89 protein-coding genes, 1 tRNA gene and 2 pseudogenes are annotated in these 103,997 nt (G+C 68.0%); 58 read left to right on the top strand and 34 right to left on the bottom strand.

The annotated features are described in order from the left end of the window. Positions 1 to 165: pseudogene (locus B1818_RS24375) on the bottom strand (HNH endonuclease); the annotation flags it as partial. A gap of 666 nt (positions 166 to 831) precedes the next feature. Between B1818_RS24375 and B1818_RS06385 the strand changes: the two are divergent. The 10 genes from B1818_RS06385 (at position 832) to B1818_RS06335 (ending at position 10,888) form a co-directional block, all read left to right on the top strand. Then, positions 832 to 1,464 (top strand): hypothetical protein, encoded by a 633-nt coding sequence (locus B1818_RS06385; protein WP_078112197.1) that lies wholly within the window; start codon positions 832 to 834, stop codon positions 1,462 to 1,464. A 137-nt stretch (positions 1,465 to 1,601) separates the two neighbouring features. Next, positions 1,602 to 2,468, top strand: coding sequence for an ABC transporter permease (locus tag B1818_RS06380; RefSeq protein ID WP_078112196.1), 867 nt, complete (start codon positions 1,602 to 1,604; stop codon positions 2,466 to 2,468). A 5-nt stretch (positions 2,469 to 2,473) separates the two neighbouring features. Beyond that, positions 2,474 to 3,547 carry an ABC transporter substrate-binding protein gene (locus tag B1818_RS06375; RefSeq protein WP_078112224.1) on the top strand — a complete coding sequence of 358 codons (1,074 nt, stop codon included), beginning with the start codon at positions 2,474 to 2,476 and terminating at the stop codon, positions 3,545 to 3,547. Then, a complete protein-coding gene (locus B1818_RS06370; RefSeq protein ID WP_078112195.1) occupies positions 3,528 to 4,370 on the top strand; it encodes an ABC transporter ATP-binding protein in 843 nt (280 codons plus the stop codon). The genes B1818_RS06375 and B1818_RS06370 overlap by 20 nt, the downstream gene beginning before the upstream one ends. A 335-nt stretch (positions 4,371 to 4,705) precedes the next feature. Next, complete coding sequence (locus B1818_RS06360) at positions 4,706 to 5,611, top strand: TauD/TfdA family dioxygenase (protein WP_058251518.1); 906 nt, start codon at positions 4,706 to 4,708, stop codon at positions 5,609 to 5,611. Positions 5,612 to 5,788: 177 nt separating this feature from the next. Further along, complete coding sequence (locus B1818_RS06355; RefSeq protein WP_078112193.1) at positions 5,789 to 6,184, top strand: helix-turn-helix transcriptional regulator; 396 nt, start codon at positions 5,789 to 5,791, stop codon at positions 6,182 to 6,184. Continuing rightward, complete coding sequence (locus B1818_RS06350; RefSeq protein WP_058251516.1) at positions 6,181 to 6,675, top strand: SRPBCC domain-containing protein; 495 nt, start codon at positions 6,181 to 6,183, stop codon at positions 6,673 to 6,675. Before B1818_RS06355 ends, B1818_RS06350 begins: the two co-directional genes overlap by 4 nt. 11 nt (positions 6,676 to 6,686) lie before the next feature. Continuing rightward, positions 6,687 to 7,295: a maleylpyruvate isomerase N-terminal domain-containing protein gene (locus B1818_RS06345; protein ID WP_078112192.1), complete on the top strand. Its 609-nt coding sequence runs from the start codon at positions 6,687 to 6,689 to the stop codon at positions 7,293 to 7,295. Then, positions 7,264 to 8,742 (top strand): sigma 54-interacting transcriptional regulator, encoded by a 1,479-nt coding sequence (locus B1818_RS06340; protein WP_078112191.1) that lies wholly within the window; start codon positions 7,264 to 7,266, stop codon positions 8,740 to 8,742. The genes B1818_RS06345 and B1818_RS06340 overlap by 32 nt, the downstream gene beginning before the upstream one ends. Before the next feature lie 142 nt (positions 8,743 to 8,884). Continuing rightward, positions 8,885 to 10,888, top strand: a complete 2,004-nt coding sequence (locus tag B1818_RS06335) for a VWA domain-containing protein (protein WP_058251514.1) — start codon at positions 8,885 to 8,887, stop codon at positions 10,886 to 10,888. Between the two features lie 60 nt (positions 10,889 to 10,948). On the opposite strand, the gene B1818_RS06330 is transcribed toward B1818_RS06335, so the two are convergent. After that, positions 10,949 to 11,647 carry a hypothetical protein gene (locus B1818_RS06330; RefSeq protein ID WP_058251513.1) on the bottom strand — a complete coding sequence of 233 codons (699 nt, stop codon included), beginning with the start codon at positions 11,645 to 11,647 and terminating at the stop codon, positions 10,949 to 10,951. 193 nt (positions 11,648 to 11,840) lie between these two features. Here B1818_RS06330 and B1818_RS06325 point away from each other — a divergent pair, with 193 nt between their 5' ends. Further along, positions 11,841 to 12,479, top strand: coding sequence for a DUF1707 domain-containing protein (locus B1818_RS06325; protein WP_175404315.1), 639 nt, complete (start codon positions 11,841 to 11,843; stop codon positions 12,477 to 12,479). Positions 12,480 to 12,485: 6 nt separating this feature from the next. Here the strand turns inward: B1818_RS06325 and B1818_RS06320 are convergent, their stop codons facing one another. Beyond that, entirely contained in the window at positions 12,486 to 13,421 is a 936-nt protein-coding gene (locus B1818_RS06320; RefSeq protein WP_058251512.1) for an AEC family transporter, read from the bottom strand. A 61-nt stretch (positions 13,422 to 13,482) separates the two neighbouring features. Here B1818_RS06320 and B1818_RS06315 point away from each other — a divergent pair, with 61 nt between their 5' ends. From B1818_RS06315 to B1818_RS06300, 4 genes are all read left to right on the top strand, one after another. Then, on the top strand, positions 13,483 to 14,217 hold the full coding sequence (locus B1818_RS06315) for a DUF4190 domain-containing protein (RefSeq protein ID WP_058251511.1): 735 nt from the start codon (positions 13,483 to 13,485) through the stop codon (positions 14,215 to 14,217). A 151-nt stretch (positions 14,218 to 14,368) separates the two neighbouring features. Further along, positions 14,369 to 15,319: a DUF4190 domain-containing protein gene (locus B1818_RS24160; RefSeq protein ID WP_058251510.1), complete on the top strand. Its 951-nt coding sequence runs from the start codon at positions 14,369 to 14,371 to the stop codon at positions 15,317 to 15,319. A gap of 180 nt (positions 15,320 to 15,499) precedes the next feature. Next, on the top strand, positions 15,500 to 15,673 hold the full coding sequence (gene rpmF, locus B1818_RS06305) for a 50S ribosomal protein L32 (RefSeq protein ID WP_004020060.1): 174 nt from the start codon (positions 15,500 to 15,502) through the stop codon (positions 15,671 to 15,673). A 118-nt stretch (positions 15,674 to 15,791) separates the two neighbouring features. After that, a complete protein-coding gene (locus B1818_RS06300) occupies positions 15,792 to 16,400 on the top strand; it encodes a trimeric intracellular cation channel family protein (RefSeq protein WP_078112190.1) in 609 nt (202 codons plus the stop codon). Positions 16,401 to 16,482: 82 nt separating this feature from the next. Here the strand turns inward: B1818_RS06300 and B1818_RS06295 are convergent, their stop codons facing one another. Together B1818_RS06295 and B1818_RS06290 are read right to left on the bottom strand one after the other, a co-directional pair. Continuing rightward, positions 16,483 to 17,406, bottom strand: a complete 924-nt coding sequence (locus tag B1818_RS06295; protein WP_058251509.1) for a hypothetical protein — start codon at positions 17,404 to 17,406, stop codon at positions 16,483 to 16,485. Positions 17,407 to 17,531: 125 nt separating this feature from the next. After that, positions 17,532 to 18,302 (bottom strand): SDR family oxidoreductase, encoded by a 771-nt coding sequence (locus B1818_RS06290; protein ID WP_058251508.1) that lies wholly within the window; start codon positions 18,300 to 18,302, stop codon positions 17,532 to 17,534. A 193-nt stretch (positions 18,303 to 18,495) separates the two neighbouring features. Between B1818_RS06290 and B1818_RS06285 the strand changes: the two genes are divergently transcribed. The 6 genes from B1818_RS06285 (at position 18,496) to B1818_RS06260 (ending at position 24,803) form a co-directional block, all read left to right on the top strand. Then, entirely contained in the window at positions 18,496 to 19,419 is a 924-nt protein-coding gene (locus B1818_RS06285) for a diiron oxygenase (RefSeq protein WP_004020056.1), read from the top strand. Continuing rightward, positions 19,419 to 21,038, top strand: a complete 1,620-nt coding sequence (locus tag B1818_RS06280) for an FAD-dependent oxidoreductase (RefSeq protein WP_058251507.1) — start codon at positions 19,419 to 19,421, stop codon at positions 21,036 to 21,038. Before B1818_RS06285 ends, B1818_RS06280 begins: the two co-directional genes overlap by 1 nt. A 79-nt stretch (positions 21,039 to 21,117) precedes the next feature. After that, positions 21,118 to 21,468: a DUF2834 domain-containing protein gene (locus tag B1818_RS06275; RefSeq protein WP_058251506.1), complete on the top strand. Its 351-nt coding sequence runs from the start codon at positions 21,118 to 21,120 to the stop codon at positions 21,466 to 21,468. 115 nt (positions 21,469 to 21,583) lie between these two features. Further along, the gene (locus B1818_RS06270) at positions 21,584 to 21,931 is read left to right on the top strand and encodes a hypothetical protein (RefSeq protein WP_058251669.1); all 348 of its coding nucleotides are present in this window, start codon (positions 21,584 to 21,586) and stop codon (positions 21,929 to 21,931) included. After that, entirely contained in the window at positions 21,931 to 24,438 is a 2,508-nt protein-coding gene (nirB, locus tag B1818_RS06265; protein ID WP_058251505.1) for a nitrite reductase large subunit NirB, read from the top strand. The genes B1818_RS06270 and nirB overlap by 1 nt, the downstream gene beginning before the upstream one ends. Next, the gene (locus B1818_RS06260; RefSeq protein ID WP_078112189.1) at positions 24,435 to 24,803 is read left to right on the top strand and encodes a Rieske (2Fe-2S) protein; all 369 of its coding nucleotides are present in this window, start codon (positions 24,435 to 24,437) and stop codon (positions 24,801 to 24,803) included. Before nirB ends, B1818_RS06260 begins: the two co-directional genes overlap by 4 nt. Positions 24,804 to 25,043: 240 nt before the next feature. Here the strand turns inward: B1818_RS06260 and B1818_RS06255 are convergent, their stop codons facing one another. Together B1818_RS06255 and B1818_RS06250 are read right to left on the bottom strand one after the other, a co-directional pair. Next, a complete protein-coding gene (locus tag B1818_RS06255; protein ID WP_058251503.1) occupies positions 25,044 to 25,328 on the bottom strand; it encodes a GIY-YIG nuclease family protein in 285 nt (94 codons plus the stop codon). A 255-nt stretch (positions 25,329 to 25,583) separates the two neighbouring features. After that, positions 25,584 to 29,699: a bifunctional nitrate reductase/sulfite reductase flavoprotein subunit alpha gene (locus B1818_RS06250; RefSeq protein ID WP_078112188.1), complete on the bottom strand. Its 4,116-nt coding sequence runs from the start codon at positions 29,697 to 29,699 to the stop codon at positions 25,584 to 25,586. A gap of 240 nt (positions 29,700 to 29,939) precedes the next feature. Here B1818_RS06250 and B1818_RS06245 point away from each other — a divergent pair, with 240 nt between their 5' ends. The 7 genes from B1818_RS06245 to B1818_RS06215 all read left to right on the top strand — a co-directional run bounded on the left by B1818_RS06245 (position 29,940) and on the right by B1818_RS06215 (position 38,826). Further along, positions 29,940 to 30,626 carry a response regulator transcription factor gene (locus B1818_RS06245; RefSeq protein ID WP_058251501.1) on the top strand — a complete coding sequence of 229 codons (687 nt, stop codon included), beginning with the start codon at positions 29,940 to 29,942 and terminating at the stop codon, positions 30,624 to 30,626. Beyond that, positions 30,626 to 32,164 carry a HAMP domain-containing sensor histidine kinase gene (locus tag B1818_RS06240; RefSeq protein WP_078112187.1) on the top strand — a complete coding sequence of 513 codons (1,539 nt, stop codon included), beginning with the start codon at positions 30,626 to 30,628 and terminating at the stop codon, positions 32,162 to 32,164. The genes B1818_RS06245 and B1818_RS06240 overlap by 1 nt, the downstream gene beginning before the upstream one ends. A 206-nt stretch (positions 32,165 to 32,370) precedes the next feature. Further along, positions 32,371 to 33,855 (top strand): S1C family serine protease, encoded by a 1,485-nt coding sequence (locus B1818_RS06235; protein WP_058251499.1) that lies wholly within the window; start codon positions 32,371 to 32,373, stop codon positions 33,853 to 33,855. Positions 33,856 to 33,967: 112 nt separating this feature from the next. After that, positions 33,968 to 34,636 (top strand): molybdenum cofactor biosynthesis protein B, encoded by a 669-nt coding sequence (locus B1818_RS06230; RefSeq protein ID WP_058251498.1) that lies wholly within the window; start codon positions 33,968 to 33,970, stop codon positions 34,634 to 34,636. Positions 34,637 to 35,339: 703 nt separating this feature from the next. Then, entirely contained in the window at positions 35,340 to 35,981 is a 642-nt protein-coding gene (locus B1818_RS06225) for an MspA family porin (protein WP_078112186.1), read from the top strand. 71 nt (positions 35,982 to 36,052) lie between these two features. Beyond that, positions 36,053 to 36,754, top strand: coding sequence for an MspA family porin (locus B1818_RS06220; protein WP_078112185.1), 702 nt, complete (start codon positions 36,053 to 36,055; stop codon positions 36,752 to 36,754). A gap of 185 nt (positions 36,755 to 36,939) precedes the next feature. Next, positions 36,940 to 38,826, top strand: a complete 1,887-nt coding sequence (locus tag B1818_RS06215) for an ABC transporter ATP-binding protein (protein WP_078112221.1) — start codon at positions 36,940 to 36,942, stop codon at positions 38,824 to 38,826. Here the strand turns inward: B1818_RS06215 and B1818_RS06210 are convergent. From B1818_RS06210 to B1818_RS24280, 3 genes are all read right to left on the bottom strand, one after another. Continuing rightward, positions 38,761 to 39,741 carry an alpha/beta hydrolase family protein gene (locus B1818_RS06210; protein WP_078112184.1) on the bottom strand — a complete coding sequence of 327 codons (981 nt, stop codon included), beginning with the start codon at positions 39,739 to 39,741 and terminating at the stop codon, positions 38,761 to 38,763. The two genes, B1818_RS06215 and B1818_RS06210, sit on opposite strands and share 66 nt — an antisense overlap. A 62-nt stretch (positions 39,742 to 39,803) precedes the next feature. Further along, positions 39,804 to 41,705, bottom strand: coding sequence for an ABC transporter ATP-binding protein (locus tag B1818_RS06205; protein WP_078112183.1), 1,902 nt, complete (start codon positions 41,703 to 41,705; stop codon positions 39,804 to 39,806). Beyond that, entirely contained in the window at positions 41,698 to 43,461 is a 1,764-nt protein-coding gene (locus B1818_RS24280) for an ABC transporter ATP-binding protein (protein ID WP_217700281.1), read from the bottom strand. Before B1818_RS24280 ends, B1818_RS06205 begins: the two co-directional genes overlap by 8 nt. A gap of 1,247 nt (positions 43,462 to 44,708) precedes the next feature. Here B1818_RS24280 and B1818_RS06190 point away from each other — a divergent pair. Then, on the top strand, positions 44,709 to 45,350 hold the full coding sequence (locus tag B1818_RS06190) for a hypothetical protein (RefSeq protein WP_078112181.1): 642 nt from the start codon (positions 44,709 to 44,711) through the stop codon (positions 45,348 to 45,350). A gap of 488 nt (positions 45,351 to 45,838) precedes the next feature. Here the strand turns inward: B1818_RS06190 and mscL are convergent, their stop codons facing one another. Both mscL and B1818_RS06180 read right to left on the bottom strand, forming a co-directional pair. Then, on the bottom strand, positions 45,839 to 46,672 hold the full coding sequence (gene mscL / locus B1818_RS06185) for a large conductance mechanosensitive channel protein MscL (RefSeq protein WP_078112220.1): 834 nt from the start codon (positions 46,670 to 46,672) through the stop codon (positions 45,839 to 45,841). 176 nt (positions 46,673 to 46,848) lie between these two features. Beyond that, a complete protein-coding gene (locus tag B1818_RS06180; protein WP_065630203.1) occupies positions 46,849 to 47,520 on the bottom strand; it encodes an SAF domain-containing protein in 672 nt (223 codons plus the stop codon). Positions 47,521 to 47,749: 229 nt separating this feature from the next. On the opposite strand from B1818_RS06180, the gene nhaA reads away from it, so the two are divergent. Next, positions 47,750 to 49,009: a Na+/H+ antiporter NhaA gene (gene nhaA, locus B1818_RS06175; protein ID WP_078112180.1), complete on the top strand. Its 1,260-nt coding sequence runs from the start codon at positions 47,750 to 47,752 to the stop codon at positions 49,007 to 49,009. Between the two features lie 46 nt (positions 49,010 to 49,055). Here nhaA and B1818_RS06170 read toward each other — a convergent pair whose 3' ends face one another. Further along, a complete protein-coding gene (locus B1818_RS06170; protein ID WP_078112179.1) occupies positions 49,056 to 50,603 on the bottom strand; it encodes a sodium:alanine symporter family protein in 1,548 nt (515 codons plus the stop codon). 235 nt (positions 50,604 to 50,838) lie between these two features. Between B1818_RS06170 and B1818_RS06165 the strand changes: the two genes are divergently transcribed. Then, on the top strand, positions 50,839 to 51,168 hold the full coding sequence (locus B1818_RS06165) for an FmdB family zinc ribbon protein (RefSeq protein WP_078112178.1): 330 nt from the start codon (positions 50,839 to 50,841) through the stop codon (positions 51,166 to 51,168). An 82-nt stretch (positions 51,169 to 51,250) separates the two neighbouring features. On the opposite strand, the gene B1818_RS06160 is transcribed toward B1818_RS06165, so the two are convergent. Further along, a complete protein-coding gene (locus B1818_RS06160) occupies positions 51,251 to 51,829 on the bottom strand; it encodes a 5-formyltetrahydrofolate cyclo-ligase (protein WP_078112177.1) in 579 nt (192 codons plus the stop codon). Positions 51,830 to 51,992: 163 nt separating this feature from the next. Here B1818_RS06160 and B1818_RS06155 point away from each other — a divergent pair, with 163 nt between their 5' ends. The 4 genes from B1818_RS06155 to B1818_RS06140 all read left to right on the top strand — a co-directional run bounded on the left by B1818_RS06155 (position 51,993) and on the right by B1818_RS06140 (position 55,751). After that, positions 51,993 to 52,937 carry a UTP--glucose-1-phosphate uridylyltransferase gene (locus B1818_RS06155; protein ID WP_058251485.1) on the top strand — a complete coding sequence of 315 codons (945 nt, stop codon included), beginning with the start codon at positions 51,993 to 51,995 and terminating at the stop codon, positions 52,935 to 52,937. 160 nt (positions 52,938 to 53,097) lie between these two features. Continuing rightward, positions 53,098 to 54,402 (top strand): gephyrin-like molybdotransferase Glp, encoded by a 1,305-nt coding sequence (gene glp / locus B1818_RS06150; RefSeq protein WP_058251484.1) that lies wholly within the window; start codon positions 53,098 to 53,100, stop codon positions 54,400 to 54,402. 166 nt (positions 54,403 to 54,568) lie between these two features. Further along, positions 54,569 to 55,225 (top strand): GNAT family N-acetyltransferase, encoded by a 657-nt coding sequence (locus B1818_RS06145; protein ID WP_058251483.1) that lies wholly within the window; start codon positions 54,569 to 54,571, stop codon positions 55,223 to 55,225. A gap of 22 nt (positions 55,226 to 55,247) precedes the next feature. Then, positions 55,248 to 55,751, top strand: a complete 504-nt coding sequence (locus B1818_RS06140; RefSeq protein ID WP_078112176.1) for a hypothetical protein — start codon at positions 55,248 to 55,250, stop codon at positions 55,749 to 55,751. A 41-nt stretch (positions 55,752 to 55,792) separates the two neighbouring features. Here the strand turns inward: B1818_RS06140 and B1818_RS06135 are convergent, their stop codons facing one another. Continuing rightward, entirely contained in the window at positions 55,793 to 56,563 is a 771-nt protein-coding gene (locus B1818_RS06135; RefSeq protein WP_139362991.1) for an ankyrin repeat domain-containing protein, read from the bottom strand. Positions 56,564 to 56,640: 77 nt separating this feature from the next. Here B1818_RS06135 and B1818_RS06130 point away from each other — a divergent pair, with 77 nt between their 5' ends. After that, positions 56,641 to 57,309 carry an SIMPL domain-containing protein gene (locus tag B1818_RS06130; RefSeq protein WP_058251480.1) on the top strand — a complete coding sequence of 223 codons (669 nt, stop codon included), beginning with the start codon at positions 56,641 to 56,643 and terminating at the stop codon, positions 57,307 to 57,309. A 148-nt stretch (positions 57,310 to 57,457) separates the two neighbouring features. After that, positions 57,458 to 58,705 carry a gephyrin-like molybdotransferase receptor GlpR gene (gene glpR / locus B1818_RS06125; RefSeq protein WP_078112174.1) on the top strand — a complete coding sequence of 416 codons (1,248 nt, stop codon included), beginning with the start codon at positions 57,458 to 57,460 and terminating at the stop codon, positions 58,703 to 58,705. A 62-nt stretch (positions 58,706 to 58,767) separates the two neighbouring features. On the opposite strand, the gene B1818_RS06120 is transcribed toward glpR, so the two are convergent. Then, a complete protein-coding gene (locus B1818_RS06120; protein WP_078112173.1) occupies positions 58,768 to 59,511 on the bottom strand; it encodes a hypothetical protein in 744 nt (247 codons plus the stop codon). Positions 59,512 to 59,597: 86 nt separating this feature from the next. On the opposite strand from B1818_RS06120, the gene B1818_RS06115 reads away from it, so the two are divergent. Then, positions 59,598 to 59,670: transfer RNA gene (locus B1818_RS06115), tRNA-Ala, on the top strand. 818 nt (positions 59,671 to 60,488) lie between these two features. Here the strand turns inward: B1818_RS06115 and B1818_RS06110 are convergent. After that, positions 60,489 to 60,923, bottom strand: a pseudogene (locus B1818_RS06110) (cytochrome P450); the annotation flags it as partial. 167 nt (positions 60,924 to 61,090) lie between these two features. Continuing rightward, positions 61,091 to 61,873, bottom strand: coding sequence for an AzlC family ABC transporter permease (locus tag B1818_RS06105; protein WP_078112171.1), 783 nt, complete (start codon positions 61,871 to 61,873; stop codon positions 61,091 to 61,093). Between the two features lie 57 nt (positions 61,874 to 61,930). Between B1818_RS06105 and B1818_RS06100 the strand changes: the two genes are divergently transcribed. Together B1818_RS06100 and B1818_RS06095 are read left to right on the top strand one after the other, a co-directional pair. Next, the gene (locus tag B1818_RS06100; protein WP_058251475.1) at positions 61,931 to 62,494 is read left to right on the top strand and encodes a helix-turn-helix domain-containing protein; all 564 of its coding nucleotides are present in this window, start codon (positions 61,931 to 61,933) and stop codon (positions 62,492 to 62,494) included. 412 nt (positions 62,495 to 62,906) lie between these two features. Beyond that, on the top strand, positions 62,907 to 64,550 hold the full coding sequence (locus tag B1818_RS06095; RefSeq protein ID WP_078112219.1) for a DEAD/DEAH box helicase: 1,644 nt from the start codon (positions 62,907 to 62,909) through the stop codon (positions 64,548 to 64,550). 170 nt (positions 64,551 to 64,720) lie between these two features. Here the strand turns inward: B1818_RS06095 and B1818_RS06090 are convergent, their stop codons facing one another. From B1818_RS06090 to B1818_RS06070, 5 genes are all read right to left on the bottom strand, one after another. Then, positions 64,721 to 65,548 (bottom strand): maleylpyruvate isomerase N-terminal domain-containing protein, encoded by an 828-nt coding sequence (locus tag B1818_RS06090; protein ID WP_078112170.1) that lies wholly within the window; start codon positions 65,546 to 65,548, stop codon positions 64,721 to 64,723. A 117-nt stretch (positions 65,549 to 65,665) separates the two neighbouring features. Then, positions 65,666 to 66,628 carry a DMT family transporter gene (locus B1818_RS06085; protein WP_139362990.1) on the bottom strand — a complete coding sequence of 321 codons (963 nt, stop codon included), beginning with the start codon at positions 66,626 to 66,628 and terminating at the stop codon, positions 65,666 to 65,668. Then, positions 66,625 to 67,110 (bottom strand): hypothetical protein, encoded by a 486-nt coding sequence (locus B1818_RS06080; protein ID WP_078112168.1) that lies wholly within the window; start codon positions 67,108 to 67,110, stop codon positions 66,625 to 66,627. The genes B1818_RS06085 and B1818_RS06080 overlap by 4 nt, the downstream gene beginning before the upstream one ends. Before the next feature lie 25 nt (positions 67,111 to 67,135). Beyond that, positions 67,136 to 68,716: a 4Fe-4S binding protein gene (locus B1818_RS06075; RefSeq protein WP_078112167.1), complete on the bottom strand. Its 1,581-nt coding sequence runs from the start codon at positions 68,714 to 68,716 to the stop codon at positions 67,136 to 67,138. A 34-nt stretch (positions 68,717 to 68,750) separates the two neighbouring features. Next, positions 68,751 to 69,785, bottom strand: a complete 1,035-nt coding sequence (locus B1818_RS06070; RefSeq protein ID WP_078112166.1) for a diiron oxygenase — start codon at positions 69,783 to 69,785, stop codon at positions 68,751 to 68,753. Positions 69,786 to 70,456: 671 nt separating this feature from the next. Between B1818_RS06070 and B1818_RS06065 the strand changes: the two genes are divergently transcribed. Genes B1818_RS06065 through B1818_RS06045 form a run of 5 tightly spaced genes read left to right on the top strand, consistent with a single transcriptional unit; the run spans position 70,457 to position 76,868 of the window. Beyond that, the gene (locus B1818_RS06065; RefSeq protein ID WP_231742359.1) at positions 70,457 to 71,950 is read left to right on the top strand and encodes a hypothetical protein; all 1,494 of its coding nucleotides are present in this window, start codon (positions 70,457 to 70,459) and stop codon (positions 71,948 to 71,950) included. A 1-nt stretch (position 71,951) separates the two neighbouring features. Continuing rightward, complete coding sequence (locus B1818_RS06060; protein ID WP_058251470.1) at positions 71,952 to 72,401, top strand: hypothetical protein; 450 nt, start codon at positions 71,952 to 71,954, stop codon at positions 72,399 to 72,401. Beyond that, complete coding sequence (locus B1818_RS06055; RefSeq protein WP_078112164.1) at positions 72,398 to 73,912, top strand: FHA domain-containing protein; 1,515 nt, start codon at positions 72,398 to 72,400, stop codon at positions 73,910 to 73,912. The genes B1818_RS06060 and B1818_RS06055 overlap by 4 nt, the downstream gene beginning before the upstream one ends. 18 nt (positions 73,913 to 73,930) lie before the next feature. Then, on the top strand, positions 73,931 to 76,054 hold the full coding sequence (locus tag B1818_RS06050; protein ID WP_078112163.1) for a cation:proton antiporter: 2,124 nt from the start codon (positions 73,931 to 73,933) through the stop codon (positions 76,052 to 76,054). A 1-nt stretch (position 76,055) separates the two neighbouring features. After that, positions 76,056 to 76,868, top strand: a complete 813-nt coding sequence (locus tag B1818_RS06045) for a protein kinase (protein ID WP_078112162.1) — start codon at positions 76,056 to 76,058, stop codon at positions 76,866 to 76,868. Between the two features lie 77 nt (positions 76,869 to 76,945). On the opposite strand, the gene B1818_RS06040 is transcribed toward B1818_RS06045, so the two are convergent. Together B1818_RS06040 and B1818_RS06035 are read right to left on the bottom strand one after the other, a co-directional pair. Continuing rightward, entirely contained in the window at positions 76,946 to 78,520 is a 1,575-nt protein-coding gene (locus tag B1818_RS06040) for a serine/threonine protein kinase (RefSeq protein ID WP_078112161.1), read from the bottom strand. Positions 78,521 to 78,610: 90 nt separating this feature from the next. Beyond that, positions 78,611 to 78,916, bottom strand: coding sequence for a hypothetical protein (locus tag B1818_RS06035; RefSeq protein WP_058251465.1), 306 nt, complete (start codon positions 78,914 to 78,916; stop codon positions 78,611 to 78,613). Positions 78,917 to 79,119: 203 nt separating this feature from the next. Here B1818_RS06035 and B1818_RS06030 point away from each other — a divergent pair, with 203 nt between their 5' ends. The 7 genes from B1818_RS06030 to B1818_RS06000 all read left to right on the top strand — a co-directional run bounded on the left by B1818_RS06030 (position 79,120) and on the right by B1818_RS06000 (position 86,300). After that, the gene (locus B1818_RS06030; RefSeq protein WP_058251664.1) at positions 79,120 to 79,983 is read left to right on the top strand and encodes a universal stress protein; all 864 of its coding nucleotides are present in this window, start codon (positions 79,120 to 79,122) and stop codon (positions 79,981 to 79,983) included. 76 nt (positions 79,984 to 80,059) lie between these two features. After that, positions 80,060 to 80,509, top strand: a complete 450-nt coding sequence (soxR, locus tag B1818_RS06025) for a redox-sensitive transcriptional activator SoxR (RefSeq protein ID WP_065630178.1) — start codon at positions 80,060 to 80,062, stop codon at positions 80,507 to 80,509. Between the two features lie 56 nt (positions 80,510 to 80,565). After that, positions 80,566 to 81,594, top strand: coding sequence for a patatin-like phospholipase family protein (locus tag B1818_RS06020; RefSeq protein ID WP_078112160.1), 1,029 nt, complete (start codon positions 80,566 to 80,568; stop codon positions 81,592 to 81,594). Continuing rightward, a complete protein-coding gene (locus tag B1818_RS06015; RefSeq protein ID WP_058251462.1) occupies positions 81,591 to 82,820 on the top strand; it encodes an MFS transporter in 1,230 nt (409 codons plus the stop codon). Before B1818_RS06020 ends, B1818_RS06015 begins: the two co-directional genes overlap by 4 nt. Before the next feature lie 34 nt (positions 82,821 to 82,854). Beyond that, complete coding sequence (locus tag B1818_RS06010) at positions 82,855 to 84,087, top strand: arginine deiminase (protein ID WP_058251461.1); 1,233 nt, start codon at positions 82,855 to 82,857, stop codon at positions 84,085 to 84,087. A gap of 13 nt (positions 84,088 to 84,100) precedes the next feature. Further along, positions 84,101 to 84,487, top strand: coding sequence for a GntR family transcriptional regulator (locus tag B1818_RS06005; protein ID WP_231742358.1), 387 nt, complete (start codon positions 84,101 to 84,103; stop codon positions 84,485 to 84,487). Positions 84,488 to 84,518: 31 nt separating this feature from the next. Then, positions 84,519 to 86,300: a BCCT family transporter gene (locus B1818_RS06000; RefSeq protein WP_176455887.1), complete on the top strand. Its 1,782-nt coding sequence runs from the start codon at positions 84,519 to 84,521 to the stop codon at positions 86,298 to 86,300. Between the two features lie 62 nt (positions 86,301 to 86,362). Here the strand turns inward: B1818_RS06000 and B1818_RS05995 are convergent, their stop codons facing one another. After that, positions 86,363 to 87,676: an aminotransferase class I/II-fold pyridoxal phosphate-dependent enzyme gene (locus B1818_RS05995; RefSeq protein ID WP_078112218.1), complete on the bottom strand. Its 1,314-nt coding sequence runs from the start codon at positions 87,674 to 87,676 to the stop codon at positions 86,363 to 86,365. A 91-nt stretch (positions 87,677 to 87,767) separates the two neighbouring features. Between B1818_RS05995 and B1818_RS05990 the strand changes: the two genes are divergently transcribed. Continuing rightward, positions 87,768 to 88,184 carry a DUF5313 domain-containing protein gene (locus tag B1818_RS05990; RefSeq protein ID WP_068972385.1) on the top strand — a complete coding sequence of 139 codons (417 nt, stop codon included), beginning with the start codon at positions 87,768 to 87,770 and terminating at the stop codon, positions 88,182 to 88,184. 24 nt (positions 88,185 to 88,208) lie between these two features. On the opposite strand, the gene B1818_RS05985 is transcribed toward B1818_RS05990, so the two are convergent. Beyond that, positions 88,209 to 89,729, bottom strand: coding sequence for a dolichyl-phosphate-mannose--protein mannosyltransferase (locus B1818_RS05985; protein ID WP_254859583.1), 1,521 nt, complete (start codon positions 89,727 to 89,729; stop codon positions 88,209 to 88,211). Between the two features lie 38 nt (positions 89,730 to 89,767). On the opposite strand from B1818_RS05985, the gene rsmI reads away from it, so the two are divergent. Beyond that, the gene (rsmI, locus tag B1818_RS05980) at positions 89,768 to 90,712 is read left to right on the top strand and encodes a 16S rRNA (cytidine(1402)-2'-O)-methyltransferase (protein ID WP_058251457.1); all 945 of its coding nucleotides are present in this window, start codon (positions 89,768 to 89,770) and stop codon (positions 90,710 to 90,712) included. On the opposite strand, the gene B1818_RS05975 is transcribed toward rsmI, so the two are convergent. The 7 genes from B1818_RS05975 to B1818_RS05945 form a co-directional block, all read right to left on the bottom strand. Next, positions 90,636 to 91,883: a helix-turn-helix domain-containing protein gene (locus B1818_RS05975; protein WP_058251456.1), complete on the bottom strand. Its 1,248-nt coding sequence runs from the start codon at positions 91,881 to 91,883 to the stop codon at positions 90,636 to 90,638. The genes rsmI and B1818_RS05975 overlap by 77 nt on opposite strands. Before the next feature lie 29 nt (positions 91,884 to 91,912). Then, a complete protein-coding gene (locus tag B1818_RS05970) occupies positions 91,913 to 93,136 on the bottom strand; it encodes an aminodeoxychorismate synthase component I (protein WP_068972388.1) in 1,224 nt (407 codons plus the stop codon). 15 nt (positions 93,137 to 93,151) lie between these two features. Beyond that, the gene (gene metG / locus B1818_RS05965; protein ID WP_068972389.1) at positions 93,152 to 94,726 is read right to left on the bottom strand and encodes a methionine--tRNA ligase; all 1,575 of its coding nucleotides are present in this window, start codon (positions 94,724 to 94,726) and stop codon (positions 93,152 to 93,154) included. A gap of 156 nt (positions 94,727 to 94,882) precedes the next feature. Further along, positions 94,883 to 95,872: a HEAT repeat domain-containing protein gene (locus B1818_RS05960; RefSeq protein WP_078112157.1), complete on the bottom strand. Its 990-nt coding sequence runs from the start codon at positions 95,870 to 95,872 to the stop codon at positions 94,883 to 94,885. 2 nt (positions 95,873 to 95,874) lie between these two features. Then, positions 95,875 to 96,570, bottom strand: coding sequence for a HEAT repeat domain-containing protein (locus B1818_RS05955; RefSeq protein ID WP_078112156.1), 696 nt, complete (start codon positions 96,568 to 96,570; stop codon positions 95,875 to 95,877). Positions 96,571 to 96,635: 65 nt separating this feature from the next. Continuing rightward, positions 96,636 to 98,993 carry a glycoside hydrolase family 65 protein gene (locus B1818_RS05950; RefSeq protein ID WP_058251451.1) on the bottom strand — a complete coding sequence of 786 codons (2,358 nt, stop codon included), beginning with the start codon at positions 98,991 to 98,993 and terminating at the stop codon, positions 96,636 to 96,638. Then, positions 98,990 to 99,712, bottom strand: coding sequence for an HAD family phosphatase (locus tag B1818_RS05945; RefSeq protein ID WP_078112155.1), 723 nt, complete (start codon positions 99,710 to 99,712; stop codon positions 98,990 to 98,992). The genes B1818_RS05950 and B1818_RS05945 overlap by 4 nt, the downstream gene beginning before the upstream one ends. A gap of 181 nt (positions 99,713 to 99,893) precedes the next feature. On the opposite strand from B1818_RS05945, the gene B1818_RS05940 reads away from it, so the two are divergent. From B1818_RS05940 to rsmA, 4 genes are all read left to right on the top strand, one after another. Further along, the gene (locus B1818_RS05940; RefSeq protein ID WP_078112154.1) at positions 99,894 to 100,727 is read left to right on the top strand and encodes a PhzF family phenazine biosynthesis protein; all 834 of its coding nucleotides are present in this window, start codon (positions 99,894 to 99,896) and stop codon (positions 100,725 to 100,727) included. Positions 100,728 to 100,780: 53 nt separating this feature from the next. Further along, positions 100,781 to 101,698, top strand: coding sequence for a TatD family hydrolase (locus B1818_RS05935; RefSeq protein ID WP_078112217.1), 918 nt, complete (start codon positions 100,781 to 100,783; stop codon positions 101,696 to 101,698). Between the two features lie 136 nt (positions 101,699 to 101,834). Beyond that, the gene (locus B1818_RS05930) at positions 101,835 to 102,986 is read left to right on the top strand and encodes a resuscitation-promoting factor (RefSeq protein ID WP_205333112.1); all 1,152 of its coding nucleotides are present in this window, start codon (positions 101,835 to 101,837) and stop codon (positions 102,984 to 102,986) included. After that, entirely contained in the window at positions 102,950 to 103,876 is a 927-nt protein-coding gene (gene rsmA, locus B1818_RS05925; protein WP_078112153.1) for a 16S rRNA (adenine(1518)-N(6)/adenine(1519)-N(6))-dimethyltransferase RsmA, read from the top strand. The genes B1818_RS05930 and rsmA overlap by 37 nt, the downstream gene beginning before the upstream one ends. Positions 103,877 to 103,997 lie beyond the last annotated feature (121 nt).

The following is a 103,997-nucleotide window of genomic DNA, read 5'->3' as shown; positions in this document are numbered from 1 at the left end:
TGTGTGGGTGACGATCTGGTGGTCGACGGTGTTGCGGATCAAGCGCAGCGTCTCGAGGGCGTCGAATGTTGCTCTGCTGGTTGGGTCGTCGGCGGGTGGGGTGGTTTCGATGAGCTGATCGAGGAGGGTGGCGAGCTCGGGCATGACTCCAAGGTACCGGAACATTCGTTCGATTTCGAGGGAATTCCACAGGCCGAGAACCACGAATTCATCGACTGTGCAGCATATTTCGTCGTCTGTGCGTCGATTCGCGTTGGGTGGGCGTGGATTGTTGACAAGGTGTACTCCAGTCACACTCGTCCCGCATTTCGGTTCACGTTCGATCGGCCTGATTGCGAGCGGTTTTGAGTTCGGCCTGGGGTGTAGACCCCTTCGAGGCTCGTCGCTTGCGCTCGTCGCGCCTCGGGGGACGGAGGGGGTCGGTGCTTGCGCTTCTCCCGTCTCGGGGAGCGGGGGAGGGTTCGTTTCTTGCACCTCAGTAAGTACGGCCTGGCGGCCGTTGTGGACTACGAAAAACACTCGTGAGCGTCCAGACTTCTGCTTGCTGAGGTGCGAGCGAAGCGAGCCACGAAGGGCTCGCAAGGTGCCTCATCAGGGCCCTTCGTGGCTCGTCGACCTCGACGCGCTCCTTCGTCGCTTGCTCGGCCCGGCGGCTTGCGCTCCTCGCACCTCAGGGACCAGGGGTTTGCGGTTCTTTCGGATCAGGAAGCATGCGTACGCTTCCCGCACCTCGGACGCGCAGGCGTCTTGTCGTGCACCTCGGTCGCAAGGGTTTGTCGCTTAGGGCGGCTGGATGTGTGTGAGATGCTCACCGATCGGGGGTGTGAAGAGATGACGAACAGCAACACAGCGCGGTCGGGTGGCGATGACGCCGGTGACGAGACACCGTTGAGACTCTTCGGTTTCGAGTACGACGGGGCCGGCTACCGCGCGGAGGTCCTCGACTACTCCGGATGTGATGTGACGACGGTGATCTCGGACGCCGATTACTTCTTCACCGATCAGGGCAAGTTGTGGTCGCTCGCTGTCGTCGTCGACGATCGAGCCGACCATGAGCGATTGGTGTGGCTGTCGGGGTACGACTATCGGGAGCCCGCTCGAACACGGGTCGAGCGGGCAGGGCGAGCCGAGATGCAGCTGCGATATCTCGCCTCCCGCTCCGCACAATCCCGACCTGTGGTGCTTCCCGACGGCCTGCGGCTCATCCGCATGTTCCCCGAGTGGAGCGCCGGACCACTCTGGGAGAGCTTCACCGAGAACTACCCCGCCGACCCATTGCGCCTGGGCCTCGACCCCGAGCTGGCAGCGGAGCTCACCGAGTGGAACGACGTGTGGAACGCGCGTCCACACGACGCCGACCTCGACGACGAACCCGGATGGACAGCCGCCGGAGTCGCGCTACACGCTCGCGTCCAGTCCGCGCTGGCCGGTGTCGCCGAGGTGGCCGCGCAGTTCGTGTTCTAGGCAACTTCCCACGGACGCGACCAGCGAAACCCCACGCCACAAGCACATCGCGCCGGATCCGTATGCATCCGGCGTAAGTTTTCCTCTCGGAGAGGAAAACTCTGGTCGCCGGGGTTCGCGATGTCTAGACATGCACGGTGACCTTGTTTGTGGACATCACCCCGGACGAAGCGGGTGGTGGGGCGGAGCGCACGTCGCCCGGCGGTTCGTCTCGCGCGCGATCGCTGTTGACCCGGGTGGGACTCCCGTTGCTCTCGGTGGTGCTGTTCGCCGCCGTGTGGCAGGTCGTCGCCGTCAGCGGGATCTGGAGTGAGACCTTCGTGCCGCGCCTGGGCACCGTGTGGCAGGCCTTTGTCGACATGTCCACGACGCACGACGGAGTCCGCGGCTATGCCGACTATTACTGGTGGGAACACCTGTACATGACGCTGCGCCGGGTCTTCGCAGGTGTGGCGATCGGCGTGATCCTCGGCGTGCTGCTTGGTCTGGCGATGGGAACGGTGGGGTGGTTCCGACGCCTGCTGGAACCGTGGCTCACGTTCCTGCGCGCTCTACCGCCGCTGGCCTACTTCTTCCTGTTGGTCATCTGGCTCGGCATCGACGAGGCGCCGAAGATCACGCTGCTGGCATTGGCCGCGCTACCGCCCGCGGCGGTGGCGACCACCGCCGCCGTCAGTGCCGCGCCGGTGAGTCTCATCGAGGCGGCGCGCGCGCTCGGGGCCTCGCGGTCCGAGGTGATCCGCGACGTCGTCGTACCGTCGGCGCTGCCCGAGACCTTCACCGGCGTAAGGCTTTCGGTCGGCATCGCGTATTCCTCCGTGGTCGCGGCCGAGCTGTTCAACGGCATCCCCGGAATCGGTGGCGTGGTCAAGGACGCCAGCAACTACAACAACACCCCCGTCGTCCTGGTCGGCATCATCGCCATCGGTCTGTCCGGACTGATCATCGACGGGCTCCTACGAACAATCGAGCACCGAGTGGTGCCGTGGCGCGGAAAGGCCTGAAAGACATGACAATCACACGCAAGAGGGCCGGTTCGTACCGGCTGCGCCGGTCGCGCTTCGGTGCGGTGCTCGGGATGATCGCCGCAGTGGCGCTGGTGCTCGCCGGTTGCTCGGTCGACAACTCCGGGGACGACAGCAAGCCGACGATCCGGCTCGCCTACCAGTCGTTCCCGAGCGGCGACCTGATCGTCAAGAACAACGGGTGGCTCGAAGAAGCGCTGCCGGACTACAACATCAAGTGGACCAAGTTCGACTCCGGTGCCGACATCAACACCGCGTTCGTCGCCAAAGAGGTCGACTTCGCCGCCATCGGCTCCAGCCCCGTGGCCCGTGGACTGTCCGCGCCGCTGAACATCCCGTACCAGGTGGCTTTCGTGCTCGACGTCGCCGGCGACAACGAGGCCCTTGTCGCGCGCAACGGAACCGGCATCGAGACCGTCGCCGATCTCAAGGGCAAGCGGGTGGCGACAGCGTTCGCCTCGACCGCCCACTACAGCCTGCTGGCCGCGCTGAACCAGGCCGGCGTGAACCCGAAGGACGTGAACCTGATCGATCTGCAGCCGCAGGCCTCGCTGGCGGCCTGGCAGCGCGGCGACGTCGACGCGGTCTACACCTGGCTGCCCACGCTCGACGAATTGCGCCAGGACGGAACGACTCTCATCGCCAGCCGGCAATTGGCCACCGCTGGCAAGCCCACGCTCGACCTCGGTGTGGTCTCCAGTGAATTCGCGACGGCGAACCCTGAGGTCGTGAACACCTGGCGGCAGGTCCAGGCCCGCGCGCTCACCCTCATCAAGGACGACCCGCAGGCCGCTGCCGACGCCGTCGCCGCACAGCTGGGCACGACCCCGGAGGATGCGGCCAACCAGTTGAAGCAGGGCACCTTCCTCACCGTCGCGGAGCTGACCAGTCCGACGTGGCTCGGTACCCAGGGCAACCCGGGCAATCTCTCCGAGAACCTACACAGCGCGGCGGTGTTCCTCGCCGAGCAGCAGCAGATCCCGGCCGCACCGCCGATCGAGACCTTCCGCGAGGCCATCTACACAGAGGGATTGCCGGGTGTCCTCGAACAGCAGTAGTCCGCCGGACCGACCCGAGGGGCGACGCGTCTCGATCCGTCTGCACAACGTGTCCCAGAGGTACGGGACAGGTGCGGACGCCGTGACCGCGGTCGGCCCGGTCGACCTGGACGTCCCGCCGGGCGAGTTCCTGGTGCTGGTGGGTGCGTCCGGATGCGGCAAGTCCACCCTCCTGCGACTCATCGCCGGGTTCGAACCCGCGACGGTGGGGAGGGTGGAGGTGTCGGGAGGCGCCCCGGTACCCGGGGTGACCTCCGGAGTCGTCTTCCAGCAACCGCGCCTGTTCCCGTGGAAGACGGTGGGCGGCAACGTCGATCTCGCGCTCAAGTACGCGAAGGTCCCCAAATCCGAACGGGTGGCACGCCGCGCCGAACTCCTCGAACGCGTCGGTCTGGACGACACCGCCGGCCGGCGCATCTGGGAGATCTCCGGCGGGCAACAGCAGCGGGTGGCCATCGCCCGTGCGCTGGCGGCCGATACGCCGTTGCTGCTGCTCGACGAGCCGTTCGCGGCGCTGGACGCCCTCACGCGGGAACGGTTGCAGGAGGATGTGCGGGCGGTGAGCGCGGACAGCGGACGCACCAACGTCTTCGTCACCCACAGCGCCGACGAGGCAGCGTTCCTGGGAAGTCGGATCATCGTGCTCACCAAACGACCGGGACAGGTCGCACTGGACCTCACCTCGACGTTGCCGCGCACCGGCGTCGAACCCGACGAACTACGCGGTTCACCCGAATACGCCGCCCTGCGCGCCGAGATCGGTGCCGCGGTGAAGGAGGCCGCCGTGAAAGATGCTGAGGTGAAGGATGCCGCGGTCGCATGAGCGGCCGGGCCTTTTCCTCAGCGTGGGCTCAACCCTGTGCGGTGGCGCGGCGTCCGGTTAGGAAGTGGGGGTGTCCTCCGTTCCAGCGTCGTCCGCCACCGCAGTGGCTTCGACTCGGCTCGTCGACCTCGACGCGCTCCTTCGTCGCTTGCTCGGCCCGGCGGCTCCGCTCCTCGCCGGCTCAACCAGCGGAAATACGCGAGGCGCGTTCGGCTCGATCAGCGCACACCAGGGCACCCTCCACTCGATGAACTGGGCGGACGGATCGCACCACGGTTCGCCGCCGGCGCACCCCGCTCCGACCCCCGCCTTCATCGACCTGGAGAACAATCCTCATGACCACCACCTCTCACCCCGTCGCCACCACGCACCGTCCTGACGCCGGAACCATCTCCGGCGGAGTCGAATTCGACATCGACGAGTTCGGCCCGAGTTTCGGTGCCGAGATCCGCGGCGTCGATGTCGCATCCGCCACCGACGCACAGGTGTCCGCGTTGCGCCGGGCGCTGATCGACTACAAGGTCATCGTCCTGCGCGATCAGCACCTCGACGACGAGGCGCACATCCGGTTCGGAAATCGGCTGGGAGACCTGACCTTCGGGCATCCGGTGTGGAACAGCGGCGACGTCCCCGGCGAGGTCTACTCGCTCGACAGCGCCGACAACGGCTTCGCCGACGTGTGGCACACCGATGTCACCTTCATGCCGCGTCCGCCGATGGGCTCGATCCTGCGTCCGGTTGTGTTGCCGCGCAACGGCGGTGACACCAACTGGGCGGACGCCGAGCTCGCGTACCAGTCGCTGTCGGAACCGGTTCGGCGGATGATCGACGGACTCAGCGCGGTACACGACGGCAACCGCGAATTCGGTTACTACCTCAAGCAACGACGCAACGGCCGCGGCAACACCTGGGACGGTGAGGAGGTCACCGAGCTGGTGCCGGTCACCCATCCGGTGGTGCGCATCCATCCCGAGACGGGCCGGAAGTCGTTGTTCGTCAATCCCGGTTTCACGTCGCACATCGACGGCGTCTCCGAGGCGGAGAGCCGCGGCATCCTGGACCTGCTCTACGCACACCTCACCAAGCCCGAACACATCGTCCGGCACCGTTGGCGTCTCGGCGATCTCGTCCTCTGGGACAACCGGAACACGCTGCACTACGCGAACCGCGACTACGGCGACGCCCGCCGGGTGATGCACCGGATCACCCTGCGCGGCGAGGCGCCCATCGGACCTGCCTGACCGCGACGTCCCGACGATCCCGAACTCCCACCATCGGCCACCCGGCCGGCGGTGGGAGTTCTCGTATGCCACTCAGTGCGTCGTACACGAGCCGGGACCAGCTTATTCAACCGAGGGGTTGACAAGGTCGACGATCCGGCGCACCATCGTATTCAACCAAACGGTTGAGGAGGTCGGATGGCAGACGAGTTGTCCAAGGTGTTCGCCGCACTCGCGGACCCGACGCGGCGCGACATGGTTGCGCGGCTGGCGGTCTCGGATGCGACGGTCAGCCAACTCGCCGAACCGTACGACGTCAGCATCCAGGCCATCTCGAAGCACCTGAAGGTGCTGCAGGACGCCGGCCTGGTGACCCGAACCCGGGAGGCCCAAACCCGTCCGGTCCATCTGGAAGCAGAGGTGTTCGACCTCATGACCAAATGGATCGAGCGGTACCGGAAGCGGGCGGAGGAGCGCTACCAGCGCCTCGACGCGTTGCTCGCCGAGATGAACGACGGCCCCGAGGCCCAGCATCCGACGGTGTCGGACCCCGAGGTCGAACAACCACTCCACAAGGAAGGAAAGGTGTCATGACCGCAACCCAGACCCGCTATCCCGAGGCCGCCATCGAAGCCGATCAGGAGGTGCCGCTGATCCGGATCACCCGCGACTTCCGCGGGACGCCCGCGCAGCTGATGAAGGCCCACACCGACCCCGAACTCTTCGTCCGGTGGGTCGGGCCGGACGCGATCAGCAGCCGGGTCATCGAGTGGGACGTCCGCGACGGCGGCAGCTGGAGCTATGTCTCCACCCACGAGGGGCAGGAGTTCGGATTCCGCGGGTGCTTCCACACCGTGGGCGAAGACAAGATCGTGCAGACGTTCACCTTCCTCGGCATGCCCGATGCGGTGTCGCTGGAGACCCTGTGGTTCGAGGATCTGGGCGACGGCACGACGCGGCTCCACGCCCAATCGCTGTGCGACAGCTTCGAAGCGCGCGACGGTTGGCTCGCCTCGGGCATGGAGGTCGGCGTGAACGAGGGATACGCCGCACTCGACCGCATGCTCACCGAGGGCGAGATCTGATCGTGTCTGGCGTGACCCTGCCGGAACTGGGTGCATCGTCGCGTCACCGAGAGGTGGCCTCCGACTTCGCGGAGGCCATCGCCGACGTCCGCGACTGGGAGGTGCCGACGCCGGTCGACGGGTGGGTGGTACGCGACGTCGTGGCCCACCTCGTCGACTGGTTCACCGGCTTCCTCGCCGCCGGTGGGGTGGCCCTGCCCGCGGGACCCGCTGTCGCCGACGATCCGGCCGGGGCGTGGTCACAGCACGCCGCCTCGGTGCAGGCACTCCTCGACGGACCGACCGCCGAGGACACGTTCACCCACCCGATGGCGGGCGAGCATCGACTTTTCGAGGCAATCGACCGGTTCTACACCGCCGACGTGTACATGCACACGTGGGATCTCGCCCGATCCCAGGGCGTCACCCCCGACCTCGACCCCGGATTCGCCGGACAACTGCTCGAGGGCATGGCGTCCATCGACGACATCCTCCGCAGTTCGGGTCAGTACGGTCCGAAGGTCGAGGTGGACGCCGATGCCGACCCGGTGAGTCGCCTCATGGGATTCATCGGCCGGGACCCGCGGTGGACGCCGGCGACGAGGAGTGATGACGAGCACGCGCTCGACAACGCGGAGTAGCCTCGATGAGGTGCCAGACGACAACTTCACCACGCATGGCTCCCAGTTGACCGAAACCCGGCATCCGTCACCCCGAACCCTGGGTGAACTGCGTGCCAGTGGTCACGTGCAGCGCAGTGTGCGCGACGAGATCCGCAACAACCTCCTGTCCGCACTCCGCGAGGGGCGCGACCCCTGGCCGGGCATCGTGGGCTTCGAGGCGACGGTCATCCCGCAGTTGGAACGGGCCCTGATCGCCGGCCACGACGTCGTCATGCTCGGCGAGCGCGGCCAGGGCAAGACCCGCATCCTGCGCACCCTCGTCGGGCTCCTCGACGAGTGGACGCCGGTCATCGCGGGTTCCGAGCTGGCCGAGCATCCCTACGAACCCATCACCCCCGGGTCGATTCGGAAGGCCGCCAACCTGCTCGATGATCTGCCGATCGAGTGGCGTCACCGTTCGCAGCGCTACAGCGAGAAGCTGGCCACGCCGGACACCTCCGTGGCCGACCTCGTCGGTGACATCGACCCGATGAAGGTCGCCGAGGGTCGCAGCCTCGGCGACCCGGAGACGATCCACTTCGGGCTCATCCCGCGCTCGCACCGCGGCATCGTGGCCATCAACGAGCTGCCCGACCTCGCCGAGCGCATCCAGGTGTCGATGCTGAACGTGATGGAGGAGCGCGACATCCAGGTCCGCGGGTACACCCTGCGACTGCCGCTCGACGTCCTGGTGATGGCCAGTGCCAACCCCGAGGACTACACCAACCGCGGCCGGATCATCACCCCGCTCAAGGATCGCTTCGGCGCCGAGATCCGGACGCACTACCCGCTCGAGCTCGACGACGAGGTGTCGGTGATCGAGCAGGAGGCGGATCTGACCGCCAGCGTCCCGACCTTCATCACCGAGATCCTGGCGCGGTTCACCCGCTACGCCCGTGACCACCCGTCGATCGACCAGCGATCGGGAGTTTCCGCCCGCTTCTCGATCGCCGGTGCCGAAACCGTTGCGGCCGCGGCGCTTCACCGGGCGACGGTGACGGGCGAGGACCAGGCGGTGGCACGCGTGGTCGATCTCGAGTCGGTGATCGAGGTGCTGCGCGGCAAGATCGAGTTCGAGTCCGGCGAAGAGGGCCGGGAACTCGAGATCCTCGAGCACCTGATGCGCAAGTCCATCGCCGACGCGGTGCGTGCCCACCTCGGCGGCGTCGACATGGCGCCGCTCGTCGCCGCCCTCGAGAACGGCGAGCCGGTGGTCACCGGTGACCGGGTGCGTGCCGACGACCTGCTGGGTTCCATCCCGTCGCCGGACACCACCTCCGGCGTTCTGGACCAGATCGCCGAGCGCCTCGAAGCGGACTCGGACGGGGAGCGTGCCAGTGCGGTCGAGCTCGCGCTCGAGGGACTCTTCCTCGCCCGTCGGATCGGCAAGGAGGCCGACGAGACCGGGCAGACCATCTACGGGTGACCCTTCGTGGCTCGCTTCGCTCGCACCTCAGGGGGCAGGGGCTCGCTGCGAGAGCGAGAGTGCAGGAACCGCCTTTGCTCCCTGAGGTGCGAGGAGCGTTAGCGACGAGCCACGAAGGGTTCGCGACAAACGAGGAGAACACATGGCGCGCAAGAGCTTCCACCGTTCGCGCTACCAGCGGTACAGCGGCGGACCCGATCCGCTCGCGCCGCCGGTCGATCTGCGCGAGGCGTTGGAGACGATCGGCGACGATGTCATGGCCGGCGCGTCGCCGCAGCGGGCGCTCCGAGAGATGCTGCGTCGCGGGACACCGAACATGCGCGGACTCGACAAGTTGCGCGAGCAGATCAACCGTCGCCGGCAGGAACTGCTGAAGAAGCGCAACCTCGACGGCACCTTCGCCGAGATCCGTGAACTCCTCGACCGTGCGGTACTCGAGGAGCGCAAGCAACTCGCCCGCGATCTCGACGACGACGCCCGCTTCGCCGAGATGCAGATCGGAAGTCTGCCGCCGTCGACCGCCCAGGCCGTCGAAGAGCTGTCGGAGTACAACTGGCGCAGTCCGCAGGCGCGTGAGGACTACGACAAGATCAAGGACCTGCTCGGCCGGGAGTTGCTCGACCAGCGCTTCGCCGGCATGAAGGAAGCGCTCGAGGGGGCGAACGAGCAGGATCGGCAACGGATCTCGGAGATGCTCGGCGACCTCAACGAGCTCCTCGCCGCGCACAACCGGGGCGAGGACACCACCGAGGCATTCGACGAGTTCATGGCCAAGCACGGTGAGTTCTTCCCGGAGAACCCGCGCAACACCGAGGAACTCATCGATTCCCTCGCCCAGCGCGCGGCCGCGGCCCAACAGTTCTACAACTCGCTGACCCCTGAGCAGCGCGCCGAGCTCGACCAGCTGGCGCAGCAGGCGTTCGGGTCGCCGGACCTCATGAACCAACTGGCGCAGATGGATTCGCAGCTCCGGGCGGCTCGACCGGGTCTGGACTGGGACGACGCGCAGTCGTTCTCCGGCGACCAGCCGATGGGACTGGGCGAGGGGGCCGCGGCACTACGCGACATCTCCGAACTCGAGGCGCTCTCCGAGCAGCTGTCACAGCAGTATGCCGGCGCGCAGATGGACGACATCGATCTCGACGCGCTCGCCCGGCAGCTCGGCGACGACGCGGCGGTCGACGCGAGAATGCTGGCCGAGCTCGAGAAGGCGCTGTCCGAGCAAGGCTTCTTCGACCGCACCGCAGACGGTCAGCTCCGGCTGAGTCCGAAAGCGATGCGCCAGCTCGGTCAGTCGATCTTCCGCGACATCGCCGAGCAGCTGTCGGGCCGCCGGGGCGATCGCCAGACCCGCCAGACCGGACTGCTCGGCGAGCCTACCGGCGCTTCCCGGGAGTGGGAATTCGGCGACACCGACCCCTGGGACGTCACCCGGACCGTGTCGAATGCGGTGCTGCGCACCGTGTCCGAGACACACGAACCGTCGCTCGCGACGTCGGAGATGGCGCGATCGGGAGTGCGTATCGACGTCCGCGACGTCGAGGTCTCGGAGACCGAGAGCCGTACGCAGGCAGCGGTGGTCCTGCTCGTGGACACGTCCTTCTCGATGGAGATGGAGGGCCGGTGGACGCCGATGAAGCGCACCGCGATCGCCCTGAATCATCTGATCTCCACGCGCTTCCGCAGCGACGAACTCCACCTCATCGCGTTCGGAAGATACGCGCGGTCGATCGACATCGCCGAGCTCACCGGTCTGCAACCGCGGATGGAGCAGGGGACCAACCTGCATCACGCACTGTTGCTCGCCCAGCGGCACCTCCGGCGGTTCCCGAATGCGCAGCCGGTGGTCCTGGTGGTCACCGACGGAGAGCCGACCGCGCATCTCGATCCGAGTGGGGAACCGTTCTTCTTCTATCCGCCGCACCCGCAGACCATCGCGCTGACGGTTCGGGAACTCGACCATGTCGCGCGAATCGGCGCCCAGGTCACGTTCTTCCGTCTCGGCGAGGATCCCGGGCTGGCCCACTTCATGGATCAGATCGCCCGCCGGATCGGCGGACGCGTGGTGGCGCCGGACGTCGACGGTCTCGGTGCCGCCGTGGTCGGCGACTATCTGCGGGCCCGGAAGGGGCGTCGGCGCGGCTGATCGACGCCCCGTCGATGAGCGCCGCGGCGACGTCGGCGCGAATGTGTCGGCGCGAGAATGTCAGACGGTCTTCGGCTTTCGGCCGGCGATGATCCAGAGCACGATGCCCACCAGTGCGAGCAGGCCGCCGAAACCGCCGCCGACAACGGCCAGCAGCACGCCGCCGACGCCGCGGAGGATGCCGGACGCGTCGATGGATGCGACGACGGCCGGCGAATCGCACTGGAACGAGTAGGTGCCGGATTCCACGACCTCGAACGAATCGAACGATTCGACCCCGGAACCGTCGAAGGTGAACTCGGTCGTCGAGTTCGTACCCGACGCCAGCGCAGCGGGACCGGTGATCTCGCAGGCGGGTACGCCGTTCGTGCTGCTGCTGCTGAACAACTGGAACTCGTCACCGGCGTCGTAGTACTGCTCGGCGGTGGGGTTGACCTCGAACGCCTTGTCGGCCACGTTCCCGATACCGGCGATCGCCATGACCACCCCGACGGTGACCGACAGGACCAGGATCAGCACACCGAGCAGGGTCAGGATCTTGCCCCACCGTCGCATCCCGGCGCGGTCCTTGCGCGGGGGAGGGGGCGGTGGATACCCGCCGTACGCGGCGGGTTGTCCGAAGCCGCCCGACGGCGCGTACCCGCTGTCCGGGTAGGGCGGCTGCTGGGGATGCGATTGGCCGTACGGCGACTGGTAACCCGAGGGCGTCGGTCCCGGTCGGCCGTCGCCGGGCTGCCCGGGATCGTAGGGCTGGCTCATCTTCGCCTCCGATGTACGCCGGTCGGCCGTCCCGCCCGGACTCGTTGAATTATGCCGCTCGGCCGGGTCTTTCGTCGGGCAGTTGGCCAGAGGGGTCGTCGATGCGAGGTACCGGCCCGACGACTCCTCGGGGTCGTCTCCGGGGAAAGATCAGGGTGGTCGTGCCGGACTCGGGCAACTAGGGTTTCCAGACGTGACCCAACCCGGCGATTCACCGATGCCCGACGACCGGCGTGCCCGACTCCGCGCCGCGGATGCGGACCGCGAACTGGTCCACGAGATCCTCTCCGCCGCCATGGCGCACGGCAGCCTGTCCCCGGTCGAGTACGAGGAGCGGGCCGGAAAAGCGGTCCTCGCGAAGACCTTTGGTGACCTCGACGCCCTGACCGACGACCTCCCGGTGGCACAACTCGGCGTCGCGATGCCTGCGGCCAGCCTGTCTCCGGGCCCGCGGGTGACGGGCGGCAGCGCGGACACGGCCGTCCGCCACCGGTTGGCCATCATGTCCGGGAGCGAGCTGTCCGGGACGGCGGTGGTCGCCGATCAACTCACCGCCACCGCCATCATGGGCGGGGTCGAACTGGACCTTCGCGAGGTGGAGTTCACCGCGCCGGTGCTGACGGTCCAGTGCGTGGCGATCATGGGCGGGGTCGAGATCAAGATGCCCGACGGAGTGACCGTCGAGATCGGGGGACTGGGCATCATGGGCGGATTCAGCGGCCGGTCGCGAAAGGCGTCCCGGCCCGGCGCGCCAGTGGTACGGGTGACCGGACTGGCGCTGATGGGCGGCGTCGACGTCAAGTACGTGCCCCGGGAGGAGCCCGACGACTGAGGAAGTTCAGGCGAGCAGCAGGGCGATGATCATGATGGTGGGTATCGACGTGAGCGTCGTGATCAGTGCCGTGTCCCGGGCGAGGATCTGGCCGCGCCGGTAACGGGTCGCGTACACCAGGACATTCTGCGCGGTCGGCAACGCCGCGATGATCACCTGCGCGAACAACGCCTCACCGGTCTGCCCGAATCCCCAACGGGCGATGGCGTAGACGGCCAGCGGCATGACGATCATCTTCAGCACGCTTGCCAGTGCGATGTCGCGGCGGGGGCTCGCACCCTTCTTGAACACCGCGACGCCGGTGAGCGACAGGCCGAATGCCAGCAGCGCCGCCGGCACGGAGGCGTCACCGAGCATCTTCACCGGGGACATCACGGCCGCGGGCGGGCTCCAGCCGATCAGCGAGACCGACAGACCGGCGAGTCCGCCGACGACGATCGGATTGGTGATCGGCGCGACGAGCGAGTCCCGCAGCAGCGATCTTCCCGAATCCCGGTCCAGCGCGGTGAGATCCAGCGCGAGCAACGCGATCGGTGAGTAGATCAGGATCTGGAACAGCAGCAGCGGCGCGATGAACGACGCGTCGTCGAGAACGAAGATCGCGATCGGAAGACCCAGATTGACGCTGTTGACATACGACGACGACAGGCCGCCGATCACGAGTTCGGGAACCGCGCGTCGAAACCACAGTTTGGCGACGACGACGTACAGCGCACCGATCAGAAACGCGCTGCCGCCCGCGATCACCAGCGTCGACGAGAAGACAACCGACAGATCGGAGGTGACCATGGAGTGGAACAGCAGCGCCGGTGTGAAGACGAAGAACACCAGGCGGGAAAGGACTTCGTGGGCGTGGTCGCCGATGACACGCGTGCGCCCGAGGAGATATCCCACCCCGACTACAATGAAGATCACCGTGAAGCCGGAGATGACGCCAGACACCGGTTGAGTCTAATCGTTAGGCTGGTGAACACATCGTGTCGGATCTACATGGGGGTTGTGCGTGAGTTATCCACCGGGACAGGGCTCGGGCCAGGGCCAGGACGACTGGGGTACGGTGCCGAGCTCGGGGTCCTCGGGCAACTCGGGTCCCAACCTCTCCAAGGGTGACCAGGGCCAGGGTGCCGCACCCGAGTACGCGCCGACCGAGTACGGCCAGACCTACCAGCCGGGTCCGTCGTCGGACCCCTACGGCCAGAACGTCTACGGGCAGAACCCGTATGGTCAGGAGCAGTACGGCCAGAGTCCGTACGGATCGCCGGCCGGCAACCAGGGCTACGGGACGCCGAGCCAGGATCCCTACGCACAGCCGCCGGGTGGGTCCTACGGTCAGGTCAACGATCCCTACCAGGCGCCGGCGTACGGCGGCGCGTACGGGTCGCAGAACCCCTACGGCGCGGCACCCTACGGCGGCGGTTACGGATACGCGCCGCCGCAGAAGACCAACGGCAAGGCGATCGCGGCCTTGATCTGTGGCATCGTCGGCGTCGTCTCGCTGATCGCCTGCTTGTTCTTCTCGTTCTTCCTGTCGATACCGGTCGGCATCGCGGCCGTCGTGCTGGGGTTCATGGCGCGACGTGACATCGAACAGTCCGGTGGCACGCAGAGTGGTTCGGGGATGGGCCTGGCGGGGATCATCACCGGCGCGCTCGCCATCGTCGGTGGCGTGGTGTGGACCGTTCTGTTCATCGTCCTGATCGTCGCCGGCGACACGAGCTCCTCCACCTACTACTACTGAACGAATTTCGGGCCGATCCGGGGTCGTGTTCATCGACTCCGGCCCAGTTCGGAGCCCTTTCTCACTAAGCTGTGCGTGATGCACGGCCGGTTGGTCGTGCACGCATCTCCCCGCGTTGTCCCGCTGCGGCACAGCTTGTGAAAGGCATCCGATGACCACTCCGACCGGGGGTAGCGATCCGACGGATCCGGCCCAGGCACCGCAATCCCCACCGTCCGGCCCACCTTCGGACACCTCGGCAACCGACCCGTCGCCGTGGGAACCGACCCAGAAGGCGGCGGTCCCCGACGAGGTGCCGGACTCGGTGCCGGTGACCTCGACACCCGGGACCGGACCGGATGACACGGAGATTCCCGAGTCGCACAGTCCGGCCGACGGTGTCACCCGGGTCATCCGCACCGGTGGACCGTCGAATCCGTCCGCTGCACAGCCGGTTCCGCCGCCACCCGCGCCCAGTGGCCCCGGGGACCCGGGTCCGGGTGGCCCGGCCCCGTCCGGTTACGACGCCACGCGCGTGATCTCGACGCGGTCCCCGGCGGGACCGCCACCGGGACAAGCCCCACCACCTCCCCGGCCGGGCTTCGGTCAGCAGCAGGGATACGGACAGCAGGGATACGGACAGCAGGGATACGGACAGCCGCAGGGTTACGGACCGCCGGGTCAGGGGCAACCCGGACCCGGCCGGCCGGGATATGGACCCCCGCCGGGGTACGGTCAGCCTCCGCAGGGTCCGCCCCCGGGTCGGTCCGGGCAACCGTTCGCCACGCTCGGTGATGCCCGATCCGCGGAATCGGCCTCCGCCGACTCCCGCCCCGCAGGCGGCCGGCCCGTCGACGCCGATGGCCCGTCGACCAACAAACTGGCCGTGGCCGCCCTGGCGGCCTCACTGCTGGGTCTCCTGTGCGTCGGGGTCGGCGGCATCGTCGGGCTGGTGCTCGGCATCGTCGCGCGGAGACAGATCGCGGCGTCGGGTGGCAGGCAGACCGGTGATGGGGTGGCGCTCACCGCGGTCATCATCGGGGCGTTCATCATCGTCGTGTGGGTTGCATACTGGGTGGCCATCGCGTTGACCGACCTCCGATCGCCGTGGGGCTACCTCTGAAGTAGGCGACCCCGGGCGCGTGCGGATCGGCCATTTTGGAATCGGGCGTCCTCGCCAGGTAGTCTGGTCGGGTTGTGTGCCGCGGCCGCGCCGGGTCGAGGGGTGCACTGATGGGGCCGATCCAGTGATGCCAGGCGTCACCACCGGCCACGCAGACCACAGTAGGAGAAGGGCTCAACCATGGCTGTACCGAAGCGCCGGATGTCGCGGGCGAACACCCGTAGCCGTCGTTCGCAGTGGAAGGCGGAAAACCCCGCACTGCAAGAAGAGAAGGTGAACGGCGTCCCCGTGCGGATTCCGCGTCGCCTGGTCAAGGCGGCTCGCGCCGGTCTCATCGACCTGGATCGTCGCTAGCCTCGTTCGGTCGCCGTACCGGCGCCGCACTGTCATACCGATGACCGCCCCTGGCTCGCCCGGGGCGGTCATTCGCGTGCTGACCGACTGGCCTGTCCCTGGATATTGAGGTGATCTCGTGGTGTTCGACGTGCTCAACTTCGCGGGTATCGCGGTGTTCGCGGCGTCGGGGGCGATGCTCGGGGTCCGCAAGGACTTCGACATGTGGGGGATCATCACCGTCGGCGTGCTCACCGGGGTCGGCGGCGGCGTATTGCGCGACGTCCTGCTGGGGATCACCCCGCCCGCGTCGATCAGCGGGTGGGGTCCCATCGTCACCGCAACTGTCGCCGGCCTCGTCGTCTTCTTCTTCCATCCCGCCTTCACGGCACTGCACCGGTCGATACTCGTGCTCGACGCATTCGGGATGGGGCTCTTCGCGGCCACGGGTGCGAGCATCGCCCTCGACGTCGGGGCGAGCCCGTTCGCCGCGACGACCGTCGGGCTCCTCACCGCGGTGGGTGGCGGCGTGCTCCGCGACATGATCTCGAACGAGATCCCGCTCCTCCTCACACCCGCCGACCTCTACGCCGTACCCGCGGTACTCGGTGCCGCCATCGTCGCGGTCGGCGCGACGTACACCTCGGCGGCACACTGGATCTGGCTCGTCGTCGGATCTGTCTTCGCGACCGCGCTGCGCCTGGTGAGCCTTCGGTTCGCGCTGCGGCTCCCGACCGCACGACGCTGACCTTGCCGCAAACCCACCCTTTCTCCGTGAACCCACCCGGTCCGAGCGCGGTGGATCTACGGAAAAGGGGTGGGTTTACGGATCACTCGACGCCGCCGAGTCGAAGTGCTTTCTTGATCTGCGCGTAGAAGCGCGCCTTGTCGGCGAGGTCCGGCCATGTCCACCGCACGACGGTGTACCCCTGCGCGCGCAGCCGGTCCTCACGCGCCTTCTCTTCGACCACCGTCTGCCACGCGGGCTCGTCGCCGAGGCCGCCGCTGTACTTGATCATGCCGTCGAATTCGCCTATCACCCTGTTCGCCAGCAGGAAGTCGACGCGAGCGATGAACACGCCGTGGTCGTCGAAGATCTTGACCTGCTGTCGTGGTATCGGCAGGTCGGGGAACTCGAGCATGACTGCGCGACTGAGGGATTCGCCGATGCTCTCCGACGATGCGTTCGCGTGTGCCAGCGCGCGGCGGAGCATCTCGACCCCCTTGAATCCTCGGCACGAGTCGAGGATCTGTCTCATTCGGTCCGGATCGGCGTCACGTCGAAGCGCGGCGTCGAGCACCGCGAGGGCCTGCCGGTTGGTTCCCAGTCGGGCGACATCACATGCCGTGCGCTCGATGGATGTCACCGTGACCCCGTCGATGACGTCGATGTCCTGCGGCTTGACGGTGGCCTGATGTCTGACGATGTGCTTGGCCCGTTTTCCGACTTTCGGCGACGTCACATGGACCTGCGACAGGTCGGGCCACAGCATCGGCAGCCTGTGCATGGCAGCTGACGAAGTGTGACTGAAGATCCGACCGGGTCGTCCAGCCCTTGCCGCAGCAATGACGGTCAAGCGGTGCTTCTCGACTGCCTGGAGTTCGCTGACCGCGGTGAAGTCGGCCAACGCGCCCGGCCAGAGCCGCACGAGGGTCTTGTTGCCGACCATGTGCTGCAACTGTTCATCACTGATGTGGGTGCCGGCGGTTTCTTTGCGGAGAATCAGGCCATGCGGGTCGGTGGGTAGGTCCATACGAATCAGACGCACGAATGCGCCGTCCGGACCCACCTTCCGACAAACCCACCCCTTCTCCGTAGACCCACCTGGTTCGAGAGTGGTGGGTTCACGCAAAAGGGGTGGGTTTGCGGGTGGTGGGGTTACTGCGCGATGTACTTGTTGACTGCCCGGTTCAGGAAGTTCGGGATGAACTTGGCGGCGTTCTGCAGGAACAGGGTCTGCGCGCCGACGGAGTAGCTGGTGCGGTGCAGCAGTTTGTCCTGACGGGTCGGGTGCACCGACTCCCAGATCTTCTCGGCGACCTGTTCGGGAGTGATCCGGATGCCCAGGGTCTTCGTCGACTTGGCGCCGCCGGTGGCGAGGGCGGTCTTCGCCCACGGGGGCCAGATGCTGACGACGCGGATGTCGTCGTGCTCCCATTCCAGTTCGAGCGCCTCGGTCAGGCCCGCGACGAAGAACTTGGTCGCCGAGTAGACCGCGATGCCGGGCTGGCCGTAGATCGCCGACGCCGATCCGATGTTCACCAGGTGCGCGCCCGGCGTCTTCTTCAGGTACGGGTATGCGGCCTGGGCGCCGAGCGCGACGCCGAGGGCGTCGATGTCGATCTGCCGCTTGATCTGGTCTGGCGTGATGTGGTCGATCTGGCCCTCGTGGAGGATGCCGGCATTGTTGTCGAGGACGTCGAGTGTGCCGCCGGTGTACGAGGTGAACTCGGCGAGAGCTTCGGCCCACTGCTCCGGCTCGCGGACGTCGAGGGTGCCGGTGATGAAGTCGGGATGGTCGGCCTTCACCTTCGCCAGCGCGTCGGCATCGACGTCGTAGACGCCGACTGTCCACCCGTCGCGGCCGAAACGCTCCGCGGTGGCGAGACCGATTCCGGCAGCGCCGCCGGTGATGAAGATGGAGGGCATGGAGGACTCCTTGCAACTGAACGGACGGCTTCGACGCCGCTGACCTGCGAGGACGATCCTCGGCGCTGAACTTACCGGTGAGTATATTCGTCGATTCGTTTACTCGGTCACACGGCGGTGCTATCTTGACAACACGCATTGTCATTACATCGATCATTGTCACGATCGACGACGACCGGGAAGTGAGTTCTCCATGACCGCCGCGATGGAACGATCCGAGAATGTCATCAGTCTCCGGGACCAGGGCACCGAGGAGGTCTCGGCACGGCTGTTGGCGTCGGCCGCCCGGCTGTCGCGCAACGCGATGACCGAGATCGACTGGTCGAAGCCGATGGACCCCACCAAGTACGGGTGCAGTCCGGAATGGTCGTCGCTGTACGGGACCGCGTACTGGGACGAGCTCACCGAGGAACAGCGGATCTCGGTGACGCGCCACGAGTTCGCCTCGATCATGAACATCGGGATCTGGTTCGAGATGATCCTGCAGGAGATGGTCATCCGCGACCAGTACCTCGGCGACTACCACGGTTCGGAATTCCAGTTCGCGCTCACCGAGGTCGCCGACGAGTGCCGACACTCGTTGATGTTCGCCAAGGCGTCGGAAAAGATGGTCGGCGCCTCCTACCATCCGTCGAAGAAGGTCTCGCGCCTCGGCAAGATCTTCATGCAGACCGCGAAGAACGAGGTCGCCTACGCCGGCATCCTGGTCGCCGAGGAGGTCCTGGACGTCTTCCAGCGCGGCTGCATGCGCGACGACCGCGTGCTCGACTTCATCCGCACGGTCAACGAGATCCATGTGCTGGAGGAATCGCGCCACATGAAGTTCGCGCGCGAAGAGGTGCGTGACTCGCTGGAGGGCGTCAGCTGGGCGCGCCGCCAGTTCAGTGCGTTCGCGGTCGCCGTCGGCGCCTACTTCATCGTGACGAGTCTGGTGCAGCCCAAGGCCTTTGCCGACGCCGGGCTCGACGTCGACCGCGCGGTCCGGGAGATGCGCAGCAACTCGCACTTCCACTCGATGATCCGCAGCAGCTGCGCGCACCTCATGGAATTCCTCGACGAGGTCGGACTCCTGACCAAGCCCGCCATGCGGTACTACCGGAAAGCGCACATGCTCTGATGTTCGTCATCACCCAATCGTGTTGCAGTGACGCAGCATGCGTGGCCGTGTGCCCGGTCAACTGCATCCATCCGACACCGGAGGAGCGCGGCTTCGGCAGCTCCGACATCCTGCACATCGACCCCGAGGCGTGCATCGACTGCGGCGCATGCGCCGATGCCTGCCCCGTCGACGCCATCTACCCGGCGGACAAACTCGGCACCCGGGACAAGGTCTTCATCGACATCAACGCGGACTACTACAAGAACAACCCGGAGGTTCGCTCGGGCTGGGCGCCCATCGGTGACGACTCCGCGTCGTCGATCACCTATCCCGAGGTGCCGAAACTGCCTGCGGGACTTCGGGTCGCGCTGGTCGGAACGGGTCCCTCCGGCGGTTACGCCCTGCGCACGCTGCTCGACCGCACCGAGGCGCAGGTCACCGTCATCGACAAACTCCCCACTCCCGGTGGGCTCGTGCGCGCCGGCGTCGCCCCGGACCACCCGGGCACCAAGGGCGTGCTCCGCGGGTTCGACCTGCTTTACCGCGACCCGCGCGTCACGATGCTGACCAACGTGACCATCGGGGACGGCGCCGACCAGATCACCCCGGCCGAACTCGCGGAGCATTTCGACGCGGTGTTCTACGCGGTCGGTGCCAGTGAGTCACGGCGCCTGGGTATCCCGGGCGAGGACCTTCCGGGTTCGACGTCGGCCACCGATCTCGTCGCCTGGTACAACGGCGTGCCCGGTGTCGATGCCGGGCCACCGCTGCGCCGCGGAACCGCCGACGACCCGGCGACGGGTCGTGCGGTTGTGGTCGGTACGGGCAACGTGGCCCTCGATGTTGCGCGAATCCTCGTGTCCCCGCCGGACTTGTTGGCCACCACCGACATCGCCGACCGGGCGCTCGAGCTGCTCGCCGAGCAGAACGTACACGAAGTGGTGCTGCTGGGCCGTCGTGACCAGGCGTCCGCAGCCTACACCGCGGCCGAATACCGTGCGCTGTCGGAGATCCCGGGCGTCGAGGTCGAGGTGATCGAGGACGCCGAAGGTGCCGATCTCGCCCGGTTCCGTCAACCCGCCGACCCGAAGCGCCGTCGGATCGTGTTCCTGTTCCACAGCAGTCCCGAAGAGATCACCGGTGATTCGCAGGTCGAGTCGATCACGGTGCGCACGGGGGAGGGGCGCCACCACGTCGCCACCGATCTCGTGGTGCGCTCGATCGGCTATCGCTCCACCCCGATCCCCGGCCTCACCTTCGACGACGCGCGCGGCGTCTTCAGCAACGTCGACGGTCGCCTCGTCGACGAGACAGGTGCGATCGTGCCGGGCGGATATGTGCTCGGCTGGGCCAAGCGCGGACCCAGCGGCGGCATCGGCGCCAACAAGATGTGTGCGACGCGGACTGTCGAGGACTTCATCGCCGACGCCGCGGCAGGCCGGCTGCCCCGGACCGAACGCGAGCCCGGAGCCTTCGGTGCGTTGGTGCGCGCACGCGTCCGGACGGTGATCGGCTACCGCGGGATGCGGGCCATCGACCGTCGCGAACGGCGTCGCGGCCTCGAACAGGGCCGGCCCCGTGTGAAGTTCACCCAGGTCGCCGAGATGGTGGGCGCCGCGGGATGGCGTCGGACCTGACGGCCACCGCTCCGGTTTCGGGCCGGGGTGCCGCTCTGCCGTGCCACCATCGAGGTTCCGACACGTCGAGGAGGGCCTGATGACCACCGATTCCTACCAGAAGTGGCGAGAGCGATCGTTGTTCGTCGTCTTCCTGTCCGCGCTGGTCACGCAGAACGCCATCGCGATCCCCTACGTACGACAGAACGGGCCGGGGTCGGTCAAGGACTTCTTCGTGGGGGACATCCTGAAGACGACGCCCGGACGGTTCGCGATGGTCGACCTGACGTTCGTCGTCATCGGCTTCCATGTGTGGGCTCTCGCGGAGGCCCGCCGCCTGCGCATCCTGCCGTGGTGGCTGGCGTCGGTCGTGCTGACCTTCGGCGTCGGCATCGCCACCGCGATCCCGTTCTTCTTCCTCGCCCGGGAGCGTGCGCTGGGTTCGCGGTAGCGGAACCGCGCGCTCGGTGGCGCTCTCGCGGGCGGGCCGGGCCGGTGAGAACCAGACAACGTCGCCGTAACACCGAGGCAAGTCGCATTTCATGCGCCTCGCGGATAGTGGCGGAATGTCGAGCACTCCACAATTCCTGCAGGGTGTCTACGCGTTTTCCGGTTCGGGCCTGTCGAAGCCGGGGCCGATCGATGCGTCGCTGACCTTCGTCGTCCCGCCCGGGATGACTGCTCAGCCGTTGTACTTTCGCGGCGGCAACAGCTCCGACGAACTCATCTGCGTGACCCTGGTTCGCGACGGCACGCCGATGCGGATGTTCCCGATGGGCGCGAGGTCGTCGGTCAACGTGCCGTTGCGGGTCGTCGAAGACGTGGAACCCGACACCACCCTGGAGCTCCTCCTCGCCGCGCCGAAGGGCACGAGCGGTGAGGTCGTCGTCGACTTCGGGATGGTCATCTTCTGATGGGCGACGAGCACCTGACGCCACCGGTTCCCACGCGTCGGCTGGTCGTGGTCGGCAACGGCATGGCCGGCGCGCGCACCGTGGAGGAGATCATCTCCCGCGGCGGCCGGGAACAGTTCGCCATCACCATGATCGGCGACGAGCCGTACGGAAACTACAACCGGATCATGCTCAGCCATGTGCTGGCCGGGGAGACCGCGGTCGACGACGACGACCTGATGCTCAACCCGATGGCGTGGTACCGCGAGAACGACGTCACGCTTTACTCCGGTGATCGCGCCGAGTCGATCGACCGGTTCGCCAAGACGGTGAGCTGCGCGAGCGGGCGGATCATCGAATTCGACGTGCTGATCATCGCGACCGGGTCCCACACGTTCTTCCCCAACATGGACGGACTTCGCGAGTCCGACGGCAGGCTCGCACGCGGCGTGTTCGGCTTCCGCACCATCGAGGACACGAACGGCATGCTGCAGATGGCCGCGTCGCGCGACAACGTGCGCGCGGTGGTGATCGGCGGCGGGTTGCTCGGACTCGAAGCCGCGTACGGACTGCAAACCCAGGGTGTGGCCGTCGACGTCGTGCATTCGCCCGGGCACCTGATGAACCAGCAACTCGACGAGCGCGGTGGCAAGGTGCTGCGCAACCAGATCGAGGCGCTGGGGGTCGGTGTCCACACCGGCAAGCGGACGACGGCGGTGTTGCGCAACGACGACGGGACCGTCGCGGGAGTCGGTTTCACCGACGGGGATTCGCTGCCCGCCGACATGATCGTGGTGACGGCCGGCATCCGTCCCAACGTCGAGATCGCCCGCGGCGCAGGTCTGGTCGTCGAGCGCGGCATCGTCGTCGACGACCAGATGCGTTGCGAGGACGAGGCCTTCATCTACGCGGTCGGGGAGTGCGCGCAGCACCGCAGCGAGGTGTACGGTCTCGTCGCACCGCTGTGGGAGCAGGCGGTCGTGCTCGCCGACGTCCTCACCGGCGCGAATCCGGCTGCCGAATACCACGGTTCGCGACTGACCACCAAGCTGAAGGTCGCCGGTGTCGACGTCGCGGCCATGGGGGTCAAGGGACCGGAACGCGAGGACGACGAATTCGTCCAGTTCTACGAACCACGCAACGGCGTCTACAAGAGCGTCGTGGTCCGTGACAACAAGCTCATCGGAGCGATGCTGCTGGGCGACATCTCGAAGGTCAACTTCCTCACGCAGGCCTTCGACGACAAGGTACCGCTTCCCGACGAACGCATCTCGATGCTGTTCGACCTGGGCACCCCCAGCGCCGAGACCGGGGCGGCCGAGCTCGCCGACGACGTGCAGGTGTGCAACTGCAACGGGGTCACCAAGGGCGACATCGTGGCCTGCGTGGCGTCGGGGTGCACGAGCGTCGGCGAGGTGTGCGCGAAGACCCGCGCCGGCAAGGGATGTGGTTCCTGCAAGGGGCTCGTCGCCGACATCGTCGAACTCGCAGCGGGGGACGAGCTCACCGCCGACGCGTCCGCCGATTGGTACGTCCCGGCCATCCCGCTGACGAAACCCGAACTGATAGACGCCATCCGACGGCAGGACCTGCGGTCGGTCAGCGAGGTGTTCGACAAACTCGCACCCGACGGCGAGGACGCGACGGCGAAGATGCCGCTCGCCTCACTGTTACGGATCATCTGGGGTTCGGCGTGGAAGCGCGAACCCGGTGCACTGTTCGTCAATGACCGAGTGCACGCGAACATCCAGCGTGACGGTACCTTCTCGGTGGTGCCGCAGATGAAGGGCGGGGTGACCTCACCCGAGCAGTTGCGCAAGATCGCCGACGTCGCGGAGAAGTACTCGATCCCGATGATCAAGGCGACCGGTGGGCAGCGACTCGATCTGCTCGGCGTGAAGAAGGAAGACCTGCCGAAGGTCTGGGAAGATCTCGGCATGCCGTCGGGGTACGCGTACGGCAAGAGCTTCCGGACGGTCAAAACCTGTGTCGGCACCGACTATTGCCGTTTCGGTCTCGGCGACTCGACGCAGCTCGGCATCGACATCGAGACGCGCTACCAGGGTCTGGAGTCACCGGCGAAGCTCAAGCTCGCGGTGACCGGGTGCCCGCGCAACTGCGCCGAGGCCCTGTGCAAGGACTTCGGCGTGGTCGCGATCGGTGACGGCAAGTGGGAGATTTACGTCGGTGGCGCCGCGGGCGCGCACATCCGCAAGGGCGACCTGCTGGCCACCGTGGATTCGGCCGACGAGGTGATCCGGTTGTGCGGCATCTTCATCCAGTACTACCGCGAGCAGGGCAAGTGGCTGGAGCGGACGTACGCGTTCGTACCGCGCATCGGCATCGAGGAACTCCGCGCGATCATCGTCGACGACCGTGACGGACTGGTCGCCGGGTTGCAGGAGGGGATCGACGCCGCGGTCGAGGCCTACGTCGATCCCTGGCTGGACCGCGCCGAACCCAAATCGCCCGCGCAGTTCACCTCGGCGCTTCCGCTGCTGCCGCTGCCCCGGGTGCCGGTCCGATGACCAGTGTGTCGGCGGACGCCGGCGTCGTCGTGGGACAACTGGGAGACCTGCAGGTCGGCGAGAGCCGCGCATATGCGATGCAAGACAGGCAGATCGCGGTGTTCCGCCTGACCGACGGGACCCTGCGCGCCACCGACGCCGTCTGCCCGCATCGCGGGGGACCGCTCGCCGACGGTCAGTTCGATCTGGGCAAGGTCGTCTGTCCGTTGCACCAGTACGCCTTCGAACTGGCCGATGGCCGATGCACCTCGGACGGTATCGACTCCATCGGCGTCTACCGCGTCGAGGACCGAGACGGGGACATCGTCGTCTGGTTGGGTGCTCCTGCGGGCGTTAGTGACAAACGAATGCTCCCTGAGGTGTGAGGAGCGATAGCGACGAGCCACGAAGGGCCTGGTGAGACGCGTTGCGGAGCCCTTCGTGGCTCGCTTCGCTCGCACCTCAGGAACATGGGTTCAGGCGCCCAGGAGTGGTCTTTCGTGGCCCACGACGGCCGTCAGGCCGGAGACCCTGATCTGTGAGGAGCGATCGCTACGAGCCACGGAGGGCTGGTGACGGCACTGAAAGTCCTCCTGCACGTTTGTTCACGAAGCCTCGTGTCAATGTCAGCGTGGTCGACCGCCCCTGCGCCCTGCCCGGGCGCGCAGTAGATCGATATCGCCGTCGATCAGTGCCTTCTTCTTCGCACGAGACCAGCCGTGAATTCGTCGCTCGATCGCGTAGGCGTCGTCCAGTGACAGTTCAACCGACCACGCCAGCCTCACCGGCTGGCGGTGAGCAGTGAAACCAACCTGCGCCGAGCTGTGTTGGCGTAACCGATTGTCGAGGTTTCGCGTGCTTCCGACGTAGTACTTCCCGTCCGCGCACTCGAGGATGTATACCCATGCCATCGCAGTATCGTCGAAGATTCTGGCAGCCCGAGGAACGTATGTACCCCTGCCTGTGGAGAGTTCGCGGCAGCTCGCGTCGCCTGTGTACTCCGACTTGCGGTGCCCTTCGTGGCTCGTCGCTTGCGCTCCTCGCACCTCAGGGAGCATGGGAAAGCGTCGCGCCTCAGGGAGCATGGGGAAGCGTCGCACCTCAGGGAGCCATTGGGTAGCTCCGCATCTTCGGTCTGCGGCCAGGTGCCGACCGGGGCTCGCCCTTCAGTACACGTCCCGCACATAGCGTTTGTCAGCTGCGAGTGCCTTGACGTACGACTCGGCGCTCGCGGGGGAGCGGCGACCGTACTGCGCGACAATGCCTTTCAGTGTTGCGTCGACGTCCTTGGCCATCCGAGTCGCGTCGCCGCAGACGTAGACGTGAGCGCCGTCGTGCAGCCACTGGTAGAGCTCTTCACCGTGTTCGCGCATCCGGTCCTGGACGTAGATCTTGCGATCCTGATCGCGCGAGAACGCGACGTCGAGGCGGGTGAGCAGTCCGTCGCCGAGCATGGTCGTCAACTCGTCGCGATAGTAGAAGTCGGTCGCCGAGTACTGCTCGCCGAAGAACAGCCAGTTCTTCCCGGTGTGCCCCAGGGCCTCGCGTTCGCGGAGGAAACCGCGGAACGGGGCGATGCCGGTGCCGGGGCCGATCATGATCATCGGGGTGTCGGGATCGGCCGGCGGCCGGAAGTGGCTCGTGGAGGTGACGAACACGCCGATCTCCTCGTCGGCGCGGTCGGCCAGGAAGGTCGAGCAGACTCCACCGCGCGGCGTGCCGAACAGGTTGTAGCGCACGGCCGACACCGTCAGTTGGATCTCGTCAGGACTCTCCAGGGGGCTCGATGAGATCGAATACGACCGGGGGGCCATCGATTTGAGGACCTGCATCCACTCCGCGGCGTCAGCGCTGACGGGATGATCGGCCAGGACATCGACCGACTGTCGCCCCCATGCCCAGTCGTTGAACTGCTGTTTGTTCCCGGGTGCGATGAGCGTCTTGAGGTCGGCGGAACCGGTACGGTCGGCGACGAAACGGACGAGATCCGGTGTCACGCGCGCGAATTCGATGCGGTCGCGCAGGGCGGTGTGCAACGCGACCTCATCGCCGCCCACGGTCACCGACGCGTCGGCGTCGAGGCCGGTACGGTCGAGGAACTCCTCGACGAGCGTTGGGTCGTTGCGCGGCCAGACCCCCAGCGCGTCCCCGGCCTGGTACGACATCGTGCCGGCGGGCAGGTGGAACCCGAAGTTGCGCACGTCCTTACCGGACCCCTCGGAGTTGAGCTTGACGTTCCGCACGAGCGAGGTGAGCAGCGGCTTCTTCCGCGAATAGGCCGGCGCGGAACGTACCGAGGGTGCCGCCGCGGAGTCGGCCGGTTCACTGACCACGGTCACCCGGTCGCCGGTCACCCCCGAGGTGGGTGCCCGGTTCGACATGCTGATCGCCCGGATGACCTCGGTCAGCCAGCCGCCCGCCGTCTCCTCGAAGTCGGGTTCGCAGTCGACGCGCTCGAGTAGGCGACGGCCACCCAGTTCGCCGATGCGCGTGTCGAGTTTGCGTCCGTGGCCGCAGAAGTCGTCGTAGTTGGAGTCGCCGAGCGCCAGCACCGCGTAGTCGACGCCGGACAGGTCGGGTGCGTCGTCGGAGTTCAGCGCATCCCAGAACGATGTACCGTTGTCCGGCGGATCGCCGTCCCCGGTGGTCGAGGTGACGAACAGGGCCGTGCCCTTCAGTTCGCCGACCTCGACATCGTCCATCGACCGGGCGTCGACCCGGAGGCCGCTGGCCTTGACGCGCTCGGCTGCTTCTGCGGCGAGCTCCTCGGCGTTGCCCATCTGCGAGGCCCAGAGCACCGTCACCGTGTCGGTGTCCGGTTCCGACGACGATGAGTCCGACCGGGGGACAGCGGGATCGGGTGCGGCGGCCGCGCGGGAGTACAGGCCGGCGAGAACACCCGACACCCAGATGCGGAGCTCGGCCCCCAGCGGCGCATCGGCCGGGACGACCGGACTGCCCGCGGGCGAATCGCCCACGCCGGCCACGAGACCGGCCAGGTAGAGGCGCTCGGCGGGGGTCATCGCAGGCGCCTCGACACCCGAGACCCCCAGTGCGACGCCGAGGTCCGTCGAACCCGCGGCGACGACCGGCGCATCGTCGACGTCACCGCGCGAGCCGGGCACCCGGATCAGGGTCACCGCACAGACTTTCAGCTCCGGTTGCTGCGACAACGGATCCACCGCGTCGGAGGTGACGGCGTTGATCGCCAGGTGTTCGCCGAAGACGTCGTTCCAGTGAAACGGTACGAAGCAGTTGCCGGGTCGCACGCGGTCGGAGATCCGCGCGGGCAACACCGCCCGGCCGCGACGGGACGCCACCTCGACCTTGTCCGCGGCGGTGATGCCCAACCGGTCGGCATCGTCGGGATGTATCTCGACGAAGGGCTCCGGGTTGAGTTTGTTGAGCTTGGCCACCCGGCCGGTCTTGGTCATGGTGTGCCACTGATGGGGCAACCGGCCCGTGTTCAGCAAGAAGGGGTAGTCGTCGTCGGGCATCTCGGCCGGGTCGAGGTGGGGACGGGCGAAGAACTGGGCGCGGCGGCTGGGGGTGGCGAACGCGAGGCGCGGTGTCGACCCGTCGTCGAGGCGGTGGAGCGTCTGACTGCGACCGTCGTTGAGATATCGGATCGGGTTGCGGGCACCGGTGTCCACCGGATCGGGCTCGCTGTCGTCGGCCGGCGGGCACGGCCATTGCATCGGAGTGCGGCGGAGCCGGTCGTAGGTAACCCCGCGCAGGTCGTAACCGGTGTTCGGGTTCGCGAACCGTTTGATCTCCTCGAACACCTCCTCGGCGCTCGCATAGTCGAAGGCGTCGGCGTACCCCATCTCGGCGGCGATGCGCGCGATGAGCTGCCAGTCCGGGATCGCCTGTCCGGGGGCGTCGAGCGCGGGTTCGAACAGGGTGAGGTTGCGTTCGGAGTTGACCATCACACCGGTCGACTCCGACCACAGCGTCGCGGGCAGCACCACGTCGGCGTACTGGTTGGTCTCGGTGTCGACGAAGGTGTCCTGGGTGATCACGAGCTCGGCGCGCTCGAGTCCCTCGATGACGGTCTTGCGATTCGCCACCGAGGCAACGGGATTGGTGCAGATGATCCAGCACGCCTTGATCTCGCCGTCGGCCATCCGACGGAACATGTCGATGGTGCCGCCGCCCACGTCGGTGCGCAGGGTCCCGGCCGGAACACCCCAGACACCTTCCACGAACTCACGGTCCGCCGCGGACACGACAGCGCGCTGGCCGGGCAGTCCCGGGCCCATGTAACCCATCTCGCGCCCGCCCATGGCGTTCGGCTGTCCGGTCAGTGAGAACGGTCCGCTGCCGAGCCGGCAGATCGCGCCGGTGGCGAGGTGGAGGTTGATGAGCGCGTTGGTGTTCCAGGTCCCGTGGGTGGACTGGTTGAGGCCCATCGTCCAGCAACTCATCCAGTTGGCTGCGTCGCCGATGAGCTCGGCCGCGGCCCGCAGGTCCGACGCCGCGATCCCGGTGATCGATTCGACGACATCCGGCGGGTACTGGGCGGCGAAGTCGGGGATCTGGTCGAAGCCGTCGGTGAACGACTCGATGAACTCGGTGTCGGTGTGGCCGTTCTCGATGAGCAGGTGCAGCAGGCCGTTGAGGAAGGCGAGGTCGGTCCCGGACCGGATCTGCAGGAACAGGTCGGCCTTGTCGGCCGTCGCCGTGCGTCGAGGATCGACGACGATCAGCTTCGCCCCGGCCTTGACCCGGTCCATCATGCGCAGGAACAGGATCGGGTGACAGTCGGCCATGTTGGCACCGATGACCAGGAAGACGTCGGCGTGGTCGAAGTCCTGGTACGACCCGGGCGGCCCGTCGGATCCGAGCGACAGTTTGTATCCGGTCCCGGCGCTCGCCATGCACAGCCGCGAGTTCGACTCGATCTGATTGGTGCGCAGGAATCCCTTGGCCAGCTTGTTCGCCAGGTACTGCGCCTCCAGCGACATCTGGCCCGACACATACAGGGCCACCGCGTCGGGCCCGTGCTCGTCGACGATGTCGCGCAGGCGTCGCGCGGTGTCGGTGACGACGGCGTCGAGTGCGGCGGGCCGGAGCTGGCCGCCCCGATCGTCTCGGACCAGCGCGGTGGACAGGCGCCCGCCGGCGGCGAGCATGTCCGCGGTGGTGGACCCCTTGGTGCACAGTCGCCCGAAGTTCGTCGGATGATCGGGCCGGCCGATCGTCCTGGTGACGCGGTCGGAATCGTCGTCGAGCTTCATCTCCATGCCGCAACCGACACCGCAATAGGCGCACAGCGACATCACCGATCGGGACACGACAGATCGAGTCGGGGCAGACAGGGTCACGGGTTTCAGCGTCGGAGGTCGATGTTTCGCGACCCGAAGCCCGGCGTTACGCATCCATCAATTTGACCTCACAGAACTCGGTCCCCGATGTGAAAGGCCGCCGGAACCGCAGGTGAACGCCGACTCCGTCACTTGAACGGGTGGGTTTCGGCGTTGCTCAGCCGGATCTCAGCCGGGGTGGATAAGACTGTAGCCATGCGCATCCTCGTGGTCGATGACGATCGGGCCGTCCGGGAGTCGTTGCGACGGTCGCTCACCTTCAACGGCTACAGCGTCGAGACCGCGGGCGACGGCATCGAGGCACTCGAGAAGATCCTGGCCGACCGACCCGACGTGGCGATCCTCGACGTGATGATGCCTCGGCTCGACGGCCTCGAGGTGTGCCGCCGGCTCCGCTCTGCCGGTGACGACCTCCCCATCCTGGTGCTGACCGCACGCGACTCGGTGTCCGAGCGGGTGTCGGGGCTCGACGCCGGAGCCGACGACTACCTGCCCAAGCCGTTCGCCCTCGAGGAACTCCTCGCCCGGTTGCGGGCGCTGTTGCGCCGTGCCTCGCCGGACGAGGACGCGGATTCGGAGACCCTGACGTTCGCGGATCTGTCGCTCGATCCCGTCACCCGCGATGTCACCCGCGGCGAGCGCTCGATCAGTCTGACGCGCACCGAGTTCGCCCTGCTCGAGATGCTCATGGCCAATCCGCGCCGGGTGTTGTCGCGCAGCCGCATCCTCGAAGAGGTCTGGGGCTACGACTTCCCGACGTCGGGTAATGCGCTCGAGGTGTACGTCGGCTATCTCCGGCGTAAGACCGAGGCCGACGGCGAACCGCGACTGATCCACACCGTGCGCGGGGTCGGGTACGTCCTGCGGGAGACGCCGCCCTAGTGATCGGCAAGTCGTCGAACTCGACGTCGCGACACCCGAAGACCCGGGATCTCCTCCGCGACCGCCTCACCCGGGCGATCACGGGGCACACCACCGGTGTCGGGTCGGACGAGAAGGAGATGCGGGCGCCGATGCCGCTGATGCGCGCGGTGTCGCTGCGTACCCGCGTGACGATCCTGTCGGCGACCGTCGTGCTGGTCTCGGTGAGTCTGATGGCCGCGGCCGCGTATTTCGTCGTGTATCGCGCGATGTACAACGATGTCGACCAGCAGCTCGAGAGTCGCGCCGACGGGATGGCCGCGCTCGCCCGCGCGGGGGTCCTGCGTACGCAACCCGAGCAGCTGGTGGCCGGAACGGTGTTCTCCACCAACATCTCCATCGCGCTGGTGACCCCCAGCGGCGAGACGTATCTCATCGGTCAGGTGCCGTTCGACGACGTCGAGCGCGGCATCGTCCGGTCGCCGTCCGTGCCCGGTTCCACGCAGCAGAGCCTGCGCACCACGCGCAATCAGCGTGTCCTGACCCGCAAACTCGACGACGGCAACACCCTCGTGCTCGCACAGAGCCTCATCCAGACCGACCGGGTGCTCAAGCGTCTGGCCTGGGTGCTCTTCGTGGTCGGTTGCGGCGGGGTCGCCCTCGCCGCCCTGGCCGGGACGACGGTGGCGCGCGCCGGGTTGCGGCCGGTCTCGCGTCTCAACCGCGCCGTGGAGCGGGTCGCGCGGACCAACGACCTGACGCCCATCCCGGTGACCGGCAACGACGAACTCGCCAAGCTCACGGTCAGTTTCAACGCGATGCTGCGCGCCCTCGACGAGTCCCGGGATCGGCAGGCACGTCTGGTCGCCGACGCCGGACACGAGCTGCGGACCCCGTTGACCTCGTTGCGGACCAATCTGGAGTTGCTGATCGCCGCGAGTCGTCCCGGGGCGCGGGCGGTGCCGGAGGAGGACATGGTCGATCTCCGTGCCGATGTGATGGCGCAGATCGAGGAATTGTCCACGCTCGTGGGCGATCTCGTCGACCTCGCCCGCGAGGACGCGCCGGAAGTGGTCTACGAGGAGGTCGATCTCGCCGAGATCGTGGAGCAGGCCCTCGAACGAGTTCGACGCCGCCGCAACGACGTCGAGTTCGAGGTCGACCTCGCCCCGTGGTTCGTGTTCGGCGAGGCACATGGACTGTCGCGCGCGGTGCTGAACGTGCTCGACAACGCGGCGAAGTGGAGTCCTCCCGGCCGCACGGTGCGCGTCGGCCTGACCCAGATCGGGATGTCGACCGCGGAGCTCAACGTCGCCGATGCCGGTCCCGGAATCCCCGAGGAGGACCGAGGTCTCGTCTTCGAGCGGTTCTATCGGTCGACGCAGTCGCGGTCGATGCCGGGATCGGGTCTGGGACTGGCAATCGTGCGTCAGGTGGTCGAACGACACGGCGGCACCGTGGTCGCCGACACGTCGCCGCTCGGGGGAGCGCTGATCCGGATGACCCTGCCGGGCCGGGCAACTGCGGCGGAACCATCCCCGCAGGTGATTCGTCAGTAGAGGAGAAGCGGGTGGCGCCGGGCCGACGACTCGGTTGTCGACGACTGCGAACAGCCTTGAACTCGCCCGGTGTGACCTGGTCTCGGATCACCTAGGGTTGACCGAAGGCGCAGTTCGGGTACGACGATGCCGAGGTGTTGCGGTCCCGGCCCGGCCACTGACAACAAGCACCGGCGCATGGCCGGGCCGACGAGGAAGAGACGAAGATGACGACTGGCGGTTCGCACGGTGACAGCTCCTACGGGGGCGGTCAGCACGGCGGTGGTCAACACGGCGGTGGTCAGCACGGTGGGGGCCAACCGGGCGGGGGTCACCGCGCGGCGTCGGGCAACGAGGCGTCGGGACAGGGCGGTCCGTTCGGTCCGCCGTCGGGCTCCTTCCCCGCACCGGGCGGCCAGGGCTACCCGGGTACCAACGCGTCGACATCGTCGTACGGCAGGCCCGGGACGAGTCCGTTCCCGCCACAGGGCAACTACGGTCCGGGTCCCGCGTACGGACAGTCGGGCCAGCCGCCGTTCGGCTCCCAGCCCGGCTTCGGGAACCAGGGCCCGGACGGCCCCTCGGCCGCACCCGCCAAGAAGAAGAGTGGCGGACGCCTCGTGGCGCTGGGGGTGGCCGGACTCGTCCTGGCGTTGGTCGCGGGCGGTGTGGGTGGCGTGGCCGGATACAACCTCGCCGAGTCCGACGCTGGTTCCAGCTCCAGCAACGGTCCGCTGGGCGGCGATCCCGGCAACGACAACACGACGCCGGTCGCCGCGCCGGCCGGTTCCGTGCAGGAGGTCGCGGCCCGGGTCACCCCGTCGGTGGTCTCCATCGAGGTCGCGTCCGGCGGGGCGATGGGTTCCGGCTCGGGCGTCGTCCTCAGCGAGGACGGCGTCATCATGACGAACAACCACGTCGTCAGTGCCGGCGGCAACGGCCCGGCGTCGAGGGTCGCGGTCAACTTCGCCGACGGTTCGCGGGCCGAGGCCCGTGTCCTGGGGGCCGACCCGATCTCCGACATCGCGGTCATCAAGGTCGACCGCGACGACGTCACACCGATCACCGTGGGCAACTCGAACAACCTGGCCGTCGGGCAGGACGTGATCGCAATCGGTTCACCGCTGGGACTCGCGGGCACCGTCACCACCGGCATCATCAGTGCGCTCAACCGTCCCGTGCTGACCTCGCGTGACCCCGGGACCAACACCACCTCGGTCATCGACGCCATCCAGACGGACGCGGCGATCAACCCGGGCAACTCCGGCGGTGCCCTGGTGAACGCCCGGGGCGCGCTGATCGGGATCAACACCGCGATCGCCACCCTCGGTGGGGGTGAGCAACAGGCCGGTGGCAGCATCGGACTCGGGTTCGCGATCCCGATCGATCAGGCCATCCGGGTGGCCAGGGAACTCGAGTCCACCGGCAAGGCCAGCCACGCCAACATCGGTGTGTCGGTACGGCCGAGCGGCGCGTCCGACGCACCCGGGGCCGTCGTCACCGCGGTGACGCCCGGCGGTCCGGCTGCGAACGCGGGCATCCCCGAGGACGCGGTCATCACGAAGGTCGACGACCGCGTCATCTCCTCGGGGGACGCCCTCGTCGCCGCGGTCCGGTCGCACGCACCGGGCGACACGGTCACCGTGACCTATGTGGACAACGGCGCCACCAAGACCGCCCAGGTGAAGCTCGGCACGCTCGCGGCCGGCTGACCGACCACCACAACTGCATCGAGGAGGCTGTTCCGGCGCCCACCGCGGGCGCCGGCACAGCGCAGCACGAACGACCGTTTCGACGGTCCCACCTATCAAGAAAGGGCCTGTCATGTCCGACGCTGCTCCGCGCAACCCGGGTACCACCGCCGTCTCGGCCGAGACCGATCTCGACGAGAACTCATTGGACGTCCGCCTCGCGGGCGGGCCGGGTCCGGTCGACCCCGCCGACGTGGTCGCGGCCGACGCCGCGGCACGGGAGTTCGTCGCGCGCCACGAACAGGCCGCTCACCGCCCGCAGGGCGAAGAGATCGGTCGTGCGCTGGTCGTCGTCGTCGACGACGAGGCGGCCCACGGTGAGGACCAGCGTCTGCTCGGGCCGCTCGTGAGCGAACTGCTGGCCGAGGCGGGGTTCCACGTCGACGCCGCCGTGGTCGTCTCCGGGGACGAGGTGGAGATCCGCAATGCGCTCAACACCGCGGTGATCGGCGGAGTGGACCTCGTGGTCTCGGTGGGCGGCGTCGGCGTCGGCGCCCGGGATGTGACGCCCGAGGCCACCGAACCCCTTCTGGATCGGCGTCTGCGGGGTATAGAAGAGGCCGTCCGCAGCTCCGGTCTGGCGGCGGGAGCCACCGACGGCGGACTTTCGCGCGGGCTGGCTGGAATCTCCGGACAGACACTCGTGGTGAACCTGGCCAACTCGCGGGCTGCGGTGCGCGACGGCATGGCAACTGCCGCACCCCTCGCCAAGTACGTGATCGAGTCGATCAGCGAGTTCTGACCCGGTCGCTCCGCGAGGCCTCCGAGCGGCCCGGAAATCTGTTCAGCAATACAAAGAAAACTCCTGGTTAACAGGGTGACGGGCCACTTTCGATGGGATATCCGACCGGTGGGAACAGAGTCTTCAGAACCCCGGAAATTGCCGATGAGCAGCGATGATGACGCCGCGCAGCACCGAGCTGCGCGGCGTCGTCGTCTCGACGCGGTGTTCGGAAACACCCTTCCTGAACTGACTTCAGACGAGAGTGACGAACATCACACAGGGCGCTCTAAGGATTGGTACGAGGCGCAGCGGCCGCCGCATCACGGGTGATTTCGCTCTTTACGTACGTAGTCACATCAGCGTGTTTTCCTGTCGTTAACTTTCGCCGTTCTATCGTTGGCGAATCTGAGATTCACGCTGGTGCGTGCCCTCTTCGTGACACGGCCGAGTCCTCCTGTTGCCCGAGTTGAGACCGCTCCGATAACGTTCGGCTCGACGACGCGCGGTCCCCAGAGTCGGGGACCGGGGGAGTCCTGCGATCTGTCGCGAGTGACAACGCAGCAGTGACCACGAATTCGATGGATTCTTAACGACAGCTAAGGCATGCATAAGAGCTGGCTTGGTGGTAACTGTGTGGAAGCCCATCGAACGTCGTGGGTCATGACTTGCGGGTGTGAGTGCATTCCGCGGGGTAACAGCCGAATCCTGTGAGAGGGAACGAATGAGCAAGTTCAGCAAGCTTGGGCTGCGCCGCGCCGCGGGCGCGGTCGCGATCGCCTCGGCCGCGGTCGTGGGCCTGGCCGGCATGGGCGTCGGCGAAGCGGCAGGTGCGCCGCTGCCGAACGGTTACAAGAACGCCACCGGCATCGACGGCGAGTCCATCCAGACCTGGCGGACCGGTGAGAACGCCTACCCGATCCCCACCGTCGCGAACAACCCCGCGTCGCGTGGTTTCGTGCTTTCGGGTACTTACTCGGCCAAGGCATCTGCTGGCGTCGGCGGCAAGCTTGCCGTGAAGTACATCGTGGGCTGCCAGGTCGACGTCAGCGGCATCACGCTCGATCTGGGCGGCGTGATCAGCCTGTCTGCTGCCACGTTGTCCGGCTCGTTGAGTCTTCCCCTCGCTCCGGGGCAGGTCGCCGTTGTCGACCTCACCGACAAGGACTTCTCCGACTCAGGTGTTGCCGCCATCCAGCTGTCGCAGCTGTCGTTCAACCTCAATCAGTGCGGTGGCTTCGCCTCGGCGCGATCGGTGGCCAAGACCATCGGGGCCAAGGGCTACAGCACCGACGACGGGAAGCTCAGCGGCGAGGGCACCCTCATCCAGTCCACCCTGTACGGCAAGCCCTTCACCATCGGTTGATCCGGGCGCAGATAACAAGCTTTACCTGACTTATCTGCCCTGAGCAGATCGATATTCCACGAAGGGGAATCATGAAGAAGAACATCACGCGTCGCGTGGTTGCGGCGGCCGGTCTCGCCGGTGCCGTCGCGATGGGCCTCACCAGCCTCGGCGCCGGTGGCGCCACCGCCGGCCCGCTGCCGGGTGGCACCATCACCAAGACCCTGGTCGACGGCACGCCCGTCACCGTCCAGCTGTTCGACGAGTTCGTTAGCGTCCAGCGTCCGATCAGCAACGTCCCCACCACTCGCGAGGGCTGGTTGTCGGGCAAGGTTCGCGTGACCGTCGGCGGCAAGGCCGAGGGTGGCTCCATCAAGGTCGGCTACGACGTCGGCTGCCAGGTCCACTTCGGCGGTGGCGAGGCCCAGGTGCCTGGCGCAGAGGCCGGCATTGACTACTCGAATCCGGGTAACGTTACTGCGGGTGCAGGCCTCACGCCGATCGACGATGACGACAACCTCTTCGGCGGCGGCGTGTCGCTCGGCCCGGGCGAGGTCAAGCGTCAGTGGCTCATCAGCGAGACCTCCGGCTCGGACACGGCCTACTCGGACTACAACTTGAGTGCGTACACCTTCCAGGGGCAGAAGGGTGGCGTCGTCTACAGCCAGGAGCAGTTCAAGGTCGAGAGCTGCGCCGGCTATGCTTCGGCTCGCGCCTTCATCCAGGTGACCGTCAGCACCGACGCCGTCAAGGGTGTCGTGGCGCTCAACGGTAAGCCGTTCAGCCTCGGCTGATCGACTCCTCCACCACGCCGCGGGGCGGGAATCCGAACGGATTCCCGCCCCGCGGTCGTCATTGTGGGGCCGGTTCGGGGTCGCTGTGAGTCTCCTGTAACCGGCTGTCTGGCAGTGAAACTCATCGGTCCTCGGTCGTAGTCTCGGTGCCGGCGGTGCTCATCCCGCCGGTGAGGAGCCATCACATGTCCACCGCGACCGAGCCGCGACCGGTTGACGATCCGAGCGCGGGCGACGTGGGGCCACGCGTCCCGACGTCAGAGGTCCTACCGCCCACTCTCTCGGTGCCGGCGACCATCCGCCGTTTCGCGCCTTTGGTCGCCGGTCTGAGGTGGCGTCTCGCGCTCGCCGTGATCTGCCATCTCGTGCAGGTCGGCAACACGGTGGTCACCGTCGCGCTGTTCGCGCACATCGTCGACGACGTGCTGGTGACCGGCGATCTGAGCGCGCTGTCCACCCCGATGATGATCTGGGTGGGTGTCTCCATTCTCGGCGCCGTGTCGTCGTATGCGGGCGGGATCCTGACCGCAGGAGTGACCGAGACGGTACTGCTGCGTCTCCGGGGTCAGCTGTACGCGCACATCCAGCGACTCGCGCCGCACACGCGGGACCGGTTCGGTGACGGAGACCTGGTGTCGCGCACCACCGCCGACGTCGAGGCGGTCGACAGTCTCGTGTCGTCGGGTGTGGTCTCCGGCGTCGTCGCCACCGTGAGTCTCCTCGTCTACGGTGCCGCCGCCTTCGCGACCAACTGGCAGTTGGCCCTTGTCGCCGCCGTTCTCGCTCCGCTGCTCTGGGTGACGGCCCGCCGATTCGGCGCCGTGGTCAAACGTGCGTCGCGTCGCGAGCGGCAGGCTGCCGGCCGGATCAGTTCACTGGTCGCCGAGGGGATCGGCAACATGGTGGCGTTGCAGGCCGACAACCAGACCTCGCACCACCGAGCCCGGGTCCTGGAGCAGAACCGCCGATGGCGGGAGTCCCGGATGTCGGAGTCCCGGGCGGGGGCGGCCTTCGCCGAGGCGGTCACGGTCGTCGAAGTGCTCTGCATGGTCGTCGTCATCGCGTTCGGGGCGTGGCTCATCGCCGGCGGTGATGCGCAACTGGGCACGCTCATCGCCCTGACCGGATATCTCGGGTACCTCTATCCGCAGATCCAGGTACTCGGCGGTCTGCTCGTCGAGGTCACGTCCGCGACCGCGAGCGCCGAACGGGTGGCCGAGGTCCTCGACGCGCCGGCGGGTGTCGCCGAACCGATTGCGCCCGAATCGCTTGCGCCCGAACCAGGTGTCACTGACCCGATTCCGGCCCGTCGTCCGGTCGCGCCCGCCTCGGTTCGTCTGTCGTTGACCGGGGTGTCCTTCGCATACCCGGACAACGGGTCCCGAGTCTTCGAGGACGCCCACCTGGAGATCCGTGCGGGTGAGACAGTGGCGGTCACGGGTCCCAGTGGTGTCGGCAAGAGCACCCTGACCCGTCTGCTGCTGCGTCTGTACGACCCTGACGCGGGGTCGATCCGGCTGAACGGCACCGACATTCGCCATCTCGACGTGAGCGATCTGAGAGAGCATCTGTCGGTGCTGCATCAGCGGCCGGCGTTGATGCGCGGCACGATCGCGGACAACATCCGTTTCGGCTGCACCACGGCGACCAGAGCGGACATCGCAGCTGCCGCGCGGGCCGCAGGGGCCGCCGAATTCATCTCGCGGTTGAACGGCGGCCTCGACGCCGAGGTCGTCGAACGTGGGGAGAACCTGTCCGGTGGTCAGCAGCAGCGAATTGCGCTGGCGCGCACGATCCTTCGAAACCGCCCGGTACTGGTCCTCGACGAACCGACCACAGGTCTCGACGACGAGACCGTCAGCGGGATCCTCGAACCACTCGCCAGGGTCGCGTCACTGCGGACCACGATCCTCATCACCCATGATCCGCGTGTGCTCGAGCTCGCCGACCGGACACTCGAATTGCGCGACGGACGGTTCGCCGATGTGGCTCCGGTGGCGCCGTGGTCAGGCGAGGGCGCGCTCGTAGAACGACCACGAACGGTGCAGCTGGTCCTGCCAGTACAGCCATGAATGGGTTCCCGCGGGCGGGAGGTCCACCGTCGCCGGGATGTTCAACTGCCCGAGACGATTCAGGAGCTGGACGGTGCAGCCCAGGGTGGCGCCCTCGATGACTCCGCCCACGACGATCTGGTCGGCCAGGGTGTCCAGGTCCTTCACGTAGCGAGGATTGTCGTACTGCCCGGGCAGACCGCCGGCGTTCGAGATGTAGAGCTTCTGGCCACGCAGCTTGGCGGCGTTCACCACGGGATCGTGGGCGCGCCAGCCGGAGCCGCCGTACGGACCCCACATATTGGTGGCGTCGCCGTCCCCGCGGATCTCTACGACGAGTCTGATGTATTCCTGACCGAACGGGTCGGACGTCGTCGGACATCCGCTGTAGGAGCCGACGGCCTGGTAGAGATCGGGATGCTCGATGGCGAGGTTCAGCACCGACGTCGCCGACGAGGAGATCCCGCCGATGGCGTTGCGCCCGGAGGTGTTGTAGGTGGCATCGACGACCGCGGGGAGTTCCTTGCCCAGGAAGGTCGACCACTTGTGCACGCCGAGAACCGGATCGGGCTTCTGCCAGTCGGTGTAGTAGCTGTACTGGCCGGCGTTCGGGATGACCACGTACAGGTTCTTGTTGCGCGTGAACTCGACGATGTCGGTCTTCTCCAGCCAGTTGGCGCGATCCTCGCCGCCGCCGGCACCGTTGAGGAGGTAGAGCACCCCGCGCGGCTTGGACTCGTCGGCCGGCTTGATCACGGTCAGCGGTACATCACGGTTCATGGCGTCGGAATGCACGACGATGTCGGTCACGCGCCCGGGCGATCCGGCGTCGACGAGTCGTGGTGCGGCGCTCGCCCCGCCGGTCATTGGAGCGACGAGGGAGACACTGAGGGCGACCGCCGCTGCCATCCCGAGTTTGCGCAAACCTCTGTACACGTTTCCTCCTGATCGGGAGACGGCGGGCCGGTGGTCCGACTCGCGCTGGCTCCTGCCTTCTGTCACGGGTCCGACCTCGCGTCCGGACCGCTGGGACTGCTGCCGCTCACACTCGCGTCGTCGCCGGCCGTGGCGTCCGCCGGCGCGAGTCCGCACCGTCGGGCGTAGATCCCGCCCGCGGCGAGCAACTCCTGGTGGGTCCCTGCTTCGGCAATCACCCTATCGTCGAGGACGACGATCTCGTCGGCCAACGCCGCGGTCGCCATGCGGTGGGTGATGAGCAGGGTGGTGGTCCCCGCGCGTAGTCGGTGCAGGGCACGTTGAACGAGCAACTCGGTGCGGGGGTCGGCGGCGCTGGTCGCCTCGTCGAGAATGAGGATCTTGGGCGACGCGGCAATCGCGCGCGCGACGGTGACCAGCTGTTTCTCGCCGGCGCTGAGGTTTTCGGATTCCTGGCCGATCACGGTGTCGATGCCCTCGGGGAGTGCTGCGACGATCTGCGCGACGTGGCTGTCCGTAAGAGCCGCATCGACCGCACGGCCGTCCTCGATGCCGAAGGCGATGTTCTCGCGGACTGTCCCGGTGAACAGCCACGGTTCCTGGGTGACGACGGCCATGTCCGCCCGTACCCGGTGCGGTCCGAGTTCGACGAGATCGACGCCGTCGATGGTGATCGAGCCCCGACTGGGTGCGTAGAACGCCTGCAGGAGATTGGTCAGCGTGGTCTTGCCCGACCCGGTGGTCCCCACCACGGCGGTGGTCGTGCCGGGCGCCATCCGGAAGCTCACCGAGTCGAGAACGGGGTTGTCTTCCTCGTAGGCGAAGCCCACGTCGTCGAAGACGATCTCGGGCGGGAGCTGGTGCCGGCCGGACGAGACCGGCACCGGCTGGCCGGTGTCGGCGCCGCCGTCCTCGGGTGCTTCGAGCACCTCTCGGACCTTGCTCGCCGACACGGTGCCGGACTGCACCTTCGTGACGAACCCGGCGAGTTCGCGAACCGCGCTCGTCAGCTGCTGTGCGAACACCACCACAACCTGAGCCGCCCCGAGACTGAGGTGCCCGTCGACCACCATGATCCCGCCGAGGACCGCCAGGATCAGGAACACCAGGGCGTTGACCGCGGTGAGGACCGAGGGCAGGGAACCGCCGATCCACTGGGCAGAGCGGACCGACGAGAAGAGTTTGTCGTTGAGGTCGTCGAAGCGGCGCGCGGCGGTCGGCTCGGCGTTGTACGCCTGCAACATCCGGCGCGCGCTGAGTTCCTCTTCGATATGCCCCGTGAGGGCGGCCGTGGTCGTCCAGCGGGACTCCATGTGCGGTCGTGCCCGGCGGGCGAGCAGGACCGCGGCCAGCGCCGACACGGGTGCTGCGACCAAGGCGACACAAGCCAACACCGGGGAGATGACGAACAGCACGGCGGTGACGACGACAAGCGTCAAGGCATTCGTCGGAACGGTCACCAGCACCGGTGCGATCACCGTCGCGGCGTTGTCGGTGTGGGCTGTCAGCTTGCTCACCAACACACCGCGTGTGGTGTTCTCGAAGTAGCGCAACGGAAGACGGTGGATCTTGTCCTCGATGCGTGCGCGCAACCCGGCCACCGACCGCTGCACGGCGACGGTCAGCAACCGGCCCTGCGCGAGGCTGCAGACCGCGGCCGCCACGAACACCCCGACCTGGATCGCCAGCAGCGTCCAGAGCAATCCCCAGTTCATCGTCGCGTCGCCGACCGCGCCGTCGACGATCACGTTGGTGACCGCACCGAACAGGATCGGCGCTACGACGCCGCCGACCGCGGCGAGGATCGCGCAGAGGGAGATGGCCGCCCCACGTCCTCTGCTCAGGTCGAGTTGCCGGACGATCCAGCGCAGCGATCCGTCGCGCCGTCGAGCCGTCGGTCGGTCTGCCGACGCCTGCTGCCCCCTCGGCCCGACCGCCGGCGCCTGCGATCTCTGGTCAAGCATTGGTCACCGCCTGCGCGTAGGCGATCTCCCGATAGATGTCGCTTCCTGACCGCAACTCCGAATCTGTTCCGAGGCCGACGATCCGTCCCGCGTCGAGCACCGCGATGACGTCCGCGTGCTGGACCGACGACACACGCTGCGCGGCGATCAGGACCGTCGCATCCGGGTCGGCCCGGCGCAACCGTCCGATGATCTGGGCCTCGGTGTCGACGTCGAGAGCGCTGAACGGGTCGTCGAGGACGTACAGCGCGGGCCGGCGGAGAACGGCACGCGCGAGTGCGAGCCGTTGGCGCTGACCACCGGAGAAGTTGCGTCCCTCCTGCGCCACCGTGGCGTCGAGAGCGCCGGGGCGAGCCGAGACGAAGTCGGCCGCGGCGGCGACCTCCAGGGCGTCCCACAGCTCGTCGTCGGTGGCGGTCGGTCGGGCGATCCGGAGGTTGTCGGCGACCGTCCCGGTGATGAGCTCCGCACCCTGACCCACGAAGGCGCTGCGTGCGCGAACCCAGGCGGGCGCCAGAGCGGTCACGTCGGCGGCATCCCATCGGAGCACGCCCGACGTGGGGTCGGCGAACCGCAGGGGTAGGGACAGCAGCGTCGACTTGCCGCTTCCGGTTCCGCCGAGGACGCCGGTCACCGTGCCGGGTGCGCAGAACAGGGAGACCTGGTCGACGGTGGGGGACTCGGCGCCCGGATAGGCGACCGACACCGCGTCGAAGACGATCGCGGGCGGTGAGGGCGCCCGGCCGTCACCGGGGTCGCCGGGGTCGAGCGGCTCGGTGTCGAGTACCTCGGTGATTCGTCCGGCGCTGGTCACCGCACGCGGGATGACCCCGGCGATCATGGTCAGCAGCGACACCGCCAGCAGGATCTGCGCGAGATAGCCGACCGTCGCGGTGATCTGGCCGATCTGCATCTCACCGCGGTCGACGAAGATCGCACCCAGTGCGGTCACCGCGACCACGGCGAGGTTCGAGACCACGGTGACCAACGGCAGCATCAGGACCTGCAGTCGGCCGAGGCGCAGGGCCACGTGGGTGAGTTCGTCGTTCTCCACCGCGAACCGGGCGCGCTCCCGGTCCTCTCGCCGAAAGGTGCGGATGATCGCGATCCCACGCAGCTGCTCGCGCAGCACCCGGTTCACGACGTCGAGACGACGCTGCAACTGCGCAGCCCACGGCACCAGACGCCGGACGAGGACGGCGACGACGACGACCAGCACCGCCCCGGCGACCACCAGCACGGGCGCCATCCGCCAGCCCTGCGCCAGCGACAACACCAGCGCGCCGAACAGCATCAACGGCGCGGTCACCACGACGGTCAGGCTGATGAAGAGGAACCCCTGGATCTGGCCCACATCTCCGGTGGAGCGCGTCAGCAGACTCGAGAGGCCGATGGAGTGGACCTGCGGATCGCTGAAGGCGCTGATCCGACCGTGCACACGCGTGCGGAGGTCGCGCGCCGCGGTTGCCGAGATATGGGAGGCCAGGAACGTGGCACCGATCGACACCACCAGGTTGACCACGGCCACCACGACCATGAGCACGCCGACGCGCTTGATGGTCGCCACGTCACCGCGCAGGATTCCGTCGTCGATGATCGCGGCGTTGAGAGCGGGCTGGGCGAGCGTGGTGAACACCGACGCGAGCTGGAAGACGACGAAACCGGCGCAGGCCCAACGGGTTGTCCGGAGCGCGTCGAACAGGAGCGCGAGCAACGCGCGTACCTCATCTTTGCTCATCGAGCGGGTGACGGGCATCTGGTGAGGCTACTCCGGGTCGTCGTGACGCTGGCCTACCGTGGGTGCGGAACTCCCCACCGATATCGGTTTCGTGTGCGTGCCGTGAAGTGTTCCGAAGTCTACATGCGGCGGTTTCGTGCGGGGTGAGCCCGGATATGTGGGCCGCTGCTCTAGTCGCTTCATCGCTAAATGCGGATGAACAATACTTCGGGAGTTGCTGTCGGAACCATAACCGGAACAGACGAAACCGCCCCGGACGCGTGTCCGGGGCGGTCGAGTCTCGATTCGAGATCTACACGGGTGCTTCTTCCGAACCCGATTCGATTGAACCCGTGACCAGTTCGACGATCGCGTCGGTGATAGCGCCCTGAATGATTTCCGCCATGAGATCTCCTTCGTCAGTGATGAGATGCTGGACGGGTATCGCGTGCACGTGATCCACGCCCCCGTCGCAGACCTATGGATCATAGATGCTGAATTCGCCGCAGTGCTCGACCGATTGATGAACGAATTTCAAATCTTTCGTTCATGATGTCGCTGCGTCGGCTAATCAGCGCGCAATGCCGAACCGGCCCCGGAGTGCACCTGCGGAGCCACTTGGCATCGGGCAACTGTCAGGCAGGCGGAGGCGTCGTCTCTTCTTCCAGTGAACCGCTGAAAACGTCCTTGAACAGCTCGTTGAGGTTGATCTCGATGCCAGTGGCCATGTCGGTTCTCCTTGAGTCGGTGTACTCGCTGTGCGGGATCGGGTCGACGTCTCAGTCGACCTCGACCTCTTCTCCGTAGTTGTCATCCGAGCCGCTGAACAGCGCCTTCAGTGCGTCTTCGATGGAACCGCCGTAGATTTCGCCCATGATGTTCTCCTAGGTGTTGATCGCTTTCCGGAAATTTCTGACCGGAGTAGATGCTTGCGCCGTCACAATCGGAAACGATCGAAAACGGCGAGAGTCGCTGTGCTTGCCTTACTCCGCTGCGTACGAGCCGAATCCGTCGTCGCCATCGGAATCGGTGACGATTTCCTCGAGGTAGAGGCGGATCCAGGAAATGCTGATCGCGTCGGACATGCGATTCTCCTAATGGGTGTCGACGATGTCGTTGTCTAGCACGGTCGTTCCGTCGCGAGGACGGCAACGCGGCTGACAATACCGCACGTTTCTACGCCTGTCCTGACAGGACAAGGTTGAATTCTCAATGAACTCATTCGGTTCTGACCCACGGAACGGTCCTGCCGGTCGCCGGTTGATGACTGGCCGTCGGCGATGTGAATGTGCTGGTATGAAGCGGTGACGCAGCGCGTGGAGGTGGGAGGCACGACGTCCCGGCGATTGGTCGAATCGGACATGGAGACGGCGCTCGACTTGCTCGAACGAGGTCTACGCGAGGTCCCGGTCTACCGCTGGCTCATCGGCGCTGACGCGGTCGCCGAGGCGTACCGCTGGTACGGCGAGATCCTGTTCATCGAGTACCTACCTGGTCTGCGGGGTGTATTCGACGAGAACGGAGAGCTGATCGCTCTGATCGCGGTCTCGGCCCCCACCGACGAGGCCGGGCGAATTGACGATGACCTCAAGGAGCGGACCAAGCAGATCGTGCAGGAGCTAGACGGCTTCATCCACCGCTTCACAGAGTTGCAGCGGAAGTCGGAGGAAGCGCAGGTCGCGGAGAATCCGATCAAGGTGATCTTCGCGCTCGTCCACCCCGAACATCGGCGAGGCGGGACCCTCGCCGGGCTGGTCGACCCGGTCATCGAGCGTGGCCGTCGCGAAGGCCTGCCGGTCACGTGCAGCACGAGTGACGAACAGCTGTCGGCCCTCTACGCCCGCCGGTGGGACGCGCAGGTACGGGCTCAGTTCACCCTGACCGACGGGCCGACCGTCTGGGTCCAGCGCGTCGATCCGCCGGCGTGAACTGGCACTGCCCCTGAGGTGCCCTCCCCATGCTCCCTGAGGTGTGAGCGAAGCGCCCTCCCCATGCTCCCTGAGGTGTGAGCGAAGCGAGCCACGAAGGGCTGACGAGGTAAGTCGCCAAACCCTTCGTGGCTCGTCGCTTGCGCTCCTCGCACCTCAGGGAGCAAAGGGATCTGCTGGACTTCCCTGATGAGAAGCGGGTTTACCGAGTGTGGTCAGCTACCGAAGAACCACGGGAACGTCCTGGGGCGGGCCTGCGCACGCGGTTGGGTGCGCTGCTGCGGCCGCGCCGGACGCCGGTTCTGGTTCTGCGACTGACGGTTCGGTGCGGGCTTGTTCGGCATTCGTTCATCCTGTTCTCGTTCGGTCGCACCGGCTTTCAGGTCCGGTGCGGTCGCACGTTCCGGCGACGAATCCCAAAGTAGGGGGCCGACCTTCGGGTTCGGATGGCTCCCGCTGTCAGCTTCCTGGGAGACGGGGCCCGCGTGTCAGCGCGAGTGACGCCCCGGCGCGTCCGGGTCCTCGCCCGGGAAGTCGCCTGGGTATTGCTCACCGGGATAACCGCTTCCGGGGCCGGGAGGCGGGTAGTTGCCCGGGCCGGGGTAGTTCCCGGGCGGCGGGTAGCTACCGGGTGCCGGCTGCGGCGTCGGATACGGCTGGCCTGACGGGCTTCCCGGCGGTGGGCCCTGCGGCGGACGATTCTGCGGGACGGACTGGGACGGGACGTTCTGCGGCGGAACCGATTGCGGGGGAGTGGGGTGCGACGGCGGGCCCTGCGGTGCCGGCGGAGTCGAGATGCGTTGCGTCGTACCGGCTCCGGCGGGCGCTTCGTACGGGGCGAAGGATCCCGACGGTGTGCCGTAGGAGTCGCCGGCCGGTCCGGCCGGGTCGCTGAGATGCGGGGGCAGATCGCTCTCGGCCTCCGCCTTGGCTTTCGAGGTTCCGTCGGGGTCCAGCAGATCGCGGATCTCGGACAGCAGGGCGATCTCGGTGACCTCTGCCTTCTTGCCGAAACCGCCGAGCTCGGCGAGTTTGTTGTACGGCATGATGATGATGAAGTAGACGACCGCGGCGATGATCAGGAAGTTGATCACGGCGGTGATGACGCTGCCGAGGTCGACGAATGTCGATGGGTTGTCGGTGATCTGGAAACCGAGTCCCTGTGCGGCGTCGGAGCCGACGGGGATCGAGTTGATGATCGGCTGGACGATGCCGTCGGTGAACGCGGTGACGATCGCGGTGAACGCAGCGCCGACGATGACCGCTGTCGCCAACTCGACGACATTGCCCTTGAGTATGAAGTCCCTGAATCCCTTGAGCACGGTGTGCGGCCTCTTTTCGGTGATGTCCTGCTCTTGTCCGGTGATTCTGCGCATGATCGGAGCAAGTCCGACATGCGGTGCGCGAGCTCCTACTACCCTATCCACGATCGTGAACGAACCGATCCATTTGACTTGATTCGTCCGCCTGTGTCGTGATGCCGTGACCCGGCCGTTGTTCAGTGCAGGACCACTGCGAGCGCCGTATCGAGCCCTGCCGCCGCGACCCGATGGGCGGATGCGGCGTCCATCGCGAGCAGCACCGGGGCGGCCGCGGTCCCGCCGGGAGCGATACCACCCGACTGTGATTCGGCGGCGTGGAGTGCGACAACGGCGCGGCGGGCCAGCACTTCCGCCTCTTCGGTCAACACGTCGACAACGTCGCCGGGTCGCAGCAGCGCAGTCACGGCGTCGTCCGACAGTCGTATCGGTACGAGCCGGGCATCGTCGTCCCCGGTCAGGTCGGCGGGTAGACGTGACGACAGCAGGCGGGCATCGGTGAGGATTTCTCCTCCGCGGACACGCCCGGTCACGGTTCGCCCGAGTGCGGGTGCCGCCTCGGTGAGGACACCGTCGGGAACCGTGGCTTCCGCGACGCTCCGCGGCGCCAGATCGTCTATCTCGACCACCTGTCCCGGCAGCAGGTCATGCGCGGCAACCATGACCTCGACGTCGCCGTCGGCGCGTGTTCCGGCAACCCCCACCACCACGGCCGCGACGACCAGTCCTGTCGCGGCGACACGTCGGATCAGGACGCTGCGCGTCCACCCCGGTCGCAGCGCCGAACTCACCCGGTCACGAATTCGAGGCCCGAGTGAGGCTTTCGACGGAAGCTTCGACGGGGGAGACATGTGACGAAGGCTAGGTCCGTCTGCCCGGGTGATCGGCCCGTGGAACTCGTCTGTGGACAACATCAATCGGGCCGTCGACCGGTGTGGACAGCGGTCCGGCCGTGGGCCCGGAATGGCCCGCGGCATTGCGGTGGGGGAGAATCGATGTTCTGTGCCGGGAAGTCTGGTCGGCCGCTCGTCGCGCGGGCGGCGTCCGGCGCACCGCGTGCGATCGAGCAGAGGAGAGCCTATGGCCGATGAGCAACCGACAGCAGACAGCGCACGCAAGGCCGATCGCATCCGGCGCTGGGCGGCGCTAGACACGACCAGTGGGGGGCTGCTTCTGGTGGCCGCCGCTGTTGCAGTGTTCTGGGCGAACTCGCCGTGGCGGGAGGCCTACGATTCTCTGCTCCATGTCGAGGTGGGGCCTGAGGCGCTGCACCTACATCTGTCGCTGGCGCACTGGGCGTCCGACGGGCTGTTGGCGATCTTCTTCTTCGTCGTCGGAGTCGAACTGAAACACGAGTTCGTGGCCGGGAGCCTCCGGGATCTCAAACTCGCCGGTGTTCCCATTGCGGCCGCGGTGGGTGGCATGGTCACGCCCGCGCTCTGTTACGTCGTCGTGGTGGCGATCGGCGACCCGGACGGGCTGCACGGCTGGGCGATCCCCACCGCCACCGACATCGCCTTCGCTCTCGCTGTTCTCGCGATCTTCGGCCGCGGTCTCCCGCTCGCCCTGCGGACGTTCCTGCTGACGCTCGCAGTGGTCGACGACCTGCTCGGGATCATCGTCATCGCGACGTTCTACACCGAGAAGATCGACTTCGTCATGCTGGTGGCCGCCCTTGCCGCGGTGGCGCTCTTCGCCGTGCTGGTGCGGCAGGCGTGGCGGTGGTGGCCGGTCCTCATCCCGGTCGCCGTCGTCGCGTGGGGTCTGATGCACGCGTCCGGGGTGCACGCGACCGTTGCGGGCGTACTCCTCGGGTTCGTGGTGCCGGCCGTTGCGATCCGTGGTGAGGAGGAGCCGCGCACCGAGCGACTCGACGACGCGGTCCGCCCGTACTCCTCGGCGCTCGCCCTGCCGGTGTTCGCCTTCGCGGCCGCGGGCGTCACCGTCGTGGGTGGTGATGGTTCGATCGTCCAACCGGTGTCGATCGGAATCGTCGTCGGTCTCGTCGTCGGCAAGGTCGTGGGTGTGATGGGTTCGACGTGGCTGATGACCCGGTTCACGCCGTTGCGCCTACCAGACGCGATCGGCATCCGCGATCTGCTGCCCGTCGGATTCCTCACCGGAGTCGGTTTCACCGTCGCGTTGCTGATCGCCGAGTTGAGCTTCGAGGGCGGCTCCGACGACCACGCCGCCGCGGCCAAGGCGGCCATCCTCGTCGGATCTGTCGTCTCGGCAGTGCTCGCCGCGTTCCTGCTGCGGTGGGACGCTCGACAGGCCCGCGATCCGGACATGAACCGCGACAACATCCCCGACATCGACAAGGACGTCATCGGGGGATGAACCCGCGAGCCTCGGTCCGAGGCCCGCGGGTCGCGTGTCGACGGTCCTACTTCGCGACCGTGACCTCGTCGGTGCGTTCGTCGGCCCGGCCGTAGGACTCCCAGAACGTCGCCCCGACGATTCCGAGAGCGATCGGGTCGAAGATCGGGTCCTTGCCTTCCTTCTTCTGCTTCTCGTAGTCGCGCAGCGCTTTGAACGCGGGTTGCTGCAGGATGATGATGCCGACGATGTTCAGCCACGCCATCAGCCCGACTCCGATGTCGCCGAGGGTCCACGCCTCGCTGGCGGTCGAGACGCATCCGATGGCCACCGATACGAGGATCAGTGCCTGCAGGAGCATCGTGAGGTTCGAGCCCAGCGTGCTGCGCAGCGGACCGATGTAGATGGTCGCCGCCTTCCCCATCAGGAACCGCAGGTTGGTCTCGGCCATGTAGTAGTAGGCGATGATCGTGGTCAGGCAGAAGAACATCAGAGACACCGCGACGAAGGTCGAACCGGCGCCGCTCCACATGCTGTCGAAGCCGATCTGGACGAAGGTGGGTCCGACGTCGGTGGCCGTCGGCAGCAGTCCGCCGTCGGCGATCACCGCGCCGTCGGCACTCTCGCCCTCGAACACCCGGTACGCACCGGTCGAGATGATGAGGAAGCCGGTGGCCGAGCACACGAAGAGGGTGTCGATGTAGACGGCGAACGCCTGCACGAAGCCCTGCTTCGCCGGATGCGAGACCTCGGCGGCCGCGGCTGCGTGCGGTCCGGTGCCCTGGCCGGCTTCATTCGAGTAGATGCCGCGCTTGACGCCCCACATGACCGCAGCGCCGACCACCGAACCGAAGACGGAGTCGATCCCGAAGGCGCTGGCGAAGATCATCCGGAGGACTTCGGGAATCTCGGACGCGTTGAGGAATACCACCACCAGCGCGAAGAGGATGTAGAGGACCGCCATGAACGGCACGACAACGGTGGCGAAGGTAGCGATGCGCTTGACGCCGCCGATGATGACGAACGCCAGCACGATGACGACGCCGATCGCGACGGCCCAGTCCGCGATACCCCACGCCTGGTTCATCGCGATGGCCATGGAGTTGGACTGCACGCTCGGGAGCAGCAGGCCGCAGGCGAGGACGGTCACGGCGGCGAAGATCAGCCCGTAGACCTTGAAGAACGGTGCCGCCTTGGTGTGGGCCAGCGCCTTGCTGAAGTAGTACGCCGGGCCGCCGCGGTACTCGTTGGTCAGCGGATCGCGGGTCTTGTAGATCTGGCCTAGCGTGCACTCGACGAACGACGTCGACGCCCCGAGGAAGGCCATCGCCCACATCCAGAACAGGGCGCCGGGACCGCCGAAGGCGATCGCCGTAGCCACACCGGCGATGTTGCCGGTGCCGACCCGGCCGGCCAGCGAGATCATCAACGCCTGGAAGGACGAGACGCCATCGGGCGAACTCTGACCGTGGCGCATCACCCGGATCATCTCCGGTATGTGCCGGATCTGCAGGAACCGCGAGCGGATGGAGAAGTACACCCCCACTCCGAGGCATAGGTACACCAACGGATTGCTCCAGATGATGCTGTTCAGGTCGTTGAGGAAGTCGGTCATGGCGGCTCCAGCGATGGTGGGATCGGCCGCTCGTGGCGGTCCGACCCGGTGATCGAGCGGTGAACTGGTTGCTTCAGCTAGGGGAACACTTTGCACGACTGCACTCGGCGGTGCGCGCCAAGGTGCGAAATCCGTTGACGGGAAGCCGGGCCGAACCTGCGCTTAGCACTCGGAATGAGGGAGTGCCAAAGTCGGTTACACTGGTCATCGTTTACTGACATTCGGAGGTTTCGCGGTGCCCACCTACTCGTATGCCTGCACGGAGTGCGACAACAAGTTCGACATCGTCCAGTCCTTCTCCGACGACTCGCTGACCGAGTGCCCGCAGTGCGCAGGCCGCCTGCGCAAGCTGTTCAACTCGGTCGGCATCGTGTTCAAGGGCAGCGGTTTCTACCGCACGGACTCGCGTCCCGGCTCGTCCTCGGACACCTCGACGCCCTCGTCGGACAGCTCGTCGTCGTCGGGCTCCTCGTCGTCGGACAGCTCGTCGAGCAGCTCCAAGTCGGACTCCGCGAGTTCGGCGTCGTCGACCAAGAGCGAGACCAAGGCCGCGACTCCCGCTTGACCGGCGTCCCGCCACGACAACGTCATAGGCCGAACCCGGGCCGGTGTCACCCGACACCGCCCGGGTTCCGCTGTACCCCGGGTCAGCCGAGTCGGCGGAACCCGTCTCCGGGAGTGAGAATCCAACCGACCGGGACATCGTGGTCACCGGACGGCAGTGAGTCGACGACCTCGTCGTCATAGACCACGCCGACGAGGTCGGCCGACAAACCGTGCAGGGTCCGGTCGTAGTATCCGGCGCCGCGTCCGAGCCGCACACCGCTCTTGTCGATCGCGAGCGCCGGGACCAGGATCACCGACGCCGCGCGGATCGCGGTCACACCGACGCGGTCGGTGGTCGGTTCGAGAAGTCCCCAGCGTCCGGGAGCCAGCGAGTCCGGCCCCGTGTACGGCGCCCAGTCCATCGGTGCGGGATCGCCGTCGGGGACCACCGGGACCAGAACCGACACGCCTCGGTCGACGAGCGCGTCGAGCATCGAATTCGAGCCGGGTTCGTTGCCGACGGGGACATGCGCGGCGACCGTGACGTCGTATTCGAGCCGGAAGGGGCAGGAGTACATCCATTCGGCGAGGGCTGCGGCGGACCGGTCCCGCTCGTCGGCGGACCGGCGCGATCGTCGATCCTCGATCTCTTGTCGCAGTTGCTGTTTCAGCGTTGTCAAGACCCGACCGTCCTTCGCGTCGTCTCGAGACCGGTGGCATGTGCACCCCGGCCGGGACAGCCGGGACGCCCGCACTGTATCCGACCGTCGGAACGAGCGTGGTGAGGTCCCGGTCACCGCCGTCTGTCCGGCCGAGAACCGGCACCTGTCCTAGGGTGGATTCATGAGTGCGACGGATAAAGCTGGTTTCAGTGAGTACGAAGGTGTACCCAACACTCCGCCGATCCCGCGTACCGCGGTCGTCCCGGCAGCCGGGTTGGGCACGAGGTTCCTGCCGGCGACCAAGACGGTGCCCAAGGAATTGCTGCCGGTGGTCGACACCCCTGGCATCGAGCTCGTCGCCGAAGAGGCCAAGGCGGCCGGCGCCGATCGTCTCCTGATCGTCACCTCTCCGGGCAAGGACGGCGTGGTCGCCCACTTCGTCGAGGACCTCGTGCTCGAGAACACCCTCGCCACGCGTGGCAAGGAGTCGATGCTGGCCAAGGTGCGCAAGGCGCCCAACCTGCTCGAGGTCGCGTCGGTCGTGCAGGAGAAGCCGCTCGGCCTCGGGCACGCGGTCGGTTGCGTCGAGAGCTACCTCGACGACGACGAGGACGCCGTGGCAGTTCTGCTGCCCGACGACCTGGTGCTACCCGGAGGTGTCCTGGAGGTCATGGCGCGCACCCGTCAGCGCCGGGGCGGCTCGGTGCTGTGTGCCATCGAGGTCCCCGAAGATCGCATCAGCGCCTACGGCGTCTTCGACGTCGAGCCGCTTCCCGATGCCAACAACCCGAACGTCATGCGCCTCAAGGGCATGGTCGAGAAGCCCGAACCGCAGGATGCGCCGTCGAATCTGGCCGCCGCGGGTCGCTACATCCTCGACCGCAAGATCTTCGACGCGCTGCGCCGCATCGAACCCGGCGCCGGTGGCGAACTGCAGCTCACCGACGCCATCGCGCTTCTCATCGAGGAGGGCGAGCCGGTCCACGTCGTCGTCCACCACGGCACCCGACACGATCTCGGCAACCCCGGCGGCTATCTCAAGGCTGCCGTCGACTTCGCGCTCGACCGCGACGACTACGGTCCCGATCTGCGCGAATGGCTCGAGAAGCGTCTCGCCGACGGCTGATTTCCGCACGGGCGATCACCGGTCGCATCCGCGCGCCTCGCACGCTGCCGCGGGCGCGCTCGATAACGTTCTCCTGTGTTGTATCGAGTGCACGACGTGCCGAGCGCTGTCGGCCGCACGTCCCGGTGCACTGACCGGTTGAGACGGGAAGAGCGGTGAGATGCGGTCTGTCGAAGATCATCTGACGCTGGTGACCGCGGCGGCAGTGGCGCCGCGTCCGGTGCGCGTCGCGATCTCCGAGGCGCAGGGCCTGATGTGCGCCGAGGAGGTCGTCACCGAGCACCCGATGCCCGGCTTCGACCAGGCGGCCATCGACGGCTACGCGGTGCGTGCGGTCGACGTCGGTCTGGCCGGGGTGCTCGCACCCGAAGACCTGGAGGACTTCGACGCCAACGGCGCCGAGCTCGTCGACCTCGAACCGGGCGAACCGATGATCGTGTCCCTGCCGGTGGTCGGCGAGGTCGGGCCGGGCTCGCGGACACCGACGCGGCTGCAACCGCGTCAGGCGGTGCGCGTCGAGACCGGGGCCCCGATGCCGACGCTCGCCGACGCCGTGGTCCCGTTGCGCTGGACCGACGGTGGCGACCAGAAGGTCAAGATCGGACACGGCGTCGAGAGCGGCAACTACGTCCGGCGGGTCGGCGACGACGTGCAGCCGGGCGATGTCGCGGTCCGCGCGGGCTCGATCATCGGCCCGGCCCAGGTCGGGCTGCTCGCCGCGGTCGGTCAGGCACGCGTGATGGTGCACCCGCGCCCGCGCCTGTCGGTCATCTCGGTGGGCAGTGAGCTCGTCGACATCGACCGCACACCCGGTCCCGGTCAGATCTACGACGTCAACAGCTACGCGCTGGCCGCTGCCGCCCGCGACGCCGGCGCCGACGTGAACCGCGTCGGCATCGCCGAGCGCGAGGCGTCGCGGATGCGGGAGGTCGTCGAGGCGCAGCTCATCCGCTCCGAGATCGTGGTGATCTGCGGTGCGGTGGGGGGAAGTGCGTCGACCGCTGTTGCCGACGCCCTCGCCGACCTCGGCGACCTGGAGATCGTGCGGGTGGCGATGCACCCGGGGTCGGTCCAGGGCTTCGGGCGCCTCGGACGCGACGAGGTGCCGACGTTCCTGCTCCCCGCCAACCCGGTGAGCGCTCTGGTGACCTTCGAGGTGATGGTCCGGCCGCTCATCCGGATCGCGCTGGGCAAACGGCAACCGATGCGGCGGATCATCAAGGCGCGCACCATCGGACCGATCGCGTCGGTGCGCGGCCGCAAGGGTTACCTGCGTGGGCAGCTGATGCGGGACGAACGGTCGGGGGACTACCTGGTGCAGGTGCTCGGCGCCTCACCGACCGGGTCGTCGCACCTGCTCGCCGAACTCGCCGAGGCGAACTGCCTGATCATGGTCGACCCCGATGTCGAGGAGATGGGCACGGGCGACGAGGTCGAAGTGGCGTTCCTCGCGCAGCGCGGGTGACCCCTGCTGAGCAAGCAACGAACGAGCGCGTCGAGGTCGAGGCGCCCCCACCCCCGCTGGTTGAGCCGGCACCGAGCGGAGCGAGGCGCCGAGTCGAAACCACCACCCCGACGCGAGATCCAGGTCTCACGCCGTCGGCACTGTGACAGCGCATAAACTTCTTCTCGTGTTCAGGTGGTTGAGCGGCAGTCAGGGAAGTCCGGGATGGCCGGCCACCCTCGGGCCGCTGCGCACCCGGACCGGCACGGTCACCCTGCGGCCCGTGAAGGTGCGGGATGCCAAGACGTGGAGCGAGTTGCGGATCCGCAACCAGAACGCCCTGTTGCCCTGGGAACCGACGGGTGTCGGAAGCTGGGCTGAACGCCATCAGCCCGGGTCGTGGCCGCCGCTGTTCGCGGTGCTGAAGTCGGAGGCCAAACGAGGTGCGCTGCTCCCGTTCGTGATCGAACTCGACGGCCGCTACGTCGGGCAGCTGACGGTGGGCAACATCCAGCGCGGTGCCGTCCGGACGGCGTGGATCGGCTACTGGGTGGACGCGGCGTACGCCGGGAACGGCATCGCGACCGCCGCGGTGGCGCTCGGGGTGGACCACTGCTTCGGTCCGGTGGGCCTGCACCGGCTCGACGCGACGGTGCAGCCGACCAACGAGGCATCGCGGAAGGTGTTGACCAACATCGGGTTTCGGCAAGAGGGTCTCCTGCTGCGCTATATGGACGTGAACAAGCGCTGGCGCGACCACATGCTGTTCGCGCTCACGGCCGAGGAAGTGGTCGGCAGCGCCGCCGAGGCACTGGTCCGGGCGGGCCGGGCGTCGTTCCAGTGAGTCGGGGCGTCGAGGTCACCGCGTGATCACCACGACCGGCTCGCGTCGTCTCACGCTGACCGTGGCGGCCGCGTTCTTCGCCACGGGGTGCGCGATCCACGAGACCGGACGCGCCGTGAACGGCGTGCCGGTCTCCGAGCAGGTCGCGACCGGCAGCGACACGGACCCCTGCGACGTGCCTCGAAATGTTCTGGAAGAACTCGGTGTACAGGACATGCCGGTGCAGCGGGCCGCGGTGTCCCGACCGACGTGCGCCTGGGAGATCGGTGCCTACCGGGACCCGAGTATGTACTACTGGGTGTCGGGTCCCACCGAACCCGACCACCTCAACGACACCGTGGTTCTCGCCGGCACACGGGCCGAGATCTTCTATGAGTCAGAGGGACTGGCGCGCTACATCGTGCGCCTGGACCGCCACACGTTCGATGTGGCGTATTCGGCCGACACCTCGCCGGACACCCCGACCGGGCCCGAAGGGGCGGGGCTCGTGGTCACGGCATTGCTCGACAAGTACGGCTACCGCTAGCCCGAATCGCCATGCGGTCGCCGGCTTCTTCAGCGCCTACGTCAGCGCCCGGTCTCGATGGGGAAGTCCCGCGCGCGCATCTCGGATTCGATCGCGGCTCGGGTGCGGAGATAGGAACTCGTCCGGATGGAGTCGTCGGCCGTGTACAGCGAGGGCAGGAACGTCGAACCGCGCTGATCCCGGTGCGCGCCATCGGCGCCCGCACGCAACAGGACGAGGCAGTGGTCGATGTTGAGCACGTCTGCCGAGGTGAACAGCGGCGTTCGGCCGGCGAGCGGTTGCACCGAGTTGAGGTCGGCGCCGCGGTCGATCAGCAGGCGCAAGGCGTCCCCGCGACGATGGCGGACAGCGGTGTGCACGACGTTGCCGCCGATCCGGTCCGACGCCCCGACCAGCCCTTCGTCGAACTCGATGATGGTGCGGAAGGCGTCGAAACGGTCGAGCAGCACGCTGTAGGCGACGGCGTTGTAGCTGCCGGCGCCTGGCAGATGCGGGTCGGCGCCCGCGCGGAGCAGGGCACCCACGGCCGCCGGCGGCCCGAATTCCACCGCCCACTGCAGTGGCGTGATGTCCACGCGCCGCGGGTCGGTCTCCGGATCGCCGCCGAGTTCGTCGAGGTCGGCGCCCGCGGCGACCAGGGATTCGATCGTGGTCTGATCGTCTCGTCGGGCTGCGTCGAGCACTCGGACGGTGGGGGCGGTGAAGTAGTCGGCCGCGTCGACGCGCGTCGAGACGACGTCCGCGATCCACCCGCACCCGGCGACCACGCACGCGGACAGTGCTGTCGCAACCACCGCCACGAGTCTCTTCATCCGCACCATGCCGTCCCTCCGTGCCTCATGTCCGATTTTTACGATAACCCCCCTCAGTCGACGCATAGGCTCTCGGAATGACCGAACACAGTGACGAACTGGAGATCGTGGTCCGCGGCCAGGCACGCGGTCGGTATCGGCCCGAGCGCGGAATCATCCACCTCGTGGTGCGCGTGGAGGGTGCGGACAAACCGGCGGTCTACACGCGCGCGGTCGAGGTGCACACCGATCTGACCCGTGCGCTGACGGGACTCGAGTCGGCGGGGGCAGTGACCCGATGGACGGCCGACTCGGTGCGGGTCTATTCCTATCGTCCGTATTCGGAGACAGGCGAGCGTCGAGAACTGGTGTACAACACCCGCATTCGCATCGAAGCCGAGTTCGTCGACTTCGAGGGGTTGTCAGAGTTCATCGACCTCTGGGCGTCGGTCGATGCCGTCGAGGTCGGTGACATCGACTGGGATCTCCACGAGCAGACGCGGCGCGAACGCGAGCGGGAGTTGCGTCGGGACGCTGTCGAGGACGCGATTCTCAAGGCCCAGGCCTATTCCGATGCGGTGGGTCGGGGACCGGTGACGCCGGTGCTCCTGTCCGATCCGGACCTGGCCTCGAATGTGCCGACGGCGAGGCGACGGGCCATGCCGATGGCGGTCGCCGCCGGTCCGCCGGCCTCACCGTCGCTGGAACTGCGCACCGACGACATCGAGATCGCCGTCGCGGTGGACGCCCGGTTTCGGGCGCAGTGAACCCCCACGGCAACGGTGATGCTGAGAGGCGCGTGTGAAACCCGCGCCGATTCGCCTGTGACACGGCGCGTCTACCCGGGGCCGACCTGTCGTCGTCCTAGATTGTGGAGTGGCTTCGTGTGACCAGAGTGAATGAAGGGAGAGTCGCATGCCCAACTCCGTACTGTGGGTCTGTCTCGTCGCGGTCTGGCTCTTCGTGCTGGTCCCGATGGTCATCAAGGGACGTCCGCAGATCCTGAAGTCGACCGACGCCGCGCGCAAGACGCGACTGCTGCACCGCGGTGGGTCGCGCACCGCGACGGCCTCGGGAAGTCGACGCCGGTCGTCGGCCCGTCATCCGCACGATCCGTCGTGGAAGTCCTCGCGTCGCAGCGCCACCGCGACGCTCGAGGCCGACAGCGACGTCGACACCGAGGACGACGCCGACGTCGCGAAGAGTGAGTCCTCGACCCGAGTGCGTCGTTCCGGCAGTGCGAAGGTCGAGAAGCCGACGGCAGAATCCGTGGACGACGACGATGATTCGGTCGACACCGCACTCGGGGACACCGATGACGAGTCCGTGGACAGCCACAGCGAGAGTGACAACGACGCCGTCGCGGAAACCGATGACGACATCGAGGTCGACGTCGAACGCGACGAGACCGCAGACGACGAGTCGGACACCACGTCCGAGGAAGCCGAATACGACGACGACTTCGAGGACGTCGACAGCGAATACGAGGACGGCGAGTACGACGACGACCTCGAGGACGAGGACGCCGAATACGAGGACGCCACAGACGAACTCGACGAGGACGAGTACGACGACTACGCCCGCGCGTCGCGGCGCAGTGATCGAGCCGAGTCGGTCGACGAGGACGAGGCGGACGACGCCGAGGCCTATGTAACCGATCCCGACGAGGTCGAGGACAGCCGCCCGGCGGCGCATTCGTCGAGCAGTCGACGGTCCGGACGCAGTGTCTATTCCTCCGAGAAGGAACGCGAGCTCAAGTACCGGGAGCGTCAGCGCGTCACGCTGGGGTTGTTCGTGCTGGTCTTGCTGGCGATCGCGGCCGGCTTCGTCGTCGGGACGCCCGGTTGGGTGGCCACCGGCGTGCTCGGTCTGCTCCTGGTGGGCTACCTCGCGTACCTGCGTCGTGCGGTGAAGACCGAGCAGCAGATCCGGGCACAGCGCCTTGCGCGCGCCAAGCGGTCGGCGCGTGCCGAGGAGGAGCGTCGTCGACGCGCCGCCGCGGTCCCGGAGTTCGCCGCCGCACCCCCGCCGCCGCGACTTCGGCGGCCCGGTGGCGCAACGGTTCTCGAGATCGACGACGAGGACCCGGTGTTCGACCACCTTCCGCCGTTCCAGCGTCGCCGCATGGACCGCGAAGACCTGCAGTACCGCCGCGTCGGCTGATCTCCACACCCGTTCAGCAGTAGGTGTCGCTCAGCGAGACCTACTGCTGAACTGTTTCCCGGCTACTTCGTCACAGCCGGCTTGCCGTGCGAATCCAGCCACGCCTGACCGGCTTTCGCCGCCTTCGACAGCGCGATGCGCTCGCCGAGATAGGTCGCGGGCGCCCCGACGACGGGGACATACGCGAGCATGCGGAACGGCGCCATCGGCTGCGGTCGTTTGTCGAACTCGTCGTCGACGGCACGGAGCAGCTTCGCCGCATCCCAGATGGCGGCGAAGAGCGACCTCTCCCGCTCCTCGGGTTCGGACGGCAGCGACTTCCCGGACTCGGCGGTGACATCCGGGTTCGTGAGATCACGTTTGCAGAGCACCGACGCGAGCAGCTGCACCTGTCGTTTGCGATCGGTGACCTCGTACTCGCGGGCGATCGCGACCAGCACCATCGCCTGGTTGGCGAACCCGAGGTACGGGGTGATCGGCAACCGCTTCGCCCACACGCCGAAGACCCCCGGGAACGCCACGGCGCCCGTGTTCAAGGTGCCGATGCGGGTCACCCACCAACTGGCGCGCTTGTGCATGGACCGCTCGGACCAGCCCTTGGTACCTGGCCATTCGGCGGCGTCGAGCAGCTTCGACGCGGCGTGCTGGGCCTGCCGCAGGCGCGAGTCGGGGTGGTCGTCGTCGTGGAAGGTGTGGCCCTTCAGGCCGAGCGGGTCCCGCTCGGCGAGTGCGTCGAGGACGGGGTTGATCACCCCGACCACGTTGTCGAGAACGCCGGCCAACTGTTGATCTGACATCCGAGGCACCCGCCCAGCCTAGTCGTGGGCCGGCCGTTTGGGAGTCGACGACCCCGGGCTGATAAAGTAGCCCGCGGATGGTCGCAAGACCTCCCGGGGCTATGGCGCAGTTGGTAGCGCGACTCGTTCGCATCGAGTAGGTCTGGGGTTCGATTCCCCATAGCTCCACCGAAAACGGCAGCTCAGACGGCTCCGCCCGGAACCCGGGCGGGGCCGTTCCGCATCTAGCAGACCGGCCTCGTTCCGAGATCAGGAAGCGCAGGGAGTGAAGTGGGAGGCGGCGTGATCGCCGCACAGCGGCACCGACATCTCGGGAGATATCCCGGCAGGCGTCACCATCTCCCAGTGGGTGGCCCGGCGATGGCAGTCGACGACGTAACAGGCGGGGGCGAACGAGTTTTCCACGCCTGAGCAACGTGTCAGTACGCTCGGCAATTCCCGGGACGGGGGGTGTGCCACCACCGGGTCCACAGCGTCGACAATCAGTGGAGGGTGACCGAGGGTCCCGACACCGACGTGCTCGTCGCGTGTCCGCAGTAGTTCCTCCGCGATTGTCGCTCGGCGAGGGTGCAGACAGATCCGCGCCCGGGGCAGTACCCCGGACGCGGATCTCTGACCGTCGCAGTCGACCTGCTACGTTGCCGTATCGTCCGATCCTGATTCAATCGCGCCCGTGACGAGTTCGACGATCGCGTCGGTGATTGCGCCTTGAATGATGCTTGCCATCTGTGACCCCGATTTCTTGATGGATGAGTGCCTTGCCGTCAATACATTACGGTAGAAACATGGGCCTCGCGAACTGAGTAGGCCATGATGAAAGTAAATTCTTGGTTGATGGAGTGTTATTCGCCTGACAACCGACGAACCCGAAGTGTTTTGTCGAACCCGCGGTGTGGCAGATCGATATTGCATGGTGGCCGACAGATTGCCTTGCCATGATCAGGACGTTGCAATGAACAGCTCGAAATCTAGTATCGGTGAACGAATCAGCGATAGCGAACTGGCATCTCCTTGATGCCGTTGAGCCAGCCGGACCTGACTCGAATCGGCTCGCCGGTTTTGGTGAGGTCGGGGATGATGTCCGCGACGGCGTTCATCATGATGTCGATTTCCATCTTGGCGAGGTTGGCGCCGATGCAGTAGTGCGCCCCACTTCCTCCGAACCCGAGATGCGGGTTGGGGTTTCGTGTGATGTCGAAGGTGAATGGATCTCGGAAGACACTGTTGTCGTAGTTGGCTGACCCATAGAAGAGGCCTACGCGTTGGCCCTCGCTGATGCGCGTGCCGTTGAGCTCGGTATCCTGCGTAGCTGTTCGCTGAAAACAATTGACCGGGGTTGCCCAGCGAACGATCTCGTCGGCAGCCGTGGACGGACGTTCGCGGCGAAATATATCCCACTGCTCGTGGTCGACGAAGAACGCGCCGGTGAGGGCGACCGCGACGAGAAGGACGACGGTGGCCCGATCCATCAGCTTCTCGGCCGCGGCGGACACCGAGATACGTTTCCGCAGAACAGGTCCGGCAGCGCGCATTGCGTAGGTGCCGACTGCGAGGAGTGTGATCCCGATGGCCAGGGAGACGCCGGCGCTCATCGCGATGTCCGAACGGTGTCGTGCTCGAGCGTGTCATTCGGCTCGGCGTTCCGGGCGTCGGCGCCGGTCCTCGTGCGGGGCAGATCCGGTGCCTCCGCGGATGCCGACCGAAGGCGGCGGACCACCTCGAGGGCGGCGAAACCGCCGAGTGCACCCATGATCGGCAACCCGGCCGGTAGGAACGGCGTCGAGGAGACGGCCACCGCCGCGCCGACGGTCACCGCCGCCCAGGTGGCGCCGTCGCGAAGGGCGGGGATGGCCAGCGCGGCGAGAAGGGCGGGGAAGGCGGCGTCGAGGCCGAGGCTCGCGGGGTCGGCGACCACGCCCCCGAGGGCGGCACCCAGGGCGGCGCCGACGGGCCAGGAGATGAGAACTCCCAGCCCGCACAACAGGAACGCGGCGCGTGCGCGCCGGGGATCGGTCTCGGCCGTCGCCAGGGCTGCCGTCTCGTCGTTGATGAGGTGGGAGCCGAGCAGGATCTCGGGCGTGCCGCGCAGGTGCTTTCCGACGGCGAGGCCGTATCCGAAGTTCCGGGTGTTGACCAGCAGGCCGGCCAGCGCGGCCAGGATCGGCACCCCGCCCGCGGCGAGAATCCCGACGAAGACGAACTCCGACGATCCGGCGAGCACGATAGTGGCGATCAGGACGATCTGCCAGAGAGTGAGGCCCGCGCCGTGCGCGGCGACCCCGTACGACGTCCCGATCACGAGCACCGACAGCGACATCACCACGACAGCGCGCAGGGTTGCCGAGTCGAGTGTTCTCCAAGCCGAACGCATGACTATCATAGTGAACAGTGGAGGAGTGTTCGTCAAGATGGACGATCGGACGGTTTGATGAACGAAGCGCGCTCGGTGAATCCGAAAGAGCTCGTCGCCGCGTCATTGAAGCGAGAACGCGCACGAGCCGGTCTGTCGCTGACCGAACTCGCCCGGCGCGCCGGTATCGGCAAGTCGACGCTGTCCCAGCTCGAATCGGGGGAGGGGAACCCCAGTGTGGAGACGCTGTGGGCCCTGTCCACGGCTCTGGGGGTGCAGTTCTCGGCGCTTCTGGATTCGCCTACGCCCACGGTCGAGGTCATCCGGTTCGGTGAGGGACCGGTGATCCCGGCCGCGGACGCCGATTACTCGGCCACGCTGCTGTCCACCGCGTCGCCGGGTTCCCGGCGCGACATGTACGTGATCCGGGCCGAGCCGGGTAAGCCCAGGGTCTCCGCCCCGCATGCGCGCGGGATCGTCGAGCATGTCGTGATCAGTTGCGGCCGAGCGCGTCTCGGGCCCACCGATGCCACCGAGGTGCTGTCGGCCGGTGACTACATCTCGTATCCCGGTGATGTCGAGCACGTCTTCGACGCGCTCGAGCCGGGCACCGTCGCGGTGATGCTCAGCGAGGCGTTCTGAGGTTGCGGGACAAAACCTTTCAAGTCCGGACAGGCCTGGGAAGCGCCGGTGAAAACCGCCCTCGAGAGGCGCGGCGTCGACCGCATGCCGTCGTGAGCACTGTCCTGGGCGGTCTTCGGTCGGATTTCCGACGACCCTGCCGGTGTGGGCGAAACGCGACGTGCATCACAGCGATTCGCGGTATCGATCACCGACGCGTACTGTTGCCAGAAGTGATGCGCCCGTACAGGCCGCGTCTAGCGTCGTAGAACGCCTCTCTCGCAGGTCCGGACATTCCGACACCGGTCGGCCACCTGCCATTGACTTCATACGGCGAACGAGCTCGCGCACCCGCGTGTTCGCCACCGGCACCGCCCTTGCACGTCAGTCGTGCTGTTCGCGTGCCAAGCACAGGAAGAAGCCTGCACACCACATGACTGCTGTCCTCGAAAACCCGGCCACCTCCACCGATGCTGCTGCGTCGGCGCCCGGTGTGTCGTTCGAATCCCTCGGTGTCCCAACCGAACTCGTCAAGGTTCTCGTCTCTCAGGGCAAGACCGACGCCTTCCCGATCCAGAAGGACACCCTCCCTGACACCCTCGACGGCAAGGACGTCCTGGGCCGCGGCAAGACCGGCTCGGGCAAGACCCTCGCCTTCTCCATCCCGCTCGTCGCCGGCCTGGCCGAGATGCAGGTCAAGCGCTACGTGGGCGCACCCACGGGACTGATCCTGGCGCCGACCCGCGAACTCGCGACCCAGATCGCCGCGGTCGTCGAGCCGCTCGCCGCCTCCGTGGGACTCACCGTCACCACCGTGTTCGGCGGCGTCAAACAGACCCGCCAGGAGCAGGCGTTCCGGCGCGGAGTCGACATCGTCGTCGCGTGCCCCGGACGTCTCGAGGACCTGATGCGTCAGGGCATCGTCCGGCTCGACGAAGTCGAGATCACCGTGATCGACGAGGCCGACCACATGGCCGACCTCGGCTTCCTGCCCGTCGTGACCAAGATCCTCGCCGCGACCCCCGCCGACGGCCAGCGGATGCTGTTCTCGGCCACGCTGGACAACGGCGTCGACAAACTGGCCAAGCGGTTCCTCGACAACCCGGTGCTCCACTCGGTGGATTCGGCGGAGTCGCCGGTGGCCGCGATGACCCACCACGTCTTCGAGGTCTCCTCGGCAGACAAGCAGGATCTCGTCGCCGAGCTCGCCTCGGGCACCGGTCGACGCATACTGTTCATGCGCACCAAGCACCAGGCCAAGAAGCTCGCCAAGAAGCTGACCGGGGCCGGGATCCCGGCCGTCGACCTGCACGGCAATCTCAGCCAGGCGCAGCGCGACCGCAACCTGGCCGCATTCGGCGAGGGTGAGGTCCGTGTCCTCGTCGCCACCGACGTCGCCGCCCGTGGCGTGCACGTCGACGGCATCGAACTCGTCGTGCATGTCGATCCGCCGGCCGAGCACAAGGCGTATCTGCACCGCTCGGGCCGCACCGCCCGCGCCGGGTCGGCCGGCGACGTCGTGACCGTCTGCCTGCACGAGCAGCGTCGTGAGGTCGCACAACTACTGCGCAAGGCCAAGATCAAGGTGACACCCATCGCTGTCGACGCATCGTCGGCAGCCGTCGACGAGCTCGTCGGCGAGCGCGCCCCCCGCGTGTCCGCGGCGGCACGCGCAGCCGCCGAAGCCGCTCGTGGCGGTGGTGCACAGGGCGGCCGGTCCCAGGGAGGTCGTTCGCAGGGAGGTCGTTCGCAGGGCGGTCGCTCGCAGGGGAGTCGACGCGGCGGTCGTGGTCGAGGCCAGGGCGGCAACGGCGGCGCTCGTGGCGAGAGCCGGAGCGCCGGAACCGGCGGCGGCCGGAACGCCACCGGCGGTGACTCGCGCGGTACTCGCGGCGAGGGCCGCGGCCGTCCGGCTCGGAGCGACTCGCGCGCGGGCGGTTCGCGCTCGTCGGACGCACGAACCGGAGGCCAGGGACGCGGCGCCGGGCAGTCGCGTGGCGGCGACCAGCAGCGGGCGGGCGCCCGCGGGCAGGGACGCCGGGCGAGCCGTCCGGCGGGTTCGCCGACCGGTCGCTGAGCCGAGCACGGCGCGGGTGTCACCTCCCGCACACCATTGACGTCGCATGCGACATGAATCCGGCGGCGCGACCTCGATCGAGGTCGCGTCAACGGAATGATGTCGCATGCGACTTTTTCCTGGAGCGCGGCGTGCTGTCGTCACCCGCGCCCCTGCGCCGCGGCGCCCGCTCAGGCGGGCAGGAATTTGTGCTGGAGGCGAGGAGCGAGCCACGGCCGGGCACCCCAGGCGATGCCCTTCCCGGTGAGGCCGACCCACCCCGGGGACAGGCGACCGTAACCGGCGAGGAGAGCGGTCGCGGGGTCCACGCTGATGTGGACATCGGGCCGGCGTGGCTCCGGCGGATCGATGTGCAGCTCGCCGTCGGTGAACTGGTAGACGTGCCGTTCGCCGCACCCGCGGAGCCGGATGTCGTAGGTGCCGGAGTGCCCGGCGGCGTGCAGCGGATCGACCCAACTGGGCAGGATGTGTTGGCGTGCCCGGATGATCATCAGCACCACGTCCGGTTCGACCCACCAGCGGGCCCCGACAGCGCGTGCGATGTCGCGGGCGTGCACCACGAACTCGCCGATCAGCAGGCCGAGAGCGGCGTCGGCCCGGATGACGCAGTCGCCGTCGAAGTGCATCTTCGGGACCTGCGCGTGGAAATGCGACACCTCGTCGACGAGTTCGCGGAGGTCGTCGGTCAATCGTCGGCAGAGCACTGTCACGTCGCGCGTCGGCAAGTTGGCGATCTGTTTGGCATTGAAGTCGGGTACGTCGACCGCCGAACAGCACCACTCACCTTCGCCGCGCGCGAGTTCGAGAAAGCGCGACGGCGCCATCGCGACATGGCCGACACAATCGGTCAACGTCCAGGCGGGGGTGTCGGGGAGCTCGGTGTCGGGGTCGCCGACACCGAGCACGAGATCGGTGAACCGATCCGCAGTCGTGAGCGCGGCGTCGATGTAGTCAAACCTCGAGAACATCCCCGTCGCGCGTGGTTCCTCCCCCCACATGGGGCACGAGATTACCCCGGCCCGTTGCGACGTGCGACACATTCCGTGCCAACACGTCGAACCTGTGGACAGATGTGCAAGGTGCGCAACATTATTCACAAACGCGCACGATGATTCTCAGTCACGTGACACCGCCGGGGCGGCTTCGCCGAGCCGTACGCAGACGACGCCGAGCACGATGAGCAGGCCGCCGGCGAGTTGAATCGGTGCCGGCAGTTCGTCGAGCACGAGCCAGGCGAAGACCACCGCGAACAGCACCTCGGACAACGCCACGAAGGACATCACCCGGGCCCCGAGCAGCCGGCCGCCCGCGATGCCGGAGCCGTAGGCCATGGCGGCCGAGACCACACCCAGCAGCACGAGCGGGATCCACCAGGCCACCTCGAGCGCACCGACCTCGACCGGGTCCGTGGTCATGGTCATCGGCAGGATCCCGGTCAGCCCCGCGACGACGAGGGCCAGTGCGCCGATGAGCAGGCCACCCGCGGCCAGGCTCAGGGGCGGCCAGCCCGTGCGGTCGTCGGCGGAGATCACGAAGTAGGCGGCGGCCCCGACCATCGCGGCGAGCGCCCACAGCACCCCGATCGCGCTGATCGGGACGTCGCCGGTGAGGTCGAGGACGAGCGCGAGTCCCCCGATCGCGAGTGCCGCGCCGAGCACGGTGACGCGACCCGGACGCTGGCCGTGGCGCAGCCACATCCACACCAGCACGGCGACCGGGGCGGTGTATTCGATGAGCAGCGCGACGCCGACCTGCAGGTAGGTCACGGCATAGAAGTAGGCCAGCTGACAGCCGGCCACCGCGAGGAGTCCGTAGGGGACGAGCACCGTCCAGGACCGTCGGCCCGGCTGCTCGGGCAGCGGCTGCCGACGGTCGCGAAAGGCGAGGAAGCCGGGAATGGCCAGGACCAGACCGCCTAGTGCGATGCGGACGGTGACGGTCGCACCGGCCGTCCATCCCGACTCGATCATGGCCCGGGCGAGCACCCCCGAGATGCCGAAACAGGCCGACGAGATCAGCGCGAGTGTGAGACCCAGCGCGGGTCGCGAGAGCGGCGCAGTGCGGTCCGCGGTCCTCACGGATTCTTGGCGGCGACGATGGCCGAGCGAACGGCCTCCCGGCATTCCGTGCCCGCCGGCTCACCCGTTCCGAGGTAGAAGCTGCCCGGACGTCCTTCATGACCGGCAAAGCCGGTCACCGAGAATCCGTCGGACTCCGGAACATACGGGGTCGACGACATCGACGCGACGGCGAGCGGACACGATAGCGCCGACACCCCACGTTCGGCCCCGGACACCACGACGATCAGGTGGGTCGGATGCAGCACGATGAGCGTCTGGTGCTCGGAATCGGGGTCGACGGGGTTGCTGCGTCGTCCGAAGAGCTTGCCGAAGAACGTGGTCGACGGCGGGTTGATGCTCCGGGTGATCCACGCCGGCAGGTCGTCGGTGACGGTGAGCTGTGTCGACTCGGCATGGTCGCGCAGCGAGGCGGCGACGTCGGCGGGTAGATCTGACAGATCGGCGCGCACGGTGGCGCGCTGGTACGCGGGGAGCCCCATGGCTGAAATCTAGCGCAGCAGTCCGTCAATCGAGGCCGGCGACGGACGACGCGACGCCGAGGCGTCGGCCGAGCAACCGACGGCGACGCGGTGCCGAGGCCTCGATCGCGTTCGACTCGAGGTCGTCGAGCAACGAGGCGACGGTCTGCGCCGAGTCGGTCTTGTTGGTGCCGATGAAGCCCGACGGACCGCGCTTGATCCAGCCGGTCACATACATCCCGGTTACGGGCTCGGTCCCGTCGAGCACGCGGCCGTCGAGGTGCGGGATGATCCCGGCCGCGTCGTCGAACGGGAGACCCGGGACCGCGACACCGCGGTAACCGACCGAGGTGAGGACGAGCCCGGTTTCGAGGCCCACCGTCTCGCCGGTGGGTTCGATGCCGACCGCGGCTCCGGAGTCGTCGACGACCGGACGGTTGCGGCCGGCGGTCAACGTGCGCGCGCGGCCGTCCGCACCGGCGGTCACCTCCATCGGAGAGGCGAAGAACGCCAATCGGATTCGACGGCCCTCGGGTTCGGGGCGGGCGGCGCACTCGGCCAGGAGATCGAGCTTGGCACGAGTCGTGGTGTCCAGGTCGGCGGGTGCGGGCAGCGCTTCGAGGTCGGCGGCGTCGACGGTGACCGGGACCCCCGAATCGACCAGTCCGATGAGTTCGGGCAGGGTGAAGGCCGCGTGCGCGGGTCCGCGGCGGCCCATCACCACCACCTCGCGGACCGATGAGGACCGCAGCTTCGCCAGTGCCGGACGGGAGATGTCAGTGGCGGCGAGGGTGCCCGGGTCGGCGACGAGGATGCGTGCGACGTCGAGGGCGACGTTGCCGTTGCCCACGACCACGACGCGCTCGGTGTCGAGATCGACGTCGAGGTCGGCGAAGTCGGGATGGCCGTTGTACCAACCCACGAAGGATGTCGCGCTGGACACTCCGGGGAGATCGAATCCCGGCAGCGCGAGTTGCCGGTCGGTGGGTGCCCCGCCCGCCCAGATCACGCCCTGGTGACGGGCGCGCAGGTCGGCCAGGGTGAGGTCCCGCCCGACCTCGGTGTTCAGCAGGATCTCCAGTCGGGGGTTGCGCGCGATGTCGTCGAACAGCTCCATCACCTTGCGGGTGTGCAGGTGATCGGGCGCGACGCCGAACCGTGCCAGCCCGAACGGCCGGTCGAGACGTTCGTACATGGTGACCGAGACCTGTGGCTGCCGCAGCAGCTCGTCGGCCGCGTACATCGCCGACGGGCCCGAACCCACGATGCCGATCGAGATCGAGGTGTCGACGGCCAGCTGCCGCGGACGATCGATGGGCGCGAGGGGTAGCCGACGGGCCGGGTCGACGGGGAAGCGCGCGGCTCCGTCGGCCGGATCGTGGTACTGGGTCGCGTTGACCTCGACGAACCGTTCCTGTCCGGTCGGCAGGCGATGTCCCGGGACGATGGCGCCGACCGGGCACGCACTGACACATGCGCCGCAGTCGACGCAGGTCGCGGGATCGATGTACAGCATCTCGGCGATGCCGAAATCGGGCTCTTCAGGCGTGGGGTGGATGCAGTTGACGGGACATGCGTACACGCACGACGCGTCGCCGCAGCACGCCTGGGTGACGACGTGGGGCATGGTCTCGGGTTCTACCTGCGTTCGGGGTTCGGGTTCAGGCCGCGGTGTAGGTGGGCTCGCTGCGGAACCGTGACGGGCGGCCGCTGATGCCGAGCGCGCGCCACAGCAGGCGCGAGACCGGGTTCATCAGTCCGCTCTGCTCGCCGAGCATGCGGACGTCACCGAAGACGTTGCGCAGGAACCGCTTCGACTCCGGCGACCGCCAGAAGATGTCCTTCATGACCGCGTCGGGCACGTCGAACCGCTTGGCGAAGCTCCGCGGGGGCACCACGATGGCGCCGCAGAGGATGCGCATGGTCAGCGGGAGCATCAGCGACAACAGGAAACGCTGGACGCGTCCGCGCTGCGGCACCTGCTCGCGGATCAGGTGGTGGGCGAAGGAGATGTGGCGTGCTTCCTCGGCGACGTGCAGCTGCATCACCGCGGCCATCGTCGGGTGCAGGCTCGCGCGGGTGCGCAGGAAGTCCTTCTGGATGTGGTCGATCGGCTCCTCGCCGCCGAGCACACCGAAGAAGAAGACGGTGGGGAAGACCGTCGAGACCAGCGGAACGAGAGGAGAGATGAGGCGATAGCCCAGCTTGGCCCCGGGAACGTCCATGCCGGTTCGGTTGACGAACTCCTGGAACATCAGGGTGTGGTTGCACTCCTCCTTGGATTCGTGCGTGGTGTAGCGGAATTCGCGGGCACCGTTGGGGAGTTTGAAGCTGTACTGCATCAGGCCGCGGATCAGGACCGACTCGAACTGCAGGCCGACCTTGGCGACATTGGCCTGGCGCCACATGCCGATCTCGATCTGCTTCTCCTGCGGCAACTGCTGGTACCACGGGTGGCGGCCGATCGGGTCGACCTCGTAGGACAGAATCCACCGCGGATCGTTCTCGACGATCGCCATGTCCGGCGCGTCCCAGTCGATGTCGACGTACGGGTCGAAGTTGCGATGGACCGATGCCGCGGACAGGTCGTCGAGGACCTGGTCGTAATCGTGGTCGCTGCCGGACTTGTCGTGCTGCGGCACGTAGCGGGCGGGGGCCTCGTGCTCCCGGTCGGTCGGGGTCAGTGCTTTCGTCATCGTCGCATCCCTTCGGGGTGGGCGGCTCGGCCGGTGAAACAGACCACAGCGGATGACTCGAACGTATTTCGACGGGCCGCTATTTGTCAACACTCGATGTCACGTTCGATACCGGCACAATGCACCGGTGCGTTCACCGGCAAGCCTGCCCGACTCCGCGCAGTTCAGGGGCTGACCTGGTGCGACGGGTGTAATTCGTTCGGGTTATATAACCCCGTCGCGAGCATCGCCGCGGGTTAGAGTTACCGCACCATCCGTAACCGCGTCTGCTCACCTGGAGGAGCGATGTCCCGTCGTGTTCCGCACGCGTCCCGGCATTCTCGGGGCGCGACGCATGCCGCCCGCGTCGGTCGACGCGGCCTGCCGGCGGTACCACGCACCCGGGTCCGGTCGTGACCCAGCCGCCGCACGGTCCGACGCGTGTCGTCCCCGACCCCGGCGGGCCCCTGCCGGGCGCACCGGGTCCGCGGCCACCGGGGCCCGCCCCGCGTCGCCCGGGACCCCCACCGCCCGTTCCGCCTCGTCCCGGACCGATGCCCGGCCAGGCGCCCCCCGCGCCGCGGCCGGGCCCTGGGCCTGTTCCGGCGCCCGGACGAGGCGCTCCCGGGCCCGCGGGCGCCGTCGGCGATCTGACACCGGGGCTGGTCGACACCGACATCTGGACCGATGCGATGGTCGAGGCCGCGGGCATCCCGATCGTCGACGTCCCGTTCGTCACGGTCGGCTCGGGCATCGGGTCATTCGTGACCGTCGACTATCTGCGCATCTGCGGGGTGCCGCTCGACCGGATCGCGGTGCTCGGCCCCCAGGACGTGCCCTGGCACAGCTACGAGTACCTGACCCGGGTGTCGCAGATCCCGCGCACGGAGCGCCTGCGTTCGGATTCGGCGTCGACCCCGGACAACATCTGGGGTTTCCCGTCGTACGCGGTGCGGGAGGCCTGGGCGGACAAGAAGCTCAAGCCACTGTGGAATGTGCTGGTGGAGCCCGTTTTCGCGAACTTCTACACGCCGAGGGCCGGGCAGGCGTTCGAGTCGATGCAGAAGGAATGCGAGCGGATCGGCTATCTGAAGTGCCTGCACCGTGGTCAGGTCCGGATGATCCGACGCCGCGCCGCCGGTGGCTACTTCACGATTCTCACACCGCCGCAGGGGACTTCGCCCACCAAGCGGGTGGCCTTCCGCAGCCAGTGGGTCCATGTCGCGATCGGATACCCGGGGATCAAGCTCCTGCCCGATCTCCAGGCGTTCCGCGAGACCTACCGCGACGCCAGCAAGGTCGTCAACGCCTACGAGTCGCACGAGCACATCTACCAGTCGCTGCAACGCAAACCCGGCACCGTGGTGATCCGCGGTGCGGGGATCGTCGCGTCGCGGGTCCTGCAGCGGCTCATCGACGATCGCGACGCGTACGGGCTCCAGACGCAGATCGTGCACCTCTTCCGCACGTACTACGACAAACCCCACGGCCCACACATCTTCATGCGGCGCAAGGGCAAAGACGGTTGGGCCTACCAGGGCTTCAACTATCCGAAGTCGGTCTGGGGCGGGCAGCTCAAGGCCCGCATGCGCAAGCTCGAGGGACACGAGCGCGCGGAGGCGTACAAGCAGATGGGCGGGACGAACACCCCTGTCCGCGACGACTGGCAGGAGCAGTTGGCCCGTGGGCGGCGCGAGGGCTGGTACCGCGTCGCCGTCGGCAAGGCGGAGAGTCTGCTGCCGGCTGCGGGCGGGCAGGGGGTGGTGACCACCGTGCGGGTCGACCCGCATGCACCGATCCGGCAGGACCACCGGCCCGACGGCACCTTCGAGATCTACGCCGACTACGTGATCGACTGCACCGGACTCGAAGCCGACGTCCGCGAGCACCGCCTGCTGCGTGATCTGCTGGACCACACCGGCGCCGGCATCAACCCGGTCGGCCGCATGGACGTCGAACGCGACTTCGAGCTGAAGGGGACGCGCAGCGGAAACGGCAAGCTGTACGCCTCGGGCAGCGCGACGCTCGGCGGTTACTTTCCCGGCGTCGACACCTTCCTCGGTCTGCAGATCGCCGCCCTCGAGATCGTCGACGACCTTGCCCGCCAGGGGTTCTGTCGACGACTGACGCCCTGGCGATCGACCGCCCAGTGGTGGCGCTGGATGAACAACAAGGGAGTCGACTGACATGTTGCCCACCCTGTGGGGGCGAATCCAGACCCGCGTGCTGGTGCTCGGCATCCTCGGCGGCCTGTGGACCATCGTGCTCGTCCCGTTCCTGTGGCTCATCTCCTCGGGGGACCCGTCGATCCTCGACGTCTACCGGGTCGCCTTCACCGTGCTCGTCACCGTCATCGTCCTCGGGGTGCTGTGGGAATTCCTGTACCACTTCCTGCAGCAGTTCCGCTGGGAGAAGGACTGGCCGACCCTTTTCGGGCTCCTCACGGCGATCAACGAGGGCATCCTGGTGTGGATCGTGATCGACGGCACCGGACTGATCCCGGAGTCGCTGCAACCGTCGCCCGTCGTGTTCACCGTCCAGTTCGTCACCACCTGGTTGCTGGTGTGGGTGGCGGTCAACGGTCCACTACGCGCCGTCTTCCCCCACTGGCGATTCCAGGGAGGACGGTTCCTGTGACCGGTCCGGGCGACATCCCGAGCGTCACGCCGACGGTGACGCTGATCCCCGGTGCGGGGATCGTGATCCGTACCCCGGCGTTTCTGTGCCTGACGAACGACGCGGTGCCCGTGTCCTTCCTCACCGATCTGCTCGACATCGAATCTGCGGTGGTCGTGCCGGATTCGGCACCGCGGCGGGGCCGGCACCTGGTACGGGCGCTGGCTCAGCTGGTGGCCACCGCCGACGACCCGGTCGACATCGCCTTCGCGGCTCCCGACAATGCCGGCATCGCGATCTTCCTCTCGGGCCGGGTGTACGGGGAGACCGACGGCAAGCGGATCGAGCCGCCCGCGGGCGATTCCTATGACCGCGCCGTGCCGTGGCCGTTCGAGGGTCTCGGGCTCTACCTCGCCGGCACGAAGCCCGCGGAGGTCGGTGACGAGCGCTTCGACCTGGTCCAGGGCACGGTGCCTGCCGCGGGCGCGCTGCTGCACACCCCGCTGGGGTTGCGCGGCACCGAATTCCACTCCCTGGCCGAGCGCCCGCCGCAGCCGCAGCCGCGGCCGGAACCGGCGGCGGCGCGGCCGGAACCGGCCGTCGAACCGTCCCGACCCGATCCGGACGCGGGTCCACCGACCGAGGCCCTGGACGATCTCGACAAGCCGGCACCCGGGGCGCCGGAGCCCCCGGCGCCCGAGCCCATCCGGAAACGGTCGCCCTTCGACGACTTGCCGCCGGAGCCGGACCCGATGGGCACGACCGAGCGGATGGCGCCCGGCGCCGATGGTGGTGCCGACCTGCCGGCACCCGATCCGTTGCCGTTCACCTCGACTCCGCTGGGCGGTCCGTTCGGGTCGGAACCGTTGTCCTCGAACGTTTCCCACCCACCTGAGCGGCCGCCGCGGGACGCCACCCCGCCGAGCGGCCAGCCTCGCGTCGAGCCGGCTCCCGCGCCGAATCCGTTCGCCGAACCGCTCGAACCGCGCGCGCCGCTGCCCAAGGAGGAGCATCAGAAACCCGCGACCGAGGTCGTCAAGATCGAGGCGTCGCGGGCCATGGTGCACGGCATCCGTTGTTCGCGAGGCCATCTGAACCATCCGCAGTCGTGGCTGTGCGGGGTCTGCGGAATCCGGATGGACCAGTTGACGACGTTCCTCGTCGAGGGCGAACGGCCCCCGCTGGGCTGGTTGCTGCTCGACAACGGGTTCACCTTCCTCCTCGACGAGGACCTGGTGATCGGCCGGGAACCGGGATCGGCCGGCGGTGGACCGGCGGGTTCGCCCAAACCGATTCGCGTGCAGGACGAGACAGGTCAGCTCTCGCGCCGCCACGTGGAGATCCGGCTGGTGGAGTGGACGGTGCAGCTGGTCGACCTCGGGTCGGCGAACGGCACCTTCGTCACCGATCCGAGCAGCGGCAACCGGGAGACCCGGCTGCTCCCGCATCGTGCCCACGTGCTGGTGCCGGGGTCGCATGTCCGGATCGGCGGGCGCCACTTCATCTTCGAGTCACACCACGCCCGTATCTGAGCGAACGGACCCGAGGTCATGGACAAACACACGGTCGCCTTCCTGCTGCTCGACGTCGCGATCGTCATCGCCGCCGCCCGGGTGGGTGGGATGATCGCGCGTGCCTGCCGTCAGCCGGCCGTGGTGGGCGAGATCGCCGCCGGGATCGCGTTGGGTCCCAGCCTGCTCGGGCTCCTGCCCGGCAATCCCGACCAGTGGCTCTTCCCCGACGACGTCCGGCCGCTGCTGGGAGCACTGGCCCAGATCGGCCTCGTGCTGTTCATGTTCATCGTCGGCCTCGAACTGGACATGCGGCTGACCAAAGGGCGTGAACGCGCGGCGGCCAGCATCTCGGCATTCTCGATCGCGCTGCCGTTCGCCCTCGGCGCGGCCCTCGGCCTGCTGCTCTATCCCTCGCACGACATGGTCGGGGGAATGGAGATCGAGCGGCTGGGGATGGTGCTGTTCATGGGTGTCGCGATGTCCATCACCGCCTTCCCGGTGCTGGCGCGGATCCTCACCGACCGCGGGATGATGAGAACGATTCCCGGGGTGTTCAGCCTGGCCGCGGCCGCCATCGACGACATCCTCGCCTGGACGCTGCTGGCGTTCATCATCGCCATCATCCAGGGCGGCAGTCCGCTCGAGGTCGCCAAGATCGTCGGACTCACGCTCGTCTACGCCGCGGTGATGTTCGGTGTCGTCCGTCCACTGCTGGCGAAGCTGATCGCCTGGCGCGACAGTGCCGGCCGGCTCACGCCGGACATCCTGGCGGTCATCCTGATCGGACTCTTCCTCTCGGCGACGGCCACCGACGTCATCGGCATCCATCAGATCTTCGGCGCCTTCGTGTTCGGCGCGGTGATGCCGAAGGTGGGAGCCGAACAGCTGCACCGAGAGATCCTCGAACGGCTCGAGCAGGCGAGCGTGCTGCTCCTGCTGCCGATGTTCTTCGTCGTCACCGGCCTCAACGTCGACCTCACCCAGATCGGCGTCGCGGGCATGGGGCAGCTGCTGCTGGTCCTGCTCGTCGCGATCGCGGGCAAGTTCCTCGGCGCCTATGCGGGCGCGCGGGCGAGCGCCATCCCCACCAGACAGAGCGCGGCCATCGCGGTGCTCATGAACACGCGGGGACTCACCGAGCTGGTGATCCTGGCCGCGGGGCGCGAACTCGGTGTGCTGAGTGACGAACTGTTCGCGATGCTCGTAGTGATGGCGCTCGTGACCACGATCCTGACCGAACCCCTGCTGCGCGTGGTGTATCCGGACAAGGTGGTGGCCAATGACATCGCCGCCGCCGAACGTCGCGCCCTGGCCACCGCCACCGCCCCGCGGGTCCTGGTGCTGATGCGCGATCCCGTCGGGACGACCGCCGACCTGCGGGCGCGGCATCGGCGAATGCTGGACTGCACCACCGGATTCGACGTCGTCCTGGCCGGGTTGCTCACCGCCCCGGACCGGTCCGTGCGCCCGCTCGAGGTCGGGATTCCGGTCGTGCCGGACTTCGCGGCGATCGCATCGGCCGTCGAGCGCCTCAACGAGTTGGGCGCGTCGCTGACCGGCGCGGGTGCGGTGTCGGTGCTGTGCCGGTTCAGCGCCGATCCCGCAGCCGACCTCGAGGCCATGTCGGAGAACGCCAATGCCGACCTCGTCCTCGTGGACAGTGGCGACCGGCTCTTGGGGGAGTCGCTGCGATCGGCTCCGGTGGCCGTCGTCGACGAGACCGCCGATGACACCGTGGCACCGAGTCGTAGCACCATCACGTGTATCGCCGCGGACGATCGCAGCGGGCGGACCGCTGCGTTGATGGCCGCGGGTCTGGCGCTCTTCGGGTCGCGGTCGCTGACCGTCGTCGCATCCGGCTCTCGGCGTCGGTGGCTGGCCGACCTCAACGCTGTTGCCGAACAGGGGGTTTCGGTGTCGGTGCAGGATCCCCGCCGACACCGCGACAACGCCGTGTCGTTCACCGTCGCCGGATCGGACGAAGGCGATCCGGCCGTACCCGTTCCGGTCACCGTCGTCGACAACACCGAGACGAGCGAGGAATCGCTGGGCGACCGCGTCGCGATGCTCTACCCGTCTCCGGCCGCACCATCCGCACCCACGAGGGCGGCCGACGACCCGTCCAGTCCGAACATCGGTTCATCATCGGAGAGGCACTGACATGCCAGAAGTCGAGATCCCGCAGCAGCTGGCGGATTTCACGGTGCTCGAGAAGCTCGGCATGGGGGGCAACGGCACGTTCTATCTCGCCGTACCCCCCGCGCGACTGGGCCTGGCCACCGACCGCGTCGTGGTGAAGGTCTTCGGCGGCGTCTGCAGCGACGACGCCTACCGCCGCGGGGTACGCGAATTGCGGGCGTTCGCCGCCGTCGTGTCGCCCTACCTCGCCGGGCTCTACGACGCCGTGCTGCAGGGCCAGTTCATGTATGCGATGGAGTATTTCCCGCTCGGCTCGCTGGGTAGTCCGGCGCGCGAGCTCAGTCGAGACGAGAAGCTGGCGGCGATCGCGGACGCGGCGCGCGGCGTGGACGCCTTGCACGAAGCCGGTATCGCGCACGCCAACGTCACGCCGTCGAGCATCATGGTCACCGAGACCGGCGGCAAGATCTCCGATCTCGGTCTGGCCCGGGTGCTGGCGGCCGACGAGCCCATCACGAGCTTCGCCCAGCCCGGGGCGGTGCAGTACATGGACCCCGCATTGTTGGCCGGCGATGTGCCGTCGCGGGCGACCGACATCTGGTCGCTCGGGGCGTGTCTGCACCGTGCCCTCACCGGCGACGGGGTGTACGGGGAGGTGCCGGACACCCAGCCGCTGCTGGCGATCCGGGCGGCGCTGTCGACGCCGCCGGCCCTCTCGGAGAACCTGGACCGCGACGAGCGCACCCTCATCGCCAACTGTCTCGCCCTCGCCGGCTCCCGTCCCTCGACCGCGATGGAGGTCGCCGTCCGGATCGACGGGCTGCGCGGGCGCTGACGACAGACGTCATCGGGCGGTTCGCGCCCCCTGCTCCCTGCGTCACGAAGGGTCGGCCTTCGTCCCGGTCACGGTCGTCAGCCGAGCGGCGCCGTGCGCCACCAGTCGTCGAGGATCTCGCGGCCGGTGTGTCCGGGCCACGTCGTCACCAGGGTGTACTGCGCATGCGGTGGCCCGGTGAAATTGGTGACGACCCAACCGTCGACGACGCTGTCCCGGCTCGCCGACGCCGGACCGTCGCGCCAGCTGATCTCATCCCCGGGGTAGCCCTTGAGGCCGGTGGTGACGCCAGCGCGTGATGGTGACGTCGGTGTGTGCCACACCACGAATCCGACGTTCGTGGCGTCGGTGCACGAGATCCCGTCGATGCCGTTGCGGACGACGGCCTCACAGTCGGCATCTCCCCATCCCGGCGCCTCGGGCGTATCCGGCAGGAGTTGCGGGAAGGCAGCGGCGATCGGGGCGACGCCCGCCGGCCACGGCGGCGGTGTGGTGCGCGCGCCGAGCAGCATCACCGTTCCGACGACGACCGCGACGATCGCCGTGGCGACGAAGAACGGCGCGATCAGCCGTCGTCGACGCATCGACGGGGAGGCCGTCGGCGGGGGCGCCAACGGTGGGGGTGTCGGCGGCCGGTTCACCGGCCCGGCCCCCCGCGGCCGGTCGGTGACGACCTCGGTCGGCCGATCCGGATGACCGGCGGGCTGGAACACGCGCGGGACGCCGGCGGCCGGCCCCGCGTCCACGACCTCCGTCGTGTCGGAATCGGTTGCGGCGGACTCATACTCGGATTCAGGGTGGCTGGCGGGGATGATCTCGGTCGGCGGTTCGCCGTCGGAGTGGGTGAGGTGCAGGGCGAGCTCGGCCGCTCGGACGAATTCCGCGCAGGTGCGGTATCGGTGTTCTGAATCGGCGTCGAGCGCCCGTGCCAGCACGGCGTAGAACGCCGGCGACACTGCTCCCGACACCCGGTGCCGAGCGACCGAGCTTGTGCCGGTCACATTCGGCCCGCTCGCTTCACTCCCGGCGCCGGTGAGCATTTCGACGAGGGTACGTCCCAATGAGGCGACATCGGCTGCCGGGTGCGGCATCTCGTCGCCCGCTATCGGTGCGGTGAGGCCGAAACCGGTGAGCGTGACGGCGCCGGGCCCCGACGCCCCGGCGACGGTCGGGTCTGCGGAGCCGTTGAACAGGATGTCGGCGGGGGAGACGTTGCCGTGGACCAGGCGCCGGCGATGGGCCGCGTCGAGCGCCTCGCCGACGACGGTGACGACGCGCACCGCCAGATCGATGTCGATGCCGTCGGGGTGGCGCCGGATCAGCAGGGCGGCGTCGGAGGCGGGCACGGGAGCCACCGCCACCCAGGCGCGGCCGTCGGCGATGCCGTGTCCGGTGATGCGCGCGATCCCGGGATGCGCCATCGCGGAGGCCTTTTCGATCGCATCCCGGAACCAGTTGCCGAACGCGGGAGTGATCGAGGCGGCCCGGTCCACGACGGTGAGCAGCACGCGCTCGGCGGGCGCCCCCGGATAGGGGGCCGTCGCCAGGTAGTCGGCGCCGGCGACGCGTCTGCGCAGGAGGCGCTCGATGCGGTGACGCCCGACGAGAGCGCCCGGAGGAAGTGGTTCGTCGTGGGTCGGACCGACGGACACGGCGCCTCCCTCACCTCACGTGAAAGGACCGACTCTACCGGTCAGAGGGCGTCCACCGGGGCGAACAGGCGCCGGGCGACCCCGCCCGGGTCATTCGAAGAGGACCGGCGCGGAGTTGAACAGCATGACGATGAAGAAGAACAACAGGAACCACGCCGCCCCCTGCCACACCTGCCAGCGACCGTTGCGTTTCCAGACCCGGTACGTGCGGTACAGCATGGTGCTCGCGCCCAGGAGAACCACGACGGGAGAGGCGACGACCAACACGGTCTGGAGGGGATCCGACGACGCATGCGCGAAGAACAGCAGGCCGAGTCCGAGTGCGACGGTGATCCCGATGTGGATCATGATTGCGCGAAAGTCGTTGGTGCCGTTCTGCGGAAGGGGTGACGTCATGGTGTCCGCCAGGTTACACGGCGCCCGAATCGTGGAGAAAGCGACGGTGGTCGGGACCTCGTACTCATTGCCGCGGCAACGGCGCCGGGGCAGGATGGGGGCCGGGGCCGATACCGGGCCGTCCGGGGCGAGCCCGGGCCGACCCGCGGCCGAACCGAAGACCCCGCCAGGGGCCGTCGCGATCAGAGGAGATGAGCCACAACATGAATGCGATACTCGTCGGCGTGGACGGGTCGGACGCGGCCACGGGCGCGGTGCGCTGGGCGGCGCGGGCGGCCGCTGCCGAAGGTCTCGACCTCAAGGTCGTCGGTGCGTACGACGCCAGCACGAGTGACTACGCCCCCGGCCTGATCATCCCGCAGGACGTCGTCGACGCCATCCGCCAGGACGCCTCCGACGCGGTCCATGCGGCCGCCGACGCCGCCAAAGAAGCGGCACCCGGCGTGACGGTCGCCACCTCGATCGTCGACGGCGACGCCGCGCGCGTGCTGCTCGAGCTGGGCAAGGACGCCGCGATGATCGTCGTCGGCACGCGCCGTCTCGGCAGCGTCAAGGGCCTCTTCCTGGGTTCGGTGAGCACCAGTGTCGCCGCTCACGCACACGGCCGGGTCACGGTCGTCGCCGCCGAGGGCAACCCCGACGGACCGGTGGTCGTGGGGGTCGACGGTTCACCGGTCAGCGATGCCGCGGTCGCCGAGGCGTTCCGGCAGGCCTCGCTGCGCAACGTGCCGCTCCGCGCGGTACACACCTGGACCCCGCTCGACGCGGACGCGCTCCACGGGTACGGCATCGGCGCCGACGAGGTGGCACGGATGACCCAGGACGCGGTCGAGGTACTCGCCGAGCGCCTCGCCGGATACGCCCAGGACTACCCGGACGTGACGATCGAACGATCAGTCCTGCCCGAGGAGCCGGCGAAGGCGCTGCTCGACGAGGCGGGCGCGGACGCATCGCTGCTCGTGGTCGGCAGTCGCGGCCGCGGTGGCTTCCGCGGACTCCTGCTGGGCTCGACCAGCCAGAAGGTGATGCACCACGCCGACTGCCCGGTGATGGTCGTCCGCACCTGACCCCACGGTGAGCGCTGCCCGTCGTCCCCGGTCGCGCACCGGGGACGACGCCGTCGGAGGCGCTTACCATCGACCCATGACGCTGAAGAAGCTGGAGCTCTCGGTCGGCGAGCTGGCCCAGCGAGCCGGGATCGCCCCGTCGGCGGTCCGCTTCTACGAGGACCAGGGCCTGATCTTCAGCCGGCGCACCTCCGGGAACCAGCGCCGCTACCACCGGGCGATGCTGCGGCGCGTCGCATTCATCCGCGCGTCGCAGGTCGCCGGGATTCCGCTGTCGGTCATCGGCGAGGTGCTCGCCGAACTGGGCGACCACGAGTCGCCCCCGAAATCGATGTGGGAAGCGGCGTCGAAACGCTGGATGGACGACATCAACCAACGCATCGCACTGCTCGAGAACATGCGGGACATGATCGGGTCCTGCGTGGGTTGCGGTTGCCTGTCGCTCGGGGAGTGCCATCTCCTCAACCCCGGCGACGAACTGAACAAACTCGGCCCGGGGCCGCGGCGACTCCTCACCGAGCAGTAGCCGTCTCCGCCAGTTGCGATGTCGGGGAGCAGAACAGGCGGCGGTACTGTTGGCCCATGGCTCGACCGTCGCGCGTGGCGCTGGCTCTGGGAAGTGGCGGCGCCCGCGGTTACGCGCACATCGGGGTGATCGCCGAACTCGAGGCGCGGGGGTTCGAGATCGTCACCGTCGCCGGCTCGTCGATGGGTGCTCTCGTCGGCGGGTTGTATTGCGCGGGGAAACTCGACGACTACGTGGACTGGATCTCGGGTCTGTCCCAGCTCGACGTCGTCCGGTTGCTCGACGTCTCGCTGACCAAGCCGGGCGTCATCGGGGCCGAGCGGATCCTGCTGCGGGTGCGGGAGATCCTCGGAGACACCGCGATCGAGGACCTGCCCGTCCCGTTCACCGCGGTCGCCACCGATCTGAACGCCGGCCGCGCGGTCTGGTTCCAGCGCGGTGTCCTCGCCGACGCCCTGCGTGCGTCGATCGCGATCCCGGGCGTCATCAGCCCGCACGAGCACGGTGGGCGGCTGCTGGCCGACGGCGGGATCCTCGACCCGCTGCCGGTGGCGCCCACCTCGACGGTGCCGAGCGATGTGACCATCGGCGTCATCATCGGTTCCGACGGTGGCCCGGAAGCGGGCGCCACGCGCGAACAGAAGGCCAGGGGACTGCTGCGGCGCAACGTGGCGCCGATCCTCGACAACGAGTTCATCCGCGCGGTCCGCGACCGGCTCGGCCACGAGATGCCCTCGGAGGAGGCAGCGGCGTCCGATGCGGCGGTGGCCGCCACCGGTGGCGGCGCCGTCGCGGTCGATGCCGCGGCCGAGTCCGGCTCCGTCCCGTCCGCCGAACAGGTGGCGCCCGCGTTCGGCGTCGACGAACCGGCCCGGATGGGACGCGTGGAGGTGCTGAGCCGGTCGCTCGACATCATGCAGGAGGCCCTTACCCGCTACCAGGTCGCCGGCTATCCGCCCGACGTGCTGATCCGGGTACCCCGCCGGACGGTCCGCACGCTCGACTTTCACAAGGCCTCGGAGATGATCGAGCTCGGCCGGACCCTCACCGCGCGGGCCCTCGACGACCTGCCCGAGCTGCCATGAGGCAGATCCCCCGCGGCATCTGGGTGCTGCTGTCGGCGAACGTCGTCATCGCACTCGGATACGGGTTCATCGCGCCCGCGCTGCCGACCTTCGCCCGCACCTTCAACGTCTCGTTCACCGCCGCGACCGCGGTCATCTCGGCGTTCGCGGTGATGCGCCTGGCGTTCGCGCCCGCAACGGGACGGTTGGTCACCGTCTTCGGCGAGCGGCGCATCTACCTGACCGGTCTGCTGATCGTCGCGGCCAGCACTCTGGCGTGCGCGTTCGCCCAGTCCTACTGGCAGCTGCTGATCTTCCGCGGTCTCGGCGGCATCGGGTCGACGATGTTCAGCATCTCGGCGATGGCCTTGCTGATCCGTATGGCGCCGAGCGACATTCGCGGTCGCGTGTCGGGCTTCTTCTCGGCGGGGTTCCTCATCGGCAGCATCACCGGTCCGCTCATCGGGGCGGCGCTGGTCGGCTTCGGACTCCGGGTCCCGTTCGTGGTGTACGCGGTCGCGCTGCTCGTCGCGTCGACGGTGGTGGCCACCCAGTTGCGGGAAGTGATCGCACCGGATCAGGCCGACGGCCCGACGGGCGGGCTGATCGGTTTCCGGACCGCCCTGCGCGACAGCGCCTACCGGGCGATCCTCGCGTCCAACTTCACCCAGGGCTGGGCGTCGATGGGGGTCCGGGTCGCGGTGGTGCCGCTGTTCATCACCGAGAGTCTCGGTGCCGGAGCGGGAATGGCGGGAATCGTGCTGGCGATCTACGCCGCGGGCAACGTACTGGCGATCCTGATCGCGGGCCGTCTGTCGGACCGGTTCGGACGGCGACCCATCATGCTGCCCGGACTCGTCATCACCGTCGTCGCCACCATCGCGCTCGGGTTCTCGCCGAACGTGGGCGTCGCACTGGCGTTGTCGGTGGTCGCCGGGGTGGGCTCGGGACTGTTCGCACCCACCCATCAAGCCGCTCTCGCCGACGTCCTCGGCAACCGTCAGCAAGGCGGTTCGGCGCTGGCCGCCTACGGCATGTCGTCGGACCTCGGTGCCGTCACCGGTCCGGTCATCGTGGGATTCGTCGCCGATCGGGTCGGTTTCGGGCCGGCGTTCGTGCTGACCGGGGTGGTGGCCGCGGTGGCGCTGGTCCTGTGGATCTTCGCGCGCGAGACCGCGCCGGTGATCGTGGGCGACGGTCCGACGATGACTCCGACCGACACGAAGGCCCGCGCAGACGATGAGTGATGTGCGCGGGCGGACGACGAATTACGGTTGAGCGATGACCGCGCCCGCCTACGACTACGCCCTCGGCGCCGACTCGGAGGTCGGCACCCTGCGAGCGGTCATGCTGCACCGCCCGGGCGACGAGTTGCGCCGGCTCACCCCGCGTAACAGCGACCAGCTCCTGTTCGACGGGCTGCCGTGGGTCGGGCGTGCGCAGGAGGAGCACGACGCCTTCGCAGAGGTGCTGCGCGAGCGGGGAATCGACGTCTATCTCCTCGGTGACCTGCTCGCCGAGACCATCGCGCACAGCGGTGCGGCCCGCATCCAGGGCATCGCCGCGGCGGTGAGCGCGCGGCGGCTGGGCACACACCTCGCGGAAGATCTCGCGACCCATCTGCGGGGGTTGTCGCCGACCGACCTCGCGTACGTGCTGACGGCCGGCATGACGTTCGACGAGCTGCCGATCACACCCTCTGCCGAGCGGTCCTCACTCGTGCGGCGGATGCACCACGGACCCGAGTTCGCGATCGAACCGCTGCCGAATCTGCTGTTCACCCGCGACAGTTCGTTCTGGATCGGCGGCCGGTTCGCGATCACCTCGCTCGCGCTTCCCGCCCGCGCGCGGGAGACGTCACTGACCGATCTCATCTACGCCCACCACCCGCGATTCACCGGGGCGCGGCGGGCCTACGAATCGCAGGTCGCGCCCATCGAAGGCGGTGACGTGCTGTTGCTCGCCGCCGGTGTGGTGGCCGTCGGGGTCGGCGAACGGACGACGCCCGCCGGGGCGGAAGCACTGGCGCGCAGTCTGTTCGACGACCACCTGGCGCACACAGTGCTGGCGGTGCCGATCGAGCAGTCGCGCGCCTTCATGCACCTCGACACCGTCTGCACGATGGTCGACACCGACGCCGTGGTGATGTATCCCAACATCCGCGACACCATGTCCGCATTCACCCTCGTGCACGACGCCGCGACCGACGCGGTCCGGATCACCGGGGAGCGGCCCTTCGTCGACGCCGCCGCCGAGGCGATGGGCATCACCAAGCTGCGTGTCATCGACACCGGGCTCGATCCGGTGACGGCCGAGCGGGAGCAGTGGGACGACGGCAACAACACCCTCGCCCTCGCGCCCGGGGTGGTGGTGTCCTACAACCGGAACGTGGAGACCAACCGGCGACTCCGGGACTCGGGCATCGAGGTCATCGAGATCGAGGGTCGGGAACTGGGATCGGGCCGCGGTGGGCCGCGGTGCATGTCGTGTCCGTTGGCCCGTGATCCCCGGTGAGGAGGAGTATCCGGTGACCCCCGACACCCCGGTGGCGCTCGACGCACTGCAGATCGACCCGGCCTCCGACCGGCCGCCCTTCGAGCAAGTACGAGTCGGCATCATCGAGCTCATCGAGTCCGGCGAACTGCTCAGCGGCGAGCGTCTGCCGACGGTCCGGGCGCTCGCCTCGCGGCTCGGCGTGGCCGCCAACACGGTCGCGCGGAGCTATCGGGAACTCGAGGCGGCCGGCGTCATCGAGACCCGCGGGCGGCAGGGCTCGTTCATCAAGGCGGGTCGCCACGATGCGCTCGACGCGGGTTTCGCGGCTGCCAAGCAGTACGTCGAAACCGCTCGCGAGCTGGGCCTGGACGATCCCGTGATCGTTGAGATACTCAACCGTGCGCTCGGGCGAACTTGAATACCTGAACCGAGATTGATTGGCTTGACGAATGACAAGTGAACAGGATGTGATCACCGGGCGTCCGAAGCAGACACTGGACCCGGTGGTCTTCACGGTCACCGCGGTACTGGTCATCGCGTTCGTGATCTGGGGGATCGGGGACAAGGAGAGTCTCAACACGACGACCACCGAGGTGCTGGGTTGGATCACCAAGAACCTCGGCTGGCTGTTCATCCTCTCCGCCACTGGCTTCGTGATCTTCGCGGTGTTCCTCGCCGTGTCCAAGTACGGCCGGATTCCGCTCGGCCGCACCGGGGAGAAGCCGCAGTTCCGCACCGTGAGCTGGATCGCGATGATGTTCAGTGCCGGCATGGGCATCGGCCTCATGTTCTTCGGTGCCTACGAGCCGCTCTACCACTTCGCCAGTCCGCCACCGGAGATCGGCTCCGACGACATCCGCGCGGCCATGGCGACGACGATGTTCCACTGGGGTTTCCACCCGTGGGCCATGTACGCGGTCGTCGGGCTGGCGCTGGCCTACAGCACGTACCGGCTGGGCCGGACCCAGTTGATGAGCGCGGTGTTCACCCGGCTCCTCGGACCGCGGGTGGCCAACGGCCCGGGCGGGAAGATCATCGACATCCTCGCGATCTTCGCGACGCTGTTCGGGACGGTGGCATCACTCGGCCTCGGCGCGCTGCAGATCGGATCGGGACTCGACACCCTCGGTTGGGTCAACGAGCCGACGAAGATGCTGCTGGTCGCGATCATCGCCATCCTCACCGCCGCGTTCGTCGCGTCGGCCGTGTCGGGGATCGCGCGCGGCATCCAGTGGCTGTCCAACATCAACATGGTGCTCGCCATCGTGCTGGCACTGTTCGTGTTCGTCGTCGGACCGACGATCTTCATCCTGAACCTGCTGCCGACGACCCTCGGCGCCTACTTCACCGATCTGACGAGCTTCGCAGCCCGCTCGGACGCCACGATCATGACCGAGGAGGGTCATCAGTGGCTGGCGGACTGGACGATCTTCTACTGGGCGTGGTGGGTGTCCTGGACCCCGTTCGTGGGTCTGTTCCTCGCGAAGATCAGCCGCGGCCGCACCATCCGCGAGTTCGTGATCGGTGTGATGGTGGTGCCCACGACGGTCTCGCTGGTCTGGTTCTGCGTCTTCGGCGGTACCGCGATCCATCAGGACATCGAGGGCACCCTGGCGTTCGATCCGGCCACCGCGGCCAGTGAGAGCACGCTGTTCGACGTGCTCGCCCACCTGCCGTGGACCGGGGTGGCCTCGGCGCTGGTGATGATCCTGGTCGGCATCTTCTTCGTCTCCGGCGCCGACTCCGCGTCCCTCGTGATGGGCACTCTCTCGCAGCGCGGCGTCGAACACCCGTCGCGTCCCCTCACCGTGTTCTGGGGTGTGCTGACCGGTGTCGTGGCTGCGCTGCTGCTGGCCATCAGCGGCGACGACGCCCTCGACGGCATCAAGACGATGGCGATCATCGCCGCGTTGCCGTTCGTCGTGGTGATGATCGGCATGTGTCTGTCGCTCTATCTCGACCTCCGACACGATCCGCTGATCGTCTCCCGCCACGTGCTGACCGCTCAGGTCGACGAGCATGTCCGGGACCAGGCCAACGCCATCGCGACCGGGGAGCTCGAGGCGATCGATGCCGACGCGATACGACACCTCGAGAAGATCGACCCCGACTACGTCGACCAGGCAAACGGATCGGCGCCCGCCGAGCCGACGGTCGACCCGGGGCCGGACGACGAGCCTCGGGACAAGGGCACTCACGGCACCGACCGGTTGACCGGACCGACGGTGTGACAACCCCCACCGGGGTCGGCAACCGATCCCGGTGGGTGAGTCGTCGTCGGGTCGGTGGGTCCTCAGCCCTGTCCGACCGCCCCGGCGAGCGCTGTGCCGAAGGTCTTCGCGGTCGCCCGGTCGAGCCGGGAGGTGGTGACGCGCAGACCATTTCGCTGCTCGGCCCCGTCGACGGCGAATACCGTCCCGGGTTGCACGGCCCACCCCAGGCGCGCCAGTTCGACGCCGACCCGCTCCGCGGGCACCTCGGGCGGAAGATCGACCCACACGTTGATCCCGTCGGGCGGTCCCATGGTCGACGCCACCCCCCGGGCATCGAGCACGTCGATGAGAAGTCGTGTGCGACGGGCGTATTCGAGGCGTGCGGTGGCGATGAGCTCGGTCGTCGCCGGATCGGTGAGCAGGTGCGCCGCGGTGGTCTGCAGCAGGTGGCTGACCCAGGGGCGGCCGGAACGCAGCCGGGCGTCGAGCGCGGCGGCCGTGGTCGGGTCGGCATCGACGAGCGCGACCCGCAGATCCGGACCCAGGAATTTCGCGACGGACCGGACGACCGCCCAGTGTCGGCTGTTGTCCGGGATCACCCGCTGATAGTCGCGAACCGACAGGAGTGAGAAGTGGTCGTCTTCGATGACGAGCACCTCGGGGTATCGCTCGAGAACCGTGCGTAGTTCATCGGCACGAGCCGCGGAGAGGGCGATCCCGCCGGGGTTGTGACCGCGGCAGGTGACGATGACCGCTCGGGCGCCCGCACCGAGCGCCCGCGCCAGATGATCGGGGCGCATGCCGTGCTCGTCGAGCTCCATGGGGAGCGCGCGGTACCCGTTGACGCGGATCGTGCCGACGCTGGCGAGGAAGCACGGATTCTCCACTGCGACGCAGTCGCCGCGGACGAGGTGGGTGTTCAGCAGCCGCTCCATCGCGTCGACGGCTCCGTGGGTCGCGATGAGTTCCCCCCGTTGCGGGTGCTCCCCGAACAGCACCGACGCCGCCTCCCGCAGTGCCGGCGCCACCGCGGCGGTTCCGTACATCGTCGGTCGGTAGGGGGCCGCGGCGATCGCGGCGCGCAGGTCGGGCAGGAGATCGGGATCGGGATTGCCATCGGCGAGGTCGATGGTGTCCGCGGGAGCGGCGAGTTCACTGCCGGGGTGGAGCCGGTCGGCGACCACCGTTCCGCCCCGGCCGCGGGTGTCGGCGGCGCCCACCGAGACGAGCTGCCGGTACGCAGCGGCCACGGTGTTGCGGTTGACTCCCAACTCGGCTGCGAGTTCACGGATCGGCGGCAATGAGTCGCCCGGTCGCAGACGGCCGGAGACGATGGCGTCTCGCACGCTCTGGACGATGGCCTGCACCGTCTGCCCGGTGATCACGACGCTCACCACGACCTCCCTACTGATCAAGATCACGTTCTTTTGTCCTAGGACAAATGCTACGGTGGTCGCACGGCACCGAGATCAGGAGTTGTGCGCCATGAACCGAAGTCCCGAATCCGCCCGTCCGACCTGGGGTCGCCAGGTTGCCTACTGGTACGGCGGGCGACTGCCCGCCTCGATGACGGAATGGGTCGGCAACGACCTCGCCGGTCCCGGTGCGTCCGTGCGGATGGTCGCCCGGTGGTCGATACCGTGCATCCTGCTCCTGCTGCCGATGTTGTTCGTCCCCGCCCCGTGGGGAGTGCGGATCACCATGACGATGCCGATCCTGCTGTCGTACCTGTTCTTCTCCATCGCCCTGAACCGGGTCTACCGTCGCTACCGACTGGTCCAGCACGGACTGGACCCCGAGCTCGTCAACGCCGTCGATCGTGTGAAGAACGCCGACCTGTACGCCGAGTACCACCGGAAATACCGCGGCGAGAACGGCCGGCCGGTGTCCGTCTCCCGGTAGGGGACCAGGCCGCGTCACGGTTGCTCAGCCCCAGCTCGGCAGCCAGATCTGCTGCCGCCACAGGCTGGGCGAGATCGGGGAAGCGGTGAGGATCGGCCACAACCACACGAAGTTGGTGACGACCAGACCCACGTAGATCGCCACCACCATGATCGCGAGGGCCCGACGCTCGGGCCGGGCGCGGGCGGTCGCCGCGGCCGAACGCAGCAGGTCGCCGCAGCACAGCGCGAGGCCCATCACCAGGAACGGCGCCAGCACGGTCGCATAGAAGAAGTACATCTGCCGGTCCAGGGCGAGGAACCACGGCAGGATCCCGGCTAGGTAGCCGACCAGGGCCGCCGCGTACCGCCAGTCACGCCGCACGATCCACGACCACAGTCCCCACAGCAGCATCGGCAAGGCCAGCCACCAGAGAGCCGGCGACCCGATCAGCATCTGCGCGCGCACGCACTCGCCCGCGCCGCACTGGTCGGGACCGTTCTCGAGCGCGTACAGCATGGGGCGCAGGCTCATCGGCCACGTCCACGGCTTGGACTCCCACGGATGTTGGTTGCCCGCCGAATTGGTCAGCCCCGAATGGAATTCGAGGATTCCCGACTCGTAGTACCACAACGATCGCCAGGCGCCCGGCACCCAGGCGAACGGTCCGCCCGTACCGATCGTGTTGCCCACCTGATAGCGGTAGACGGCCGTCTCGCTGTTGAACCAGGGCAAGTAGGTCAGGAAGTAGATGACGACCGGCATCACCGCGAGGCTCGCGCCGCTCGGCACGACGTCGCGCACCAGGGTGCCCACCCAGGGGCGTTGCACGTGGTACGCCCGGCGGGCGGCCACATCGAGGCCGATCGCCAGTGCGGTGAAGAAGATGACGTAGTAGATGCCCGACCACTTGGTGCCGCAGTTGAGCCCCAGCATCACGCCGGCGACGAACCGGTACCACCGGAAGCCGAGGCGCGGCCCGAAGGGACTGTCGGCGATCCGGCCCTCGCGGTACACGCGGTCCATACGCTCCCGCACCTGGTCGCGGTCGGCGACGAGCGCGGCGAAGGTGGCCACGATGAACAGCGTCTGGAAGATGTCGAGCATGCCCATCCGGGACTGCACGAACAGCACGCCGTCGCAGATCGCGAACACACCCGCGATCGCTCCGACGAGCGTCGAACGCGTGAGCCGTCGAACCGCACAGTAGATCAACACGACGATGAGGACGCCCGAGATGGCCGGTGCGACGCGCCATCCGAGCGGGCCGTAACCGAAGACCGCCTCCGAGGCGGCCAGCATCCACTTGCCGACCGGCGGATGCACGACGAGGCCGTACGCCGGGTTGTCCTCGATCCAGTTGCCGCCGGTCAGCACCTGCCAGCCCTGCGGGACGTAGTGCTTCTCGTCGAAGACCGGCGTGCCCTTGTCGGTGGGGTGGGTCAGGGCCCAGAAGCGGGTGATGGTGGCCAGCAATGCGATGACCACGCCGACGAGGAGTCCACGCCCGCGGTCGGGGGCACCGAAGAGCGGTGCGGGCACGTCCGGGCCCAGGCGAGGTGGCACCCGATCGATCCTAGTGGTCCCTCGTAAGCTGGCTGTCGATGAACGCCGCCCAGTCCGACTCGCCCCAGCTCGACGACGATACGACCGTGTCTCGTGACGCCACCGGGGACGCCGATCCCGGTCCCGGTCACTCGTCGGACGCGCGCGGCCGGCTGGTGTTGGCGGCCACCCCGATGGGACAGGTCGACGACGCCTCGCCGCGTCTGCGTGCGGCGCTGCGGACCGCGGACATCGTCGCCGCCGAGGACACCCGTCGCGCCCGTGCGCTGGCCGCGGCGCTCGATGTCGAGATCGGCGGGCGGTTGGTCAGCTATTACGACCAGGTCGAGGCCGCCCGTACGCCGGGTCTCGTCAGCGCGATCGCCGAGGGGCAGACCGTACTGCTCATCACCGACGCCGGGATGCCGTCGGTCAGCGATCCCGGATACCGCGTCGTCGTGGCATGCGCGGACGCCGGACTTCCGGTCACGGCACTGCCAGGACCGTCGGCGGTGACGACGGCCCTCGCGGTGTCGGCACTGCCCTCCGAGCGGTTCTGTTTCGAAGGGTTCGCTCCCCGCAAGCCCGGCGCCCGGGCCGCGTGGCTGCGCGAACTGGTGTCCCAGCCCCGGACCGCGGTCTTCTTCGAATCGCCGCACCGGCTCGCCGACACGCTGGCGGCCGCGGCCGAGATCCTCGGTCCGGACCGTCGCGCGGCGGTGTGCCGTGAGATGACCAAGACCTACGAGGAGGTCCGGCGCGGCGGACTCGCCGAACTCGCGGAATGGGCGAGTGGGGGCGTCCGCGGCGAGATCACCGTCGTGATCGCGGGTGCGGTCGCGGCCGAACCCGACATCGACGACCTCGCCGATCGAGCCGAGGAACTCGTGGCCGGCGGCATGCGCCTCAAAGACGCCTGCGCCGCGGTCACGCAGGGTTCCGCTGCCTCTCGACGCGACGTCTACCAGCAGGTGCTCGAAAGACGTCGAGCTGATCCGGGCTGACGCGCAACTCCACCCGCGGCGCGAGGCGGTAGGGGCGGCTCGAGACGAGCGCGCCGACCACCCGGCGCAGCCGCGACAGTTCGGCGCGCACGCTCACCGTGTGGCCGTCGTCGCCGAAGAGCAGCTGGCTCAACCGCTGTGAGGTGAGGCCCTGCTCGCCGGCGTCGGCGAGCAACAGCAGGATCTGGGCGTGGCGACGGGTCAGGACGGTGCGCCACGGTTCACCGTCGCCGGTCACCGTGACCGTCGGCTCACCGTCGAGGGAGAGCTCGGCCAGGACCGGGCCGGACGGACCCGCCGGACGCACCAGCCATCCGCGGCCGAGACGTTCGACCACACAGATCCCCAGTCCCGGCACGAACTGACGCATGTCGTCCGTCGGGACCGCGACGCGCACGGGCGGGGTGCAGCCGCGGCCTTCGGCCACCCACCCGTCGTCGTCGATGAGCAGTCCCGGTCCGTGCAGGCCGGCCAACTGCGCCTGGCCGGAAAACCGGAGTTCGGCGAGCTCTCGCTGGTGGGCGAGGGTGATCTCGTGTTCGCCGAGTGCGGCCAGCGCCGAGGTGAACGCCGATGCCGCCGGCTGCATCTCCATGGCCGGGCCCGCCAGGCCGGCGATGGCGATCATGTCGCCGGTGCGGTGGTCGTGCACCGGCACCGCGGTGCAGAAGAGTCCGTGCAGCGAACTGTAGTAGTGCTCGGCGCCGAACAACCGGGTCGGGCGCTGGAGATGAACCGCGAGGCCCACGGCCGTGGTCGCGGTGGAGTTCTCGTCCCAGCGGCTGCCCTCGACGAGGTCGAGTCGATCGGCCTCCGGGAGAACCGACGCCGAACCTCCCCGCCACAGCAGCACGCCGTCCGCGTCGAACACGCCCAGGGTCATCGATGCGTCGTCCGCCGACTGGGCGAACAGACGCTGCAGCGGCTGCACCGCGTCCCGTAGCGGGTGCGCGGCCCGGCGTGTCTCGAGTTCGTCGTCGGAGATGTGGCCCGGATCGTGCGTGTCGACGGTGGACCGGTGTCGACCCGACCGGACACGACCCCATGATTCGACGACATCCCCCGGGACCTCGGCACGCGGGGTGCCGCCCGACATGAAGGCATCGTGGTCACGGCGCAGATCACGATCGAGCACCGCGAGATCGGTGGACGACCGGATGGGCACAGTCATGGCGGAATCGTACCCAAAGCGGCACTCGATCATGCCGATCCGCGCGACCCCACGATGCTCGCGGCCTTGTCGAGGCACTCCTGCCATTCCCGGGCCGGGTCGGAATCGATGGTGATCCCACCGCCGACACCGAGGGCGAGGGCCCCGTCGGGTGCGATCTCCACGGTCCGGATGGCGACGTTGAGATCGAGGGCGCGGTCGGGTCCGGCCATGCCGATGGCGCCGCAGTACACACCGCGAGCATCGGCCTCCCAGTCGTCGAGGAGTTCCATCGCCCGCAGCTTCGGGGTGCCGGTGACCGACGCCGGCGGGAACGTCGCCGCGAGAACGGCGTCGTTGCCCGTGCCCGGTGCCACGATGGCCTCCACCCGCGAGACGAGGTGCCAGACGCCCGGGGCGGGCACGACCGACAGGAGCTCGGGTACCCGCACGCTGCCGGTCACCGCGATGCGTCCCAGATCGTTGCGGACCAGGTCGACGATCATGATGTTCTCGGCGATGTCCTTGGCCGACGCCGCCAACGCGTCGGGGTCGGCGTGCGCGGGCAGGGTGCCCTTGATCGGCGACGACGTGATGATGTTGCCGGTCCGGCGCAGGAACGTCTCCGGCGACAGGCTCGCCACTGTTCCCCAGTCACCTTGTAGGAAAGCGGCTTTCGCCGGTGCGGTGGCGCCCGCGAGTTCGGTGAAGAAGTCGACGGGGTCGCCGCTGAGCGTTCCGGTGAAGCGGGTGCACACACAGGCCTGGTAGACCTCGCCGTCCCGGATCGCGTCGAGGCATCTCGCGATGGCGGCGAGGTGCGGAACCCGCTCGGGGGCATGCCATTCCGTCGCCGACAGTGGGGTGGTGGCGCTCGGCCGGGCCGAGGAACGGTCGCCGGCGGCACGGATGGTCGCCGTCACCCAGTCGGGGATGCCGGTGCCGATGGACTCCCATCGGCCGTCGCGGAGCACGAGCACGCCGTCGGTGTGCCCGCCGACGTTCGCCGGCAACGGCGCCTCGTCCGGCCGCACCGGGAACCCGAGGTAGCCGAACCAGAACCGGTCGGGATCGTCGGGCGGGAGGCAGCCGGGCGTCAGCGCGACCGACGGTGCGATGACCGCGTCGGCGTCGTACCAGTCACCGATCAGCGCGGCGGGCGGCGGCAGGCGACGGGCGGCGGTCTCGGCGTGCAGGGCGCGGAGCACGTCGAGCGCCGGCGCTGCCGCAACCGGGCCGGGCAACGCAGATCCCACCCCGTTCGACGCGACCATTCCGGATGCGCGAGTTCAGTTCTCGTATCGCGGGAACACCGGAGTCGGCTTCGGCAGCACGGTTCCCGGTTCCAGCCGGGTGGCGACCGCGGTGAACTGACGATCGACGTCGGCGACGAGCAGATCGAGGATCTTGTTGGACGACTCCGGCATGACCGGCTGGCTCAGGAGTGCGACGATGCGCACGACCTCGGCGCAGACATAGAGAACCGTGCCGGTGCGCTCGAGGTCGGTCTTGGCCAGCTTCCACGGTTCCTGCGCCGAGATGTACCGGTTGGTCTCGGCCAGCGTCGCCCACAGGGTCTCCAGCGCCAGGTGGATGGCCTGGTTGTCGATGTGGGCCCGCACGGCGTCGAGCAGGGAGTCGGCACGCGCGAGGAGCGCGGTGTCGACGTCGGTCAGTTCGCCCGGTGCCGGCAGGGTGCCGTCGAAATATTTGCCGATCATCGACAAGGTGCGCTGGGTCAGGTTGCCGAACTCGTTGGCCAGGTCGGCGTTGATACGCGACACGATCGCCTCGGCGGAGTACGAACCGTCCTGTCCGTAGGACACCTCACGGAGGAAGAAGAACCGCACCGGGTCGAGCCCGAACTCGTCGATGAGGTTCTCCGGGTCGACGACGTTGCCGACCGATTTGCTCATCTTCTCGCCCTTGTTGAACAGGAATCCGTGTGCGAACACCCGCTTCGGCAGTTCGACGCCGGCGCTCATCAGGAACGCGGGCCAGTAGACGCAGTGGAACCGGATGATGTCCTTGCCGATGATGTGCAGGTCGGCCGGCCAGAAGCGCGCGAAGGCCTCCGGGTCGTCGACGAATCCGACGCCCGTGAGGTAGTTGGTCAGGGCGTCGACCCACACGTACATGACGTGTTCGGGATGGCCGGGCACCGGGACGCCCCAGTCGAAGGTCGTGCGCGACACCGACAGATCGGTGAGACCGCCCTTGACGAAACTGATGACCTCGTTGCGCCGGACGTCGGGGCCGACGAAGTCCGGCTGGGACTCGTAGAGCTCCAGGAGTTTGTCCTGGTATGCCGAGAGGCGGAAGAAGTAGGTCTCCTCCTCGGTCCAGGTGAGCACGTGTCCGGTGTCGGTCGCGACGCGGTCGCCGGACTCGTCGACCCGGGTGTCCGCCTCGGCGTAGAAGGTCTCGTCGCGGACGTCGTACCAGCCCGAGTACTTGTCCAGGTAGATGTCGCCGCGGTCGCTCATCCGCTTCCACAGTTCCTCCGACGCCCGCTTGTGGTCCTCGTCGGAGGTGCGGATGAAGCGTTCGAAGCTGGACCCGAGGCGTTCCTGCAGGGCCTGGAATCGGTCGGAGTTCCGCTTGGCCAGTTCCGCGGTGGGGATGCCCTCCGCGGCGGCGGTCTGCTGCATCTTCTGCCCGTGGACGTCGGTGCCGGTCAGGAACCGGACGTCGAACCCGTCGAGCCGCTTGAACCGCGCGAGTGCGTCGGCGGAGATGTACTCGTAGGCGTGCCCGATGTGCGGAGCGCCGTTGGGGTAGGCGATCGCGGTGGTGATGTAGTACGGGCGTCCGCCGCCGTGGGACGCGCCGGACGGATCAGGGCTGGTCAGATCGGGTGCCATAGTGCCCAACAGACTACCGACCGCGCGCGACCGGACCCAATTCCGGTCCGGCCGATTCGGTCGGTTCACACCCACCCCTTTTCGGTGAACCCACGGCCCGGTGTGGACGTGGGTTCACCGAAATGGGGTGGGTGTGCGGCTCATGAAACCTGGCGCTCAGTCCACCGGCCGCTGGTCCAGAATCACGACCGCTGTCCTGGCGACCATGTCGTCGGCATCATGGATGTACACCTGTAGCGCCGAAGTCGATGCGGTACCGGGGATTTCGGCGAGCGCCTGCACCAGCCTCGATCGGACGGCCGCGTCCGGGTCGGCGCCCAGGCGGTCGACGAGCAGGTCGACGATCCGCTCTCGATGTGCCTCGTGGCCGGCGAGGATCTCGGCGGCCTCGACGTCCCGGTCGCCGGCTGCGATGAGCTCGACCAGTGCATCGACCGCAGCGGCGAAGCCGCGACGCCCGAGGGTCAGGGCGGCGATGCGTCGGACCACGGTGTCGGGGTCGTCGAGCAGTCCGCGCAACACCGAGGCGACCTCCGGGGTCTCGTCGACGGCGGCGAGGGCGGTGACCGCTCGGCGTCGGATCGACGGGTCGGGGTCCGACGCGCCGGTGGCGAGACGCTCGACGCCGCCCGGCCGCTGCGCGAGGGCCCAGCGCAGCGCGCCGGCGACGTTGGGATCGGTCTCGGCCAGCAGCGCGTCGGCCAGCGAATCCCCGGACACGCCCACCTCCCCGGCGAGCAGTGCGGCCTGCTGACGAAGCGCCGCATGCTCGGACTGGACCGCACGGAGGAGGCCGATCACACCCAGCACCGACGACCAGTCCGAGGGGCCCGTCGCCCGGACATGTTGCAGGCGCTCGAGGAGTTGCGCGTCGGCGGCCATCCTCGCCTTCGTGTCGTCGACGAGCCGGTCCATGAGCGAGTCCGGCGCGAACTCCGGGTCGTCGAGCGCGAGTCCCACCTCCCGCAGCGACAGTCCGAGCGAGCGGAGACTCTCGACGTGCATCAGCCGTTCGAGGTCGGCGTCGGAGTATTCGCGATAACCGCCCGACGTCCGGCCCGTGGCCCGGACGAGGCCGAGCGAGTCATAGTGGCGCAGCATCCGGTTGCTCAGGCCGGTATGCCGCGCCACCTCGCCGATCAGCACCGCTATGTACCGTCCTCTGACTCGATCGTCGACGAATCCTCCGCCGCGGCATCGCTGTTCACCAACCGTGTCGCGTACTCCAACGCAGTGGCGAAGTCGCTGTCCGGGTTGTCGATCAACCGCTCGGTGGCGGCCACGTGTGCCTGTACCGTCAGATCGCCGCGCCTCTTCGCGGCGGTCAATGGTCCGGCGGCGAAGCCTTCGAGCCCGGCCAGGGCACGGCTGAGACTCCGCTGTACGTCCGTGCTCCCGCGGCCGAGTTCGCCGGCCAGTTCGTTCGCGAGCCAGGTCTCCCGCCCGGACGGGACCAGGCCGACGGCGGTCCGCCACGCGGCGCGCGCCACCTCGTCGTCCGTGTCGTGCAGGAGCGCGACGGTGATCGACGTCCACGCCGATCGATCCCCGATCTTCGACAGGGTGTGCAGGGCCTGGGCCCGCGCCTGTGGGGACGCCGACTCCAGCTCGGTCACGAGTCCGGGAACCGTGAGATCGACGGGCAACCGCGTGAGGGCCCAGGTCAGCATGTCCCGCACGAAGAAATCCGGCTCGACGCCGCAGCGTCGGATCAGCTCCTCGGCGTAGCCGGGATGGGGGTTGCTGCCCGCCGCCATCGCGGCACGCAGCCTCGTCGAGGCGTCGTCGGCGGCGAGCGCCGCCAGCAGGGCAGGGTCGGGCGCGTGGGTTGTCTGGTCGGTCATCGTCGACCACCTCCTTCGCCACCCATCTGAGCGCTTGACACAGTGAGAAGGTCAAGCACCGAGAGCTAGATCTCCCGGCGATACGGTTCGCACCCCGGCGGGGCCTTCGGTGGTTCGCGGTATTCCAGTTCCGGAATGTGCATGGTCATCGGCGCGGATTCGAGCGTGAACTTCTCGCCGTGGTGCGCCAGGTCGATCGGCGGACCCGACAACAACCGGTACGTCGCATTGTCCTTGTCGACGGCCACCACGATCTTCGAGTCCCGGATGATCATGCGGAAGGACATGTAGGTCAACCGCTTCGGCAGCCGCGGTGCGAACGTGATGTTCCCGCCGAAGTCGCGCATACCGCCGAAACCCGCCACGCAGTCGGTCCAGGCACCGGCGAGAGCCGCGATGTGCAGGCCACTGCTGACGTTGTTGTGCAGGTCGTGCAGGTCGGTGAACACGGACTCGGCGAGCAGGTCGTAGGCGAGATCGGGGTAACCGACCTCGGCGGCGGTGACCGCCTCGCAGCAGGCCGACAGCGACGAGTCACGAACGGTCAGCGGGTAGTAGTAGTCGAAGTTGCGCAGCTTCTGCTCGGGCGTGAAGGCGTCCCCGAACAGGTAGGTCGCGAAGACCAGGTCGGCCTGCTTGACCACCTGCTTGCGGTATAGGTCGTAGTACGGGTAGTTCAACAGCAGCGGATAGCGTCCCACCGACGACTCGAAGTCCCAGGCGCCCAACAACGTGAACGACTCACACTGCTGGTGCACGCCGAGCGCGTCGTCGAAGGGGATCGTCATGTCGTCGGCGCACGCTTCCCAGTGCGCCGCCTCGGCGGTCGTGACCCCGAACTGCTCGGCGAGATCCGGACGGCGATGCACCGCCGCCACGGCGTCGCGCAGATTCTGTTGCGCCGCCAGGTTGGTGAAGGTGTTGTTGTTCACGACGGCGGTGTACTCGTCGGGACCGGTGACCCCGTCGATGCGGAACTTACCGTTCACATCGTGGTGCCCGAGCCCGGCGAACAGTCGGGCGGTCTCGACGAGAAGTTCGACGCCGCATTCGGTTTCGAACTGTTCGTCGTTGGTGGCCCGCAGGTAGCGCGCGGTGGCGTTGGCGATGTCGGCGGAGACGTGGACGCCCGCGGTGCCCGCGGGCCAGTACCCCGAACACTCGTCGCCGTTGATCGAGCGCCACGGGAACATGGCCCCGCGTTGCCCCAGTTCGGCGGCCCGGGACTTCGCCTTGTCCATGGTGGAGTGGCGCCATCGCAATTCCTCGCCGGCGGCGGCGGGCACGGTGTAGGTGAGCATCGGGAGGATGAAACTCTCGGTGTCCCAGAAGGTGTGACCGTCGTAGCCGGGGCCGGTGAGACCCTTGGCCGGGATCGCGCGGGACTGACCGCGCGCGCCGGCCTGCAGGACATGGAACAACGCGAAGCGAACCGCCTGCTGCAGTTCGGGATCGCCGTCGAGTTCGACGTCGGCGTCGCGCCAGAAGTCCTCGAGGTACCGGACCTGGTCGGCCTTGAGCGAATCCCAACCGGTCTCCATCGCCATCGCGAGGGCCGCGTCGACCTGGGCGCGCAGCGCCGGCACCGAGCGTCGGGCCGACCAGCCGTACCCCATGTACTTGGTGAGGGTGAGACTCTTGCCCTTCGGCACGTTGGCCGCGATGGTGAGCCGGGCCAGGTCGCCGTCGGCGCGGATGAAGGTGTCGGCCTTGTCGGGGAAGTAGATCTCGTGGTCCATGCCGGCCGCCATGTGCAGGCCGGACTTCTTGGTGTGGTGGACCAGCATGCCCCAGTAGTTGCGACAGGTGGCGAGGTCGGAGACAAGCGGGGCGTCGAGTGCCGCCGCCAGGCGCGGGTCGTTGCCCGGTGCCGGAACCGGCTCGTTGGCCAGGAGATCGGACTGCAGAACGAGTTTCATGTCCTCGTCGACCGGCTCGACCTCGTATCGGATCGCGGCGATCGTGCGTTTGGTGAAGGACACGAGGCGCTCGGACTTGATGCGGACCTTCCGGCCGGTGGGTGAGGTCCACACCGTGTGACGACGCAGGGTGCCGGTCCGGAAGTCCAGCGTCCGTTCGTGCTCCTCGGTACGCCCGTACCGAAGGTCCATCGGCTCGTCCTCGACCAGCAGCCGAATGATCTTGCCGTCGGTCACGTTGACGACGGTCTGTCCGGATTCGGGATATCCGTAGCCGCTCTCGGCATAGGGCAGGCCGCGCAGCTCGTAGAAGCCGTTGAGGTACGTGCCGGGATGATCGACCGGCTCACCCTCTTCGAAGGACCCGCGTAAACCGATGTGCCCGTTGGACAGTGCGAACAGCGTCTCGGTTCGGCCCAGCATGTCCAGATCGACGCCGCCGCGCCACTTCAGCTGCCACGGATGGATCTCGAAGCCGAAATCGTGGCCGTGCTCGGCGGTCATGCGGGGAGCAATTCGACGAGGTCCTTCACGACGATGTCGGCGCCGGCGGCACGCATCGCCTCGGCCTGGCCGCCGCCGACCCGGTCGATGCCGACGACGTAGCCGAAGGCTCCCGCGCTCCCGGCCGCGATGCCGGAGATGGCGTCTTCGAAGACGACCGCCGCGGCGGGCTCGACGCCCATCAGTTCGGCGCCAAGGAGGAACGAGTCGGGTGCGGGTTTGCCCTTCAGGCCTTTCGACACGATGTCGAGTCCGTCCACCCGGACCTCGACGAATTTCGACAGGTCTGCCGCATCCAGCACTGCTGCTCCGTTCTTCGAGGAGGTCACCACGGCGATCCGGAGACCGGCGTCGCGCGCCGCCTCGAGATATCGCACGGACCCCGGATAGGCCTGCCCGCCGTCCTCGGCCAGGCTGACCAGGAACATGTCGTTCTTCCCGTCTCCGATCGCGGTCACGGTCTGCGCGTCGACATCGTCGATTCCGCGAGAGGCGAGGAAGGCCCGGACGCCGTCCTCACGGGGACGTCCGTCGACGTAGTCCAGATAGTCCTGGTCGGTGAACTCGACGAAATCGGCGTGGTCTGCGCCGCCCGCACGGGCGGCGAGAAAGGCGTCGAACGCCTTCTTCCACGCCTTGCGGTGTAGCACCGCGGTCTCGGTGAGAACCCCGTCGAGGTCGAACAGTGCGACGGTGATCGAATCTGGCAATCCCAACACGCTTCGCCACGCTACCCGTCCCGGGCGACTCCGGCGCGATTTGCGTGGCCACCCCGGGTGTTTTCTGCCGGCCGCGGGCGCGCGATCGCACGCGTCGTCCCGGACAGCGGTTCCTCCGGCGACGCCTGCGCGCCCGAAAAGGCTTTGACCGGGCGACAACTGGAGGTGAGACGATGGTCCGATGACTCGACGATTCGCTCAGATCGATGTGTTCTCCGCTACCGGGACCGGTGGTAACCCGGTTGCCGTGGTGCTCGATGCCACCGACATCCCCGACGACCGGATGGCCGCGTTCGCGTGCTGGACGAACCTGTCGGAGACGACCTTCGTGCTACCGCCGACCGACCCTGCCGCCGATTACCGTCTGCGCATCTTCACCCCTGACGGCGAGTTGCCGTTCGCCGGGCATCCCACCCTCGGCTCGGCACATGCCTGGCTGACGACGGGCGGCCGGCCTGCGGGGGAGGACATCGTGCAGGAGTGCGGCGTCGGCCTGGTGCGACTGCGGCGCACTGGTGCACGGCTGGCCTTCGCGGCGCCGCCGTTACGGCGGTCCGGACCCGTCGACGCCGCCGTCGTCACCGAGGTCGCCGCGGCGCTACGGGTCGACACGGCCGAGGTCCGCGCGGCCGAGTGGGTCGACAACGGGCCGGAATGGATGGTGTTGCAACTCGAATCGGGCGAGCGGGTGCTCGAGGTGACCCCGGACATCCCTGCCCTCGGCGATCACAAGGTCGGGTTGTTCGGGCGGTACGGCTCGGGGGACGGAGAGGTCTTCGGCGAGGTGCGCGCGTTCGTGCCGGGCATCGGGGTCCCCGAGGACCCGGTGACGGGCAGTCTCAACGCCGGCATCGCCATGTGGTTGCGGGCCACCGGGCAGGCGCCGGCGTCCTACGTCGCCGCGCAAGGTGCGGCGCTCGGTCGGGCCGGCCGCATCCACGTCCACGACGACGGCGAGCACATCTGGATCGGCGGCGACACGACAACGGTGATCGAGGGGACGGTGACGCTCTAGTGGTGTCGCGACCGCACCGGATGGTGTCGGCGCGCTGTGCCAAGGTGGGTGCCATGACCTACGCCCCGGAGAACTCGGCGCCGGGTGATGCCGAGAGCGGTGGCGGCGAGACCCTGAGCAACAAGGCCGCCAAGAAGCGACGTCGACGCGAACCGCCACCGGACCCGGCGCCGCTGCCCGGCCTCGTCGACGCGCACACCCACCTCGCTGCATGCGGCGGACGCGACGCCGAGACGGTCCGCGCGATCTGCGACCACGCGCAGGGCGTCGGCGTCGGCCATGTGGTCACCGTCGCCGACGACATGGTCGATGCACGGTGGGCGGTCGCCGCCGCGGAGTGGGACGATCGCGTCTACGCGGCGGTGGCCCTGCACCCGATGCATGCCGGCGATCTGAACGACGAGACCGCCGCCGAGCTCGAGCGGATGGTGCGTCACCCGCGAGTCGTCGCGGTGGGCGAGACCGGGCTCGACTACTACTGGCCCGGGAAGTCCGACGACTGTGCGTCGCCCGAGGTGCAGCACGAGACGTTCCGCTGGCACATCGACCTCGCGAAGCGGGTCGGCAAGCCGCTGATGATCCACAACCGCGAGGCCGACCGGGATCTACTCGACGTCCTGGCCGCCGAGGGCGCCCCGGAATCCGTGATCATGCACTGCTTCTCCGGTGACCGAAATGTTGCACGCGAATGTGTCCAGCGTGGGTTCATGCTCAGTTTCGCCGGCACTGTGAGCTTCGCCAACGCCGACGAGCTCCGGGTCGCGGCCGAGCTGGTCCCCGACGACCAGATCCTCGTCGAGACCGACGCGCCGTTCCTGACCCCGCATCCCTACCGTGGCCAGCCCAATCAGTCCTATTGTCTGCCGTACACAGCCCGGGCCCTCGCGGCCGTGCGTGGCGTGGCGGACGAGGAGATGGCTCGCATCCTCGGGGCGAACGCGCGGCGCGTCTACGGCATCCCTTTGCCATAATCTGGCCGGTTCGTTATCGTACTGTGATCCAGCTGGCCGACGTGCTGATCCACTCGGCCGGCGTGGTGCCAGTGTTGCCTATCAGGATGTCGTGCCCTTGTCTTCTCTGCCCAACCCAGAGCTGCAAAACCCCGAACTGTCGAACCCGGAGCCGTCCGCTCCGACATCGTCGGGTTCGGTGTTCGCCAAGATCAACGGCTCGAAGTCGTTGCGTGTCCGCGTCGCCGTCGGCGCCGTGTGCGCCACCGTCGCGGCCGGCGGGGTCATGGGCGTCAGCATGCACAAGAACGTCGCGATCGACGTGGACGGCGACATCCGGCACGTGTCCACCATGGCGATGTCCGTCGAGAGTCTCCTCGAGTCGGAGGGGCTGGCGCCCGCCGACGGTGACAAGGTGAGTCCGGCACCCGACTCGGGCTTCGGCGACGGCCAGACCATCAAGGTCAACAAGCTCAAGGAACTCACCCTCGACATCGAGGGCAAGCGCGAGACCATCGTCACCAACGCCTCGACCGTGGACCAGTTGATGGCCGAACGCGGACTGACCCACGCCGCCGAGGAGACCGCCTTCGGCGAGGAACTGCCGGTCGACGGCGGTCAGATCGAGGTCGCGCTGCCCAAGCCGGTGAACCTCGTCGACGGACCGGCCCGCAAGCGCCCGACCGTCGCCGCGCACACCGTCAAGGATCTGCTCGAGTCGCTCGGCACCCCGCTGGGCGCCGAAGACAAGGTCACCCCGGCCGCCGACACCAAGATCACCCCGAACCTCAAGATCGTCGTCACCCGGATCAAGACCGAGGACGTCACGCTCACCGAACCGGTCGCCCCGCCGGAGGTCAAGAAAGAGGACCCGACCCTCGTCCGCGACCGCAAGGTCGTCGAGAAGAAGGGCACGCCCGGCGAGGCGCGTGTTACCTACAAGGTGACCACCGTGAACGGTCGGGTCGTCAAGCGCGACAAGCTGACCAGCGAGGTGCTCAGCGAGCCCGTCGCGGCCACCGTTCGCATCGGCACCAAGCCGGGTGCGCCGTTCGTGCCGCCGGGGTCGGTGTGGGACGCGCTCGCCGCGTGCGAGGCGACCGGCAACTGGGCGATCAACACCGGCAACGGCTTCTACGGCGGCGTCCAGTTCGACCAGAACACCTGGGAACGCTGGGGCGGACTCGAGTACGCGCCGCGCGCCGACCTCGCGACCCGCGAAGAACAGATCGCCATCGCGAAGAAGACCCAGGCGGTCCAGGGCTGGGGCGCATGGCCGTCCTGCTCGTCCAAGCTGGGCCTGCGCTGATCAGCGACTCGACAGCGGGTTCACCCGACGGCGCGCCCGACGAGGCTCCGCGTCTCCTCGGGCCGGCACAGATCAGGGAGCTCGCGGCGGAGGTCGGCGTCCGGCCGACCAAGACTCTCGGACAGAACTTCGTCCACGACGCGAACACCGTGCGAAGGATCGTCGCGGCATCGGGGGTCGGGCCCGACGACACCGTCCTCGAGGTCGGTCCGGGCTTGGGCTCACTGACCCTCGCCCTCCTCGGGACGGCGGGCAGGGTCGTCGCCATCGAGATCGATCCGGTGCTCGCGGAACGTCTTCCGGCGACGATCGCGGAGTATGCCCCGAGTCGGCAGGGCAACTTCGAGGTCATCCTCGCCGACGCGCTACAGGTGACGCGCGACGACCTGCCGGTGGTCCCCACCGCGCTGGTCGCGAACCTGCCGTACAACGTGTCGGTGCCGGTCCTGTTGCACCTGCTCGGACTCTTCCCGGAGATCACCACCGCCCTCGTCATGGTGCAGGCCGAGGTCGCTGACCGCCTCGCCGCCGGCCCGGGCAGCCGCACCTACGGGGTGCCGAGCGTCAAGGCGCGCTACCACGGTCGTGTGAGCCGGGCCGGTGCGGTGGGACGCAACGTCTTCTGGCCCGAACCCAAGGTAGAGTCGGGTCTCGCCCGCATCGAACGAACCGACGACCACTCGACCGATCCCGTTGTGCGGCAACAGGTGTTCGCCGCGATCGACGCCGCATTCGCCCAGCGACGCAAGACGATGCGCTCGGCGCTGGCCGGCTGGGCCGGTTCGGCGGCCGAAGCCGAGCGCCGGCTCCGTGAGGCCGGTATCGATCCGGGTGTGCGGGGCGAGAAGCTCGACGTCGACGACTTCGTCCGCCTCGCGCGCACGACTTGATCCCGACGCCGGGTCGCTGATCGCGGGAGACCGCGGCTCGTCGTGGGGCCGGCGCAAAACCGCTCGCCGTCGGCGGGGAGAGGCTCGTACCGTGTTGTGCATCCGCAGCATCGACGACGAG

The sequence above is a fragment of the Gordonia sp. IITR100 genome (assembly GCF_002009645.1).
In the GTDB taxonomy this organism is placed as follows: Bacteria; Actinomycetota; Actinomycetes; order Mycobacteriales; family Mycobacteriaceae; genus Gordonia; species Gordonia hongkongensis.
The sequence above is the reverse complement of the archived record's forward strand: the minus strand, read 5'-3'. Positions and strand labels throughout refer to the sequence as shown.

Bases quoted from the DNA above. Each gene is read 5' to 3' on its own strand.
- B1818_RS06385 (WP_078112197.1), top strand. From the start codon at position 832: ATGACGAACAGCAACACAGCGCGGTCGGGTGGCGATGACGCCGGTGAC.
- B1818_RS06375 (WP_078112224.1), top strand. From the start codon at position 2,474: ATGACAATCACACGCAAGAGGGCCGGTTCGTACCGGCTGCGCCGGTCG.
- B1818_RS06360 (WP_058251518.1), top strand. From the start codon at position 4,706: ATGACCACCACCTCTCACCCCGTCGCCACCACGCACCGTCCTGACGCC.
- B1818_RS06355 (WP_078112193.1), top strand. From the start codon at position 5,789: ATGGCAGACGAGTTGTCCAAGGTGTTCGCCGCACTCGCGGACCCGACG.
- B1818_RS06350 (WP_058251516.1), top strand. From the start codon at position 6,181: ATGACCGCAACCCAGACCCGCTATCCCGAGGCCGCCATCGAAGCCGAT.
- B1818_RS06340 (WP_078112191.1), top strand. From the start codon at position 7,264: ATGACGAGCACGCGCTCGACAACGCGGAGTAGCCTCGATGAGGTGCCA.
- B1818_RS06335 (WP_058251514.1), top strand. From the start codon at position 8,885: ATGGCGCGCAAGAGCTTCCACCGTTCGCGCTACCAGCGGTACAGCGGC.
- B1818_RS06330 (WP_058251513.1), bottom strand. From the start codon at position 11,647: ATGAGCCAGCCCTACGATCCCGGGCAGCCCGGCGACGGCCGACCGGGA.
- B1818_RS24160 (WP_058251510.1), top strand. From the start codon at position 14,369: ATGACCACTCCGACCGGGGGTAGCGATCCGACGGATCCGGCCCAGGCA.
- rpmF (WP_004020060.1), top strand. From the start codon at position 15,500: ATGGCTGTACCGAAGCGCCGGATGTCGCGGGCGAACACCCGTAGCCGT.
- B1818_RS06295 (WP_058251509.1), bottom strand. From the start codon at position 17,406: ATGGACCTACCCACCGACCCGCATGGCCTGATTCTCCGCAAAGAAACC.
- B1818_RS06290 (WP_058251508.1), bottom strand. From the start codon at position 18,302: ATGCCCTCCATCTTCATCACCGGCGGCGCTGCCGGAATCGGTCTCGCC.
- B1818_RS06285 (WP_004020056.1), top strand. From the start codon at position 18,496: ATGACCGCCGCGATGGAACGATCCGAGAATGTCATCAGTCTCCGGGAC.
- B1818_RS06280 (WP_058251507.1), top strand. From the start codon at position 19,419: ATGTTCGTCATCACCCAATCGTGTTGCAGTGACGCAGCATGCGTGGCC.
- B1818_RS06275 (WP_058251506.1), top strand. From the start codon at position 21,118: ATGACCACCGATTCCTACCAGAAGTGGCGAGAGCGATCGTTGTTCGTC.
- B1818_RS06270 (WP_058251669.1), top strand. From the start codon at position 21,584: ATGTCGAGCACTCCACAATTCCTGCAGGGTGTCTACGCGTTTTCCGGT.
- nirB (WP_058251505.1), top strand. From the start codon at position 21,931: ATGGGCGACGAGCACCTGACGCCACCGGTTCCCACGCGTCGGCTGGTC.
- B1818_RS06260 (WP_078112189.1), top strand. From the start codon at position 24,435: ATGACCAGTGTGTCGGCGGACGCCGGCGTCGTCGTGGGACAACTGGGA.
- B1818_RS06255 (WP_058251503.1), bottom strand. From the start codon at position 25,328: ATGGCATGGGTATACATCCTCGAGTGCGCGGACGGGAAGTACTACGTC.
- B1818_RS06250 (WP_078112188.1), bottom strand. From the start codon at position 29,699: ATGTCGCTGTGCGCCTATTGCGGTGTCGGTTGCGGCATGGAGATGAAG.
- B1818_RS06245 (WP_058251501.1), top strand. From the start codon at position 29,940: ATGCGCATCCTCGTGGTCGATGACGATCGGGCCGTCCGGGAGTCGTTG.
- B1818_RS06235 (WP_058251499.1), top strand. From the start codon at position 32,371: ATGACGACTGGCGGTTCGCACGGTGACAGCTCCTACGGGGGCGGTCAG.
- B1818_RS06230 (WP_058251498.1), top strand. From the start codon at position 33,968: ATGTCCGACGCTGCTCCGCGCAACCCGGGTACCACCGCCGTCTCGGCC.
- B1818_RS06225 (WP_078112186.1), top strand. From the start codon at position 35,340: ATGAGCAAGTTCAGCAAGCTTGGGCTGCGCCGCGCCGCGGGCGCGGTC.
- B1818_RS06220 (WP_078112185.1), top strand. From the start codon at position 36,053: ATGAAGAAGAACATCACGCGTCGCGTGGTTGCGGCGGCCGGTCTCGCC.
- B1818_RS06215 (WP_078112221.1), top strand. From the start codon at position 36,940: ATGTCCACCGCGACCGAGCCGCGACCGGTTGACGATCCGAGCGCGGGC.
- B1818_RS06205 (WP_078112183.1), bottom strand. From the start codon at position 41,705: ATGCTTGACCAGAGATCGCAGGCGCCGGCGGTCGGGCCGAGGGGGCAG.
- B1818_RS24280 (WP_217700281.1), bottom strand. From the start codon at position 43,461: ATGCCCGTCACCCGCTCGATGAGCAAAGATGAGGTACGCGCGTTGCTC.
- B1818_RS06190 (WP_078112181.1), top strand. From the start codon at position 44,709: ATGTGCTGGTATGAAGCGGTGACGCAGCGCGTGGAGGTGGGAGGCACG.
- B1818_RS06180 (WP_065630203.1), bottom strand. From the start codon at position 47,520: ATGTCTCCCCCGTCGAAGCTTCCGTCGAAAGCCTCACTCGGGCCTCGA.
- nhaA (WP_078112180.1), top strand. From the start codon at position 47,750: ATGGCCGATGAGCAACCGACAGCAGACAGCGCACGCAAGGCCGATCGC.
- B1818_RS06170 (WP_078112179.1), bottom strand. From the start codon at position 50,603: ATGACCGACTTCCTCAACGACCTGAACAGCATCATCTGGAGCAATCCG.
- B1818_RS06155 (WP_058251485.1), top strand. From the start codon at position 51,993: ATGAGTGCGACGGATAAAGCTGGTTTCAGTGAGTACGAAGGTGTACCC.
- glp (WP_058251484.1), top strand. From the start codon at position 53,098: ATGCGGTCTGTCGAAGATCATCTGACGCTGGTGACCGCGGCGGCAGTG.
- B1818_RS06135 (WP_139362991.1), bottom strand. From the start codon at position 56,563: ATGAAGAGACTCGTGGCGGTGGTTGCGACAGCACTGTCCGCGTGCGTG.
- B1818_RS06130 (WP_058251480.1), top strand. From the start codon at position 56,641: ATGACCGAACACAGTGACGAACTGGAGATCGTGGTCCGCGGCCAGGCA.
- glpR (WP_078112174.1), top strand. From the start codon at position 57,458: ATGCCCAACTCCGTACTGTGGGTCTGTCTCGTCGCGGTCTGGCTCTTC.
- B1818_RS06105 (WP_078112171.1), bottom strand. From the start codon at position 61,873: ATGCGTTCGGCTTGGAGAACACTCGACTCGGCAACCCTGCGCGCTGTC.
- B1818_RS06100 (WP_058251475.1), top strand. From the start codon at position 61,931: ATGAACGAAGCGCGCTCGGTGAATCCGAAAGAGCTCGTCGCCGCGTCA.
- B1818_RS06095 (WP_078112219.1), top strand. From the start codon at position 62,907: ATGACTGCTGTCCTCGAAAACCCGGCCACCTCCACCGATGCTGCTGCG.
- B1818_RS06090 (WP_078112170.1), bottom strand. From the start codon at position 65,548: ATGTGGGGGGAGGAACCACGCGCGACGGGGATGTTCTCGAGGTTTGAC.
- B1818_RS06080 (WP_078112168.1), bottom strand. From the start codon at position 67,110: ATGGGGCTCCCCGCGTACCAGCGCGCCACCGTGCGCGCCGATCTGTCA.
- B1818_RS06075 (WP_078112167.1), bottom strand. From the start codon at position 68,716: ATGCCCCACGTCGTCACCCAGGCGTGCTGCGGCGACGCGTCGTGCGTG.
- B1818_RS06070 (WP_078112166.1), bottom strand. From the start codon at position 69,785: ATGACGAAAGCACTGACCCCGACCGACCGGGAGCACGAGGCCCCCGCC.
- B1818_RS06065 (WP_231742359.1), top strand. From the start codon at position 70,457: ATGGTCGAGGCCGCGGGCATCCCGATCGTCGACGTCCCGTTCGTCACG.
- B1818_RS06060 (WP_058251470.1), top strand. From the start codon at position 71,952: ATGTTGCCCACCCTGTGGGGGCGAATCCAGACCCGCGTGCTGGTGCTC.
- B1818_RS06050 (WP_078112163.1), top strand. From the start codon at position 73,931: ATGGACAAACACACGGTCGCCTTCCTGCTGCTCGACGTCGCGATCGTC.
- B1818_RS06045 (WP_078112162.1), top strand. From the start codon at position 76,056: ATGCCAGAAGTCGAGATCCCGCAGCAGCTGGCGGATTTCACGGTGCTC.
- B1818_RS06035 (WP_058251465.1), bottom strand. From the start codon at position 78,916: ATGACGTCACCCCTTCCGCAGAACGGCACCAACGACTTTCGCGCAATC.
- B1818_RS06030 (WP_058251664.1), top strand. From the start codon at position 79,120: ATGAATGCGATACTCGTCGGCGTGGACGGGTCGGACGCGGCCACGGGC.
- soxR (WP_065630178.1), top strand. From the start codon at position 80,060: ATGACGCTGAAGAAGCTGGAGCTCTCGGTCGGCGAGCTGGCCCAGCGA.
- B1818_RS06020 (WP_078112160.1), top strand. From the start codon at position 80,566: ATGGCTCGACCGTCGCGCGTGGCGCTGGCTCTGGGAAGTGGCGGCGCC.
- B1818_RS06015 (WP_058251462.1), top strand. From the start codon at position 81,591: ATGAGGCAGATCCCCCGCGGCATCTGGGTGCTGCTGTCGGCGAACGTC.
- B1818_RS06010 (WP_058251461.1), top strand. From the start codon at position 82,855: ATGACCGCGCCCGCCTACGACTACGCCCTCGGCGCCGACTCGGAGGTC.
- B1818_RS06000 (WP_176455887.1), top strand. From the start codon at position 84,519: ATGACAAGTGAACAGGATGTGATCACCGGGCGTCCGAAGCAGACACTG.
- B1818_RS05990 (WP_068972385.1), top strand. From the start codon at position 87,768: ATGAACCGAAGTCCCGAATCCGCCCGTCCGACCTGGGGTCGCCAGGTT.
- rsmI (WP_058251457.1), top strand. From the start codon at position 89,768: ATGAACGCCGCCCAGTCCGACTCGCCCCAGCTCGACGACGATACGACC.
- B1818_RS05975 (WP_058251456.1), bottom strand. From the start codon at position 91,883: ATGACTGTGCCCATCCGGTCGTCCACCGATCTCGCGGTGCTCGATCGT.
- B1818_RS05970 (WP_068972388.1), bottom strand. From the start codon at position 93,136: ATGGTCGCGTCGAACGGGGTGGGATCTGCGTTGCCCGGCCCGGTTGCG.
- metG (WP_068972389.1), bottom strand. From the start codon at position 94,726: ATGGCACCCGATCTGACCAGCCCTGATCCGTCCGGCGCGTCCCACGGC.
- B1818_RS05955 (WP_078112156.1), bottom strand. From the start codon at position 96,570: ATGACCGACCAGACAACCCACGCGCCCGACCCTGCCCTGCTGGCGGCG.
- B1818_RS05950 (WP_058251451.1), bottom strand. From the start codon at position 98,993: ATGACCGCCGAGCACGGCCACGATTTCGGCTTCGAGATCCATCCGTGG.
- B1818_RS05940 (WP_078112154.1), top strand. From the start codon at position 99,894: ATGACTCGACGATTCGCTCAGATCGATGTGTTCTCCGCTACCGGGACC.
- B1818_RS05935 (WP_078112217.1), top strand. From the start codon at position 100,781: ATGACCTACGCCCCGGAGAACTCGGCGCCGGGTGATGCCGAGAGCGGT.
- rsmA (WP_078112153.1), top strand. From the start codon at position 102,950: ATGGCCGTCCTGCTCGTCCAAGCTGGGCCTGCGCTGATCAGCGACTCG.